Below are 112,322 nucleotides of genomic sequence, written 5' to 3'. Positions count from 1 at the left end.
CCGTCGCCTTCCAGGACGTCCGCCGCAACGAGGCGCTGCTGGACCTGGTGGAGCGGTACGGGGCGACCCTGCTGTACGGGCCGCCCGCCACCCTCGCCGACGTGGCCGCCTCCCAGCGGGCCGAGCGGCGGGACACCCGCACGCTGCGGCACGTGGTGATCGGCTCGGCGCCGGTCCTGCGGGAGCTGGCCGACGAGGTCCACGAGACGCTCGGCGCCCGCGCCCACTCGCTGTGGGGCATGTCGGAGAACGGCCCCGTGACCACCACCCGGCCCGAGGACCCCGAGGGCTGGGCGGCGCGGAGCAACGGCAGCCCGATCGACGCCATGGAGACCCGGATCGAGACGTCGGGGACGTACGGGACCACGGACACGGGCGCCGTGGGCCGGCTCAAGGTGCGCGGGGCGTCGCTGGCGCTCGGGTACCACCGGCGCCCCGAGGCGTTCGCGGCCGAGCTGGACGAGGACGGCTGGTTCGACACGGGCGACCTCGCCCGGGACGACGGCCGGGGCGGCATCCGCATCATCGGCCGGGCCCGTGACGCCGTCCTGCGGGACGGACAGGTGGCGCCGATGACGGAGCTGGAGGCGGTGATCGGCAGCCACCCGAAGGCGGCCGAGGCCGCGCTGGTGGGCCTGGAGCCCGCGAGCGGAAGCGGGGGCGGCAACGTGATCGTCGCCGTCGTGGTCCCCCGGGACGGCCGGGGCCCGACGCTCGACGAGGTCCGGGCCCGGGTCACGGAGGCGGGCCACGACGCCCGCTTCCTGCCGGACCGGGTGGAACTCGTCCCCGCCCTCCCCAAGACCCTGACGGGCAAGGTCCGCAAGGCGGAGCTCCGGGAGCGGTACGCCACGAGCACCCCCGCCTGACCCCTGCTCACCCCCCACACCCCACCCCCACCCCCGAGCGCTGGAGCTGCTGTCATGCCCGAACCCACACCGGTCACCATGTCGGCGACCCTCGCCGCCGACGAGGCCCTGGCCCGCCGGCGCCGGGCCGGGGAGCGGGTCCTGTCGATGGCCAGCGGGGAGATCGGCCTGCCCGTGCTCCCCGCGCTCAGGGACCGGCTCGCGGCGGCTGCCGACGAGAACCGCTACGGCTCCGTCGCCGGCAGCCCCGCCCTGCGGACCGCCGCCGCCGGGTACTGGGAGCGGCGCGGCCTCGGCGTCGATCCGGGGCTGGTCGTCGCGGGCCCGGGCAGCAAGTCGCTGCTGTTCGCCCTGCTCCTCGCCATCGGCGGGGACGTGATCGTGCCGGTGCCGAGCTGGGTGAGCTACGCGGCCCAGGCCCGGCTGGTCGGTGCACGACCCCTCCCCGTACCGATCCTGCCGGGGCAGGGCGGGGTGCCGGACCCGGACCGGCTGCGCGCGGCGGTCGCCGACGCGCGGGCCGCCGGGCAGAACCCCCGCGCCGTGGTCGTGACCGTGCCGGACAACCCGACCGGCACGGTCGCGTCGGCCGCCACCGTACGGCGGCTGGCCGAGGCGGCCCGCGAACTGGACCTGGTCATCGTCTCCGACGAGATCTACGGCGACCTGGTCTACGACGGCTCCGCACCGGCCGTCTCCCCGGCGCTGCACGCACCCGAGCGGACCGTCGTCACCACCGGGCTCACCAAGAACCTCGCGCTCGGCGGCTGGCGCACGGGAGTGGCCCGGCTGCCCGACGGCGAGCCGGGTCGCGCCCTGCACACCCGGCTCGTCGCGGTCGCCAGCCAGATCTGGTCCAGCCCGCCCGCGCCGGTGCAGTCGGCGGCGGCGTACGCGTTCGGGGAGCCGCCGGAGGTCACCGAGCGCGTCGCGGCGAGCCGGCGGCTGCACGAGACGGTGGTGCGCGCGGTCGCCGCCCGCTTCACCGCCGTGGGCGCGCAGCTGGCCCCCGTCGCCGCGACCTGCTACCTCTACCCGGACTTCGAGCCCCTGCGGGAGCAGCTGGCCGCCACGCACGGCGTCCACGACGGCGACGGGCTGGCAGGGCTGTTCTCCGAGCGGTACGGGGTCGGTGTCCTGCCCGCGAGCGCGTTCGGGGAGCCGGCGCGTCCCCTGCGGATCCGTGCGGCGACCAGTCACTTCTACGGCGACACCGACGAGCGGCGCACGGCGGCCCTGAGGGCGGCGGACCCGCTCGCCCTGCCGTGGATACGGGAGTCGGTCGACCGGGTCGGCGAGGTGCTGGCCGACCTCACGGGCGCTCGGGTGCCCGGCGCCCTCGTCCCGCACCCCTGATCCGCCGCACCACCCCCGCGCCGAACGAACCGAGAAGCACGCACATACACACACGCACGTACACACGCACGCATGTACGCATGTACGCATGTACGCATGTACGCATGTACGCATGTACGCATGTACGCATCAGAGGAGTCATCACCATGTCCCACCCGCACCTCCCCGTCCTCTTCGAGGCCGTCTACGACGGCGAACGCCACGTCGGATTCGGCCGCGCCGAGGACGGTGCCCAGCAGACCCTGTACCGGGTGGAGGACGGTCAGGTCGCCGCCGCCTTCGTCACCACCGACGGCTCGGAGGAGGCCCTGCGGGCCGCTCTCACCGAGGGTGCGGCGACCGTCGTCGTCACTGCGGGAGACCCGGGCCTGCGACTGCTGCCGCCGCTCCTTCCGCAGGCCACGGGCAACGCCCTGCTGAGCGGCTTCATGGGCACGCACAAGAAGAAGTGGGGCGGCGAAACCGCTCCGGAGGACGGCGAGTTCACCCCGCCCAAGTGGTTCTTCAAGGGGTTCGGCGACTGGGTGAGGCTTCCCGGTGAGGACCTGAACGTGCCCGCGCGGCCGGTCGCCCTCATCGAGGAGCCGGAGGTCGCCCTCGTCTACGTCAACGACGCCGAGGGCACCCCCCACTACGCCGGCTACACCTTCGGCAACGACCTGTGCGACATCGGCCTGCACCGCCAGGACCCGGGCTACAACCCGTACTGCAAGCTGTGCGACACCGCCCTCACCCCGTGGCTCTTCCTCGGCCCGCCGCCGCGCACGGTGACAGGCCGGGTCACCATCGTCCGGGACGGCGCGACCGCCTGGGAGGGTCCGTTCGACTGCGGCGACGACGCCCTCTACTACCGGGTGCAGGACATGGCGGACCACCTGTTCACGTTCCCGGCGGTACGGCGGCCCGGACTGGTCAACTACGTCCTGCTCGGCGCGGACGAGGCCAGCTTCCACGACGGGTTCCGGATCGCCGACGGCGACCGGATCGCCATCGACGTGAAGAGCCACGGGGTCGCCTTCGAGAACCGGGTGCGGTACGTCTCCCCCGCCCCGTTCACCACGCCGGCCGCCGCCCCGGCGCCCGGGACCACCGAAGCCCCGGCGCCTGTCGCCACGGCATGAACACCTCGTGAAGTAGACCCGGTCGGCCTGTGCAGGGGCCACCCCGCGCAGGCAGGCTCGGAGTTCCACACACCCCACTCCCCCACCCCCCCCACTCCCCCACGCCCGCCTCGCACCACGCACCCCCACTCCCGCCCCCAGGCCCACCCACCGTCCCGCCGCCGGACTTCGCAGGAGGAGACCGCACCGTGCCCGCCACCACCAAGAAACAGGTGCATCTCGCAGCGCAGCTGCCCGGCATCCACAACGTGACCGTCTGGTCGGACCCGCGCTCCGAGAGCCAGATATCCATCGACTCCTTCATCCGGCTCGCGCAGACCGTCGAACGCGGCAAGTTCGACTTCTTCTTCCTCGCCGAAGGGCTGCGGCTGCGCGAGCACAAGGGGCAGGTCTACGACCTGGACATCGCGGGACGCCCGGAGAACCTGACCGTCCTGAGCGCCCTGGCCGCCGTCACCACACACCTGGGCCTCGCCGCCACGGTCAACGCCACCTTCAACGAGCCGTACGAGGTGGCGCGCCGGTTCGCCACCCTGGACCGGCTCAGCGGCGGCCGGGCCGCCTGGAACGTGGTCACCAGCTACGACGCGTTCACCGGCGAGAACTTCCGCCGGGGCGGCTTCCTCCCCGAGGCCGACCGCTACACCCGGGCCGCCGAGTTCCTCACCGCGGCCCGGAAGTTGTGGGACAGCTGGTCGGGCGACGACCTCAAGGCCGACGCGGCCACGGGCGAGTTCATCGCCCCCGGTGCCGGCCGCTTCGCCCATCAGGGGCGGCACTTCGACATCTCCGGCCGCTTCACCACGCCGCCCGGCCCGCAGGGCCACCCCGTGATCATCCAGTCCGGCGAGTCCGACGCGGGCCGGGAGTTCGCCGCGTCCGACGCCGAGGTCATCTTCAGCAAGCACAACCGGATCGACGTGGCGCGGGAGTTCTACCGGGACGTGAAACGGCGCCTGGCCGCGTACGGCCGGAGCCCGGACGACCTGCTGATCCTCCCCACCGCCAACGCGGTCGTCGCGGACACCGACGAGGAGGCCGCCGCGTACGCGGAGGAGATCAGCCGTGAGCTGGTCAGCCCGCAGACCGCGATCGCCCACCTGGAGGCGGTCTGGGGCCGCGACCTGTCCGACTACGACCCGGACGGACCGCTGCCCGACATCGAGCCCGAGGACGAGGCCCACTTCCTGAAGGGGCACTCCGTCTTCCGCAAGGGCCGGGCGGAGACCGCCCGGCAGTGGCGCAAGCTCGCGGAGGAGCGGAACCTCTCCATCCGGGAGCTGGTCATCGAGGTCGGCGGACGGCAGACGTTCGTCGGCAGCCCGCAGACGGTCGCGGACGCGATCGACGACTACGTGCAGACCGAGGGTGCCGACGGCTTCGTCCTCGTCCCCCATCTCACCCCGGGCGGCCTGGACGACTTCGTGGACCGGGTCGTGCCGATCCTCCAGGAGAAGGGCGTCCACCGCGAGGACTACACCGGCACCACGCTCCGGGACCACCTGGGCCTGTCCGCCGCGCCCCGCCCGGCAGGATGGGGCGGCCCCGGACAGCGCCTGCGCGACGGGCACGACGGGCACGACGACAAGGAGACCTCCGCATGACCGGCACGACGGGCCCGACCGGCGCCACCGACCCGACGGGCTCCCTGTCCGCCCCCGGCGATCCGGGCGCTCCGCTGCACCTGGCCGTGGCGCTCGACGGTGCGGGCTGGCACCCCGCGGCCTGGCGCGAGGAGGGCGCCCGGCCCGGTGAGCTGCTCGACGCCGCCTACTGGGCCGACCTGGTCGCCGAGGCCGAACGCGGCCTGATCGACTTCGTCACCTTCGAGGACGCCCTCGGCCTCCAGTCCGCCGCCTTCCACCTCCCCGACAACCGCACCGACCAGGTCCGGGGCAGCATAGACGCGGTGCTGCTGGCCGCCCACCTCGCGCCGCTCACCACGCACATCGGCCTGGTCCCCACCACCAACGTCACCCACACCGAACCGTTCCACCTGGCCATCGGCATCGCGACCCTCGACCACGCGAGCCGGGGACGGGCCGGCTGGCGCCCGCAGATATCGTCCCGCGCGGCCGACGCCGCCCACTTCGGCCGCCGGCCCACGCCCCAGCTCACCGAGGACGACGTGACCGACTCGGAGTCGATCTCCCGGCCGCTGCGCGCCCTCTTCGCGGAAGGCGCCGAGGTGGTGGAGGCGGCACGGCAGCTCTGGGACAGCTGGGAGGACGACGCGGAGATACGGGACGCGGCGACGGGCCGCTTCCTCGACCGCGACAAGGTCCACCCCATCGACTTCAAGGGCAGCACCTTCACGGTCAAGGGCCCCTCGATCACCCCGCGCAGCCCCCAGGGCCAGCCACTGGTGGTGAGCCTCGCGCACGCCACCACGCCGTACGAGTTCGCGGCGCTCAGCTCGGACGTCGTCGCCGTCACTCCGCACGACCGGGCGGGCACGGCGGCGATCCTCACCCAGGTCGCCGAGGCCGTCGAGCGCACCGGCCGGGACGTGACGGAACGCCCGCTGCGGACCTTCGCGGACCTCGTCGTCCTCCTGGACGACGAACCGGGCGCGGCGGCTCGGCGCAAGGCGCGCCTGGACGAGGCTGCCGGAGCCGAACTCGCCTCCGACGCCGAGATCTTCGCCGGCACGCCCGCCGAACTGGCCGACCTGCTGCTCGACTGGCGCTCCACCGGCCTGGACGGCTTCCGCCTCCGCCCGGCGGCCCTCCCGCACGACCTCACGGCGATCACCCGGGGCCTGGTCCCGGAGCTGCAACGGCGCGGGGTGTTCCGTACGGAGTACACCTCCACCACGCTGCGCGGCCACCTGGGCCTGGACCGCCCCGCAAGCCGCTACGCGAAGACGGGCTGACGGGCTGACGGGCTGACGGGCCACGCGGGGCTGGAGGGGCGTTTGTCGGGTGGGCCGCAGGCACACTCCTCGCGCGGGCCGCAGGCGCGTGTTCCGGCGCGGCCGGCATCGCCGTATCGGCTGAAAGCACCGTGCCTACTCGGCGGTCGCCTGTGTGAGGATCGACCGCGACAGCCTCCGTCGAAGGGCGCGAGGCGATGCTGCCGTGCCGGACGCCCCTCGACGGGTTCGGCGCGCGGCCGGGCGAGGAGGGGAGGCCGGCGTGACGTCTGCTGCCGGGCGTGGAGTGAGCGACTGCGGCGACCGACTGGGGTTCACCCGCGGTCAGCTGGTTCTGGAGATCGGGGAGGACGACGACGTCGACGACGACGTGCGGAGTTCGATCGAGCAGGTCATCGGGCGGACCCTCCTCGACGAGGACCACGAGGGCGAGGTCGACGTCGTGCTCTTCTGGTTCCGGCTGGGAGACGGCGACCTCGCGGACCTTCTGATGGACGCGCTCGGTCGGCTCGCGGACGGCGGCCGTGTCCTTCTGCTGACCCCGAATCCGGGCAAGCCCGGCCATGTCGACACCGATGAGATCGTGGGCGCGGCACCGTCGGCGGGCGGGCTGGCGGCCGGAACGATCGCGGCGGGGGCCTGGACGGCGACGCGGCTGGTACGACCGACGGCCCCGGACGCCCGCGGGTAGCGGTGGGGGCGTGGACCGCGGAGGCCCGAGGGTGGCGGTGGGGCCGTCGAGTGCCGTGAGAGCGTCCGTCGGGTTGCTGTGCGGCTTGCGGCGTTCGCGGTCAGCCGTCCGTCGGGTTGCTGTGCGGCTTGCGGCGTTCGCGGTCAGCCGTCCGTCGGGTTGCTGTGCAGCTTGCGGCGTTCGCGGTCAGCCGCCCGTCGGGTTGCTGTGCAGCTTGCGGCGTTCGCGGCGGTTGGGGTGGCGGATGACCACTCCTCCCACGCCGCCGGACCCGGTGAGCCGGATCAGCGGAGTTCCCGGGAGACGGTCGGTCGTGGTCTCGTCCTTCAGGCCGCCGGTGCCGGGATCCATGCCGCTGGTGTCCGCGACCCAGGCGTCGGGGATGACGATCGTGACACCGGATGTCTCCCCGTACGCCTCCACCACGACCTCGGGGAGCCGGCACTCCACCCGGGTGAAGTCGACCCGCACACCCCCCACGCCCCCGTGAGCGACCACACGGCCGGGCACCTCCCAGCGCCCGGGGCCTCGAGACGCGCCGTACAGACCGCCCTTGAGCACCAGCGCCGGGCGGTCCTCCGCGGAAGGCGGCCTCGGCAGGTCGGCGGTCAGGACGGCCAACTCGGCGTGCGTTTTGGCCGTCAGCGCCTGCTCCAGGCGTGCATCCAGCTCGTCGAAGTCGATGCGTCCCTCGGCTGCCGCGTCGCGCAGCTGCTCGACCACTGCTTCCCGGTCGTCGTGAGAGGCGCGGAGCGCTCCTGAGGGAGCAGGACGCGGAGAGGGCTCCGGAGGCTGAACGGTCATGCCGCCAAGGATAAGCAGCCGGCGAAGTGACGGACGGGGGGACGGCCCATCTCCCACACCGGTCACACATCAACCAGGCCCCGCACCCCAACTCAGCACAGTGCGAGCCCACTTGGGCCCGCACGAGACGCGCGGCCCGGCGGATGGCGCGAAGCCGGTACCCCTCACCCCTTGTGCTTCTTCTTCGGCGGCTTGACCTTCATCGGCGGCGGGTCCGCCTGCCCGCGCTCCGGGCCTCGTACCGCATGGCCAGCCGGACTGCCGCTCTCGCCCCGGGACGCGGCTGGAGCCGTACGCTCGCCGGCCGCCGGGCCGGTCTTTTTTCCGCTGGTCTCCTCGGGGGCGCCGGTGGGGGGCGGCGGGTCCTGGCGGGAAGCCGGTGCCGCAGGGGAGGACGAGGGACCCGGCTGACCCGCCGTGGGCGACGGCGGTTCCGTCGCGGTCCGCTGCGGCGGCCGGGAGACGGCCCCCTCGGCCTCCGCGGGTCGGCCGTCGATGGAGCCGGTCAGCATGGTTCCGAACACGGCGAGGGCCGCCCCCGCCGTCAGCAGGGCACGGCCGGCGCGGGAGGCGGCGACCGCCGGGAGCGGCGCTTTCGCGGCCCGATGCCCCTCGCGCGGCGCCGCCGTCGCGACCGCCGCACCGGGGACGTCACCGGTGCGTGCCCGGGGAACTTCCGCCCGGAGTGTCTCGCCGGCCGGGTCCCGGTCGTCTCCCCCGTGGTCGGCCCGGAGGGCGGGCGGCGGCTCGTGGTGCCCGCCCGGCATGACGGAGAGTGCCCTCACGCAGGCGTCGGCGTCCGGCCGGCTGCGCTCGTCCGGATCCGTCATGGCCTGCAGCAGCTCGACGAGGTCGCCCGGAAGGCCCGGCGGGATGGCCGGGGGCCGGTGCAGTCGTGCGATGGCGGCCTCCAACGGCGCTCCCCCGTATTCCAGTTCGCCCTTCAGGGACTCGAGGAGTACCAGACCGAGGCTGTAGATGTCCGCAGCCGGCCCCGCCCCTCGGCCCCGTACCTGCTCCGGCGCCATGTACGCGGCCGTCCCCACCAGCACACCGGTGGCGGTCTGGGTGGTGGTGTCGAGCAGGCGGGAGATGCCGAAGTCGGTCAGGTGCGGGGCGCCCGTCTCGTCCAGGAGGATGTTCGACGGCTTGACGTCGCGGTGCACGACACCGGCTTCGTGCACGTGCGCCAGCGCCGACGCCAGCGCGGAGCCGATCAGGGAGACATCGGCAGGGCTCATCGGGGCCGCGGCGATGCGCCGGCTCAGTGTCGTTCCCTTGATGAGCTGCATCACCAGGTAGGGCCGCCCGTCCTCCTGGCCGGAGTCGTACAGGGTGACGAGCCGGGGGTGCTGCAACCGGGCCAGCAAGCGGCCCTCGTCGGTGAAACGCTGCTCCGTCTGCGCCTCACCCTCCGGGCGGAAGACCTTCACCGCCACCGGTCGCCGCAGACGCAGGTCGAGCGCCTCGTACACGTCAGCCGCGCCGCCGCGTCCGAGCAGGTCGTCGAGCCGGTAGCGGCCGGCGACCGCGTGGGCCGTGAGCCGCAGGTCCGGCCGGATGGGCCACGGGCGGACGTTCATCTGTGCTCCCTGCGCTCTGCCGTCACCTTCCGCTGTCCGCCCGCCCACGCGCTTCCGTGCCGGGCCGTCGCCTGCCGTACCGCCACCGGCCGTCGCCCGGCGGCGACACGGCAGGCCGCGGCCCACCCGTGTACGAGCACGGGGTACGCCTGCCCCGTCATCGCTCGGACATCCGTGGCAGTCGCGGGGAATCCGGATCGCCGGCGCTCGCCCGAGCGGGCGATGGGCGAGGTCGGCCATACTCGCACGCGATGTCTCGACAGGGGAGCGTGCCGCATATCGGGCTGGGCGCGGGGGGCGAGGGCCTGCCGGGACGCATCGGCGGGTACGCCCTGGAGCGGGAGCTGGGCGCGGGCGGCATGGGGACGGTGTACCTGGCGCGGTCCCGCGGCGGGCGCGCCGTGACCGTCAAGGTGGCCAGACCCGAGCTGGCCGCCGATCCGCACTTCCGCGCGCGCTTCCGGGCCGAGGTCGAGGCCGCACGCCGGGTCGGCGGCTTCCACACGACGCCGGTCGCCGACGCCGACCCGGACGCGGCGACCCCCTGGCTGGCCACCGCCTACATCCCCGGGCCGAGGCTGTCGCGGCTGCTCGGCAAACGGGGCCCGATGGACGAGCAGGAACTCACGCCCGCGTACGCCACGGGACGGCGCAGCCTGCACGCCCACGTACTCCCCGGGACAAGCACAGCCCGCACGCCCGCGTACGCCCCAGTTACCGCCCCGCCCGCTTCAGGCGCTCGACCTCGCGGCCCGCCCGTTCGGCTGCGCGCCGCGCCTGGCTGAGTGCACGGTCGGCCGACTTCACGGCCGCCTCGGCCTCCGCCGCGGCCGTCTTCGTCCCGCGTACGGTCGTGCGGGCCTCCGCCAACTCCTCCTCCAAGCGACGGACACGCTCGGCCGCCTCCTCCGAGTCCACCGCCGCGGCCCGCTCCATGTCCTGTGCTTCACCCAGTTCCCGCTCGCGCCGGGCGACGACGGCTTCGGCCTCCTTCGCCTCCGCCTGGGCCGATTCACGTTCCGCCTTCCGGCGCTCCTCTTCCCGGTCAGGCGACTTCTTCCGCGCGGACGCCTTCGCCGGCGCCGGCCGGGCGGGGACCGTCTCAGGTGCGATCTCCCCGAAGCCGACGGCGGCCTCAGGTACCTTCGCCAGCCGGCCCTTGGCCCACAGCTCGGCGACATCCGGGTGGGCGAGCGCGGCGTGGAGCGTCTGTTCGACCTCGTGGAGCACCGTGTCGCTCACCGGCTGCCCGGCCTCGCGGGCCAGGTCCGCGGCTGTCCGGGCGAGTGCGGTGACGAGCTGGTGCTGCTGACGGCTGGCTGCGCGGAGCTGCTGACCGTCCAGGTTCCGGTGCGCCTCCCGGAGCGTCTCCCCCAGCGCCAGAAACCGTGCGGCCTCGTCCGGCTGCTGCCGGGCCAGCAGGTTCGCAGCCCACGCCGCTGTCGCCGGCCGTCGCAGCGCCGCGAGCGCCTTCGCCGCCGCAGTGTCTTTCGCCCGACGCGCTGCGGCGACGTAGGCGTCCCTGGCCGCGGTGAACTCGTGCGGCTTCAGCCCGTACAACTCATCGGCAACCTGCTCCACATCCACACCCGTACTGTGCGCCGTCCTGCCCGAGCGACGGAGCTGCCCCTCCGCCAGGCCCGCGCCCCTCACCCACTCGACACGAGCACGTAGCTCCACCTGGGGCCGTCCGGCCTACGCCAGCGCGTGAGGCCCCCCGATGACCGAGCCAGGCCGCCGGACCGCACCGCACGGCAAGTGAGCCCGTACGCACACGATTCCCTGACGGAACACATGACCACGAGGGGCGCCGCCCGCGTGCCCGACGAACTGCTGGTGGGCCCCAGTCCGAGAAGGCATTCGACTCATCGATAGCCTTCGTCACCATGACGCGCGCCTGGAAGCTGCCCGGACTGCTCGTGCTCTGCGGCTCAGTCGCCGCGACGGGGCTGGCCGTCTCAGGGAGCCCCGCCACCGCCGTGGTGCTCCTGCTCGTGTTTCTGGCGATCGCGGGCGTGCACTCACCCCTGATCTTCCCGAGGCCGATCGGCGCGTTGGAGGCACATCGCCGCAGCGCGGCCGACGGCCGGCCCGTCGTCCTGTGGCGGCCGGGCTGCACGTACTGCATACGACTGCGCATCCGGCTGGGCCGCAGTGCCCGCCACCTGCACTGGGTCGACATCTGGCGGGACCCGGCGGGAGCCGCGGCGGCGAGGGCGGCCAACGACGGCAACGAGACCGTGCCCACGGTCATCGTGGCCGGCCGGCCCCACACCAATCCCGATCCTGCATGGGTGCGCGAACAGCTCTCGCCTCCCGCGTGATCAGAAGCCGTGCGGAGAAGCCGTAATCAGAAGCGGCCCACTGTCGGAGAAACGCTCCGCAGGCCTGCACTGACGAGATCCGAAGGTCGAGCGGAGTCAACAGCGCACCATCAGCAGCTCGTTGATGGCCTGGGCGGACGACCACAACCGCGAAACGCCGACGCCGCCCCCGGCCCATCCCCAACAAGGCGAGTGCCCCCGCCCATGCGCTGCCACGATGCTCCGCATGGACTTCGAGAACCTCACTGGACTCCGAGTGGACCGCGCCGACCTGTCGGACTGGGCGGCGCTGGCCGAGATCGATGCCGTCGCGGCAGCAGGCGACCTCGCCCGACGGGAAGCCATCCGGCGCTGGTGCGAGCATGGAGTGGTCCTCGTGGCCCGCGACGCGTCGGGACCCGTGGGGTACAGCGTGTTGGAGTACACCTTCTTCGAGCAGGGCTTCGTCACGATGCTGATGGTCGCCGCCCATGCCCGCCGACGCGGTGTCGGAGCACAACTCCTCACGGCGATCGAGGCCACATGCGCTACGGCGAAGCTCTTCACCTCGACCAACGTCTCCAACCACCCCATGCAGAATCTGCTACGCCGCGCCCACTGGCGCCCGGCCGGCCTGCTCCACGGCCTCGACGAAGGAGACCCCGAACTTTTCTTCCTCTGCCCGAGCGATCGACTGCGCACCGCGGCGGACGCCAGAGGTTGAACGCCCAGCTCGATCGGCCATCCACGAATTACGACACTCCTGGCCGGCCTGCGGGCGCGTAGACGCCGAGGGCCGAGGAGGCCGGCTGCCGGCAGGCCGTCGGCGTCCGGCCGGGACCTCGGCGTTACGCGGCGCCCGCCGCTGCCAGTACCGCGACCGGCAGCAGCAGAATCCACTGCGGGAGGCGCAGGAGCGGTCTGGGCCAGCCGACGGAGAGCGTGATGACCAAGAAGGCCGCCGCGTATGCGAGGAAGTGCGCGGCCACGAACCACGCCACCAGGCCGGCACCCGGCGTACCGTCCGCCAGGGAGACGTAGAGCAGCGCGAGTCCGGAGAGCACCAGGTCGCCGCTCACCATGTGCCACACGGCGTGCAGGACGCGCTTGGGTTCGTCCGCGAGCCCGCTGGAGAGCAGCGGGCGCACCACGTCGCGGTGGCCGCCGACGACATGCACCGCGGCCACGCCGAGTGTGGTGATCCCTGCTGCAAGTAGCCAGGCGTTCATCGGACCTCGATTCCCTTGGCCACGACCGCGGCCAACAGTTCGGCCAGCTGCGGGTCAGGGCGCTCCCCGACCAGTCCTACGTGGAAGAAGACGGCTCCTGCCAGTGTGTCCAGGACCAGGTCCACGGGTGTTTCCGCCGCGATCTCCCCACGCAGAACAGCGCGTTCGAAGACGCCCAGCAGCCGTTCCTTGGACGGGGCCAGGAAGTCGCCGCGGATGCGTGCCTTCAGTTCCGGATCGGCTGCGAAGTCGGCGAGCAGTCCCGGGAGAGCGGCCGCGGCGGCGGGCGCGCGGAACTCGTCGATCAGGCTCTGGAGCAGCACGGTCAGATCGCCGGCCAGTGTTCCGGTGTCCGGGGGCGGGGCATCATCGGTGGCCGTGAAGACGGCTTCGTAGACCAACTCCGGTTTGCCCGACCACCGTCGGTAGATCGTGTCCTTGCCGACACCGGCCCGCGTGGCCACCGCTCCTATCGACGTCGCCGCATAGCCGACCTCGGCCACCAGCTCTGCCGCCGCGCCGATGATCGCCTCGTGCGACCGGGGATCCCTGGGACGCCCCCTGGAGGGCTGAGTGGAGCTCATGACATTTACCCTACGGGTCGACCCGTAGGGTAATCAAGGGGCTCAATGAACATGGAGTCTCTCCTCAGCTATGCCGATCGGCTCAGTCGTCGGCCGCGACGAGGAGCGTTATCCGTCCAGCTGAGCGGTCGATGAGCACGAATTCGTGGAAGTCCTCGTGCACACGCCCCCAGTCATGAATGGCCTCATCCTCGAGCTCGTTCAGGTAGTAGATGTTGTCGGCCACGACCAGGCGGTCGAACACCTCTTGCCGCAGATCCGCCTCCAGCTCGGCGGGCACGTCCCCGAACTGGTCCGCCCACCCCCACAGGACGTGCGCACTCTTCTCCCGACTGACGGCTTCGTAGGCATCAGAGGTCACCGACGTCAGCCAATACGGGCCGTGCCTGGACCCCTCCGGCAGGACTCCACCGCCCGCGTAGTCGTCCCGGAACTGCTCATGCCCGATGAGTGCCGCAAGTAGTTCCCGAGCCTCGACGGACTCCCCGGGGAGCCGCAGATGCTTGATGTCGACCCACCTGTAGCCGTGCGACCCCGACTCCTGGAACTTGTAGTCCCGGAAATTGATGAAGGTACTGGCCTCATGGGTGAGCCGGCTCTTCATAGCGTCACAGCTTAGGAGCCGCACCCGAGCCCACCGTGCGGGCCCATCGGGCAGGCCCCGGTGCCCCGACCTGTCAGGCGTCCCGCGCGCAAGGACGGTTCAGCTCGTCCCACTCGGGGCGGAGAAGCGAGAACACAGCCAGGTCGTAGCGTCGGCCGCGGTGGAGGCAGGCGGGCTGATCCCTTCCTGGGTGACGCCTGACTCGGCGAGGATGGCCGGCGCGGGCCCGATGTCGGTGTGGGCTTCGGCCGTGAGGCGAGACATCGGGAGTTCACCGAAGACGAGATCCACCAGGGCGTCGAGTGCGTGAGTGAGCGTGGCAACAGGCCTACGCCCGAGCCTGCCCCCCGAATCGGGGCGCGAGGCGGCGGAGGCGAGCGGCACGACCGAATGCGCCGCCCCCGGCTCAAGACGCCCCCTAGTCGAAGAGAGACATCACGCCGAGTACCCAGAGCCACACGTGCCCGACGACCCCCACGAAAATGCCACCGCCCACGACGACACCGCCAAGGGACCACCCCTTGGTGTCCGGCTCGGTCCTCTCGGCCGCCTCGTAGGACGCCGGGGTGTCCCAGTCGACCGGGCGCCCGAGCAGTTCGGCGCAGGCGGTCCGCACGGTGACCAGTTGTTCCTCGGCGAAGGTGGTGCCGGCCAGCGTCTCGGGGCCGCGCCAGGCGAGGGCCTTCATCCGCCGTCCGGGGGACTTGTACCGCGCCTCGAAGGCGGCCGTCTCCTCGGCGGTCCGGTCCTCTTCGAGGTACATCCAGCGTCCCGCCTCCGCCGCGTCCCCGTACATCCGGTAGACCTCGGCGAGCCGGCGGCGCAGCGTCAGGTCGCGCGGGTACGACGAGACCAGTCCGCGCAACCGCTGCCGCGCCATCGGTATCCGCCCGGAGGCGAGATCGGCGTCCACTCGGGCAAGGGTGTTCAGCTGAGACATGAACACATGATCGAGTAGCAAGGTGTTGGGGCTCGACCCATTTTCGCCGCCCCTCAGCGAGCACAGACGCCGTGCCGGCGCGAGCGTGTCAGCTGCGCCGACCCCCCTGGGGCACTGCCCGGCTGCCGCCGCGCCTGCTGCGCGGCCGTTCCCGCAGACCGGTGTACGTCACCCACCGCCGCCCCGGCCCGGGGAGGTCGTCAGCCCGCGCGAGGTGTGCCCGGACACCGCCCCGGCCCGGCCCGCCCCTCCCCGGTCGAAGCGGCAGGGCCCCGCGCCCTACTAAACGAGCACACCGCCGTGCCCGGCCCGGACCGGCTGGGACCTGCATGAGTGCCGCCATTCCGCCCTCATCGCAGGAGATGCCCGCCGTCACTTCGCCTCCGGACCGAACCGGCGCTTGTAGGCCGACGGTGTGATGCCGGTCTCGCGGCGCATCAGCCTGCGCAGATTGGCAGCGGTGCCAAGCCCGCTGCGTCGCGCGACCACCTCGAACCGGGACTCGCCTCGCTCGATCAACCGGCATGCCAGAGCGAGCCGTTCCCCCGTCAGCCACGCGAGCGGCGTCGTGCCCAGCTGTGCCTGGAAGCGGCGATGCAGCGTCGCCGGACTGACCGCCGCACGCGCCGCGAGGCCGGACACGGTGAGCGGTGAGTCCAGCCGTTCCTGGGCCCAGGCCAGGACAGGTGTCAAGGACTCGTCCGGCAGGTCGGGCATGGGACGCTCCACGAACTGCCGCTGCCCACCGTCCCGGTGCGCCGCGAAGACCAGCCGTCGGCTCACGGAGTTGGCGACCTCCGCGCCGTGGTCGCGACGGACGATATGCAGCCCGAGATCCAGGGCGGCCGCACTGCCTGCCGCGGTGAGGATGTCACCGTCATCCACGAACAGCACGTCCGCTTCGAGCCGGACAGAGGGGAAACGGGCCCGGAAGGAATCCGCCCATTGCCAGTGCGCGGTGGCTCGGCGCCCGTCGAGGACTCCGGCCTCGGCCAGTGTGAAGGCGCCGCTGCAGAAGCCGACCAGGCGCGCACCTCGGGCGTGTGCCCGGCGGACGGCATCGAGCACGGCGGGACGGCGGGGCACTTCGATGTCCGGGCGGTTGGGGACGATCAAGGTGTCCGCCGCGTCGGCCGCTTCCAGGTCGGCGACTCCCGTGAGCGTGAAGAATCCGTCCCGCATCAGGGTGCTGGGATCGGGGGAACAGAGCTTGAAGTCGTAGAGATCACGGCCGATCTCCGGTCGGCGCAAACCGAAGACCTCGGTCGCGCAGCCGAGCTCGAAGGGGTTGGAGTTCGCGTCCACGATCACGACGACACGGTGCACCCCCGCCGCGTGAGCCACGTGAGCCACGTGAGCCGCGTCAGCCGCGTCAGCCGCGCGAGCCGCCTGCGAGGATTCTTTCGCCATGTGCGATTCCTAGCACTCGCGGCGATCGAGCGAAACGGCCCAGGATGAGCCCATGAGCAGCGAACCCATCTCCCTCAGCAAGGCTCTGGCCTCCTTCGATGCCTTGTGGAGCCCCCGCATCGTCACGCACGTCAACGACTACGACGTCCGCGTCGCCAAGGTCGAGGGCGAGCACATCTGGCACGTGCACGACGACACCGACGAGTTCTTCCTCGTACTCGACGGCGAGCTGCGCATCTCCCTGCGCGAGCCCGGCGGGGAGCGCACGGTCCTGCTGCCTCGGGGGTCGGCCTTCACCGTCCCCCGAGGCACAGAGCACAAGCCGTACGCTCCGTCCGGCGCCGCGATCCTCATGTTCGAGCCCACCGGGACACCTACCGTGGGCGATCGCCACGATGAGATCCCGGAACACGTCGACTCGACAACGGGACACGCACTCAGCATCTGACGCGACCGACTTCGGACACGCCACCGCCCGTGGCGTCATCCTGCCGCCGCGGTCGGTCGCCCCCGCGCTGTTCCGGGGGCCGCCGAGCCGCCGCCCGCGCGCCTTCTTCTACCGCTCCCACGGCCAACGGGCGTCGCGGCCCGCGTCCAGGAGGGGGATCATGCGGAACGCCGCGTCGGACAGGCCGCCGAGGGCGTGACGGTTGCTGCCGCCGGAGGGCATCGACCCCGGCTTGTAGCCCGCCATGTTCCACATGTAGACCGGCACGGTCTTCGGGATCAGGTCGTCGATCTGGGTCTCGCGCATGCCGCCGTAGCCGTGGCAGTTCGACGGCAGCCAGCCCGGGCGGGTCTGCTCGTCGGTGACGATGACGACCCGGTCGTGCCGACCGAAGTGCTTCTTCACAGCCGACGGGATGTCCGTGCCGCCGATCTGCCCGAACTGCTCGACCAGGCGCAGGATGCTGCCCCCCTTCGGCACGGCCATCTCCCGCGAGGTCTGCCCGAACTCGACCAGTGTCGGGTTCTCGGCACGGGCCGCCAGCGCCGAGCCGAAGACAGCGGCCTGCTCGGCGAGCGTGATGTCGGACCGGTTCGGCGTCGAGTAGCCGTACCCGGGGAACATGGACGGCGACCGGTCCACCAGGATCAGCGTCCGCCCCTTCAGCGCGGGCACGTGGGCGAGCGAGTGGCCGATGGCCTGCTCGAGGGCGTGGGCCCACCGCAGCGACGGCGCCGCCTTGTACGCGGCCCACCAGCGGAACGGGAACATGCGCGAGGCGCGGACCTGCTCCGGGTCGGCGAACCGTGCCGCGACCGCCGCGGCGACCTCGTCCGAGACGCCGGCCTCGTCGAAGTTCCGCAGGTTCCTGGCCAGTGCCATGAGCCCCATCGACGGGATGACGGCCTCCCAGGCCGCCTTGTCCATCGGGCCCTGGAGCCAGCCGGCCAGCGACTCCCACGTCGTCCCGGCGCGCGCCAGGGTGTCCGCGGCGTCCGGGCGAACGAGGAGACGGCGTCGCTCCTCCAGCGGCCACTCGGCCAGCGCGGCCCGCGTCCGGAGCAGGGGCAGGGACAGCGGGGGCTCCTCGCCGCGGTTGTGGCGCCGGTCGATCGCGTGCTTGAACAGATCGCCCTGCCACGGGGCGCGCGGTGCCGGGTGGACCAGCTCGATGACGTCGCCGAAGCGGAAGCCCTTGGAGGCGGTGTCGTACTTCAGGAGGGCCTTCTCGGTGTACAGGCGGCCGATGGCGTCCTCGATGCCGCGCTTGACCGGCTTCGGGATGCGGCGCCCGTACTGGGTGGTCCAGTACCCCAGGAGCTCACCGGGCTCGTCCGCGCGCTGGAGCGCGGCGGCGACGACGGCCCGGTTGGAGTGCGGCACGGCGCCGTCCACGGCCACCGGCTGCGGGGTGGCGGCCGTCTTCTCGGCCTGGAGGCGGGCGTGGACGAACTCGGCGGCCCCGACGATGGCGGCGGTCCGCATGTTGCCCTCGCCACGAAGCCAGGCCAGCAGTCCGGCGGTCCAGGTCGGGTCCTCGACGGCGAGCCGGCGGACCAGTGTGGTGAAGCGGTTGTCACGGTCGTCGGCCTTCTCGTAGAAGGTGTCGGTGCCGACGGTGTTGGTGACGGCGAGGAGGAACAGCTCGCTCTTCGCGTCGCGGAGGTGTCCGGTCGCGCCCTCGAAGGTGCGGGTCCGCTCGCCGGTCGTGGCCACGGGAGAGGTGGCTGCCGGGCGGGCGCCGCGGATGTTGAAGCGGGTCATGGGAAAGAGCCCCTCACTGTGGAGGGGAAGCAAAGCAGAGGGCGCCCGAGATCAAGGTCGGCTGAGGAGACAAGGTGCTCTGGCCACTGAGCTACGAGGACCTGAGTCCTCGACGGGATTCGAACCCGTGACCGCCCCATTGACAGTGGAAGTATCCCCGGCCTGCGCACCGGGCGCCCCGATGCTGTGCCTCCCGAGATCAATGTCGGCCTGCGGCGGGTTTCGTTGGAAGAAGTAGCCGCGGGCCTTCGCACCGGGAGGTGCATGTCGTTGTGGCCCGAACTCTAGTGCAGGGCCCGGGAGGTGCGCTCAGAATTTTCTTCCGGGTGGGCGAGGGCGACGGGCGACGCCCCGCCTCCGGAAGGCAGAGGAAGTTCCGGAGGCGGGGCAGATCGCGCCGAGTGCCCTCTACACCTGGAGCGCCGGCGTCGGCGACAGGCAGGACGCCCGTACCGCCGGGTACAGACCGGCCACCGTGCCGATCGCCGGCGTCGCGGCCGTGCCGCGATGTACGCGCCGCCGTACGCCTTGCGCAGGATCAGCTGGATCCGCGGCACGGTGGCGTTGCAGTACGTGTAGAGCAGCTTGGCGCCGTGCCGGATACCCGTCGTGCTCCTGGTCGACGCCCGGCAGGAAGCGGCCGGGGACGCCAGCGGACACGCGGTAGTCACACGATCGACCGGACAGGTCCCCGGCATGGACTTGGACCCCGACGGCGGGGCCCTCAGGGGGCCCCGCCGTCGACGACCCACCGCTCACGCCGATGCGGTCGTCGGTCCCGTCGAGGGGGTGAGGGTGGGGCGGGGCTGGTAGAGGAGGACCGGGGCCGGGTCGGGTGGTTCGTCGGCCGGGAAGAAGCGGTCGAGTTCGTGCCGTCCGCTGATGCGTAACTTCCGGTACGAATGGGTGAGATGGGATTCGACGTTCCGCAGGCTCACCTGGAGCAGGCGGGCGATGTCGCGGTTGCTCAGTCCGCGCGCGGCCAGTTCGGAGACCTGCCGCTCCGTGGGGGTGAGCAGCGATTCCGTCGAGTCCTTGCGCGGGTCGGGGCGGCCGCCCGCGTCCCGCAGCTCCCGCTGCACCGCCTCCACCAGACCGTCGGCACCCAGGGAGATGCCGACCTCGTTGGCGCGGTGGAGCAGTTCGCGGGACCTGCGGGGTGTGCCGCCCTGCCGGTGGGCGCGGCCCGAGGCGTACAGGGCGTGGGCGAAGAGCAGGGGGGCCGAGGTGGGTTCGAGCAGTTCGACGGCCCGGTCGGCGAGCCGCAGCGCCTCCCTGCCCGTGCTCGCCGCCGCCTCGGCGACCAGGGCCCGGCCCAGCGCGAAGGGGGCGCCCCAGCGGTGGGCGAGCGCGGTCTCCTCCTGGGCGGCGCGGCGGGCCGCGGGCACGTTGCGCCGGGCCAGCTGGAGCGCGGAGCGGGTGGAGCGCCAGGGCAGGATCGCCGGGTTGACGATGCCGCGCCGGGTCAGTTCCTCCTCGCAGCGGGCCAGCAGGACGAGGCCGCGCCGCGCCTCCCCGAGCCGGCCGAGGGCCCGTCCGGCACTGTGCAGGAGGTGCAGCCGCCACCAGGTGAGGGGGCGGTCGCCGGGGAGCGGCGGGGCGTCGTCGAGGAGGGCCCCGGCCGCGGCGACGTCGTCCCGCTCCATGGCCACGTCGATGAGGACGCTGCGGGCGAGCGGCCCGACGTGGAACCGGTCGGCGCGGATCCGGGTGAGCAGGGCGAGGGCCTCATGGGCGTCGTCCTCGGCGCGGGCCAGCTGGCCCCGGTGCAGCTGTACCAGGCCGCGTACGGCGAGCGCCTCGGCGATCCGGGTCGTGCTGCCGTCGGACCGGGCGAGACCGACCTCGGTGTCGATGTGCCGCCGGGCCTCCTCCATGTCGCCCGCCCACAGCTGGGCGAGGAGCGCCTGGTACCAGCGGGCGGAGCCGTAGGGGGCGCGCGGGACGGACAGCAGACGGTCGGCGATCCGCCGCGCCGCGGACGCCGAGTTCCCGGCGGCCGTACGCAGCAGCAGCACCCGCAGCAGCCGGTCCTCCTCGCCGGGGTGGTGACCGCCGCCGTCCTGACCGCCCTGGTCCCGCCCGCCGTCGTGGAGTCGTACGTGGGCCACCGCCTCGCGCAGCCGGCCCGCGGCGACGGGGTCCAGGGCGCCCGCCGTCTCCCGCCGCGTCTGCTCCAGGACGTCCAGTGCGCCCGCCGTGTCGTCCAGGCGCAGGCGGAGCTCGGAGAGCCACAGCGCGTGCCGGATCCTTTCGGCGGGCTCGGTACAGCGGGGGGTGTGGGCGGTCAGGGCGCGCGCCGCGGCGGGCAGGTCCAGGCCGGTGAGGGCCTGGATCCGGAGGGCCTCCGCCCGGTCCTCGTAGCCCTTCGGCACGCCGTGCAGGACGGCCTTCTCGATCAGCCGGCGGGCTCCGGCCGGGTCGTGCTCGACCACTCCCTGGGCCACGTCCATGAGGAGTTGCGCCATCCAGGGCTCGTCCAGGCGGTGGGAGCGCAGCAGATGGGCGGCGACGTCCTCGGGCGGGGCGCCGCGGTGGCGCATCCTGCGGGCGGCGAGGCGGTGCAGTTCGGCGCGCTCGGCGCACGGGATGTCCTGGTAGAGCAGTCCGGCGAGCAGGGGGTGACGGAACTTCATGTCGTGGGGACAGAGCAGTCCTGACTCGGTCAGGCGGCTGATACATCGACACGCGTCCTCGGTGCGGACGCCGCAGAGGTCGGCGAGGAGGGCGGCGTCCACGGGGCCGCGCAGGATGCTGGCGGCCCGGGCGATCTCCAGTCCGTGCGGGTCGATCCGCCGGAGCAGGCACAGGATGCGTTCCTTGACCGCCTGGAGTCCGAGCTGCTCGTCCGGCGGCGCGGGCCGCGGGTCGCCCGGCGCCCGGACGGCGCCCGGCTCGGCGGGGTACGCGGAGGTCCCCGGGCCCACGGGGTGGGTGGCGTACGGGGAAGACGCCGCGTGGGCGGAGTGTCCGGGCCGCCTGGGGTGGTCCGTTCCGGGGAGGGCGAAGGGCGTGCCGTGCGGGCCCGCCGGGGCGAGGGGGCCGGAGCGCCCGGTCGGCCCCGTCCGTATCTGTTCGGTCAGCAGGTACGGGTTCCCGCCGGTCCCGGCGACGAGTGCGTCCACGGCCTCGTGGGCGTGACCGTGCCCGCACAGCGAGGTGGCCAGATCGAGCGCGGCGCTCGGGCTGAGGTCGCTGAGGTGGATGTGGCGGTCGGGGCGGAGCCCTTCCATGAACTCGACCAGCAGGTGCTGGTCGCTGGCCGGTTCGCCACAGCGCTTGGTGGCCAGCAGGACGACGGGGAGGTTCTCCAGACGGCGGCTCAGGAAGCCGAGCCACAGCAGCGAGGGACAGTCGACGTGCTGGACGCCGTCGACCGTGAGGAGGATCGGGGTGCGGCGTGCGGCCCGGCCCACGCTCGCGCAGAGCTCCGCGAGGAGTGGGTAGTCGGGCTCGGCCGGCGGGCCGTCGTGGGGCGCGCCGTAGGCGGCGAAGGTGCGGTCCCAGTCGTGCGCGGTCTCGGGCAGCGTCCCCAGCAACTGGTGCACCACCCCCAGGGGGAACCGCTGTTCGGCCGGGGAGGCGGTGGCGGAGAGCACGACCATGCCCTGGTCCCTCGCGGTCTCCTCGGCCCACCGCAGCAGCGAGGTCTTGCCGGTGCCGATGATGCCCTCGACCAGAGCGACGGCGCCCGCGCCCGCTCTCGCGGCGTCCAACATCTCGGTGATGGTCTTCGATTCCTCGCTCCTGCCGAACAGCTCCTTGGGCACCGCCCCACACCTCCCTGCCGAACAGTGGAATGACTCGGACGAGGTCGCCACTTCGGCGGGGGAAGGCCATGCTGAAAGGGCTGCGGAATCAGCTCCGTCAAGACCACTTTCCGGTCATGGCCGAGCCGTCGCGTCATGCTGCTGGAAATGCCTTCTTCAGACGGCGTGGAGGCCGGTCGAATCCTCCACTGCGCTCCCCCGGACACCGGCGAACGGCCTACACCTCCGATGTTCCCGACGCTAACACGGAGGCCGCGATATTTGTACAGCGGATCCCGCCGCACGGATTCCGGACGTATTCCTTCGGCCATTGCTTCGGTGCGACCGTATTGAGGTGAATGGGGACCGCACGGGTACGGTCGGCACCGATGTGCGGCGGTGACCAGTGAACGTCCGGAAAACCGTTCCCGAGCGGACACGTTCACCACCGGCCAATTGGCCAGATCTGATGGAGGGAGCGGTACCCGCGTGTCCGCGATCAGCGAGGAGCTCCGCACCGAACAGTTCGTCATGTCCCTGCGCGGAGTCGTGCCGTACGTGTACGAGCAGGCCTGGCAGTCCGTCCTGGACGGCACCCCCCTGTCCCGCACCGCGCTCCACCGCGGGCCGGACGGCCTGCTGCGCCGCACCCTGCGGCCCGAAGCCCGCTTCCGGCTGCAGATCGTGGACTGGCGGGCCACCCGTGCCGAGGTGCAGGACGCCCGGCTCGCGGAACGCCTGGCCGGCGAGTCCAGCACCGGACTCCCCCTCGACCGAGCCCCGTTGATGTGCGCCACCCTCATCCGGCGCTCCGACCGCGACTGGACCTTCGCCTGGCGGTACGCCCGGGAGCTGATGGACCGGCGCGCGGGGCTCCGGATTCTGGAGGAGGTGACGGACGCGTACGCGGTGCTCCTGCGCGGCGGAAACCCAGCACGCCACGCGACCGCGGCGCCGACGGCCGCCGCACCGGCCCGCACCTGGACCCCGGGGCCGGTGGCCCGATGAGCGGCGACACCTCGGTGCGGCTGTTCTGCCTCCCCTTCGAGGGAGCGTCGGCGGGCATCTACCTGCCGTGGGCCGAGGCCCTCGGGACTTCAGTGGTCGTCACCCCCGTCGAACTGCCGGGGCGCGGCCGTCATCCGCGCACCCGGCCCTGCGGCCGGCTCGAACCGCTGCTCGCCGAGATCATCCCGTACGTGGCCCGGATGCGGGACCGCCCGTTCGCGCTCTACGGGCACGGCTTCGGCGCCCTCCTCGCGTACGAGATCGCCGCGCGTCTCGAATGGGAGTACGACGCGGTGGCCGAGCGGCTGTACGTCTCCGGGGCCGGCGTCCCGTACCGGCCGGCCCCGGAGCGATCGGTCGCCCAACTGCCGGACACCGAACTCCTGCGCCGGCTCGGCGAGCGGGGCCGGATCCCCCCGGGCGCCCTCGACCCGCTGCGGGCGCCCCGGGTGCTGCCCGCGCTCCGCGCCGACCTCGCCGTCCGGGAGGCGTACCGGCGCGACCCGCGCCATGTGGTGCACTGCCCGGTCACGGCCATGGGCGGCAGCGACGACCCGAGCGTCACCGGGGCCGATCTGGCCGGGTGGCGCCGGTGCACCCGGCGCTCCCTGCGGGTGGACACGGTCCCCGGCGACCACTACTTCCCGCTCACCGCCCGGTGGGAGCTGCTCGACACCTTCAGCCAGGACCTGATGCGCCCCGCTTCCCGGGGCGGGACCCGGGCGCCGCGCCAGCTCGGCGGCGGCCGCGCCCGCGCACTGACCGGTTCCGGACCGTGGGCCCCGGCGGGCGGTCCCGGAACCGGCAACAAGAGTTGTCCGGCGTCCCCGGCATCCCCATCCTGGCCGGCGGAGGTGACCGTATGACACCCACACAAGGCACCGGGGGCCTCGCCGGTGACGCCCTCGGCGCCGGGCCGGGGCCCGAGCCCGAGCGGGGACGAGGTCCGGCTCGGGAAGCCGGACCCGACACCGGACGCGACCCCGGACCCGACGCCGGGACCCACGGCGGACCCGAAGCCGAGCACCCGGCCGAGCAGGAGGCCGAGCACGCGGCTGAGCAGGAGGCCGAACTGCACGCCGGCTTCCTGGCGGAGGCGGCCCACTGGTTGCACGGACTCTTCGGTCCCGCGGACCGGGCCACAGCGGCGGTCCGCCGGATCCTGGACGTCGGCAGCGGCCCGGGCGTGGCGTCCCACGCCCTCGCCGACGCCTTCCCGGAGGCCCACGTCGTCGCCGTGGACCGGTCGGCCGCCCTGCTCGCAAGGGCCGAGGCCCGGGCCGCCGAGCACGGGCTCGCCGGACGGATCAGCACGCGGCGCGCCGACCGGCCCGAGGAGTTCGCCCGGTCGGGGCCCGTCGACCTGATCTGGACCGGAAACGTCTGCCGCCATCTCGGCGACCAGCAGGCTGCCCTGCGGAGCCTGGCCTCCGCGCTGCGGCCCGGCGGCCTGCTCGCCGTCGCCGAACGGGGCCTGCCCCCGCGCTTCCTGCCCCGGGACATCGGCATCGGCCGGCCAGGACTCCAGGCGCGCCTGGACGCGGCCGTCGAGGAACAGGTCACCGCCCGCCGGTCCCGGCTTCCCGGCGCCACCTCCGTCATCGAGGACTGGCCGTGTCTGCTGGCCTCGGCCGGTCTCGTGCCGGCGGGCACCCGTACCTTCCTCATCGAGTTCCCGGCCCCGCTCGACCTGCCCGTACGCCGACATCTGCACACCCGGCTGCACCGGCTGCTCGCCGACCTCGGTGACCGCCTCGACCTCGTCGACCGGCTCACCGTGGAGCAACTCCTCGACGGGGACGCGTGCACCGGTGTCCTCTGGCGCCCCGACGCCTTCTATCTGACCGCCGTCACCGTGCATACGGCCCGGCTGTGCCGGCCCCGAGCGGCCGACTGAAACACGCCGCGTGGAATCAGCCGTGTGAAATCACCGGAGACAGAGGTACGGAACAAACGAATTAACTAAGGAGATTAGCAGTACGCGGTTTCCGTCACGCCCCCGAAGTTTGTCACCTCGGGGGCCTTCGGCATGCCCGGAAACGGTTATCCGGCCATTCCCGCAGCCGCAGCCGTAGGAGGCCCGCATCGCAGATTCTTCGGTCAGCCCTACGGTCCCACCGTATTGAGGCCCTCACCCCCCGGCTCCTACGTTCCTCCCCAGGACAGCCGGTTCGGGAATGCACCGATCCGGTCGACTCCCGGCCGATGGAAGGAGGACGCGTGAAGATACGGATTCTGGGCCCGCTGCACGCCGAGGCGGACGGCGCTCCGGTCGTCCCGAGCGCGGCGAAGACGCGCCAGATCCTGGCGCTCCTCGCGCTCCACCCCGGCCGGCCCGTCCCGGTGGCGGCCCTCAAGGAGGAGCTGTGGGGACCGCTGCCGCCGTACAGCGCGCACAGCACCCTCCAGACCTACATCCTGCGGCTGCGCCGGGCGCTGGCCGGCGCACTCGGTGGACCGTACGGGACGGGCGACGCCGCCGGCCCGGCCCGCGCCCGGGAACTGCTCGCCACCGGACACGACGGCTATCTGCTGCGGATCGCCGAGGAGGACGTCGACGCCTTCGCCTTCCGGCGTGCCGCGCAGGCCGGGCACACCGCCTTCACCGAGGGCGACAGCGCCCGGGCGGCCCGGCTCCTCAGCGAGGCGCTCGCGCTGTGGCGGGGACCCGCCCTGGTGGACGTACGGGCCGGGGCGGCGCTGCGGATCCACGCGGCGCGGCTGGAGGAGAGCCGTCTGCTCGCCACCGAGCGCCGTGTCGACGCCGAACTGCGGCTCGGCCTGCACGGCGAACTCCTCGCCGAACTCGTCGAGCTGACCCGGCTCCATCCCACCGACGAGCGGTTCCACGCCCAGGCGATGGTGGCGTTCTACCGTGCGGGCCGGCAGTCCGAGGCGCTGGGGCTCTACCGCGGCCTGCGGCACCGGCTCGTCGCGGAACTGGGCCTTGAGCCCGCACCGCAGCTCCAGCGGCTGCACCAGGCGGTGCTCTCGGTCGATCCCCGCCTGGACGCCCCCGCCCACGGCGGCCGGCCCACACCGACCTTCGACCTCTACGCGGCCTGACGACCGCCCCCCCGCCTCGCTCCCTCTCCCCCGCAAAGCCCGAGCAGCACCAGCCCGACCACCAACACCAGAAGCCCGAGCAGCACGAGAAAGGCGACACAGTGACGGATCAGGTCCCCACCCTCTACGAGTGGGCCGGCGGCGCCGAGGCGCTGGAGCGGCTCACCGAGGCCTTCTACGCCCGCGTCCGCAAGGACGAACTCCTCGCCCCGCTCTTCGCGCACATGGACGACGACCACCCCCAGCACGTCGCGACCTTCATCGGCGAGGTGCTCGGCGGGCCGACGCGGTACACCGAGGAGCACGGCGGCTACCCCCACATGGTCTCCCGCCACCGCAACCGGGCCATCAAGCCCGAGCAGCGGGCCCGTTGGGTGGAGCTGATGCTGGCGGCGATGGACGAGGTCGGGCTGCCCGAGGACGCCGAGTTCCGCTCGGCCTTCGTCGGCTATATCGAGTTCGGCTCGCGTCGCGCCATGGCCAACTCCCAGCCGGACGTCGGCCCCACCCGTCGCACCACCATCAAGAAGTGGGGCTGGGGCGAGGGCGTACCCGGTGAGGAGTGATCCACCGGCCGGCCCGCGGAACCGGCCCGACTCGCGGAACCGGCGCGCCGGCGAGGCCGCGCCCGCCCCGCCGCGTCCCGGTATCGGCAACAAATGTTGTCCGTCCGCGACGCCCGGTTCCAGCATGGGGGTCACTGGTGATCACCACGATCCGGCGGACCGCCGAGGCCGGCGCACCGGCGCGCACCCGCCCTGATCCGTATGCCCGAACCGTCAGAAACGAGGAGCCCGCTCATGCGTTTGAGCACCCCCGGGGCAGTGCGACGCGTCCCCCCGCACCCCGTCACGCAGGCCGTCATCCAGCAGGCCGTCACCCGTTCCGCACCCGCGCACCCCGTCACCGGGCGTTCCGCACGGCAGGCGGGAGGCGGCCACCGATGAGCGTGCAGACCGAACCCCAGGAAGCCACCGCCCCCAAGGCCAACGGCAGGCTGCCGCTCGCCGTCTACCTGCTCGCGTTCAGCCTGTTCGCCATGGGAAGCGCCGAGTTCCTGCTCGCCGGTGTCCTCCCGGACATCGCCGACGACCTCGACATCTCGCTGTCCTCCGCGGGCGCCCTCATCTCGGCCTTCGCCATCGGCGTGGTGATCGGCGGGCCGCCGCTCGCGGTGATGACCCTGCGCTGGCCGCGCCGTACGACCCTGGTGATCTCGCAGGCCGTGTTCGCCGCCGGGGTGGCCGTCGGTCTGATCACCGACGACTTCACGGTGCTGCTCGTCACCCGCTTCCTGATCGGCCTCGCGTACGCCGGTTTCTGGGCCGTCGCCGCGGTCACCGCGATCTCCCTCGTCACCCCCGACCGCACCGCCCGGGCCTCCGGCGTGGTGGTCAGCGGCCTCAGCATCGCGATGGTCGCCGGCGGTCCGGCGGGCGCCTTCCTCAGCCACTTCACCGGCTGGCGGGGCGGGTTCTGGGCGGTGGTCGCGCTCACCGTGCTCAGCGCGATCGCCACCATCGTCGCCGTGCCCGCCACCAAGGCGGCCCAGGAGCCGAGCGTGCGGCGGGAGTTGCAGACCATGCGGCAGCCGCAGCTGTGGGTGGTGTACGCCGCGACGCTGCTCAGCACCGCCGCGTACATGATCTCGTACAACTACCTCGCGGCCTTCCTCACGGACATCACCGGGGTCGACTCCGTGTGGGTGCCCGCCATCCTCGTCCTCTTCGGCATCGGGGCCTTCATCGGCCTCTCCATCGGCGGCCGGATCGCCGACGGGCGACCCCACCACGCCCTGCTCATCGGGGCCGGCGGCATCCTCGTCTGCTCCGTGCTGATGGCGCTCCTGGCCGACCACGCCGTGGCCGTCGTGCCCCTGGTGCTGCTCCTGGGTGTCGCCGGCTTCGTCCTCAACCCGGCCATCTACGGGCGGGTGTTCACCGTGGCGGCCGGCGCGCCCACGCTCGCCGGTGCCACCGCCGTCTCCATGTTCCAGCTCGGCATCAGCGTGGTCCCGGTCCTCGCGGGCGTGGCGCTCGGCGCCGGTGCCGGTCTCACGTCGATCCCGTGGCTGGGAGCGGGCCTGGCCGTCATCACCATCCCGGTCGTCCTGGTCGAGCGCGCGATGGCCCGCAACCGGGCCCGGACGGACCCCGAGGCGGCACCGGGGGCGGCGCCCGAGCCCGCGGGCAGCTGACCCCGCACCGCACCGATTCCACCTGCTCCCCCGGCTCAACCCCGCCCTACCGCTCCATCGCCCCACTCTCCCCACCCGCTCCACCCGCTCCACCCGCTCCACCCGCTCCACCGTCATGGAACACCGCCGGGAGCCGCGGAGGGCTCCGTCCCCGGAACCCTCCGCCGGCTCCCCCCACAGGGAGGACCGCATGGACAACGAGCTGGGTTACGAACTCGGCACCTGGGTCGTGTCGCAGATCCAGAGCCCCGACCGCCCCACCCAGTCGACCTTCTCGCTGCTCGGCAGGGAGTGGGACCTGCTGCCCGAGGTGTTCCCGCCGTACACGGACCCCGGCCCCGGCCTGTTCGCCTCCTGGGTGCCGTACGAGCGGGGCGACCGCTTCCTGGAGCTCGGCTGCGGCGCCGGCATCGCCGCCGTGCTCGCCGCGCAGCACGGCGCCGCGCGGGTGCTCGCCACCGACATCAACCCGGCCGCCGTGCGGAACGCCCGGCAGAACGCCGAGCGACACGGGGTCGCGGACCGGTTCACCGCGCTGACCAGCGACCTCTTCGATGCCCTCGACCCCGCCGAGCAGCTCGACACCGTGTTCTGGAACACCCCCTTCATCGAGGCGCCCGCCGACCGCCCCTACGCCGGGCACATCGAGCGCGCCGTCTTCGACCCCGGCTACGGCCTGGTGAACCGATTCTTCCGGGACGTGGTGCGGCACCTGGCCGCCGACGGACGCGTCTACCTGGGCACCAGCGAGGCCATGGGCAACCCGTTCAAGATGCTGCGCGCCGCCGACGAGGCCGGGTTCGAGGGCAAGCGGATCCGCTCCGAGTCCGTCGAGCTGCCCGCCGCTGACTTCGGCGACTCCCCCGTCGTCAAGGCCCACACCGACGAACGCGGCATCGTCCACATGGACTTCACGCTCTACGAGTTCCGGCGCCGCTGACCACTCGCGCGCCCGCCCCTGCCCGGCGCCTCGCGCGCCCGACCCTGCCCGGCGCCTCGCGCGCCCGACCCTGCCCGGCGCCTCGTGCGCCGGGCCGGTCGCGAGCCGGCGGCCGCGCCCCGCCCGTGCCCCACTGACCAGCTCACCCCCGCACCAGCAGTTCCGACGCCATCGAGACACCCACACCCGTCGGAGCGGCCCGAAGCCGCCCCTGGAGATTGGACATTGATGAACGCCAACGGGAACGCAGACGCGCACGGTACCGGCTACGACACCGTCATCGCCGGCAACGGAGTCCTTGGACTGTCGCTCGCCTGGGTCCTGGCGCGACGCGGACAGCGCGTCGCCGTGCTCGGCCAGCCGCACCGGCCCTGGGCGGGATCGGCCGCGGCCGGGGCCATGCTCGGCTGTTTCGGGGAGGTCACCACCTCCCTGCTGGCCACCGAGCACGGCCGCCACAAGCTCGAACTCGGCATCAAGGCGACCGAGTTGTGGTCGCCGTGGCTGGCCGAGCTGGAGGAGCAGACCGAGGGCGCGCCGATCAGGACCGCGCAGGGCACCACGGTCGTCCTCAACACCATCGGCACCGCCGAGATCGACGACACCAACTACAACGCCATCCGCGCCGAGCTGACCCGCTACGAGGAACCGTTCGAGGACGTCGAGCCGGCCGACCTCGACTGGGTGGACGCCGAGCCCATCTCTCGCCCGCTGAAGGCCTTCCACATACCCGGCGAGCACGCGGTCAACGCCGCCGCGCTCCTGGAGCGGCTCGAAGCGGCCGCCGTGCGGGCCGGTGTCACCCTCGTGCCCGAGTTCGCGAGCCGGGTCGAGTACCGGGGCGAGCGGGTCACCGGAGTCGTGCTGGCCTCCGGTCGCACGATCTCCGCCGACCACGTGACGCTGGCCGCCGGCGCCCGCACCCAGGAACTCCTGGACAGCCTGCCCATCGGTCCCCGCGTCCCCCGGCTGGTCAGCGGCTACGGCGTCTCCTCGCTGATCAAGACGCAGGACGGCACCAGCCCCGACAGCGTCATCCGCACCCCGAACCGCTCCTTCGCGTGCGGCCTGCACGTCGTGCCCCGCGGCGACGGCCACGTCTACGTGGGCGCCACCAACGTCATCGCCGTCGAGCCGCGCGACACCGCCGAGATGCGCGACCTCGTCTTCCTGCTCCAGTGCGCCCACCGCCAGGTCCGCCGCAACCTGTGGAACAGCGAGGTCTCCAAGGTCCAGGTCGGCAACCGCCCGGTGTCCATGGACGGCTTCCCGCTGCTCGGCGACGGCGGCATGCGGGGCCTGACCATCATGACCGGCACCTACCGCGACGGTCTGCACCTGTCGCCGCTGCTCGCCCAGGACTTCGCCGCCCGCATCCTCGGCGAGGAGCCGGTGGCGGACCTGGACCGGTTCGCGCCACTGCGGCAGCCGATCCGGACCGGGACCCGTCAGGAGATCGTCGACCTGCTCATCGACCACCAGATGGGCATCGGCTACGAGCAGGACTGGACGATCCCCGTCGAGTGGCACCAGTGGATCGAGATGGATCTGCGGCCGGCCACCCTCGCCTGGGCCGACGAGCTCGACCCCGAGTTCACCCCGCCGGCCGAGCTGCTCTTCGCCTCGCGCTTCGACCCCGAGCTGGTCAGCCTGCTGCGCAAGTACTACGCGACCTGCCGCGAGCTCGCCTGACCGTCGCCGCCCCCGGAGAACAGACCTCCTCCCGAGACACCAGCTCCCACCCGAAAGGACGCACCATGCCCGTCGAGAACATCGACCCGCCCGGACTCACCAAGCCCTACGGCTGGCGGCAGCTGGCGGTCGGCACCGGAAGCCGCGTCATCTTCCTGAGCGGCCAGACCCCGCGCACCGCCGACGGCGAGCCCGTGGGCATGGGCGACCTCGCGGCCCAGACCGAGCAGGTCTACCTCAACATCGCCACCGGTCTGGAGGCGGCCGGCGCCACCTTCGACGACGTGCTGCGGCTCACCATCTACGCGGTGGACTGGTCGCTCGACAAGTGGGAGGCGATCACGGCGGGCGCCGAGCGCGCGGCCGCCAAGCTCGGTGCCGACGTCATCCGGCCGACCACCCTGGTCGGGGTCGCCACCCTCGCCGAGCCCGACTTCCTGATCGAGATCGAGGCCACGGCCATCGCCGCGTAACCGCTCGCACGGCAGGTCCCGCGCGGCCACACCACCCGCGCGGGCCCGTCCCGCACCGAGCGCACCCTGCGCCTCGAACGACACACAGACGAGGGCCCCGCCGCTTCCGGCGGGGCCCTCGTGCGTGCGGGGGGGGTCAGGACGAAGGACGGTGCTTGGCCAGGAGGTCCTCGATGACCGTCGCCACGGTCTCCGGCGCGGGCAGCGCCGGGTGGTGGCTGACCGTCCCCGTGGTCGGGTCGAAACCGTCGTGCCACTCCGGCTCGTTGACCAGGCCGCCGTCCTCTCGGATCCGGGCGATGTTCCGCTGCACGGCCGGCTTGTGCCACATCTTGGCGCCCATCACCGGGAAGTGGACCACCGGGTAGTCCACGGACAGCGCGACCGTGAGCAGCCGGTTCGGCGCGGCACCCGCGGCGGCCGAGGCGAGCGTGTGGGCGGTGGCCGGCAGCACGGCGAGGATGTCGTGGTCGGCGGCGAGCCGGGAGGGTTTGTCGGTCGGCCAGTCCGCCGGGGACTCCCCGCTCACCACCCTTTCGGCGAAGAGCGCGAGACTCTCCGGGGAAATGAACGAGGCCGCCGTGTGGGTCAGCAGAACGGTGAACGTACTGCCCTCGATCTGCCGGCGCATCGCCTCGATGTACGCCGGAAGCCTGGTCACCGCGATGGATCCGGTGGCACCGATGAGTATGCGTTTCCCGGTCGTCTCCGGGGCGTTTCGAATTCCCATGTCCTGATGATGTCGCCGCGGTCCCGCCGCAGGTCAATGGCGCCTGGCGGGCATCCCAGGGTGGGTCCAGGGGCGGTCCAGCGGGAGTCCAGCGGCACCGAAATCCTTCGGTCGTCCCTACGGTCCCACCGTATTGAGACCCTTTGCCCCCGCTGCCTAACGTCGCTTCTCGCAAGGGAATTCGAAAGATCAGCTCGGCATCCGAACACTCACGACGACCACCGAGGAAAAGGGACGGACGACGATGGAGGATCTTTTCGCAAGGCTGCGCGGCGGTGCCGGCCACCCCCGCCTGGACGAGGACGGACTCCTCGAACCCAAGCCGCGCCCGGAGCACCGGCACGAGCCCTTCCCGCTGACCGACATCCAGCAGGCCTATCTGATCGGCCGGCACAAGGGACTCGAACTGGGCGGCGTCTCCAGCCAGTACTACCTGGAGTTCGACTGCCCCGCCCTCGACCCGGACCGGCTGACCGAAGCCCTGCGCGCCGTGATCGCCCGCCACGAGGCCCTGCGCACGGTGACCGGGACCGACCAGACCCAGCGCGTCCTCCCCGTGGCCGACATCGCCCCGTACACCATCCGCGTCACGGACCTGCGCGGCCGCCCCGAGTCGGAGCGGGCGGCGGAGCTGGAGCGCGTGCGCGCCGAACTCACCGACCAGGTGATGCCGTTGGACCGGTCGACGCTGCTCGACGTCCGGGCCACCCGGCTCGAAGAGGACCGGCTGCGCCTCCATGTCGCCGTGGACCTGCTGTTCCTCGACATGCGCGGCCTCTACCGGCTCATGGACGAGTGGCACCGATGTTACGACGACCCGGCGTGGCGGCCCGAGCCGCCGGAGCTGTCGTTCCGCGACTACGTCCTCGCGCGGGAGGAGCTGCGCGGGGACGCCCTGGGACGGGAGGCCGCCGTCTACTGGGAGGACCGCCTGGACACCCTGCCCGGCGCGCCCGAACTGCCCCTGGCCGCGGCGCCGGAGCAGCTCGGCACGCCCCGCTTCGTACGGCACAGGGCGCTGCTCGCCCCGGCACGCTGGTCGGCGCTGCGGGCGGCGGGCGAGCGGCACGGGCTGACCGCTTCCGGCGTGCTCCTCGCCGCGTACGCGGAGGTCCTGCGCACCTGGTCGCGGCGGCAGGAGTTCACCCTCACCGTCACCCAGTTCCACCGGCTCGGTCTGCACCCGCGGGTCGAGGAGGTCATCGGGAACTTCCTCGACCCGAGTCTGCTCGCCGTCGGCGGCCGCCCCGAGGAAAGCTTCCGCCAGCGGGCCCTGAACCTGCAGCAGCGCCTTCTGGAGGACTTGGCGCACCCGCACGGCGGCATCCGGGTGCTGCGCGACCTGGCGCGCCGCCGGGACGACGGCCGGGCGTCGATGCCCGTGGTCTTCTCCAGCACGCTCGGCGCCGAGGGGGACGGGGACGCGCCCGGCGCCGGACGCCTGGAGTCCTTCGGGACGCTGGTGCACGACCACAGCCGTACGCCGCAGGTGTGGCTGGAGAACCAGATCCTGGAGCTGGACGGCCGGCTCTCGGTCAACTGGAACGCCGTCGAGGGCCTGTTCCCCGAGGGCACCCTCGAAGCGATGTTCGCGGCGTACACGACGCTGCTCGACCGCCTCGTCGACGAGCCGGAGCTCTGGGACGCCACCCGGGGCGTCGTACCGCTGCCGGCCGCGCAGGCCGAGGAACGCGACCGGGCCAACGCGACCGCGCAGGACATCCCGGCCGCGCTCCTGCACGAACTGGTCGCCGAGGCGGCCCGGCGCAGCCCCGACGCGCCCGCGGTGATCACGCCCGGCACGGAGACCACGTACCGGCAGCTGACCGACAGCGCGCACCGGATCGCCCACCGGATCCTCCGCGGCCCCGGCGCTGCCCCGAACGAGATCGTCGCCGTGTCGATGCGGCCCGGCGCCGCGCAGTACGCGGCGCTGCTCGGCGTCCTGCACAGCGGCGCCGCGTACGTCGCCATCGACCCCGAACTGCCGGAGGAGCGGCGCCTGAAGCTGCTCGCCCGGTGCTCCGTGCGGGCCGTGGTGACCGACCCGGAGCTGCGGGACGCGCTGCCCTGGCCCGACGGCGTCACCGTACTGACCCCCGAGGACGCGGAGACCCTGGCGTGCCCGGCCGAGGCGCCCGGGCGCCGCCAGGGGACCGACGACCTCGCGTACGTCATCTTCACCTCGGGCTCCACCGGCGAGCCCAAGGGCGTGATGATCACCCACCGCAGCGCCGCCAACACCGTCCAGGACATCAACCGGCGCTTCGGCGTCGGCCCGGAGGACCGGACGATGGCGCTCGCCCCCGCGGGCTTCGACCTGTCCGTGTACGACCTGTTCGGCGTTCTCGGCGCCGGCGGCACCGTCGTCGTCCCCGACCCGGCGCGCGGCAACGACCTGGACCACTGGTCCCAGCTCGTCGGCCGTTACGGGGTGACCATCTGGAACAGCGTGCCCGCGCCCATGCGGATGTGGATCGACGCGCTGGGCGACGGAGGCGTGCCGCGGGGCTGCCGGCTCCGGCTCGCCCTGCTCAGCGGCGACTGGATCCCCGTCGACCTGCCGAGCCGCATCCGCGAGAAGCTGCCCGCGATGCGGGTGATCAGCCTCGGCGGCGCCACCGAGGGCTCCATCTGGTCGATCCACCACCCCGTCGAGACCGTGCGCCCGGAGTGGTCGAGCATCCCGTACGGCAAGCCGCTCGCCAACCAGACCATGCACGTCCTCAACCAGTGGCAGGAGCCGTCGCCCGTCGGCGTCACCGGCGAGATCCACATCGGCGGCACCGGCGTGGCCCTGGGCTACCTGGGCGACCCCGGACGGACCGCCGAGCGCTTCCCCGTCCACCCGGTCACCGGGGAGCGGATCTACCGGACCGGCGACCTCGGCCGCTACCTGCCCGGCGGCGACATCGAGATCCTCGGCCGCGAGGACTTCCAGGTGAAGATCAACGGCTATCGCGTCGAACTCGGCGAGATCGAGGCGGCGCTGCTGCGCAGGCCCGACGTCCGCACCGCGCTCGTCACCGCGCCCGCCCACGCCCGTACCGGACAGCGGCAGATCGTCGCGTACGTCGTACCCGAGGCGGGGGCCGCACCGGACCCGGCCGAGCTGCGCGAGGCGCTCGCCGCCGTACTGCCCGGCTACATGGTGCCCAGCCGCTTCCTCACCCTGGAGACCCTTCCGCTGACGACCAACGGGAAGATCGACCACAAGGCGCTGCCCACGCCGTGGAACGACGACACCGAGACCGCCGGCGCCCGGGTCGCGCCGCGCAGCCGGATCGAGGAGCGGCTCTACGCCCTCTGGTCCCAGCAGCTCGGCCACGGCGACTTCGGCGTCGAGGAGGGCTTCTTCGACATCGGCGGCGACTCGCTGCACGCGGTCGGCCTGCTCACGGTGCTGCGCGCGGAGTTCGGCATCGAGGCGGACATGGAGCAGGAGTTGGTCGAAGGCCTCTTCATGAACGCCTCGATCTCCACCTTCGCGGAACTGATCGTCCCCGCCGAGGAGCCCGCGGCATGACGACGACACCTTCCGGGGCTCCGGGCCCCGCCGCCCAGCGGTCGCCCGCCGTCGAGCCGTCGCCCGTCGCTGAACGATCGCCCGCCGTCGACCGGTCACCCTCCGACGAACGGTCGCCCTCCGCCGACAGCTCGCCCTCCGACGTGGCCGAGTGGGATCACGTGATCGTCGGCGGGGGCTCCGCCGGCGCCCTCGTCGCCGCCCGGCTCGCCGCCCACGGCTCCGGCACCGTACTGCTCCTGGAGGCCGGTCCCGACCAGCCGAGCCCCCGCGACCGCGCCCACCCGCTGGCCGACGCCGGCCGGCTCGTCCTGGCCGGCTTCAACTGGGACTACCGGGCCAACCTGCGCACCAGCGGCCGCTTGGAGGACCTGGTCAAGGGCGGTGACGGGGCCGGGGCCCCGGCCCGCGCGCTGTGGGAACGCTTCCCGTACCAGCTCGGCAAGGTCATCGGCGGCGGCTCCGCCGTCAACGGGGCCATCGCCCTGCGGGGGCTCCCCCGTGACTTCGCCGCCTGGGCGGCGCGGGGCAACCCCGACTGGTCCTGGGAGCGGGTCCTGCCCTTCTACCGGGCCATCGAGAACGACGTCGACTTCCCCGGCGGGCCTCCGCACGGCGACAGCGGCCCGCTCCCGATCCGGCGGACGCCGCGCGAGCGGGTCCATCCCCTGGACGCCGCCTTCTGGGAGGAGTGCAACCGGCAGGGCGTCACCGATCTCCTCGACCTCAACTCCGGTCAGGAGGCCGGTGTCGGCCCCATCCCCGGCAACACGGTGGACGGCGAACGGATCGACGCCGCCACCGCCTTCCTCTCCGAGGCCCGCGGCCTGCCCCACCTCCACGTACGCCCCGGCGTACGGGCCACCCGGGTGCTGTTCGACCCGAAGGACCGGAACCGGGCCGTCGGCGTGGAGACCGAACGGGACGGACGTCTCGGCACCGTCCGCGCCCGCAACGTCGTCCTCGCCGCGGGGGCCGTCGGCACCCCCGTCGTCCTCCAGCGCTCCGGCGTCGGCGACGCCGCCCTCCTCGGCGCGCTCGGCATCACCCCGGTCGCCGACCTGCCCGGGGTGGGCCGCGACCTGGTCGACCACCCGTCCGTCGTCATCTGGTCCCGGCCGGCCGACGGCGTGTGTACGCCCGGCCTGCCCTGGCGTCAGGTCGCCGCCCGCATGAGCAGCGGGTACGACGACGAGGTCGACGTCCAGCTGGGGCTCCTCAACAACGTGGAGAGCCACACCATCCCCGGCTTCGTCGACCGGCTCGGCTGGCCGCTGGTCGTCGGCATGTCCGTGATGCTGATGCGCCCCCGCTCCCGCGGCCGGGTCTTCCTCGACAGCGCCGACCCGCTGGCCGCGCCCGTCATCGAGCTCGGTCTCGGCACGGACTCCGAGGACGTCGAGCGGCTCTGCCACGGCGTCCGCAGGGCCTGGGGCTTCCTGCGCTCCCCCGGGCTGTCCGGCCGGCTGACGCGCACCCAGTTCTGGAGCGACCGGATGATCGCCAACGACGGCGTCCTGCGCAGCGGGGTCCGGCACATCATGAACCCCGGCTGGCACGCGGCCGGTTCGTGCCGGATGGGCCCGGACACCGACCCGTACGCCGTCGCCGACCAGGAGGGCCGGGTGCACGGCACCGAGAACCTGCGGATCGCCGACGCCTCGCTCTTCCCCGTCATCCCCAGCGCCCCGACCAATCTGACCACCCTGATGCTGGCCGAGAAGCTGGCCCGGAGCATGAAGGAATGACCGTGCACCCTGTCACGAGCACTCCGTTGCGGCTCTACTGTTTCCCGCACGCCGGGGCGACCTCGCAGGTCTACCGCGGCTGGCAGACCCTCGGCGAGCCGCACGTGCGCGTCCGGGGCGTGGACGCGCCCGGCCGCGGCACGCGCCGCCAGGAGCGCAAGGCCGTCAACTACCACGGTCTGGTGCGGGCCATGGCCGAGCAGGTGGTGGCCGATCTGCTCGCCGAGCGCGAGCGGTCGCCCGGGCTGCGCTGGGCGACGTTCGGGCACAGCTTCGGCGCCACGATGAGCCTCGCCGTGGCCGACCACGTCACCCGGCAGACCGGTGTCGCTCCCGTGCGGGCCGTGCTGTCCGGGGCGGTGCCGCCGGCGCTCCAGCGGCCGGGAGCGCTTCTCGCCGCGGTCCCCGACGAGGAGCTCCTCGCCCGGACCGCGGCCGACGGCGGGACCCCGCCCGCGGTGATCGCCGAGCCGACGATGAGCCGGATCCTGCTGCGCATGCTCCGCGAGGACGACTGCGTACGGGCCGAGTTCGCCCGGGAGGCGGCGGGGCTGCGGGTGGACTTCCCCCTCACCCTGATCGCCGCCCGCGAGGACGTCCACGCCCCGCCGGAGAAGGTGTGGCCGTGGTCCGCGCACAGCTCGGCCCCGGTCCACCGGGTGGAGATCGAGGGCGGCCACTTCGCCGCCGTACAGCACCCCAAGGACACGCTCACGATCATCTGCGACGACACCGACCCGGGGAGGGGATGAGCCCGTGGCCCAGAGCAACAGCGGCCCGACGCCAGGCACGGACAGCGGCCCTTCGGAGCGGGACGCGCAGACCTCTCGTACCTCGCGTACTCCCCGCGCCTCTCGAACCTCTCCGGCCTCGCGGTACGAGGCGGAGCACGAGCAGTTCCGGGAGACCTGCCGGGAGTTCCTCGACCGGGAGGTCGTCCCGCATCACGCCCGCTGGGAACGGGACGGCATCGTCGACCGCTCGGTGTGGCAGGCGGCGGGCCGGGCCGGGCTCCTCGGCATCGGCGTCGACGCCGCGTACGGCGGGGGCGGCGAACCGGACTACCGCTACCCGGCGGTGTTCGCGCGGGAGATCATGTGGGCCCGGGCCACCGCGCCCGGTTTCGTGGCGCACAACGACGTCATCGCCACCTACCTCGCCGAGCGGACCACGGACGAGCAGCGCAAGCGCTGGCTGCCCGGACTGTGCGCGGGCGAGCTGATCGCGGCCATCGCGATGAGCGAGCCCGACGCGGGCTCCAACGTCGCCGACATCCGTACCACCGCCGTCCGCGACGGGGACACGTACGTCCTCAACGGGCAGAAGACGTTCATCACCAACGGTGAGAACGCCGACGTGATCGTCGTCGCCGCCAAGACGGCGCCCGAGCGCGGCGCGCAGGGCATCAGCCTCCTCGTGGTGGAGCGCGGCGCGCCCGGCCTCACCCGCGGTCGGCGCATGGAGAAGCTGGGCTGGCACGCCAGCGACACCTGCGAGCTGTTCTTCGACGGCTGCCGGGTGCCTGCCGAGAACCTCATCGGCAAGGAGAACGCCGGGCTCGCCTACATGATGGCCGGGCTGCCCCGGGAGCGGCTCAGCATCGCGACGGTGGCGGTCGGCGCGGCCGAGCGGATGCTCGCCGACACCCTGGAGTACGCCCGGACCCGCGAGGCCTTCGGGCAGCCCATCGGCACCTTCCAGCACAACCGTTTCCAACTGGCGACGATGGACACGGAGCTGACGATCGCCCAGGTCTTTCTCGACCACTGTGTCACCGAGCTCAACGCGGGCCGCCTGTCGGTGACCGACGCCGCCAAGGTGAAGTGGTGGACGACGGAGCTGCAGGTGGACATCGCCAACCGCTGTCTCCAGATCCACGGCGGCTACGGCTATCTCAAGGAGAGCGCGATCTCGCGCGAGTGGGCCAACAGCCGGGTGCAGACCATCTACGGGGGGACGACCGAGGTGATGAAGGAGCTGATCGGCCGCTCGCTGGGCCTCTGACACTCCCCGGGAACCCCACGGCGGCCCGGACGCCGCCGTGACCGAAGCTGCCCCGCCCCTGCGCGCGACCCACCCCCGACGCGCGCAGGGGCGGGGCGCACGCGTGTGGGCGGGCGCAGCGGAGAGCGTCCGAAAACAGCACCTCTCTTTGCGGATTCCGGAACGGATGGATGTAATGACGGCGTGGAGCAGCCCTCGTCCATCGCCCAGGCCCTGTCCGCCGTCGGTCCCCGGCTCAAGCGGCTACGTACGGCCCGCGGAGTCACCCTCGCCGCGTTGTCGGAGGTCACCGGCATCTCGAAGAGCACCCTGTCGCGGCTGGAGGCCGGTCAGCGGCGGCCCAGCCTGGAGCTGCTGCTGCCCATCGCCCAGGCCCACCAGGTGCCGATCGACGAACTGGTCGGCGCGCCGGACGTGGGCGACCCGAGGGTCCGGCTCAAGCCGCACGCGGTGAACGGCAACACCGTCCTGCCGCTGACCCGGCAGCCGGGCCCGCTGCAGAGCTACAAGATGGTGCTGCCGGCGAGCCGCGACACCCCGGAGCTGTGCACCCACGAGGGATACGAGTGGCTGTACGTGCTGTCGGGGCGGCTCCGACTCGTCCTCGCCGACCACGACATCGTCCTCGACCCGGGCGAGGTGGCCGAGTTCGACACCCGGCTGCCGCACTGGTTCGGCAGCACCGGGCAGGGCTCGGTGGAGGTGCTCAGCCTCTTCGGCCGCCAGGGCGAACGGATGCACGTCCGAGCCCGGCCGACAGGCCGAACGCCCGCCTCCGGCGACTGAGCCGGGGACGGGCGTGACGGAGGAGGCGGCGCGGGACGGACGCCGGGATGGGGGATGCGGACCGCGGAGGCCGACGCTGCGGCATCGGCTCCGGAGTCGGCCCGCGGAGACCGAGGCTTCGGCTCCGACCCGGGGTTCAGGCAGCGGACACAGGCGCTACGACTCCGGACCCGGTTTCCGCATCGGCGTCGGTTTCGGCGTCGGTCTCGACTTCGGTTTCTGCATCGGCTTTTGAGGTGCGACCGGCGGCGGCCCGGTGGGCGGCGAGGTCGCGCTCCATCTCCTCGTCCACCAGGTCGTGGTTGAGCGCGAACGCGGCCGCGGCTCCCATCCCGGCGGCGGTGACGGCCTGGGCGCGCGGGTCGACCACGTTGCCGACGGCCCAGAGGCCGGGGCGGCTGGTACGCCCGGCGCGGTCGGTGACCAGCCAGCCCTGCTCGTCGCGTGCGCAGCCGAGGCCGTCGAAGGCGGAGTCGTTCGGGCTCATCTTCGGGAAGAGGAAGACGCCTGCGCACTCCACCGTGCGGCCGTCGGCGACCTCCACGGCGTGCAGCCGCCCGTCCTTGCTGAGCAGGGTGGTCACCGGCCCCTCGACCACCTGGACGCCACGCGCGTCCATGCGCTCGCGCTCCTCGTCGGCGAGAGGCCGGTCGTGGGGCACGTACACGACGTCGTGCGACCACTGCCGCAGCAGCAGCGCCTGCCCGGCGGACGCCGGGTGCACCCCGAGGACGACGATCTTCCGGTCGCGCACCTCGTAGCCGTGGCAGTACGGGCAGAAGTGCACGTCACCACCCCACAGCGGCCGTACGCCGGGGATCTCGGGCAGCTGGTCGCGCAGGCCGGTGGCGAGGACGACGTGCCGGGCGTCGAGCGACGCGCCACCGTCGAGCCGCACCACGAAGCCGCCTTCGTCACGGGCCTCCACCTGGTCGACCCGCCCCTCGATGCGGACGGCTCCGTACCGGGCGATCTCCGCGCGTCCGGTCTCGAGCACGGTCAGCGGTGGCACTCCGTCACGGGAGAGGAAGCTGTGCATATGGGCCGAGGGAGCGTTTCGGGGCTCCCCTGAGTCGACGACGGCGACACTGCGCCGCGCCCGCGCGAGCACGAGCGCGGCGTTCAGCCCACCCGCCCCGCCGCCTATGACGATCACGTCGTACGAGGTTCGGACACTGGTTTCCTTGTGGGCGCCGGTCATGGCGATCACCTCCGCCGCCAGGGTGCGGCCCGCCCGCATCCAGGACAATCTTTGTTGCCGTTTCCGGGACGCCGGAAGCCGCGGTGACCGGGGCGGCCCCGGAGGCGCAGGGACCCGAGGGCGCCCGACGGCCGGGGCTCTGAGTCTGCCGATCCCGGGCCCCGGCGTCGGGCCGCCTCACGGGCGGGGCTTGAGCACCTCCACGGCACCGGTCTCGGTGTCGTAGCTGCGCAGGGTGACGAGCCGGGCCGACAGCGGCGGCGTTGGCAGCAGTTCGGGTACGCGCCTGCCGGCGAAGGCACCGGCCCGCCGGGTACGCCCCAGGGTGACGTGCGGAACCCAGCGCCCGGGTTCGTGAAAGGGGTTGAGGGTGTCGAGCGGGCTGTCCGACACGACCGCCTCCCACACCCGGCGGTGCACGTCGGCCAACGCGGAGTCGAGATCCAACGCCCAGGCCAGCACCGACGTGGGACGCTCGAAACGGACCACGCCGGTGAACCTGACGGGCAGCGGCAGCAGGGCGGCCACCTCGGCGAGCTCCCAGCGGATCGGGGCAGTCAGCTCCGGGCAGGCCCCCAGGGTGAGATGCGGGCTGTTGGTCGGCGAGCGGTGGCGCGCCTGACTGGGCAGCCCCGCGTCCGCGAGCCGCCGCCAGGCCTCCCGAACCCCCAGCTCTGCCGCCTCGTCCAACAGAAGCTCGACCGTACGCACCGCCGCAGCCTACCGGCGAGCCGCGGCGAACAGGAGCTCCGGGCGGCCGGAGGGCGGCTCCCGCCGGCCATTCGATCCGCGGTGGGCATGACCGGTTGACGCCACCGACAGAATGTCCGGCATGGGTACGGACATGAGCGGCTCTCTCGAGTATCGAGCGTCGCGGGACGGTCGGGAGGCGGCCTGGTACACCGCGCACGACCTCGACAGCCTGAATGACGTCCGGAACTACGACGCGTTCGGCTGCCTCTTCGGGGTACGCAACTACGCCAACTTCCGTCCCCTGGCCGCACGCCGAGGTCTGCCCGCCGACGCCTCGGCCGCCCTGAGCGCGCGATTCGCGCAGCTGACCGAGCGGTACGGCGAGGACGGCTTTCACAGCACCACGTGGATCACGTGGGCCGAGGTGAAGGCGGTGGACTGGGACGAGCCTGCGGAGAGGCCCGACAGCCGACTCCACCAGTACCGCCAGACCCCGAACGGGCTCAGGATGACAGGCAAATCCTCCTGGAGTCCTGCGTTCGCCGAGGCTGTCGGTCTCGAACGAGGCGAGGACCGTGAGTGGCCAGAGGGAAGCGAATGGCTCGTCGGGGACACGCTCTACAGATCGGCCACCATCCGCCGCAGGGACGCCGTCACCGGAACCGGCGAGTGGCAACCCGTCTGGAGAGCCATGGAGACACTCGCCACACAGCACGGTGACGACAACGTGCGCCTCGTCGTGTGGTTCGACGACTGAGCCGCCACGACCTCGCGTCGCTGGGCGAGGCCGTCGCCGGCGGCCGACTCGTTCGTCTACCAGTGGAAGGCCAACGGCGTCTCCATCCCCGGCGCCACCGCCTCCTCGTACGTCGTGCCCTCCACGCTCCTCGGCAAGCAGCTGACCGTGGCCGTCGGCGCCCGCAAGGCCGGACACCCGGCCGTGCTCGCCACCAGCGCCGGCGTGACCGTCAAGGCCCTCGCACCGAAGCCGACACGGAACCCGTACATCACCGGCTCCGCGCGCGTGGGCGGGAAGGTCACAGCCGTGGTCGGCGCCTGGTCGCCCGCGCCGACCTCCTCGCGACCCGGGCCACGCACACCCTGATCGCGGCACAGCGCGGGACCCGGATCACCGTCAAGGTGACGGCCCACCGGACCGGCCACACCGCCGACACCGCCTGGACCCGATCGACGGTGGCGGTCACCGGCTGACCCGCCCATCCGCTCCACGGATCTCATCGCCGAGCTGACTGCCCTCCGATCGGCCGTCCCTGCACCGTCAGGGTGCACACTCACGCGACGCCTGGCCACCAGGTCCGCAGCCGTGCTCTCCAGGCCGGGTCACTGTCCGTCGGTGATGTAGAAGTCGTTCTTGATGTACTCCAGGGTGTAGCTGCCGAGGTCGCTCTCGGTGAAGGTGGCGGAGGACCTGACCGCTTCGAGCGGCATCTCGATCCTGTCGGGGCTGCGCACGACGACGCGCCCGGGATCGACCGTCGCGGTGCGCAGGGCCTTCTTCTGCTCGGGCGAGATCATCTGGAACACGATGACGTACGTCGACGTGCACGGACCGAACCCCTGCTCCTCGGCCTTCTTCGCGCCCGGCCCTGCCACCTCGCAGACCGTCGCGATGTCCTCTCGGCCAAGGCCGTGGAGGTACTGCTCGTACCGTTGAATCGCCCGCTCCTTCGTCTTGGGAGCGGGCTGGTTGCCCGTCGGGGCGGCCGAAGGCTTCTCGGTGCCGGCGGACGCGGACGGGAAGGCCGACGGCTCCTTCGACGTCGTGGACGCGGGCGGCTGCGAAGGCTTCGCGGCCGCGTCCTCCGTCGCCTTCTCCGGACCGCACGCGCACGCCGCCACCACCACGCAGGCCGATACCGCCGCGCTCACCATCGTCCGCGTGTTCATCAGGTCCTCTCCGCCGGCCGACTCACCATCAGGACTCCACGCAGGATCCGGGGGAACGGTTCCCGGGCTTGTGACCGGTGCCGCGCTCGCTTTCGTACCGGGAGGGGGAGCAAGGGCCTCTGCCGCGCCCACGTAGTCCCGGGCGCCGCGTGCTCAGCGGCCCGGCGGCGTCCGGTCGGGCATCGGCGCGGGCGTGCGGGGTTCCTTACGGCGCGGGGGGGGCGTCGAGGGTGGGGAGACGGAGCCGCCCCGGTACGCCGAAACGTACCGGGGCGGCGACGTTCCGCGCGCTCCGAGGCGTACGGTCTCCCGTCTGCCCCTTCACGCGCGATGAGGGCCGTCAGCCCCGGGGCACCGCGACGAACGACTCCTGGGGCCTGGTGGTCGGCGTGTACCGGGACGCGGCGGACGCGCTCGGGAGCAGATCCCGGTGGATCACCCTGGACACGGCCTGGATCGTGTTCACGCCGTAGTTCATCGAGCTGTTGCCGTCGGTGAGCACGGTGATGGTGTAGTCACGCCCGGCCCCCTTGAACGTGCCGACGCTGTGCACGCGCCAGCCGCGCGTGGCGCGCTGCAACCAGCCGTTCTTGACGTGCAGGGACACGAAGGAGGGCGCGCCGGCCGTTGTCCCCCACCGCTGCGAGGTGACGACGTTCCCCATGAGCTTGAGGATGTACGCGCGGGCGTTGTCCGTCAGGACGGAGTTCTTGGTCGAGATCAGCGACAGCAGCCGCTGCTGGTCGGTGACGTTGATCCGGGTGAGCCCCCAGTAGCCGCCGGACCCCGGCACCGTCCGCGTCATGCCCGCGGCCGACAGGAAGCCCTTCACCTTGGTGACACCGAGCTGCCTCCACAGGGAGCTGGTGGCCGTGTTGTCGGACTTGGTGATCATGGCAGTCGCGAGGTTGGACTCGCGTGCGGTCAGTTGCCGGTTCGTCTTCTTGGCGTCCCAGAGGAGCGTGGCGAGGACGGTCACCTTCACGACGCTGGCCGAGTCGTACGAGTCGGTGGCGCGCAGGGTGCAGGTGGTGTTCGTGACGCGGTCGCGCAGGCCGACGGCGACGGTACCGGTGCGCCCCGCGAGGGCGTTGGTGATGTCCTTCTGCAGCTTGGCGGCGAGCTCGGTCTGGCCCGACGTGCAGCTGACCCGCGGCGCGGTGGCGGCGGACGCGGGCGCCGCGCCCGCGACGACGGACACGAGCACGCCGGCCGCAGCCACGACCGGGAGCACCCGGGCACGCAGGAATATGTGGTGAGTCATGTGGGTCCCCCATGGAAACGAAGCGAACGCGCTTACGGCGCAGTCGCACTACATGACTCCTGAGCGTGCGGATGGTTGTACGACTCCAGCGAAACGTGGTCGTGCGGTCCCGCGTGTCCGCCTTGTCTGGTCCTGGAAACCACGTCACCGTTCGGAATGGCGCATGGCCTGGGTAGGGCATGTGAGGCGGACGGGGGAGCGGCGACCGGTGGGGCTGCGGATCCATTTCACGTACGAGGACGTGGCGCGGGTGGTTCTGGCGGAAGAGCCCGATCCTCTGTGGGAGGGACTGCTCAGCCTGCATCTGCTGCAGACCCGGGACGCACCCCTGGTGTACGGCCGTTGGCGGAGGGCGGCGGGCGGCTTCGTCGCCCCCGAGTTGCTCCGTCTGCGGCGGCTGGCCCCGCCACACGGCTACTCGGCGGACTTCCTGACCCCGGCGGCGACGTCGGCCGGGTTCGAGGCCGGTGTGGAGGCGCTCCTGGCGACGCCCCGTGGACGGATCCGGGCCGATCTGGCGGAGCTCGCCCGGGCCCGGCCGCTGCCTGGCTGGGCCCGACCCCTCGCCGACGGCGACGCACGGGCGATGGGCGGGCTTGCCGGTCTGGTGCGCAGGCACCACGAGCGGTTCGTGGCCCCGTACTGGCCCCATATCCGTTCCCGTTTCGACGAGGCGCGGTCGGTGGCGGCCAGGGCGATGACGGGATCCGGGTTCGCGGGGCTGGCCGAGGGACTGCATCCCAGCGTGCGCTGGACGGCGCCGGTACTGCACATCGCGGGGCGGCACCTGGAGGGCGACCTGTACCTGCGCGGGAGGGGGCCGCGAATCATCCCGTCGTTCTTCTGCCGGCCAGGGCCGATCGTACTGAAGGACGGGTCCCTGCCGCCGGCGCTCGTCCACCCGATCGCGCACGACCCACGCTGGCTGTCACCCCCGCCGCCCTCCACGCCGCCACGCACCATGCGCTCGCGGCGCTGCTCGGGAAGGCGCGGGCGGCGGTGCTCGAGGAGATGGACGGGGGCCGGACCACCAGCGAGCTGGCGGGCAGGGTGGGCCTCAGCCCGGCGACCGTCAGCCACCATGTGACCGTCCTGCGGGAGGCCGGGCTCCTCACCAGCCGGCGGATCGGCGGAGTCGTCCTGCACACCGTGACCCGCCTCGGCACGGACCTACTGGAACCCGCAATGACCAGCGGTATTCGACCATGCTCGAAACCCGTGGTGCGGGGCGGGATCTGACCGCGACCATGGGCGGGTAGGAGCAGCGGAGCCGCTGCCTCGACCGCCCGTTCCCGGAGCATCCACAGGGAGAACACGAACCATGCCCACCAAGCGCTCTCTGGCCGGGGTGCTCGGCGCCATGACCCTGGCGCTGGCCTCCGTCCTCGCCGCCGGCCCTGCCCACGCGGCCCCCTCCGCCGTCCCGCCGGCACCCTCCGCCGTCCCCCCGACGTCCTCTCCGGCCCCCGCGCGCACGGAGCTGCTGCCGCCCGGCGCCGGTGTCAGCTGCAGCCCCGGAAACTTCTGCGCCTCCGTCTGGGACCCGACGGCGAACCGGTTCCGCGTCTTCTACTTCTACAACTGCACCCGGTACTACCTGTCGAACTGGAACGACTGGGGCGAGGCCAAGAACAGTCAGACCGGTGGCGCCGTCGCGACCATCTACGGCTCGGGCGGCACCGTGATCAGGACCATCCCCGCCGACAACAGCGTCTACGCCGTCAACTGGACGCCCGTCTACTCCATCCGTAACTGCTGATCGAAGCGGACGGGCGGCGCCGCGCCACGTCGACGGGGCGGCCCCGAGGGCCGGGGACGGCCTCCCTGGCACGTTCCCGGCGCGCGGTCCCGCATGATGGAGACATGCGCTCTCGGCCTGTGCTCGTCTATGACGGAGACTGCGGGTTCTGCACGACGTCGGCGAACTTCGTCGAACGACATGTGCGGCCCCGCTGCGACATCGTTCCGTGGCAGTTCACGGACCTCGACGCTCTCGGCGTCACGCGGGAGCGAGCCGCGTACGAGGTGGTGTGGGTGGCTCCCGCCGGAGCGGTGGACGGAGGGGCCCGGGCCGTGGCGAAGACCCTCCTGAGCGGGGGCGGGGTGTGGGCGCCGCTGGGCGCGGTGCTCCTGCTGCCCGGCGTGCGGGTGGTCGCCCGGGGCGTCTACCGGCTCGTCGCGACCCACCGCCACCGGCTGCCGGGAGGAACTCCTGCCTGCGCCGTGTCCCGCCGCCCCGGGTGACGTGAGCCGCCTCCCCGCACAGCTTTCGCGCCGCCGGCGCTGTCCGTACGCGTACCGCACGCCCGGCCAGGGCACATGGCACGACCTGGCCGGGCGATCCGCTGCGACTAGCCTTGCTCTCCGGCGAGCCGGCGTGTGTCGAACCGGCCGCTCTGTCCCTGTTCGATGTCCAGGAGGGTGCGCATGTTCACGGTCAACGAGTACTTCGACGGTACGGTCAAGTCGATCGCGTTCAAGGGGAATGAGGGCCCGGCAACGGTCGGTGTCATGGCCCCCGGCGCGTACGAGTTCGGCACTGCCAAGAGGGAGATCATGCACGTCGTCTCCGGTGCGCTGACCGTGAAGCTCCCCGGCTCCGACGACTGGGACGAGTTCCCGGCCGGGAGCCGGTTCGACGTTCCCGCCGACAGCAAGTTCCAGCTGAGGGTCGACGTGGACACCGCGTACCTCTGCGAGTACCGCGACTGACCTGGGCGCTCGTCGGTCGAACCGGCGGAGACCGCCTGACCCAGAGCTGCGGGTTGCGGCCTCCCTGCTGCGCTGCGCGACGACAGCCGGGCCTTGACGTGATCTGAGCCGAAGGGCGTGGCGAGCGTCAAGGCTCACGCGCTGGAGGCGTCAGGTCCATGGTCCGCCTGATCTCCTCGACCAACTGATGGGGGTGGACGACGGCCCCTCTCACGTCCAGGTGGTGGGTTCCCGTCCATGCCATGGTGCCCTGCGCATCGGTCACGGCAGCGCTGTGGCGGATCAGGGACCATGCGCAGTCCGAGTAGTAGGTCCTTCGGCTGGGTGCGCGACTCTTCCCGGCGGGATCGGGCCGATATCGCGTGGCGGCGGCGCCCGGCCGGAAGCGGGCCGCTGGACCTCGATCCCGAAACGGGTCCACGGCTCGATGAACCACGGCGGCTCCGGCTCCCCGTCGATCCGGGCCCTCGCGACCTCGCCCAGGTCCTCCCACCACTCCAGAGGCCAGAGCTCGGTCACCGACTCCAGTACGTGGACCCAGTGCACGCCCTCCCGGACGTGAGAGCGGAGCGCCTCGCGGGCCTCGTCGCCATCGTCGAGAGCGAGCAGGCGCAGCACGCCGACAGCCCGCCGGCACTGGTCCTCGTCCCCGGCCAGCAGTTCCACGACTGGCGCCGACGACAGTCCCAGGTCCCGGATCAGCCCAGCGAGGTAACGGGCGCGGTCGTCACAGCTGTCCCACCGCCAGTCCCGCCGGATCCCGTCGTACACGAGGGGCGCCGCCTCCCGAGGGCCCTGCAGCGCGCGCACTGCACCCAGGCCGCGCCCTCGTTGCAACAGGCCCTCGACCGAGTCGGAGCGGGCATAGGTCATCACATCGTCATTGCTCATCAGCGGGCACCCTGCCTGAGCTACCCCTCACGACCTGACCGGCCTTGCGGACGCCGAGCTGCTCGACCTGCTGACCGGGACCCGGCCCGGGGCCGGCAGCAGAGTCGAAGCTCTCCGTGAGCTGTCCCGCCGGGATCCGGTGGAAGGCCTGATCCCGCTCGTGCCGTCGCTTGTCACCCCGGACGGCCACCGTCCTCTCCCCCTGCTCAGACAGGCCGTCGCCCACCTCGGCGCTCTGGCCGTACCGGCCGCACGCCGCTGGGTGGGCGTCGAGCAGGGATGGCTGGCCCGGCTCGGTTCGGACGTCCTCGCCGATCACCTCGGCCCCGAGGTGATACCGGTCCTCGTGGCCGAACTCGCCGAGCAGTGGCGGACCCGGGCGTGGTGCGGCCCCGACGCCACAGCCAAGCGGCTGGCCCGCTTCGGACCGGCAGCGGCCGGGGCGGTGGCGGACCTGCGCCGGTTCTGGCTGCACACGCCGCACTCCTACGAACGGGCTGCGTACCTGGAGGCGCTGGCCGTCATCGACCCGGGCGGACTGGACTACACCCACACCGAGTCCCTCTGGGACTGCGAGGAACGCGCCCGACTGCTGGGCGTCGCCCACGCTCCGGCCCACCCCGAAGCCCTGGAGCGGATCGCGGCACTGCGCGACGACCCCATGGAAACCCCTGACGTACGGGCAGGTGCCGAAGCACGGCTGGAGCGTGGCGCAGCGCATCGGGCCGACCGGGCTACCCCCGGGGTTTCCGCCTAGCCGGGCATCGTCGGCACCCCGGTCGAGGTAATCGGTGGTGTTTGTAAGGCGCGATGAACCGACCTCCGTCGGAGAAGCAGTACTCCTGGAGGATCCTGACGCCGCTCGATAGCCAGGCACGGCTTGGCTCGGTCAGGAAGGCCGCTGCTTGCTCCTCGGCCTGCTTCTGCTCAAGCGTCTCAGTTCGTCCTCATGAGGTAGTAGTCCCTGTATCTGGGAGCTGCGGGATCGGCCTCTTCGCTCTGGAAGTCGATCTTCACGAACGAACGTCACCAAACCAGCACGGGAGTCAGCACCGCACCCCCAGAACGTGCCCGATCAGTGCAACCCGGACCGCCCCCTTTCCCGGCCCCTCTCGGGCCTTCGGCAGGGTCGCACCCTCAGGCCATGGAGGCCGGGCGCACACGGCACACCCGAACTATGGTGTCCCACCACATACGCCCCTGACCTGCCCCTTCCTACGGTATGGCGACACCGAAACGTCCCCGCACATGCCTGGAAGTGGTGCACATGGCCGCCGCAACACCCTCCCCGACGCCACCGAACTCCCTCAAGCGGATCGTCGCCGCCAGTCTCATCGGCACCACCATCGAGTGGTACGACTTCTTCCTGTACGGGTCCGCCGCCGCGCTCGTGTTCAACAAGCTGTTCTTTCCCGAGTCCGATCCGCTGGTCGGGACCCTGCTGTCGTTCCTGACGTACGCGGTCGGGTTCGCCGCTCGGCCCCTCGGGGCGCTGGTGTTCGGGCACTACGGGGACCGGCTCGGGCGGAAGAAGCTGCTGGTGCTGAGCCTGCTGCTGATGGGTGGGGCGACGTTCGCCATCGGGCTGCTGCCGACGCACGCGACCATCGGCTCCGCCGCTCCGGTGCTGCTGACCGTGCTGCGGCTCGTGCAGGGTTTCGCGCTCGGGGGCGAGTGGGGCGGGGCCGTGCTGCTCGTGTCCGAGCACGGGGACGCCAAGCGGCGCGGGTTCTGGGCCTCGTGGCCGCAGACCGGCGCGCCGGCGGGGCAGCTGCTCGCGACCGGTGTGCTCTCCGCGCTGACCGCGCTGCTCTCGGACGCCGCCTTCACCTCCTGGGGCTGGCGCGTGCCGTTCCTGCTCTCCGGTGTCCTGGTGATCGTCGGCCTCTGGATCCGGCTCTCGGTCGACGAGTCGCCCGTCTTCAAGGCGGCCCTCGCCGCCGCCGAGGAGCGCAAGGCCGTCGCCGGGCAGGTCGAGAAGATGCCGCTGGTCGCCGTGCTGCGGCACCACTGGCGGGACGTGCTGATCGCGATGGGCGCCCGCATGGCGGAGAACATCTCGTACTACGTGATCACCGCGTTCATCCTCGTGTACGCCACCACCGAGGTCGACCTCTCCAAGCAGACCGCCCTGAACGCCGTCCTCATCGGCTCCGCCGTCCACTTCGCCGTCATCCCCGCCTGGGGCGCGCTCTCCGACCGGATCGGCCGTCGGCCGGTCTATCTGATCGGCGCGATCGGTGTCGGGGCGTGGATGTTCCCGTTCTTCGCCCTCATCGACCGGGGCTCCTTCGGCAGCCTGCTGCTCGCGGTGACCGTCGGTCTGATCCTGCACGGGGCGATGTACGCGCCGCAGGCGGCCTTCTTCTCGGAGATGTTCGCGACGCGGGTGCGATACTCCGGTGCCTCCATCGGCGCCCAGTTCTCCTCCGTGGCCGCCGGCGCGCCCGCTCCGCTCATCGCGACCGCGCTCCTCGCCGACCACGGCACCTCGACCCCGATCGCCCTGTACGTGATCGCCGCCGCGCTGCTCACCGTCGTCGCCATCGCCTGTGCGCGGGAGACCCGTGACCGCGACCTCGGGGACGTCGAGGAGCGGACGCCCGCGGACTCCCGGGTCCGCGCCGACGTCTGATCCACGGCCCCGCGGACGACACCGCACCGCCCTGTGCCCCGCTCGTGACGAGAGCGGGGCACAGGGCTTTCCGCGTGGCGCTAGCTCCCGGCGACCGCGTCCGAGAGCGCGTGCAGGCGCAGCGCCAGCTGGATCTCCAGGGCGCGGGACGGGGACTGCCAGTCGGGGCCGAGGAGCCGGCCGACCCGTTCCAGGCGCTGGGCCACCGTGTTGACGTGGACGTGGAGTTCGTCCTTGGTACGGGCCGGGCTCATGCCGCTGGCGAAGTAGGCGTCCAGGGTGCGGACCAGGTCGGTGCCGCGGCGCCGGTCGTACGCGACGACCTGGCCGATCGTCCGGTCGACGAAGCCGTCGACGTTCCGGCCGTCGGCGAGCAGGAGGCCCAGGAAGCCGAGGTCCTCGGCTGCGGCGCCCTGGCCCGAGCGGTGCAGCAGGACGAGCGCGTCGAGGCAGCGGCGGGCCTCCTCGTACGCGACGGCGACCTGGTCCGGCCGGTCGAGGGGTGCCCGTACGGGGGCGGAGGCGCCGACGGTGACCGGTTCGCGCAGGGTGCCGCCGAGGCTCCGCGCGGTCTGCCGGGCGAGGTCGGCGGCGCTCTCGCCGGGGCCGAGCGGCAGCAGGAGGACCGTACCGCCGTCGCGCGCCGAGGCGAGTCCGTGGCGGGTGGCGGCCAGGTGGGTGGCGGCCGACCACAGGCGCTGGCGGTCGGCGCCCTCGCGGCCGCCGGCGTCGGGGTCGGGCGCGGCGCCGGCCCGGTCGATGCGGGCGGCGAGGACGACGTGCGGGGCCTCGCTGTCGGTACGGAGCCGGGCCGCGCGCTCCCTGAGCAGGCGGCGGTCGCGGTCGGGGGCGTCGAGGAGGTCGTCGAGGAGTTCGCCCCGCACCCGCTGTTCGGCCTCGCCCGCGGAACGGCGGGCGAGCAGCAGCAGGGAGGTGACGAGGGCGGCGCGCTCCAGGGTGCGCTGGTCGACGGGGTCGAGGTCGGGCTGCCCGTGGAGGACGAGGGCGCCCAGGGTCTCGCCGCCGGCGGAGACCGCGGCGACCCAGTCGTCGCCCTCGCGGACGGCGTGGCCCCCGGCGCGGCGGGCGGCTCCCGCGCCCTCCTCGCTGAACTCGACCGTGCCGCCGAGGACTTCGGAGACGGCTTCGGCCACGTCGTGGACGCCGCCGCCGTGCAGGACGAGTTCGGAGAGCCGGTCGTGGACCTCCGAGGCCCGTTCGATGACAGCGCTGTGTTCGCGGATGATGTCGTTGGCCCGTTCCAGCTCGGCGAGGGCGGAGCGGGTCTCGGCGAGGAGGTTGGCGGTGTCGATGGCGACGGCGGCGTGCGCGGCGAAGGAGCCGAGCAGGGCGACTTGTTCGCGCTCGAAGACCCTGGCCCTGCGGTCGGCGGCGAAGAGGACGCCGATGACCTGGCTGCCGAGGCTGAGCGGGACGCCGAGGATGGCGACCAGGCCCTCGTCCCGTACGGCCGCGTCGATGGTCCGGGTGTGCTGGAAGCGCGGGTCCTCGAAGTAGTCGTCGGTGACGTACGGGCGGGCGGTCTGGGCGACGAGTCCGCCGAGGCCCTCCCCCATGCCCAGCCGCACCTGCTGGAAGCGCGCGGAGACCGAGCCCTCGGTGACCCGCATGTACGTGTCCCCGGCGGCCGGGTCGTTGAGGCTCAGGTAGGCGACCTCGGTGCCGAGGAGGGAGCGGGCGCGCTGGACGATGGCGCGCAGTACCGCGTCGAGGTCGCGGAGTCCCGCGAGGTCGTGGGCGGTGGCGAAGAGCGCGGACAGTTCCGCCTCGCGCCGGCGTCGTCCCTCCAGCTCGGCCCGGACCCGCAGGGCGAGCTGCTTGGCCTCTTCGAGGTCGGCCAGCGCCTCGGGGCCCGCGCCGCTGGCGCGGGCGAGGAGCACGGGCCGGTCGTAGGCCTCCGTGGCTGCTCCCCGGGCGAGGAGTTCCAGGTAGGAGACGTGTTCGTGGGACATGGACACAGGGATACCTGCCGTACGTGTGGTCGCACCACCCCTGTGGACGACCTTCCCGCCGGCTCGGGGTACGGGGCGCGGGGGTGGCCCTCAGTGGGCGGTCCAGCCGCCGTCGAGGGTGAGGGAGGTGCCGGTGATGAACGAGGCCTGGGGGGTGCAGAGATAGAGGACGGCCTCGGCGACCTCGTCCGGTTCGATGAGCCGCTTGAGGGCCGAGTCCTTCAGCAGGACCTCGGAGAGGACGCGCTCCGGGGGGATGCCGTGGGCCGCGGCCTGGTCCGCGATCTGCCGCTCGACGAGCGGGGTGCGTACGTAGCCGGGGTTGACGCAGTTGGAGGTGACCCCGTGCGGGGCGCCTTCGAGGGCGGCGGTCTTGGAGAGGCCCTCCAGGCCGTGCTTGGCGGCCACGTACGCGGACTTGAAGGCGGAGGCGCGCAGCCCGTGGACGGAGGAGAGGTTGACGATCCGGCCCCAGCCCTGGGCGTACATGTGGGGCAGGGCACCCCGGATGAGCCGGAAGGGCGCCTCCAGCATCACGGTGAGGACGGTGTGGAAGACGTCCGGCGGGAACTCCTCGATGGGGCGGACGAGCTGGAGTCCGGCGTTGTTCACGAGGATGTCCGCGTCGGCGGCGGCGGCCTCGGCGGCGTCCAGGTCGGTGAGGTCGAGGAGCCGGGGTTCGAGGCTTCCGGGGAGCGCGGCGGCCTCCTCCACCAGGGTCTCCAGGCCCTCGGACGCCCGGTCGACGGCTCTGACCCTGGCCCCTGAGGCGGCGAGCCGCAGCGCGCAGGCGCGCCCGATGCCGCCGGCCGCGCCGGTGACGAGCGCGGTGCGGCCGGTGAGGTCGAGGACGACGGCACGGGGCTGGGCTGCGGGTGCGGGGGCGGGCGCGGGTGCGGGGCTCATGCTCCGCACCCTATGAAGGGCCCTCGCCCTCACCGATGTGCGCCGAGCCCATAGTTCAGCTGGTTGCTGTGGTGCGGAACCATGTGGGTTCGTCCGCCAGCGCCTTCTCGATGCGCAGTCGGGAGAAACGCTTCATCTCGGGCAGGGCGTCCAGGGGAAACCAGCCGACCTCGGTGGACTCGTCGTCGTTGACCCGCGCCTCGCCGCCCACCGCGCGGCAGCGGAAGGACACGTCCAGGAACTGGCACTCGTCGCCGTTGGGGTAGACGACGGGCTTGCGGAGGGTCTCGACGAGCACGATCCGCTCGACCTCGCAGCGCACGGCGGTCTCCTCGTACACCTCGCGCAGCACGCAGTCGGCGGGCTGCTCGCCGGGTTCGACGATGCCGCCGATGATCGCCCACCGGCCGTTGTCGGAGCGGCGGCCGAGCAGCACCCGGCCCTGGTCGTCGAAGACGACGGCGCTCACTCCGGGGAGGAAGAGGAGCTGGTGTCCGGCCTTCTCGCGCAGGGACCGGATGAAGTCAGGGGTAGCCATGGACCCGACCCTAGATCATGTACGGACGGGGGCCGGGGGGTGCCCGGAGCAGGGAAAAGATCCTGCCGATTCCGGCCGGATCCGGCTGACTCCGCCCGGGCCGGTCGGCCGGTCGGCCCTGGCACCGGCTCGCTCCGGCCCGGCCCGGGCCGGTCCGGGGCCGGTCCAGGCCGGTCCGGCTCGGGCCGGTCCGGACCCGCCTCACTCCGCCCGGGTGCGGCGGGCTCGTACGGCGCGGAACGCCGACCAGCCGAGGCCGGCGGCCCCGAGCGCCACGAGCAGGGCCTCGGGCAGGGTGCCCATCCGGGTCGCCGGAGTGAGCGAGGAGCGCAGCGGCACCTTCTCGACCAGGACGTCCGGGGTGAACATCTTCGTCTGCGCGACGATCTCGCCGTCGGGGCGGATGATCGCGCTGACCCCGCTGGTGACGGGCACGACCACCGACCGGCTGTGCTCGACGGCCCGCACGCGGGACATCGCCAACTGCTGGTAGGTCATCTCGGTGCGGCCGAAGGTGGCGTTGTTGCTGGGGACGGTGATGAGCTGCGCGCCGTGGGTGACGGTGTCCCGCACGGCCCAGTCGAAGGCCGCCTCGTAGCAGGTGGCGAGGCCCACCCGGGTCCCCGCCAGGTCGAAGACGCCCACCTTCGTGCCGGCGCCGAAGTCGCGGCTCACCCGGTCGACGTTGCTGTTGAAGAGACGGACGACGGGACGCAGCGGGATGTACTCGCCGAACGGCTGGACGTGCCGCTTGTCGTAGGTGGCGACCGGGCCCCGCTCCGGGTCCCATTCGATGAGGGTGTTGCGGAGCTTGCCGGTCTCGGGGGCGACGACCGCGCCGATCACGGTCGGTACGCCGATCGCCCGGACCGCGCCGTCGATGACGTCGGCGGCGTCGGCGTTGGCGTAGGGGTCGATGTCCGAGGAGTTCTCGGGCCACAGGACGAAGTCGGGCTGCGGGGCCCGGCCGGCCTTGACGTCCTCGGCGAGTTCGCGGGTGCGGGCGGCGTGGTTGTCGAGCACGGCCCGGCGCTGGGCGTTGAAGTCGAGGCCGAGGCGGGGCACGTTGCCCTGGACGGCGGCGACGGTGGCGGTGCCGTCCTCGGCCGAGTCGTCGACCAGGGGCAGGGCCGCGAGGGCGCCGCCGACCGGGACGAGCACGGAGAGCACGGCGACGGCGAGCGGGCCTCGGGGGACGGCGCCGGTGGCGTGGTGGACCCGGAGCTGCCGGTACGTCTCGTACAGGCCGAATCCGCAGAGGGCGACGGCGAAGCCGAGCACCGGCGTACCGCCGACGGCGGCGAGCGGCAGGAAGACACCGTCCGCCTGTCCGAAGGCGATCTTGCCCCAGGGGAAGCCGCCGAACGGCACGCGCGCGCGTGCCCCTTCTCCGATGATCCACACCCCGGCGGCGAGGACCGGCCACCACGGGAGCCGGGAGACGGCCGCGATGCCGAGTCCGGCGGCGGCCACGAAGAGCGCCTCGACGGCGGCGAGGGCGAGCCAGGGGCCGGCGCCGACCTCCTCGCCGGTCCAGACGAGGAGGGGCAGCAGGAAGCCGAGCCCGGCGAGGTATCCGAGGCCGAAGCCGGCCCGGAGGCGGCGGCCCCGCAGGGCCCAGCCGAGCAGGGCGAAGGCCGGCAGCGCGAGCCACCACAGGGGCCGGGGCGGGAAGCTCAGGTAGAGCAGGAACCCGGACAGCAGGGCCGCCCCGGGCCGCACGAACCGCCGCAGCCGGGAGCCCGGCGTGGGCGCGGTGTCGGTTCCGGACGGGTCGACGGGGGTGATGGTGGTGCTCACCTTGCGGAGTCTACGGGTCGTTCCTGTCCGGGAGGAGGCCGGTGGGGACCGCGGCCGGCCCCGGTGACCTGCTCGGACGCACCGCCGGTAGGGGGAGCGGGCGGGTGCCTCCCGGCCCGGTCGTCGGCGGCCTGACCGCCACGGGCGCGGGCGCCTGCCTCCCGCACCGGCATCCGTGGGTCGGTCCGCCTCGCGCGCCACCGGTGGACCGGCTCGGCCTCCGACGCCCGACGGTATCGACCTGCTCGGTCCCAGAACGCCCGCCGGTGTCAACCGGCTCGGCCCGGCTCGGCCTTCGATGCCCGTCGGTGTCGACCGGCTCGGCCTCAGACGCCCGTCGGTGTGGGCGGTTTCGGCGGGGTCGGCGGGCGGAGGTGGTCGCGGATGACGCGTACCGCGGACTCGGCGTCGTCGACGGTCACCGTGAACGTACGCCCGTCGCCGAGGCGCAGGACCAGGCCCTCACCGCGCCTGACGACGACGGCCGTGCCCATCTCGGGGCGCCAGCGGTAGCCCCAGCCGCCCCAGTGGCGCGGGGTGACGCTCGGGGCGAATTCCGCGCCGACGATGTGGGAGAGGAGGATGCGGCGGCGCGGCACGCCGATGTGGCCGCAGCGGACCTCCATGGCGAGGTCGTCGACCTTCACGGCCACATGGACGAAGGCGAGGGTGCCGAAGAGGATGAGGAGTCCGCCGACGACGCAGCCGATCACGGCCATCAGGAGGGCCGCGATGCCGGAGGTCCAGGGCGATTCCACGGCGATGGTGATGCCGAGGGCCATGAAGGCCGCGCCGGCGACCGCCGCCAGCCATTGGAAGCGGTTGGTCGCGCGGCCGGTCCAGACGGCGGGTTTCCGCGCGTCGGCGTGCTGGTCCCGGGCGTGCTCCCTCATAGGGGAAGCGTACCTAGGATCGGCCGCGACAGCGCGCCGGAGCGAGACCGTCCGCTCACGCTCAGTGAGCGGGTGCCGTCGCCCCGAGGAGGCGGGCTTCGGCGTAGCCGAAGGCGGCGGCGGGGAGCGGCCCTGGGCGGCCGCTGAGCAGGACGGAGAGGCCGCCGGTGGGGTCGGCGTCGGGGGCGGGTTCGGCGCCGACGCGGCGCAGCGCCTGGGCGGCGACGGCGTCGGCGGAGCCGTGGAAGACCAGCGGGGGCAGCCCGGGCGCCCGGCGGGCTTCGAGGGCGGCGAGGATGCGCGCCTCGACGAGTTCGTAGTGGGTGCAGCCGAGGACGACGGCGCGGACGTCCCGGGGGGTGAGCGCGGCGGCCGCGGCGACGGCCCGGTCGACGGCCTCCGGGTCGGCGTGCTCCACGGCGTCCGCGAGCCCCGGGCAGGGCACCTCGGTGACCTCGGCGCCGTCGGCGAAGTCGCGGATGAGCCCGCGCTGGTAGGCGCTGCCCGTGGTGGCGGGGGTGGCCCAGATGGCGACCTTGCCGCCGCCCGCGGCGGCGGGCTTGATCGCGGGGACGGTGCCGATGACGGCGATGTCCGGTTCGAGGGCGGCGCGGAGCGCGGGCAGGGCGTGCACGCTGGCGGTGTTGCACGCGACGATGAGGGCCTGCGGGCGGTGCTCGGCCGCGGCGAGGGCGACGGCCAGGGCGCGCTGCGTGAGGTCCTCCGGCGTGCGCGGCCCCCACGGCATGCCGTCGGGGTCGTTGGAGAGGAGCAGATCGGCGTCCGGCCGGAGCCGCCGCACCGCGGCCGCCGCCGGGAGGAGGCCGATTCCGGAGTCCATGAGCGCGATCTTCACCCGGTCACCCTAGCCGATGAGCCTTACATCCCCCGCGATCTGGGGCAGACTGCCGCGAATGAGCACCCTCGCCTGGTTCGCGCTCGGTTCGTCTGTCGTGTGGGGCTGGCTGCTGTTGGGCCAGGGGTTCTTCTGGCGTACGGACCAGCGGCTGCCGCCGGCCGTCCGAAGTCCCGCGCGCGGGCAGGCCGCGGACGGCGAGGGCGGTTGGCCGCGGGTGGTCGTCGTGGTGCCGGCCCGGGACGAGGCCGGGGTGCTGCCGCTGAGTCTGCCGTCGCTGCTCACGCAGGACTATCCGGGGGTCGCGGAGGTGATCCTCGTGGACGACGGGAGTACGGACGGCACGGGGAGGCTCGCCGTCGAGCTGGCCGCCCGGTGCGGCGGGCTGCCGCTGACGGTCGCGTCGCCGGGTGAGCCGGAGCGGGGCTGGACGGGGAAGCTGTGGGCGCTGCGGCACGGCATGGCGCTGGCACGGGCGCGTGGACCCGAGTTCCTGCTGCTGACGGACGCGGACATCGCCCATGAGCCGGACAGTCTGCGGCTGCTCGTGTCGGCGGCGGTGGGGAACGAGCTGGATCTGGTGTCGCAGATGGCCCGGCTCCGGGTCGTGACCCTGTGGGAGCGTCTGGTCGTGCCGGCGTTCGTCTACTTCTTCGCTCAGCTCTACCCCTTCCGCTGGATCAACCGGGAGCGGCCTCTGGCGACGGCGGCCGCGGGCGGCTGTGTGCTGCTGCGGACGAAGACGGCGGAGGCGGCGGACGTACCGGAGGCGATCCGGCAGGCGGTGATCGACGACGTGTCGCTGGCGCGGGCGGTACGGCGGGCCGGCGGGCGGATCTGGCTGGGTCTCGCGGAGCGGGTCGACAGCGTCCGCCCGTACCCGGGGCTCGGTGAGTTGTGGCGGATGGTCGCGCGGAGCGCGTACGCGCAGTTGCGGCACAACCCGTTGCTGCTCGCGGGGACGGTGGCGGGTCTCGTCCTCGTCTACCTGGTGCCGCCGGTGGCCCTGGTGGCGGGGGTGCTGGGCGGGGACCCGGTGGCGGCCTGGGCGGGCGGTGCGGCCTGGGCGGTGATGGCGGGGACGTACGTGCCGATGCTCCGCTACTACCGGCAGCCGCTGTGGCTCGCGCCGCTGCTGCCGTTCACCGCGTTCCTCTATCTCCTGATGACGGTGGACTCGGCGGTGCGGCACCACCGGGGGGTCGGCGCGGCCTGGAAGGGCCGGACGTACGCGCGCCCGGAGGCGGCGCCGGACCGGTGAGGGCCGTTCGCGGGTCGTGGCCGGTCCGGAGGCGGCGCCGGACCGCCGAGGGCCGTTCGCGGGGTCGTGGCCGGGGGGCTTCCTCGCGGTAAATGGTTTTTCCGACACGGGGAGTAGCGCCGTCAATTCGGCGCGTACACATGACCCCCGGATGTGGCGGATTGACGCGCAATCATGCCCATGATCAAGTTCCCGCCCCCCTTCTCGGCACCATTTCTTTATGCGTTCTTCATGCCTGGGGCACCGCACCGGACCGGACGGGTCCGACCCGCCGGTAACCCCCTCCGAACTCGGCTTTTACACGATCTTGGCGTGCGCCGCCGCCCGTTTTTGACACGTTCGCTCTGATTGGGGATCCACTTCTCCCCCAAGCCCGTCAAACAACCCTCTAATCAGGCTCCCCAACCAGCACATCGTGGGCTTAACTTATGTGCCATGACCTCCCCCCGCTCCACCTATGGAGGCGGTTACCACACCGCGCCGTCCTTCCCGGACACCCCGATCTACGACTCCCTGGTCGCGGAGCGGGGCACGCCTCAGATCGCCCCGATCCGAGTGCCCGCCGCCTACGACACCGGCAGCAGTTTTCCCACGAGCGGCTCCTACCTGCCGGCGCTCCCCGCGGCCCTGCCCGCCCTTCCGGCGGCGCCCTCCCCGCAGCCCTCCTACGGCAACGGCTACGGCTACCCGCAGCCCGCGCAGCAGATGGCCCCCGTGCCCCTGCAGCACGCCCCCGCCCCGTACATCCCGCAGCAGCAGACGGCCCCCCGCGGCTACCAGGGCGGGCAGTACCCGCAGCAGCCCCGGCCGGCGGCCGCGGGGTACGAGGCGATGCGTCCCGCGGCGCCCCGGCCCGTGCCCGCGGCGTTCCCCGCCCCCTCGCCGTACGACGACCCGTACAACCGTCCCTACCAGGGCGGGGGTTACTGACCGGCGCCCCGCACCGGACGACGGGGAGCCCGGGGCGGCTGGCAGGATGACGGTATGCCGACTCCTGTGCTCCGCTCCGTCCACGTCCACCCGGTGAAGGCCATGCGCGCGCTGGCTCCCACGGAGGCCGAGGTCCAGCCCTGGGGGCTGGCCGGGGACCGCCGCTGGGCCGTCGTCGACGCCGCGGGCAAGGTCGTGACCCAACGCCGTCACCCCCGGATGGCGTTGGCCACGGCGGAGCCGCTGCCGGGCGGCGGGGTCACCCTCTCCGCGCCCGGCCACCCGCCCCTGACGGTCGATGTTCCGCACCCCTCGTCGACCGTCACCGTGGAGATCTTCGACAAGCACGTCGAGGCCGTCCCGGCGGACGGGGCGGCGGGAGGCTGGCTCTCGGCGTACCTGGAGGACGAGTTCCGGCTCGTCCACATGGACGCCCCGGAACACCGGCGCCCCGTCGACCCGGCGTACGCCCTGCCCGGCGAGACGGTGAGCTTCGCGGACGGCTATCCGCTGCTCGTCGCCACCACGTCCTCGCTCGACGCCCTCAACTCCCTCATCGCGCAGGGGGAGCACGCCCACGAGGGCCCCCTCCCCATGAACCGGTTCCGGCCGAACCTGGTGATCGGAGGGACCTCCCCCTGGGAGGAGGACGGCTGGACGCGGCTCGCCGTCGGAGAGATCACCTTCCGGGTCGCGCGGCCGTGCGGGCGCTGTGTCGTCACCACGACGAACCAGTCGACCGCCGAGCGCGGCAAGGAGCCGCTGCGGACCCTCGCCCAGCACCGCAAGAACGACGGCCGGGTCATCTTCGGCCAGAACCTCGTCCCCGAGAACACGGGCACGGTCCGGGTCGGCGACGAGGTGAAGATCCTGGACTGAGCGGGCCGTACGCCGCGCGTTCCTCCGGGGGCCGAGATGCGGACCGGGGGCCAAGAGGCGGGACACCCGTCACACTTCACGGGCCCGACGGGCGGCGGGCCGTCCCCCGAGGCACACTCGTCGAAGGAGCGGTGAACGACGAGGGGGTGCCGACGTGCGCGCAGCCATCGGACTCTGGCGCTGGCGGCACAATCCCCTGCGCCGGACCACGGACCTCGTCGAAGCCTGGGTCGCCTTCGTGGCGGCCGTCCTGCTCTGCGTCCTGGTGCCCCTCACCGGCTGGGCGGCCGGATCGTCGGCCGACGACTCGCTCCAGCGCGCGGTCCGCGTCCAGCAGGAACAGCGCGTGCCGACGACGGCCCGGGTCGTACGGCCCGCCGACCCGCCCGCGAGCCGGTCCGGTACCGCCGAGGACGCCGGCGACGAGCGGCTGCGCCGCCAGGTCGTGGCCCGGTGGACCGCGCCGGACGGCTCGCCCCGTACGGGAACGGTGACGACGGCCCGGCGCACGTCCGCCCCCGGCACCGTCTTCGCGCTGTGGACGGACCGGGACGGACGCCCGGCGCCGGCACCGATGCAGGCCGGCACCGCCCGCGCCCACGCGGCCGTCGCCGGGCTGACCGCCGCACTGCTCACGGGCGTCCTGGTGGAGATCGTCCGCCGTCTCGCCGTACGCCGACTGGTGCTGCTGCGGTACGCGCGTCTCGACCGGGCGTGGGCGGCGACCGGCCCGGACTGGGGCCGCACCGGAACGGGCAGCTGAGCACGCGAGGGTGCTCGTCGGCGACCCGTCAACCCCGCCGCCCCGCGCGCGCTACGGTGGGGCATCGGATCAGCGGCGAGGCATGAGGCGGGGGCAGGACACACCCATGGCACAGGGCACGGTCCAGGTGACGCACACCGGCACATCGCGGTGGCGGCGCCGCACGGGTGAGTACCCCTCGCTGGCCGCCGCGCTCGAGGCGGCCGGTGACGGGGACGTGCTCACCGTCGCCCCGGGCACCTACCGGGAGAACCTCGTGGTGCGCCGGGCCGTCACCCTGCGCGGCCCGGAGGGCGGAGTCGGCTCGGTGCGGATCGCGCCGCCCGACGGGGTGCCGCTGACGCTGCGCGCCTCCGTCACCGTGCAGGACCTCCACATCGAGGGGCAGGACGTGGCCGCGCCCGCGCTGCTCGTCGAGGACGGCACGCCCGAGCTGCTCGACCTGCGCATCATGACCCGCTCGGCGGCCGGGATCGAGGTGCGGGGAGCGGCCCGGCCGACGGTCCGCCGCTGCACGGTCGACAACCCGGCCGGGGTCGGCATCGCCGTACTCGACGGGGCCGGCGGGGTGTTCGAGGAGTGCGAGGTGGTCTCCGCGGGGCAGGCGGGCGTCTCGGTGCGCGGCGGGGCGCATCCGCGTCTCGAGCGCTGCCGGGTGCACCACGCCTCCGGCGCCGGGATCGCCGTCACCGGCGAGGGCAGCGCCCTGGAGGGCATCGGCTGCGAGGTGTACGAGATCAAGGGCGCCGGGCTCCAGATCGCGGCCCGCGCCACCGCGCACCTCACGGACTCCTCCGTGCACCGCACGTCGGCGGACGGCATCACCCTCGACACCGACGCGGTGCTCACGCTCTCGGACTGCGACATCCACGACATCCCCGAGAACGCCGTCGACCTGCGCTCGCGCTCGGTCCTCACCCTGACCCGGTCGACGGTCCGCCGCTTCGGCCGCAACGGCCTGTCGGTGTGGGACCCGGGGACCCGGGTGGACGCCAACCAGTGCGAGATCCACGACAGTACGGGCGACTACCCGGCGGTGTGGGTGAGCGACGGGGCGACGGCCGTCCTCGACGCCTGCCGGGTGCACGACGTGCCGGACGCCCTGTTCGTCCTCGACCGGGGCTCGCGGGTCGACGTCGTCGACAGCGATCTGTCGCAGGTGCGGAACACGGCGGTGTCGGTGAGCGACGGGGCGACGGCGCAGCTCGACGACTGCCGGATCCGGGAGGCCTCGACGGGCGCCTGGTTCCGGGACCACGGCAGCGGCGGCACCCTCGGCGGGTGCACCTTCGACTCCGTGCAGACGGGGGTCATCGTCACCAAGGGCGCCGACCCCACGATCGACCGGTGCACGGTCACCTCGCCCGCCGAGGCCGGGTTCTACGTGTCGGCCGAGGGGCGCGGCTCCTTCCACGGGTGCCGGGTCACCGGGAGCGGCGGTTACGGGTTCCACGTCACGGACGGCTGCCGGACCACGCTGCGCAAGTGCCGTACGGAGCGGTGCGCGCGCGGCGGGTACGAGTTCCCCGAGGAGGGGACGAGCGCGGAGGACTGCACCAGCGACGAGAGCGCGGTCCGGTCCTCCGTACCCGACGGGGGGACGGTCCTGACGGCCACCCAGTCGGCGGGGCTGCTCGGGACGGTGCCCGCGCCGCGGCCCACGGCGCCGCCGCCGGCCGCTCCGGTCCCCGTGCCGGCGTCCCGCTCGTCGCAGGACGTGCTCGGGGAGCTGGACGCCCTGGTGGGTCTGGAGAGCGTCAAGCTGGAGGTGCGCACCCTCACCAACATGATCGAGGTGGGGCGCAGACGTCAGGAGGCCGGTTTCAAGGCGGCCTCGGTCCGCCGCCATCTGGTCTTCACGGGCAACCCGGGTACGGGCAAGACGACGGTGGCCCGGCTCTACGGCGAGATCCTGGCCTCGCTCGGCGTCCTGGAGCGGGGGCACCTGGTGGAGGTGTCCCGGGTGGACCTGGTCGGTGAGCACATCGGCTCGACGGCGATCCGCACCCAGGAGGCCTTCGACCGGGCGCGGGGCGGGGTGCTGTTCGTGGACGAGGCGTACGCCCTGTCGCCCGAGGACTCGGGGCGGGACTTCGGCCGGGAGGCGATCGACACGCTGGTGAAGCTGATGGAGGACCACCGGGACGCGGTGGTCGTGATCGTCGCGGGCTACACGGCGGAGATGGAGCGCTTCCTCACCGTCAACCCCGGTGTGGCGTCCCGTTTCTCACGGACCATCAGCTTCGGTGACTACGCTCCGGAGGAGCTGCTGCGGATCGTGGGGCAGCAGGCGGACGAGCACGAGTACCGGCTCGCGCCGGGCACGGACGAGGCGTTGCTCGTGTACTTCACGAAGCTGCCCAAGGGTCCGGCCTTCGGCAACGGCCGCACCGCGCGGCAGACCTTCGAGTCGATGGTGGAGCGGCACGCGGGGCGGGTCGCCGCGCTCGCCGAGGCGAGCACGGACGACCTGACGCTGCTCTATCCGGAGGATCTGCCCGAACTGCCCTGATCCGCGGTCTCGTGGGGGTCGCGCTGCCGGGGCATGGCGGGGAGCAGCTGGTCGAGGAGGGCGGTGCGGCGGAGGGCGAACGCCGGGTCTGCCTGGTAGTCGGAGTGGCCCAGGATCGGTTCGGGCAGGGGGTGCCGGCGGGTGCGGCCGTAGGCGACCGGATCGAGCAGGACGGCCGCGTCCACGGCCGGCCGGCCGTCCTCCGCCGGGACCCGGACGGGGCCGCCGATGGGGTCGGTGGCACGGTACAGGTTGTTCCAGCAGTGGATCGTCCGGTGCAGGGCGCGCAGCGCGTCGGGGCCGAAGTAGGCGGGGAACCAGCGTCCGTAGAGCCGCTCCAGGGGTGAGCCGTACGTGAGGAGGGCGACCCGGCCCCGGGTGGCGGGCGACAGCTGCCAGACGGCGGCCGCGGCGAGGACGCTGCCCTGGGAGTGCCCGGAGATGACGAGCCGGCCGCCGGTGCTCCGGGTCCAGGAGCTCATCCGCCAGGTCAGGTCGGGGACCGCGCGTTCGGCGTAGCAGGGCGGGGCGAAGGGATGGGCGGCACGGGGCCAGAAGGTGCCGACGTCCCAGAGGATGCCGATGGTGCGGCGGGCGGAGGCGTCCCGGTAGGCGCGACGGCCCCAGGTGACGAAGAGCAGGAAGCCGAAGCCGATCATCCAGGAGCCGAGGGCCTGGGTGGCGGAGGCCACGGCCGCGACGGCGGGGTGGGCTCCGTCGAAGGCCCGCCCGGGGACGTTTCCGCTGGCCCAGGCCCCGGCGACGGAGACGGCCCCGAGGAGCAGGGTGGCGCCGGACACGACGCCGACGAGGACGGGCGCGGAGTCGGTGAGCCCGGCACGGGCCCGGCCGGACGCGATCTGTCCCGTGCGGACCGGGTCGCGTTCGTCGGCGGTGTCGTAGTCGGCCTCGACGGTGGCGCGCAGCCGCCGGGCGGCGAGCACGGTGCGTACGGCGAGGAGGGCGGCAGGTACGAGCAGCAGCAGGAGCAGGACGGGGATGGTGGACGCCTGCCAGCTGAGCAGCACGGGCGGGCCGATCCGGTGGCCGCCGTCGCCCGCGCCGGGGCCGTCGAGCCAGTCGGCGACGCGTTGGGCCACTCCCCCGGACATGACTCCGCCGAGGGCGCAGGCGAGCATGGCGACGGCGGGGCCGCCGAGTCCGCGCAGCGCGGTGCGCGGGTTCCGGCCGGGACGCTGGAGCAGCAGGGCGACCACGCCGAGGGCGACGACAAGGCCGCCCTGGACGAGGGTGAGGGCGCCGAAGAAGGCGTCGCCGGGGAGGGTGCCGGTGGACGTCCAGCCGGGGCGTGACCAGCCGGCGTACAGGGCGGTGAGCGCCAGGAGGGCGAGCGAGGCGCCGGGCAGCCAGGAGACGAGGGCGCGTTCGACGCGCAGGTCGAGGCGGCGCTCGCTGCGGCCGCGGCGGCAGACGACCCACACGACGAGGACGGACAGGGCGACGACGGCGGCCTGGAGGGCCGGGCCGATGACGGCGCCGGCACCGCCGGGGGTCGTGGCGTCGTGGCGTGCGGTCGCCGTGACGAGGGCGGCGGAGACGGTGAGGAGGCCGGCGGCGGTGTGCGCGGCTCTGAGGCGGGCGACGAGCCGGCGCCCGTACCAGAAACCGGGGCGGCCGAGGGCGGGGCGCTGCTCGACGGGGTCCGAGCCGAGCTCTTCGGTTACCGCGGTCGCCGGGCCGGTCGGTTCGGCGGCGGGCGGCGCCGTGCCCGCCGGCCGCGTCCCGACCGGCGGCTGCGGTCCGGTCCACGGTGTCTCCACGGGGGCGTCGTGGCCGGTGGGCGGGCGCTGGGCCTCGTACGCGCTCCAGGTGCGGTTCGACAGGTACCAGAGGAGGCCGACGAGGGCGGTCGGGACGAGGGCGGCGAGGGCGAGGCGGCGGCCGGGGAGGGACCACCAGCCGCCCCGGTCCGCCGAGAGGAAGCCGAGCCAGGAGTAGGCGTCGGCGCAGGTTGCGGTGCCGGCGCACTGCCAGGCCGTCAGGTCGAGCGCGACCTCGCAGGCGGCGGCGGTGAGGAGCACGGTGAGGGTGAGGGCGACGAGCCGGACGACGACCCCGTACAGGCGGACGAGCCCCCGGCCTCCCCGGGAGGGCGGGCGCATCCAGTGCGCCAGGTTGACGACCATGAACGGCAGGAGCAGCAGCCATAAGGCCCGGGCGCCGTCGCCCGAGGTCAGATTGGACCAGCAGTACGCCTCCGGGACCGGGCGCGACGCGTACCGCTCGGGGTGGGCCTCCGCGTCGACGTCCTCGGCGCGGCGGTACATGGCGGCGGTCCGGTCGCCGGTGATCCGTACGGTCCTGGGGTCGTCGAGCATGTCCTGGGGGGTCGCTCCGCCGACTCCGTGGACGAGGAGTTCGAGCGCCGCGCCCCCGCTCTCCGGGGCGGGTGTGGCAGGGGACACTGAGGGGACTTCCTCTCAGGGTGGGAAGATGCGACGTCGGCTACAGGATCGCGGACGGACGTGCATCTGCGCACCGTTCCTCACCGAAATCCGACAGCCATCCCCTTGTCTCCTGCGGAAGGACCGGCCCCGGCGGTGACTGACAACCAGAACCTCCTGGCGGAACAGCGGCGCGCCCTGATCCTCGACGAGGTCCGGCGGCGTGGCGGTGTCCGGGTCAACGAGCTGACCCGGCGTCTCAGCGTCTCGGACATGACGATCCGTCGGGACCTCGACGCGCTGGCCCGGCAGGGCATGCTGGAGAAGGTGCACGGCGGAGCCGTTCCGGTGGTCGAGGCGAGCACCCACGAGCCGGGCTTCGAGGCCAAGTCGGTGCTCGAACTCAGTGCCAAGGACGAGATCGCCCGGACGGCGGCGGCCCTGGTCGCGCCGGGCACGGCGATCGCCCTGTCCGGCGGGACGACGACCTACGCCCTGGCCCGGCATCTGCTGGACGTCCCGGACCTCACGGTGGTGACGAACTCGGTCCGGGTCGCGGACGTCTTCCACGAGGCGCAGCTGGCGGGCAACGGGGCCGAGTCGCGGCGCGGGGCGGCGACGGTCGTCCTGACGGGCGGGGTGCGCACGCCGTCCGACGCGCTGGTGGGGCCGGTGGCGGACCGGGCGGTCCGCTCGCTCCACTTCGACCTGCTGTTCCTCGGGGTGCACGGCATCTCGGTGGAGGCCGGACTGTCGACGCCGAACCTGGCGGAGGCGGAGACCGACCGGTGTCTGATGCAGTCGGCGCGCCGGGTGGTGGTGGTCGCCGACCACACCAAGTGGGGGACGGTGGGCCTGAGCTCCTTCGCCTCGCTCGACGAGGTGGACACCTGGGTGACGGACCGCGGCCTGCCCGAGGGTGCCCGGGGCGAGATCGCGGAACAGCTGCCGGGTCTCGTGGTGGCGGGCGAGGAGCAGGCGTGAGCCGGTTCCGGGTCGAGCGGACGGTGCCGCTGGCCCCCGGAGAGGTGTGGCGCCGGCTGACGGACTGGCCGGCGCACGGCCGGATGGTGCCGCTGACCCGGACGAGGGTGCTGACGCCGGGGCCGAACCGGGTCGGTACCCGGTTCACCGCCCGGACCGGCATCGGCCGGCTGGCCTTCGACGACCCGATGGAGGTCGTGCGCTGGGAACCGCCGGCGGGCGGACGCACCGGCGCGTGCCGGCTGGAGAAGTCCGGCCGGGTGGTGCGGGGTTGGGCTCTGGTCGAGGTGACGGAGACGCCGGGCGGCAGCCGGGTGGTGTGGACGGAGGAGCTGTCCGTACGGGGCGTCCCGCGCGCCTTCGATCCGGTGCTCGCCCTGGCGGGACGGGTCCTGTTCGGCAGGGCGGTGGACGGGCTGCTGCGGAGGAGCTGAGCGCGTCTGTCCGGGGGGCGCCTCTTGCCGGGCGCGTGTGCCGGGGGCGCCCGTCGTCGGGCGGCGTGTGGTCCGGGGGCACCGCTCGTCGGGCGTCCTGCGGGAGGCCCGCCCGGCGGGAGGCGCCCCTCGCCGGGCGTCTGTTGGCCGGCCCGCCATCGGGAGACGCCCCTCGCCCTCTGTGCTGTTGACATCTCGTCAGCTAGGGTGCTCTTTCGCTTCCGTCCTGGGGAGGTACGGTCCATGGCACGCCGACTGAGGCCGGTGGAGCTCGACTTCACCGCATCCGCGCCCGTCCGCCTGGTCTTCACCGCGACGCTGGCCGCACCGCCCCCGGCCGTCTACCGGTCGCTCGCCGTCGAGGTGGGGAGCATGCCCGCCTGGTTCACGGCGGTCGTCTCCGCCGTGCCCACCGCCGACGGGGCCGGCAGGACGGTCCGGCTGCGGGGCGGGATCGCCTTCGAAGAAACGGTCCTCGCCGCCGAACCCGACGTCCGCTACGCCTACCGGGTGGACGCCACCAACGCCCCGGGCGTCACGGCGCTCGCGGAGGAGTGGGCCCTCTCCCCCGCCGGCAAGGGCACCCGGCTGCGGTGGACCATGGCGGCCGACGGCGCGACCCCGTTCCGGCTGGGGCTGCGACTGGCGGGGCCCGGCGTGGGGCTGTCGTTCCGGGACGCGGCGCGCCGGCTCGACCGGCGGCTCACTCCGGCCAGGCCCCGGTCGCCAGGAACCGTTCGATGACGGCGCTGTACGGGGCGATGTCCAGGCCCTGGCCGACCAGCCAGGCGTCGGAGTAGTACTTGTCGAGGTAGCGCTCGCCGGGGTCGCAGATCAGGGTGACGACGCTGCCGGTCCGCTCCTGGGCGACCATCTCGGCGATGATCTTGAAGGCGCTCCACAGGCCGGTGCCGGTGGAGCCGCCCGCCTTGCGGCCGATGGCGGCCTCCAGGGCGCGGACGGCGGCGACGCTCGCCGCGTCGGGGACCTTCATCATGCGGTCGACGGCCCCGGGCACGAAGCTGGGCTCCATCCGGGGGCGGCCGATGCCCTCGATGCGGGAGCCGCAGTCGGCGGTGGCGTCCGGGTCGTGGTGCGTCCAGCCGTCGAAGAAGCAGGAGTTCTCCGGGTCGGCGACACAGATCCGGGTGTCGTGCTGCATGTAGTGGACGTAGCGGGCGATGGTCGCCGAGGTGCCGCCGGTGCCCGCGGTCGCCACGATCCAGGCGGGCTCCGGGAACCGCTCCAGCCTCAGCTGCTGGAACATGGACTCGGCGATGTTGTTGTTGCCGCGCCAGTCGGTGGCCCGCTCCGCGTAGGTGAACTGGTCCATGTAGTGGCCGCCGGTGCGCTCGGCGAGGGCGGCGGCCTCCTCGTACATCGTGCGCGAGTCGTCGACGAAGTGGCACTGCCCGCCGTGGAACTCGATGAGCCGACACTTCTCGGGGCTGGTGGTGCGGGGCATGACGGCGATGAAGGGCACGCCGATGAGCTTCGCGAAGTACGCCTCGGAGACCGCGGTCGAGCCGCTGGAGGCCTCTATGACGGGCTTTCCGGGCCGGATCCAGCCGTTGCAGAGGCCGTACAGGAAGAGGGAGCGGGCGAGGCGGTGCTTGAGGCTGCCGGTGGGGTGGGTGGACTCGTCCTTGAGGTAGAGGTCGATGCCCCACTTCTCCGGGAGCGGGAAGCGCAGGAGATGGGTGTCGGCGGAGCGGTTGGCGTCGGCCTGGACCTTGCGGACGGCCTCCTTGAGCCACGACCGGTACGCCGGGTCGCTGCGGTCGACGTCGACGGTCACCGCCGCGGCGGCCGCCCGGTTCCCCACGCTGTTCTCCGTGGTGCTCATCCGTGCCTCTCCTCGGTCTCTTCCACTCGGTGCCCACTGCCGACGATACCCCTCTCACCTGGGCAAACGATTCCTTTGACTGTCCATAGGGATGACTTGCGGGGAGGCCTTCTGGTGCGGGCGGGGGCGGCCCGGCACACTGGGAACGACAACCGGGTGAAAGGGGCGGATCGGCATGTCGGAACCCGAGTTCAGCGCGAGGGGCGTACGGATCGACCGGTGGCCGCGTTCACTGACGCGCGCCGGGGAGGTGCGGATCGAGGACGGCCGGCTCGCCCTCCTCACGAGTTACGGCAGCGAGATCGACAGCGCGCCGGTCAGCAAGGTCCGGGCGGGACGCCCGTGGTTCGCGCGGTCCGACGAGGCGGTGGCGACGGTGAACGGCACCCGCTACCGGCTGACGCTGCACGGCGACGACCACGGCGCGAGCGAGGACGAGACCGAGGAGACGGGCCGTTTCCTCGCGGCACTGAAGAGGGCTGCCGGGCGGCGCTGACGGGCCGGGGCGACCACGGGCGCGGACGGGGGCCGGCCGCCCTCCGACCTGGCTCCGGCCCGCTGTGAGTTGCGCGACAGTCACCACTGGTTCACGCTGGTATCACCTCACAGAGGGTTCATCGACGGTGACCGTACGTCGAGGTCGCTACCCCGTCCGAGCCCCTGTGTCGCATGGAGAGATCCGAATCTTCGTCTTCTTCCGGACTACTTCGGGGAGTCGCAGCCGTGATCAGCGAGCCGAGCAGGTATTACGCGGTGGAGCTTCAGGCCCTGCCGTCGCGGATCGGACAGGTCCGCAGGATTGTGTCCGCGCATCTGCGTCATTGGCATCTCGACGCGCTGGTCGATCAGGCCGTGCTCGGAGTCACCGAACTTCTGACGAACGTCCACCGGCACGCCCGGCCGGACAAGCGGTGCACCGTCGAGATCGAGCTGTTGCTCGACCGGCTGACGGTCTCCGTCCGGGACCATGACCCGCGGATACCGCAGGCCTGTCGCCCGGAGCCCCTCGATGCCTTCGACGAACTGGCCACCTCCGGCCGCGGCCTCGCCATCGTCGGCGCGGTCAGCGAGAGCTGGGGTGTCCGCCCCTGCGGCGCGGACGGGAAGGTGGTGTGGTTCACCCTCTCTGCACCGCCGCGCGCCGTCCCGGTCATGGCCCGTCCGCACGCCGTGTACGGCTCCGCGACCGAGGGTCCCTTCGTGGGGTACGGGCGGTTCTCCGGCGTTCCGCTCAGCGCCCCGGCCGACCCGTCCCCGGCCCTCGAACCGGCCCTCGCGCCCGAACCGGTGCTGACACCCCAACCGGTCCTCACGCCCGAGCCGGTCCTGACGCCCGCCCCCGCCGTGGTCTCGACCCGCCGGGTCCCGGCGGGCCGGGCGGGCTGAAACCGTCCACGGAGCGCGCGCCGGTGTCCCTCGCCGCGTGAGCCCGTATCAGGCGACGGCGACGAGTGTCAGATAGGCGATGCCGAGGACGCGCCGGTAGCCGTTCAGCCAGCTCGAACGCTGCCGGTCGACGCGCTCGCGGGTCTCGGCGGCGAGCGGGTGGCCGGGGTGGGCGGCGAGCCAGACCTCGGTGTCGTACCGGTAGCCCGACTCGAACTCCTCCCACTCCTCCGCGCTCGCCGTCTCGATCCACGCGGGCCGGAAGCCCGCCTCGACGGCGAGGTCGACGAGTGCGCCCAGGGAGAGGTGGTCGCCGGTGTTCGCGCCCGGCCACATGCCGGCCAGCTCCACCTCGGTGGGGGTGCGCTCCCAGAAGCCCTCCCCGAGCACCACCCGTCCCCCCGGCCGGACCAGCCGGCGCAGCTCACGCAGAGCGGCGGCGGGGTCGTGCGGCTGCTCGGGGTCGCAGAGCGCCTGGCTCGACCCGAGACAGAGGATCGCGTCGACGGGACCGCGGTCGGTGCCGAGGGCCGACTCCTCGACGAACTCGACGCGGTCGGCGAGGCCGCGGGCCCCGGCGAGGGCGCGGCCGCGGGCCAGATCCTCCGCGTTGATGTCGATGCCGGCGCCCTTGGCCATCGGGGCGGCCTCCAGGACGCGGAGGAGCAACTCGCCCCAGCCGCAGCCGATGTCGAGCACGTCGGCGGGCTCGGTGGCGGCGAGCCGGGCGATCATGCGGTCGGCACGGGCCGCGGAGAGCGGGCCGTGGAAGGTGAGGCTGCCGAGGCGCGGAGGAAGATCGGACGCAGAAGAGATCATGAGGCGGAACAGTACGTCGTCCGGCCTGAGCCGCCCACCGGTTTCCCCGCTGACGGGGCGGGTCGCTGGGCGTAGCCTTGCAGTCGTGTACACGACGCGTGTGTCCCGCCATGTCGACGCCCCGCCCTCGGCCGTCTACCGGGCCCTGCTCGACCCGGGAGCCGTCGGCCGCTGGCGCGTCCCGTACGGGATGACCTGCGAGGTGCACGACTTCGACGCGCGGGAGGGCGGAGCCTTCCGGGTGTCGCTGCACTACGAGACCGCGGACGGCACCGGTAAGTCCGGGGAGCGCACGGACACGTACCACGGGCGCTTCGTGGAGCTGCTGGCGGGCGAACGCGTGGTCGAGGTCCTGGAGTTCGAGTCCCCGGACCCCCGTCTGCACGGCGCGATGACCCTGACGACGACCCTGATCGCGATCGACGGCGGCACGGACGTGCTCGTCGTCCACGAGGGGGTACCGGACGCGGTGCCCGCCGCCGACAACGAGACGGGGACGCGCATGGCCCTGGACCGGCTCGCCGCCCTGGTGGAGGGCCGCGCCGAGGCGTGAGGGACGGGCCCCGGGTGTCCGCCGGGCCGCGATCCGGTACGGAGAGGCTCGGCGCTCAGGCCGGTTCGCGATCCGGTATGGAAGGGCTCGGCGCTCAGACCGGGCCGCGATCCGGTACGGAGAGGCTCGGCGCTCAGACCGGGCCGCGATCCGGTACGGAGAGGCTCGGCGCTCAGACCGGGCCGCGATCCGGTACGGAGAGGCTCGGCGCTCAGGCCGGCCCGCGGCCCAGGGCGGCCAGCGGGTCGTCGAGTACGGGCTGCCAGGCCAGTTCCGCGGCGCCGACGAGGCTGTTGTGGTCCAGGGTGCAGGGGAGGATCGGCACTCCACCGCTGCGACCCCACAGGCTGCGGTCGGCGACGACCGCGCGGAGGCGCTCGGGGTCGGCGTCGAGCAGCTCGCGGTGCAGACCGCCGAGGATGATCCGGTCGGGGTTGAGGATGTTCACCAGACCCGCGAGGCCGAGCCCCAGACGGTCGATCAGCTCCCCGACGGCGACGCGGACACCCGGGTCGTCGGGGCTGGTCCGCAGCAGGTCGCGGGACTGCTGGAGCAGGGACACCTCGGGGCCGGGGGCGCGGCCCGCGACCGTGAGGAAGGCGAGCGGGTCGGTCTCGACGTCCAGGCAGCCCCGGCTGCCGCAGTGGCACGGGCGGCCCTCGGGGTTCACGGTGAGGTGGCCGACCTCCAGGGCGAGCCCCGCGCTCCCGGTGTGGAGACGTCCGTCGAGGACGAGCGCGCCGCCGACGCCCCGGTGGCCGGTGGCCACGCAGAGCAGGTCCCGCGCACCGCGCCCCGCGCCGTGGCGGTGCTCGGCCAGGGCGGCGAGGTTCACGTCGTTGCCGGTGAAGGCGGGGCCCTCGATGCCGGCGGCCCGTACCCGTTCGGCGAAGATCTCCCGGACCGGCGCCCCGGCGGGCCAGGCGAGGTGGAGCGGGTTGAGGGCGGTGCCCTCCGGCTCGGCCACGGCGGAGGGGGCGGCGAGCCCGGCGCCCACGCAGCGGCGGCCGCTCTCCCGGAGCAGGGCGGCCCCCGCGTCGACGACGGCACCGAGGACCTGGGCGGGGTCGGCGGAGACGGTGACGCAGCCGGGGGCGGTGGCGACGATGGTGCCGCCGAGACCGACGAGGGCGGCGCGGAAGCCGTCGGCGTGGACCTGGGCCGCGAGGGCCACGGGGCCCTTCTCGTCGACGGCGAGGCGGTGCGAGGGCCGTCCCTGGGAGCCGGCGGCGGCACCGGGGTTGGAGTCGACCCGGATGAGACCGAGGGCCTCCAGTTCGGCGGCTACCGCGCCGGCGGTGGCACGGGTGACGCCGAGCTCGGCGGTGAGGACGGCACGCGTCGGAGCCCTGCCGGTGTGCACCAGCTCCAGTGCGGGGCCGAGCGCGTTGCGCCCCCTGTCCAGCCGTGTCCGGGTCGTCGTCGCCTTGCCGTTCATGGGTGGGAGTCTCCCATGATCGGACGGCGGGGCCGCGCCGTACCCCTGCCGGGCGGGAAGCGGGGGACGACCGCCCGCTTGTCGACCGGCGGGGTCTCCCCCTATCCTGAGTTTGTGCCGCTACTAAACAAAGTACGGACGGCCGCCTCGGGGGGCTCCGGCGGAGACACCGCCACCCGCTCCCTGTCCCGCCTCCGCGTCGCCCTGACCCTCTTCTTCGCCCTCGACGGCTTCCTGTTCGCCGGCTGGGTCGTCCGCATCCCCGCCGTCAAGCAGCAGACCGGCGCCTCGGCCGGTGACCTCGGCCTCGCCCTCCTCGGCGTGTCCGCGGGCGCCGTGATCACCATGACGCTGACCGGCCGGCTCTGCCGCCGCTACGGCTCGCACGCGGTCACCGTCGCCACCGCCGTCCTCCTCTCCCTGTCGGTCGCGCTGCCGGCCCTCACTCGTTCCCCGCTCGCGCTCGGTCTCGTCCTGCTCGTCTTCGGGGCCGCGTACGGCGGGATCAACGTCGCCATGAACAGCGCCGCCGTCGATCTCGTGACCGCGCTCCGGCGCCCCGTGATGCCGAGCTTCCACGCCGCCTTCAGCCTCGGCGGCATGATCGGCGCGGGCCTCGGCGGTCTGCTCGCCGGGGGCCTCTCCCCGACCGCCCACCTCCTCGGCCTCACCGGCGTCGGCCTGGTCCTGACGGCCGTCGCCGGTCCCGCACTCCTGCGCCACCCCTCCCCCACGCCGCCCAAGTCCCTCGCACCCGCCGCCCGGACCCCCGGCAGCCCGTCACGGGCCGGGACACGCCGTGTCGTGCTCGTCTTCGGGGTGATCGCGCTCTGCACGGCGTACGGCGAGGGGGCACTCGCCGACTGGGGCGCCCTCCACCTGGAGCAGGACCTGGGAGCGCACCCCGGCGTCGCCGCCGCCGGGTACTCCGTCTTCGCGCTGACCATGACCGTGGGGCGCCTGACCGGCACCGCCCTGCTCGAACGCCTCGGCCAGACCCGCACCCTCGTCGCGGGCGGCGCGACGGCCGCCGCCGGAATGCTGCTCGGCGCACTCGCGCCGACCGTCTGGGCCACGCTCCTCGGCTTCGCCGTCACCGGCCTCGGGCTCGCCAACATCTTCCCCGTCGCCGTGGCCCGCGCGGGGGCCGTGGCCGGCCCCGGCGGCGTGGCGACCGCGTCGACGCTCGGCTACGGCGGCATGCTGCTCGGCCCGCCGTCCATCGGCTTCCTCGCCGACTGGTTCTCCCTGCCGCTGGCGCTCACGACGGTCGCCGCACTCGCCGCCGGTGCGGCCGCGATGGGCTACTGGGCGCGGAACGCGGGGTCCGAACCAGCGAGTTGAGTCCGGTGCCGCCCCCTCGCCCGCAGGTCCGGAGCTGCGAGAATCCGGCCCATGGACACGACCGCCGGGGGAACCATGAAGATCACGGAGCACATCGACGCGCTGGAGGCGGCCGGCCGGGGCCTCGCGGAGGCGGCTGAGGCCGCGGGGCCGGACGCCGAGGTGCCGACCTGCCCGGGGTGGCGCGTCCGGGACCTCCTCCGGCACACGACGATGGTGCACCGCTGGGCGACGACCCACGTGGCCGAGGGGCACACCACGTACCAGCCGGGCGACGGCGAGCCCGCGCTCGACGGCGACGAACTGCTCGCCCACTACCGCGAGGGGCACGCGGGCCTCGTCGCCGCCCTGCGCGCGGCGCCGGAGACGCTGGAGTGCTGGACGTTCCTCCCCGCGCCCTCCCCGCTCGCCTTCTGGGCACGCCGGCAGACGCACGAGACGACCGTCCACCGCGCGGACGCCGAGTCCGCGCTCACGACCGGCCCCGGGCCGGTGGACCCGAGGGTCGCCGCCGACGGGATCGACGAGTTGCTGCGGGGCTTCCACGGCCGGGACCGCAGCAGGGTGCGAACGCCGGAGCCCCGGACGCTGAGGGTACGCGCGACGGACACGGGCGACGTCTGGACGGTGCGCCTGTCGGCGACGGAGCCACCGCGGACGGAACGGGAGGCTCGACCGGCCGGGGGCGTGGCCGGGGCTGGGGGTGTGGCTCGTGGTGCCGGGGCGGGCTCGGAGTCGGCTGGAGCCTCCGCTTCGGTGGGGGCCGCGGCCGTGGCTCCGGCCGCGGCTTCGGCGGTCACCGAGCTGAGCGGCCCCGCCGACCGCCTGTACCTGACCCTGTGGAACCGGCTGCCGACCGATGCCGTGACGCTCACCGGGGACGAGGAGCTCGCCCGGCTGTGGCGGGAGACCTCGGGGATCACCTGGTCCTGAGCGGAGGACCGCAAAGGGCGCTCGGGGGCGGGGGCGACGCGTCGGCCCGGCGGGGTGCTCGCCCGTACTCCCGTAGGTGGGGACGTGCCCCGCCTCTCGGTGGGGACGTGCCCCGCCGCGGCTCAGCCGCGCGGCAGCAGGCCCACGTCCTGGCCCAGTCGGCGGGCGGCCGTCGCGAAGAACGTGTCGCGGTCCTCGACGACGCGGTTGAACTGACCGAACACCTCGAAGGAGACCAGGCCGAAGAGCTGCGACCAGGCGGCGACGAGCGCGACGGCGAGGGCCGGCGGGAGGTCCGGGGCGACGTCGGCGGCGATGCGGGCGCCCTCGGGGCGCAGGGCCTCGGGCAGCGGGGGGAGGGCGACGCCCTCGCCGGCGTGGGCGTCGCGGGCGATCTCGATGAGGACGAGGCCGACGCGGGCGGCGGGGGCGACGGTGTCCTGCGGCGCGGAGTAGCCGGGTACCGGGGACCCGTAGATCAGGGCGTACTCGTGGGGGTGGGCGACGGCCCAGACGCGGACCGCCCGGCAGACGGCGGTCCAGCGGTCCAGGGGGCGCAGCGCCGACGTCCGGGCGGCGGCCTCCTCCGCCGCCGCGCCGACGGCGTCGTAGGCGTCGACGATGAGGGCGGTGAGCAGGTCGTCGCGGCTCGGGAAGTAGCGGTAGAGCGCGGAGGACACCATGCCGAGCTCACGGGCGACGGCCCGCAGGGACAACTTCGCGGCGCCTTCGGCGGCGAGCTGGGCTCGGGCCTCGTGCTTGATGGCGGCGGTGATCTCGATACGGGCGCGGGCGCGGGCTCCTCGAACGGTCGTCATGGAGAGCAGTGTGCCACTTCCAGAGCGCCGCTTCGAAATGAGAGCAGTGCTCTTGCTCGGGAGCACCGCTTCGTGCACACTGATCTCAAGCGAGAGCAGTGCTCACACTTTGCTTCGCGGATGGCCACCGACTCCCCAGGAGGAACCATGTCCGCTCAGCCCAGCACCCCGCACGTCATGAAGCCCGGCTGGTTCACCGTGAACGTCCTCAACCGCGCCGTCGCCTGGATGACCCGGCGCGGCATCAGCGTCTGGGGCTCCCGGGTGCTCGCCGTCCGCGGCCGCAAGAGCGGCGAGTGGCGCCGTACGCCCGTCAACCTCATGACGATCGACGGCGCCCGATACCTCGTGGCGCCCCGTGGCCACGTCCAGTGGACCCACAACATGAGGGCCGCCGGCGGCGGGCAGCTGATCCTCGGCAAGCACGTACAGGAGTTCACCGCCGTCGAGGTCGCGGACGACGACAAGCCGGCGCTGCTGCGCGCCTACCTCAAGCGCTGGAAGGCCGAGGTCGGTGTCTTCTTCGGCGGCGTCGGCCCCGACTCCTCCGACGCCGAGCTGCGCGCCGTCGCTCCGAAGCACCCCGTCTTCCTCCTCACGACGACGGGCCCCACCACCCCGGCCGCGTGAACCGGCCGGAGCGGCGGAGCCCGTCCGCTGCCTCACCCACCCCCGCGACGCCGCGGCGTCAGGGCGCTTCCGGAGCGTCGGTCGCCGCGGCGCCCTCGGAAGCCTCGGCACCCTTCGGGGTCTCCGGTACGTTCGCTCCGTCACCCTCCGGCGACGCCGACCGTTCCTTCTGTCCGACGCCGCGCCCGGCCGGGCCGACGCCGGACGTGGTGTCCATCCGCCGGTCCAGGACCTCCAGCGCCCGCCGGGCCATGCCGTTGGAGCGGACCATGCCGCCGAGCGTCGCCGAACCCCGGGTGATGTCCGCGAACGCGTTCCACGCCGGGCGGAACCCCGTGATCGTCGCGTGCAGCAGCCCCGGTCGCCGCTCGAACAGCGCCAGCATCCGCCGCCCGACCGCCATCTCGACACCCAGCCCCGCCTTGATGGCGAAGGCGTAGTTGAGGGCCTGGCGCCGGGCGTCGACCGCGTCGCCGGCCTCCGCGACCCGCACCGCCCACTCCCCCGCGAGACGGCCCGAGCGGAGCGCGTACGAGATTCCCTCACGCGTCCACGGCTCCAGGAGCCCGGCGGCGTCACCGCAGACCAGGACCCGGCCACGGGAGAGCGGCGAGTCGTCCGTGCGGCAGCGCGTCAGGTGACCGGAGGAGATCGAGGGCTCGAAGCCGGCCAGGCCGAGCCGGGCGACGAAGTCCTCCATGTACCGCTTGGTGGCGGCACCCTCGCCGCGCGCCGAGATGACACCGACGGTCAGCGTGTCGCCCTTCGGGAAGACCCACCCGTAACTGCCGGGCATCGGGCCCCAGTCGATGAGGACACGGCCCTTCCAGTCCTCGGCCACGGACGGCGGCACGGGGATCTCCGCCTCAAGGCCCAGGTCGACCTGACCGAGCTTCACCCCGACATGGGCCCCTATGCGGCTCGCACTGCCGTCGGCACCGACGACCGCGCGCGCGAGCACCGTCTCACCGTCGGCGAGGACGACGGCGACGGTCCGCCGGTCCGGGACGGACGGGCCGTGCTGCTCCACCCGGGTCACCGTGGCACCGGTCCGCAGCTCGGCACCGGCCTTCTGCGCGTGCTCGACGAGCTGGGCGTCGAACTCCGGCCGGTTGATGAGCCCGAAGAGCATGCGGCGCGAGCGCCGGGTGCGGGCGAACCGTCCCTGGAGGGAGAAGGTGACCGCGTGCACCCGGTCCTGGAGGGGGAGTTCGAAGCCGGGCGGCAGGGAGTCACGGGACGGGCCGATGATGCCGCCGCCGCAGGTCTTGTAACGGGGCAGCTCGGACTTCTCCAGGAGCAGCACCCGGCGCCCGGCCACGGCGGCGGCGTAGGCCGCCGTCGCGCCGGCCGGTCCCGCGCCGACGACCACGACGTCCCAGACGTCCGCCTCCACGCCGTCCGGCGCGTGCGCCTCCACGTCCGCCGCCGAGGCCTCGTCCGCGTCAGCCGCCGGATCCGCACCGGCCGTCGGATCCGCGTCCGCCCCCGGGTCCGCGGCCGCCGTCGGATCCGCCTCCGCCGCCTCGTCCACGTCCGCCGCCCCGTCCACACCGATGCCCTCAGGAGCCGCGCCTTCGGGCGCGGTGTTCTCCGGACCGGCGTTCTCTGCGTGCTCGCTGCTCACGATGTGCTTCTGCTCCTGATCCGACCGGTGGTCTGCTCCTGACGCATCCTACGGCGCGGTCACCGAGGCCTCGCGCCGTAGGATCGACGGTGCGTTCGTCGTACCACGACATACGCCGATCGCCGTCCCCACGTCGTAACGTCGCACCCACCAGGAGCGTGCCCATGACCTCGAATCCGATCGCCGAGACCGTACGGTCCCTGATGCCCCGGGCCAAGGCGGAGCTCACGGAGCTGGTGGCCTTCGAGTCGGTGGCGGACGAGGCCGTGGCGCCGCGCAGCGAGTGCGAGGCGGCGGCGAACTGGGTTGCGGACGCCCTGCGCGCCGAGGACTTCCAGGACGTGGCGCTGCTCGACACCCCGGACGGCTCGCAGTCGGTGTACGGCATCCTGCCCGGCCCGGCCGGGGCGCCGACCGTCCTCCTCTACGCGCACTACGACGTGCAGCCGAAGCTGGACGAGTCCGCCTGGCTCTCCCCGCCGTTCGAGCTGACCGAGCGCGACGGACGGTGGTACGGGCGCGGTACGGCCGACTGCAAGGGCGGCTTCGTGATGCACCTGCTCGCGCTGCGCGCCCTGAAGGCGAACGGCGGCGTCCCCGTGACGGTCAAGGTGATCGTCGAGGGCTCGGAGGAGCAGGGCACCGGCGGGCTGGAGCGGTACGCCGAGCAGCACCCCGAGCTCCTCGTCTCCGACGCGATCGTCATCGGCGACGCGGGCAACTTCCGGGTGGGTCTGCCGACGGTGACGGCGACCCTGCGCGGGATGACGATGATCCGGGTGCGGATCGACACCCTGGAGGGCAACCTGCACTCCGGTCAGTTCGGCGGCGCCGCGCCGGACGCGCTGGCCGCGCTGATCCGCGTACTGGACTCGCTGCGCGGCCCGGACGGTTCGACCGTCATCGACGGCCTGCCGTGCGAGAAGGACTGGGAAGGTCTGCAGTACCCGGAGGACGCCTTCCGTCAGGACGCCAAGGTCCTCTCGGGCGTGGACCTGCCGGGCGCCGGTACGGTCGCCGACCGGATCTGGGCGCGGCCCGCCGTCACCGTCGTCGGAATGGACTGCCACCCGGTGGCCGGGGCGACCCCCTCGATCCCCGCGTCGGCCCGCGCGCAGATCAGCCTTCGGGTGCCGCCGGGTCAGGACGCTGCCGAGGCGACGAAGCTGCTGTTCGCCCACATCGAGAAGCACACGCCGTGGAACGCCCGGGTCTCGCTGGAGCAGGTGGGCCAGGGCCAGCCCTTCCAGGCGGACACGTCGAGCCCGGCGTACGCCTCGATGGCCGAGGCCATGCGGATCGCGTACCCCGGTCAGGAGATGCAGACGGCGGGCATGGGCGGCTCGATCCCGCTGTGCAACACGCTGGCCGAGCTGTACCCGGAGTCGGAGATCCTGCTGATCGGGCTGAGCGAGCCCGAGGCGCAGATCCACGCGCCCAACGAGTCCGTCTCGCCCGAGGAGCTGGAGCGGCTCTCGGTGGCGGAGGCGCACTTCCTGCTCTACTACGCCCGTTCGAAGCAGGCCTGACCGGGAGCCGGTTCAGCGTTCGGCGAAGCTCGCCGAGAGCGTAGAGACGTACGGCGGACCTGCGCGGATGCGTAGGTTCGCCGTATGGAACCCACCCGGATCACCTCGCGCCTGCACCTTCTCGACTTCTCCATCGGACAGGCCTACCTGTGGCAGGACGAGGAGGAGCTGACTCTGATCGACGCCGGCTGGGCCGGCACGGCGGCCGGGACGGCGACGGCGATACGCGCGGCCGGCCTGGACCCGGACCGGCTGCGCCGCATCGTGCTGACCCACTGCCACCGGGACCACGTGGGCTCGGCGCAGGAGCTCGCCGACCGCCACGGCGCCGAGGTCCTCGCGCACCGGCTCGACGCGCCGGTGGTCCGGGGCGAGGCACCGGTGCCGGAACCGGACCTCCTGGACTGGGAGATCCCTCTGTTCGCGCACGGGATGACGGTGCCGGAGGCGCCGCCGACGCGGGTGGACCGGGAGGTCGAGGACGGCGAGGAACTCGGCTTCGGCGACGGCGCGGTGGTCGTCCACACGCCGGGACACACGCCCGGCTCGATGGCCGTGCATCTCCCGCGTCACGGCGTGCTGTTCACCGGGGACACGGTGGCGTCCGTCCAGGGCGTGACCTTCGGTGTGTTCCACGTCGACCGGGCGCTCGCCCTCGACTCGATGCGGCGCCTCGCGAAGCTCGCCCCCTCGGTGCTGTGCTGCGGCCACGGCGCCCCGGTGACCGAGGACGCGGCGGCCCGGCTCGCCGCGGCCGCCGGATAGGGCGGGCGCCGGACAGGGCGGACGGCGGACAGGGCGGGCGGCGGTCAGCCCACCGGGGCTCCCGCCTCCAGGTTGAGCACCGTGCCGCGTTCGCGTGCGCGCAGGGCCCAGCGCAGGCGGCGGTAGCGGACGGGCGGCAGGAGTTCGGCGGCCTCCTCCTCGGTGACGAAGCGCCAGCCGCGCAGCTCGGCGCCGGGGAGGCGGACGCGCGCGGTCTCCTCCGGGCCGAGTCTGCCGCCGTCGAAGAGGAGGCGCAGACCTCCGTAACCGGGCGGCTGGGGGCGTTCCCAGTCGACGAGCAGGAGGCGGGGCACGGCGTCGAGTTCGAGGCCTATCTCCTCGGCCACCTCGCGCATCCCGGCGCGGGCCGGGGGTTCACCGGGCTCGACGACGCCGCCGGGGAACTCCCAGCCGGGCTTGTAGGTGGGGTCGACCAGGAGGAATCGGTCCTGGTCGTCGAAGAGAAGGACGCCGGCGGCGAGGGTCTCCCCGGTCGGTTCGGGGGTCTGGACGATGCCGCACGAGGTGACGCGACCGGTCCGGACGGCGTCGGCGACGGACCGGGCGGCCTCGGCCACGGTGAGCGCCGAGGTGTCGACGGTGTACGCGTCCGCGGCGAGCCAGTCGCGGGCGGCGCGGTAGGGCGTGAGGTGCGTGTGACACCACTCGCGTACGCGTGCGTCGACCTCGGGGTCGCCGTACTCCGACCGGCCGTCGATCCGCTCCCGCAGGATCGTTTCCTCCGGGTCGAGCAGGACGTGGCGCACCTCGATCCGGCGGGCGGCGAGTCCTCCGAAGATCTCGTCCCGGTACTCCTGCCGGAGCAGGGTCATGGGGACCACGAGGACGCCTCCCAGCTCGGCGAGGAGGGCGGCGGCGGTGTCGACGACGAGCCGGCGCCAGATCGGCAGGTCCTGGTAGTCCTCGACCTCGGCGAGCCGCTTGGCCGGGAGGAGCCGGCGCAGTCCCCCGCCGGTGAGCTCGGGGTCGTACAGCGTGCTGTTCGGGATCAGCTCGACCAGCTCGCGCGCGGTGCTGGACTTTCCCGCGCCGAACGCACCGTTGATCCAGACGATCACGATTCCCCCTCTTCGGTAGCCCCCAGTGGCTTGCCCGCAACACCCTGCCACGGAAACCCGCGATCGCGGGTCTCGGCATGTGCGTGACACTTCCGCGCGGCCGTCGTTGAGAACGGCAAGCACGAGGGGGTGCGCAGATGAGTCGTATGGTTCTCGAACGGTTTCCGGCCGGCGGCCCGCGGGGCAGCCTGCCGGCGGAGGAGTTCGCCGGCGCGCGGCGCGACGAAGGGGTGCCGGCCCGGGTCGTGATGGACCTGGAGTCCGACACGTTCCTGGTGATCGTGGAGCAGCGGGCTGCGGCGGAGCGCGTACGGAGGGAGTGACGGCGCCTCAGCAGGTGCCGGGCCGCTCGGCGCCGTCGCTTCCTCGATGACCTCGGCCCCTCGGGTTCCCCAGGGCCCCGGCCTGTTCAGCTCCCCGTCCCGACCCCCGCCCCTCCCCCGGCGCTCGCTGCCGCCGCCGCGCCCAGCAGGCCCGCGTCGGTGCCCGTGAGCGCGGGGACGACGCGCAGGTTCCGGACGAAGGAGAGCGTGGCGTACGAGGCGAGGCTGCGGCGGAGCGGGGCGAAGAGGACCTCGCCTGCGCCCGCGACCCCGCCGCCGACCACGGCGATGTCGATCTCGACGAGGGTCGCCGTCGCCGCGATGCCCGCCGCGAGCGCCTGGGCCGCCCGCTCGTACGAAGCGACGGCCACCGGGTCCCCCTCCCGCGCGGCGGCGGCCACGGCGGCGGCGGAGACGTCTCCGTCGGGCCCTGGCCGCCAGCCGTTCTCCAGGGCGCGGCGGGCCAGGTGCGGGCCGCTGGCGATCCGCTCGACGCAGCCGCGCCCGCCGCAGGCGCACGGCTCGCCGTCCATGTCCACCACCATGTGGCCGATGTGACCGGCGTTGCCGGTGGGGCCGGGGTGAACCCGGCCGCCCAGGATCAGACCGCCGCCGACGCCCGTGGAGACCACGAGGCACAGGGCGTTGTCGTGGCCCCGGGCGGCGCCGAGCCAGTGCTCGGCCGCCGTCATGGCGACGCCGTCGCCGACCAGGGTGACCGGCCGACGTCCGCCCGCCGCCCGGTGGACCCGCTCGACGAGCGGGAAGTCTCGCCAGCCGGGCACGTTGACCGGGCTCACGGTGCCCCGGTACGCGTCGACGGGGCCGGCGCTGCCGATGCCGACGGACCCGGCGGCCTCCCACAGCGGCGAGGCCGCCAGGTCGGCGAGCACGTCCTCGACCGCGCCCATCACCGTCTCGCCGTCCTCACGCGCGGGCGTCGGCCGCTGGGAGCGGACGCGGATGCCGCCCTCACCGTCGACCAGGGCCCCGGCGATCTTGGTTCCGCCGATGTCGAGGGCGGCGACGAGACCGTCTGCGGGGCCGGTGGCGGGATCGGTCAGCATGGTGCGGGGTCTCCAGTCGGCGGCGCGGGCGGAACGGTGGTCCATACAGTCTCCCGCGCCATGACAACGTTGTCCAGGGCCTATGCTTCCCCCAGAGGGACACCGCACCGATCTTCGACGGAGGAACCGCACACCGTGGCCGACATCGCCCGCCGCCCCGAGCACCGCTACGGCAACCGGCCCACGATGAAGGACGTCGCCGCACGCGCGGGCGTCGGCCTGAAGACGGTGTCCCGGGTGGTGAACGGCGAGCCGGGCGTCACCCCGGACACCGAGCGCCGGGTCCAGGAGGCGATCGAGGTCCTCGGCTTCCGGCGCAACGACAGCGCGCGCGTGCTGCGCAAGGGCAGGACCGCGACCGTCGGCCTCGTCCTCGAGGATCTCGCCGACCCGTTCTACGGGCCGCTCAGCCGGGCCGTCGAGGAGGTCGCGCGGGCGCACGGCGCCCTGCTCATCAACGGTTCCAGTGCCGAGGACCCGGGCCGGGAACAGGAGTTGGCGCTCGCCCTGTGCGCACGCCGGGTCGACGGTCTGATCGTCGTCCCCGCGGGTGACGACCACCGGTACCTGGAGCCGGAGATGAGGGCGGGTGTCGCCACGGTCTTCGTGGACCGCCCGGCGGGGCTGATCGAGGCCGACGCCGTCCTCTCGGACAGCTACGGCGGGGCCCGGGACGGGGTGGCCCATCTGATCGCCCACGGGCACCGCCGCATCGGCTTCATCGGCGACCGGCCGCGCATCCACACGTCGTCCGAGCGGCTGCGCGGCTACCGCGCGGCCATGGAGGACGCGGGTCTGCCGGTCCGGGACGCCTGGGTCGCGCCCGGCTCCACGGACCCCGAGCGGGTGAGCGCCGCCGTACGGGAGCTCCTCTCGGGGCCGGAGCCGGTGACGGCGCTGTTCGCGGGGAACAACCGGGTCACGGTCACCGTGGTCCGGGCCCTGGCGGGGCACCCGCGGCCGGTCGCCCTGGTCGGCTTCGACGACATCGAGCTGGCCGATCTCCTGGGTGTCACGGTCGTCGCGCAGGACCCGGCCGCGCTCGGCCGGACGGCGGCGGAGCGCCTGTTCCGGCGCCTCGACGGGGCCGACGAGGCGCCGCAGCGGGTGGTGCTCGGCACGACGCTCCTCGCCCGTGGGTCGGGCGAGATCGCGCCACCGCCGACCGACTGAGATCCCCGGGGCGGTCGACCGGTCCGTGACCCCCGTCCGTCCCGGCTCCTGCTCGCCCCGGCCGTCCGGACCCCGGCCTTCCTCCTCCCGGCCGTCCGGACCCCGGCCTTCCGGTTACTCCGCGGAGGCGGTGAGGTCGCCTCGGCGCGGGGCGGCGAAGCGGTCGAGCGCGGCGCGGTCCATGCCGGTGAGGGCGTCGACCTCGGCGGTGTCGAGGGCGCCGCAGTCGATGCCGCGCAGCAGGTAGGAGCTGAGGGCCTTGGCGGTGGCGGGCTCGTCCATGACGTCGCCGCCGGCGTGGTTGGCGTAGGCGGAGAGGCGCTTGGCGGCGGCCTCGAAGCCCTCGCGGTAGAAGGCGAAGACGGCGGCGTACCGGGTGGGGATGTGGCCCGGGTGCATGTCCCAGCCCTGGTAGTAGGCGCGGGCGAGGGCCCGGCGGGTGAGGCCGTAGTGGAGGCGCCAGGCCTCGTGGACGTGTTCCTTCGAGCCGACCGGGAGGACGTTGGTGGAGCCGTCGGAGACGCGTACGCCGGTGCCCGCGGCGGCGACCTGCATGATCGCCTTGGCGTGGTCGGCGGCCGGGTGGTCGCTCGCCTGGTAGGCGGCGGAGACGCCGAGGCAGGCGCTGTAGTCGAAGGTGCCGTAGTGGAGGCCGGTGGCGCGGCCCTCGGCGGCGCCGATCATCCGGGCGACGGCGGCGGTGCCGTCGGTGGCGAGGATGGACTGGCTGGTCTCGATCTGGATCTCGAAGCCGAGGCGGCCGGCGTCGAGGCCGTGGGCCTTCTCGAAGGCCTCCAGGAGCCGGACGAAGGCGGTGACCTGCTCGGGGTAGGTGACCTTGGGGAGGGTGAGGACGAGGCCGTCGGGGAGGCCGCCGTTCTCCAGGAGGCCGGTGAGGAAGACGTCGGTGGTGCGGATGCCCCGGTCGCGTACGGCGGCCTCCATGCACTTCATCCGGATGCCCATGTACGGGGCGGCGGTGCCGTTCCGGTACGCCTCCGAGATGAGCCGGGCGGCGCGGGCGGCGTCGGCGTCCTCGTCCTTTCCGGCGTATCCGTCCTCGAAGTCGACCCGGAGGTCCTCGATCGGCTCGCGCTCCAGCTTGGCGCGGACGCGGCCGTAGACGTCCTCGGCGAGATCCTCGGACAGGCCCAGGACGGCGGCGAACGAGGCGGCGTCGGGCGCGTGCTCGTCGAGGGCGGCGAGGGCCCGGTCGCCCCAGGAGCGGATGGTGCCGGCGTCGAAGACGTTCCCGGGGACGTAGACGGTGTGGACGGGCTGGCGGGTGCCGGGGTCCCCCGGGTAGCGGCGGTCCAGCTCGGCGTCCACCGCGGCGAGGGAGGCGCTGATGCCCTCGCTGACCGCGCCCGCGAGGCTCGTCGACACCTTCTCCTGCTGACCCATCCCACATCCTCCTGTTTTCCGCTGCACGGAATCAACAATCCGTATGGCGAAGTTAGTAGCCTGTCGGGACCTGAGTCAATGGTTGTCCGAAACGACCCGGGGCCGCACGGTGAGAGATCACCGTGCGGCCCCGGCCGCGAGAGAACCGCAGGTCAGCCCTTGCGGGTCTTGACCTCTTCGGTCAGCTGCGGGACGACGTCGAAGAGGTCGCCGACCACGCCGTAGTCGACGAGGTCGAAGATCGGCGCCTCGGCGTCCTTGTTGATCGCGACGATCGTCTTCGAGGTCTGCATGCCCGCGCGGTGCTGAATCGCGCCGGAGATGCCGGAGGCGATGTACAGCTGCGGCGAGACCGACTTGCCGGTCTGGCCGACCTGGTTGGAGTGCGGGTACCAGCCGGCGTCGACGGCGGCGCGGGAGGCGCCGACGGCCGCGCCGAGGGAGTCGGCGAGCGCCTCGATGATCGCGAAGTTCTCGGCGCCGTTGACACCGCGGCCACCGGAGACCACGATCGCGGCCTCGGTCAGCTCGGGGCGGCCGGTCGACTCGCGCGGGGTACGGCCGGTCACCTTGGTGCCGGTGGCCAGCGCGCCGAAGGAGACCGTGAGGGCCTCGACGGTGCCGGCGGCCGGGGCGGCCTCCACAGGGGCCGAGTTCGGCTTGACCGTGATGACCGGGGTGCCCTTGGAGACACGGGACTTGGTGGTGAAGGAGGCGGCGAACGCGGACTGCGTCGCGACCGGGCCCTCGTCACCGGCCTCCAGGTCCACGGCGTCGGTGATGATGCCGGAGCCGATGCGGACCGCGAGGCGGGCCGCGATCTCCTTGCCCTCGGCGGAGGACGGGACGAGCACGGCGGCCGGGGAGACAGCTTCGTACGCGGCCTGGAGGGCGTCGACCTTCGGGACGACCAGGTAGTCGGCGAACTCGGGGGCGTCGGCGGTGAGGACCTTCACGGCGCCGTGCTCGGCGAGCGCGGCGGCGGTGTCGGCGGCGCCGTTGCCCAGGGCGACGGCGACGGGCTCACCGATGCGGCGGGCGAGGGTCAGCAGCTCCAGGGTGGGCTTGCGGACGGCTCCGTCGACGTGGTCGACGTAGACGAGAATCTCAGCCATGGGACTTCAATCTCCTGCGAGGGGAAAGGGGCGGGTCTGAGGGGCTCGCGCGAGCCGGACGGGCGTCCGGATCGCGAGGCTGAGTCTTAGATGAACTTCTGCTCCGCAAGGAAGCCGGCCAGCTGCTTGCCGCCCTCGCCCTCGTCCTTGACGATCGTGCCCGCGGTGCGCGCGGGGCGCTCGGCGGCCGAGTCGACCGCGGTCCAGGCGCCGGCGAGGCCGACCTCGTCCGCGTCGATGTCCAGGTCGTCCAGCTCCAGGGACTCCACCGGCTTCTTCTTGGCGGCCATGATGCCCTTGAAGGAGGGGTAGCGCGCCTCGCCCGACTGGTCCGTCACGGAGACGACGGCCGGGAGGGAGGCCTCCAGCTGCTCGGAGGCGGTGTCGCCGTCACGGCGGCCCTTCACGACGCCGTCCTCGATGGAGACCTCGGAGAGCAGCGTGACCTGCGGGACGCCCAGGCGCTCGGCGAGGATCGCCGGCAGGACACCCATGGTGCCGTCGGTGGAGGCCATGCCGGCGATGACGACGTCGTAGCCGGTCTTCTCGATCGCCTTGGCGAGCACCAGCGAGGTGCCCATGACGTCGGTGCCGTGCAGGTCGTCGTCCTCGACGTGGACGGCCTTGTCGGCGCCCATCGAGAGCGCCTTGCGCAGCGCGTCCTTGGCGTCCTCGGGGCCGACCGTGAGCACGGTGACCTCGGCGTCGTCCGCCTCTTCGGCGATCTGCAGGGCCTGCTCGACCGCGTACTCGTCGAGCTCCGACAGCAGGCCGTCGACGTCGTCGCGGTCGACCGTCAGGTCGTCCGCGAACTTGCGGTCTCCGGTCGCGTCGGGCACGTACTTCACACAGACAACGATCCTCAAGCTCACGCCGGCTCTCCTACTGCATCGTCATAACTGGGCTGCCTTGTTGCTCGCAGCATAGGCGCCTGAAGGGCGGGTTTCCGGTCGGGGCGCCGGACGCCCCGACCGAAATATTACTCGCCAGTACACCCAGTTCGTTACCAGTAAGCAAGCGCTCAGACGTGTGATCTGGCCAACGCTCGCGGAGCCGGCCGCACGGGAACCTCAGTCGCGCAGGGCGTTGAAACGTCCGTGGTGATAGAGGAGCGGCCGGCCGGCCCCGTCCGGGTCCCCCGCGACCGCCTGCGCGATCACGATCCGGTGGTCACCGGCGGGCACACGGGTCACCACGCGGCAGACCATCCAGGCAAGGACGCCGTCGAGCACGGGGACGCCCTCGGGTCCGATGCTCCAGCGCGTCCCCTCGCCGAAGCGGTCGGCTCCGCTGCGCGCGAACGTGGCGGCGAGGTCCTGCTGGTGCTCGCCGAGTATGTGCACCCCGATGTGCTCGGCGTCGGCGAGCACGGGCCAGCTGGAGGAGGAGGTGCCCACCCCGAAGGAGATCAGCGGGGGGTCCGCGGCGACGGAGTTGAGCGAGGTCGCGGTGAAACCGACCGGGTGCTCGCCGTGCGCGGTGACGACCGCGACACCGGCGGCGTGCCTGCGGAAGACGGAACGGAGCAGATCGGGAGAGGCCTGCCGGGGGGCGCCGATGAGGGGGACGGCGCGGAGCTCGGGCGAAACCGTCATGGAGTTGTCCTTCTGCGAGGGCGGCATGGATGAGGTCCTGGGGTCGTCAGAGACCCGGACAGCGCGCGCTCGCGTTGCGGGCCAGGTCCACGTGGGTCCGGCCGTAGAGAAGGAGTTCTGGGGGCACTCCGTCAGGGTGACGATCGTTGCCGCGTGCAGTCAAGTGGGTACCGGCATGTGGGAGAAGTGTCACCGCGTCAGACCGCGCGCCCCAGGGCGGCGATGACATCGGCCCTGCGGGGCTGCCCGGCGGCCCGGCGGACGACCCGGCCCGTCCGGTCGAGGACGAGGACGGTGGGGGTCCGCGCGATGCCGAGCTCGCGTACGAGATCGAGCCGCTCCTCGGCGTCGATCTCCACGTGACCCACGCCCGGCACCATCGCGGCGACCTCGGCGAGGGTGCGGCGGGTGGCCCGGCAGGGCTGACAGAAGGCCGTGGAGAACTGGACGAGGGTGGCCCGCTCCCCCAGTTCGGCGCCGAGCACGTCGGATCCGAGCACCTCGGTCACTCCTCTTCCCCTTACGTCGGCGTGTCCCAGGTGCAGCGTCGCACGGGGCCGTTCGATTCCCGCCACGGCCACCGCGAGTGACGAGAATCTCCCTGTGCGAAGCCGCCTGGACTGGTCACGGCGCCCCACATGGGGCACGATCTGCCCCAAAGCCGAAAACCTACGGCTGCGTAACTTCGCGGGGAGACCATCCCCAGGCACACGAAGAAGAGGTTCCTCTCCGATGGCAGAACTCGTCTATCGACCGGTCGTCGGTGCCGCGCTCACCCTGTTCAAGGCACTCGACCTGAAGATCGACACGCAGGGTTCCGAGCACATCCCGCGGACCGGCGGGGCGGTGCTGGTCAGCAACCACATCAGCTACCTCGACTTCATCTTCACGGGTCTCGCGGCGCTGCCGCAGAAGCGCCTGGTGCGCTTCATGGCGAAGGACTCGGTCTTCCGGCACAAGATCGGGGGGCCGCTCATGCGCGGCATGAAGCACATCCCGGTGGACCGCGCGCAGGGCGAGCACGCCTACAAGCACGCGCTCGAGTCGCTGCGGTCCGGGGAGATCATCGGTGTCTTCCCCGAGGCGACCATCTCGCAGTCCTTCACGCTGAAGGGCTTCAAGACGGGTGCTGCGCGCCTGGCGCAGGAGGCGGGCGTCCCGCTGATCCCGATGGCGCTCTGGGGCACCCAGCGGCTGTGGACGAAGGGCCGCCCCCGGAACTTCAAGCGGAGCCACATCCCGGTGACGATCCGCGTCGGCGAGCCCCTCGAGGCCCCCGCCGACCAGTACGCGGGCGCCATCACACGACGGCTGCGCGAGCGCGTCCAGGAGCTCCTGGAGGCCGCGCAGCGGTCCTACCCGGTGCGCCCCAAGGACGCGAGCGACACCTGGTGGGTGCCCGCGCACCTCGGGGGTACGGCTCCGACGCCGGCCCAGGTCAAGGAAGCGGGCTGACGGTCGTCCACGCGCGGGCCCGCCCCCGCACCTTCCCCGGGGGACGCCGGACCGTCACTCCGGGTCCCTGACGGTGATCCGGGCTCCGGGGCTGAGCTTCTCCAGCGACTCGGCGAGCTCGGCGCCCGCCGCGAGGAGCTCGTCCCGGGTCATGGGGGCGAGCGACTCCAGCAGGAAGACGGCGTCGACCGTGTCGTCGTCGATCCGGGTGCGGGGCCCCTGGCGCCAGTTCCAGCGCCGACAGGTGACCCCCTCCTCGTCGCACCAGACGATCTCCCCGGGCTCCGGGTGCTCCACCGTCTCCTCGCCGCCCGCCACGGTGACGAAGGGCTCGTCGCCGGCGGCCCGGACGAGGCGCATGGCGCCCCGGATCCTGCCCAGGTCCTCGCCGCCGACCGGGATGAGATGGGCGACACTGATCGCGTTGTAGGCGTCGACGAGCCGGTTGATCCGGGGCAGTCCGCCGTCCGCGAGCGCCCGGCGGGCGAGCGCCTCTGCGGAGTTGCGGGTGCGGGAGGGCTTGGCGCCGAACGCGCTGTACGCGGCGCGCCAGGCGGCGATGTGCGGGTCCTGGTCCGGGGTCCGGCCTCCGAGGCGCTCGGCGAGGCGTCGCGCGGCCTCGTCGAGGAGGGCCGCGCTGGTGTCGTCACTGGGCCCGTTGACCAGACCGCGGGCCTCGATCACGAGCGCGGTGAAGCCGGGTACGAGGGTGCGCACCTCGTCGGAGACGGTGAGCGTGAGGGTCATGGTCCGCCGTTCGCTGGAGTACGGGGTCAGAGCTCCGTGGGGAGCGTCCGCCAGAGGGCCGGCCGGTCGGGCGCGGCGCGCAGCGCGTCCAGAACGGCCGGGTGTGGTTCAGTGTAGAGCACCGGATAATCCACTTCATTGAACTCCGGGCGTACGGTCCAGGCCAGTCGCTCCTCCTCCAGGGAGAACCGGGCGTCGACGCCGGGCTTGTTGCCCCGTACGTCCTGCCGGGCCCAGCCGCGCTCGCCGGGGAGCAGGAGCGCGACGAGGCCGTGGATCACGGGGTTCGCGCCGTCGTCGTCGGCGAGCCGCTGGTAGCAGAGGGCCGCCGGGATGCCGCGGGCCCGCAGGAGCGCGGCGTACGCGATGGACTTGGCGTAGCAGATGCCGGTGCGGTGTTCCAGGACGTCGGAGGCGCGCCAGGTGACGCGGAGGTCGCCCGCGTCGATGGAGTGGGGCACGGTGTCGCGTACGTAGGTGTAGGCCGCGGCGGCGTATGCGTATGCGTCGGGGTGCCGACCGGAGAGGTCGCGCACGACGGCCCGGACCACCGGGTGCTCATGGTCGACGGCCTCGCCGGCGGCGAGATAGGCGTCGATTTCGGGGTTCTGCTGGACGAGTTCCATGCGGGGCGAGCGTACGGAAACGGCCGGACGCAAGTCAATGACTTTCCGTCCGGCCGCATACTCATGCAGAACAACTCAGCGGGCGAGTTCTTCCTTCAGGGCCTGGAGGAAGGAGTCCACGTCGTCCTCCGTGGTGTCGAAGGCACACATCCAGCGGACGTCGCCGGCGGCCTCGTCCCAGAAGTAGAAGCGGAAGCGCTCCTGGAGCCGCCTGCTCACCTCGTGCGGCAGCCGGGCGAAGACCGCGTTGGCCTGGACCGGGTAGAGGATCTCCACCCCGTCCACCTCGCGCACGCCCGCCGCGAGGCGCTGGGCCATCGCGTTGGAGTGCCGGGCGTTGCGCAGCCACAGGTCCTTCGAGAGGAGGGCCTCCAGCTGCACCGACACGAAGCGCATCTTCGACGCGAGCTGCATGGACAGCTTGCGCAGGTGCTTCATGTGGCTGACCGCGTCGGGGTTGAGGACGACCACGGCCTCGCCGAAGAGCATGCCGTTCTTCGTGCCGCCGTACGAGAGGACGTCGACGCCCACCGCGTTGGTGAACGCGCGCATCGGCACGTCGAGGGAGGCGGCGGCGTTGGCTATCCGGGCCCCGTCGAGGTGGACCTTCATGCCCTTGGAGTGGGCGTGCTCGACGATCGCGCGGATCTCGTCGACGGTGTAGACGGTGCCCAGCTCGGTGTTCTGGGTGATGGAGACGACCTGGGGCATCGCCCGGTGCTCGTCCTCCCAGCCCCAGGCCTGCCGGTCGATCAGCTCGGGGGTGAGCTTGCCGTCCGGGGTCGGCACGGTGAGCAGCTTGAGGCCGCCCATCCGCTCCGGCGCCCCGCCCTCGTCGACGTTGATGTGCGCGGACTCGGCGCAGATGACGGCGCCCCAGCGGTCGGTGAGCGCCTGGAGCGCGGTCACGTTCGCCCCGGTCCCGTTGAAGACGGGGAAGGCCTCGGCGCTGGGGCCGAAGTGGCTGTGCATGATGCGCTGGAGGTGCTCGGTGTACTGGTCCTCGCCGTAGGCGACCTGGTGGCCGTCGTTGGCGAGGGCGAGGGCCGCGAGCACCTCGGGGTGGGCGCCGGCGTAGTTGTCGCTGGCGAAGCCCCGGACCGACGGGTCGTGGTGCCGACGCGCGTCGGTCCTGGGGCCGAGGGCCGCGGTCACGGCTTGGGGGTCAGCCACAGACGCTGTCCATTCACTTCCTGGGCGGGCCTGTCCCACAGACCGGCGATCTCGTCGGCGAGATCGCCGACGTCGGTGAAGCCCGCGAACTTCGCGTTGGGGCGTTCGGCGCGCATGGCGTCGTGCACCAATGCCTTGATCACCAGGATGGCAGCCGCCGCCTGCGGGCCGTCGTCGCCCCCCAGCTTGCGGAACGAGTCCGCCATGGCCAGGGTCCAGGCCTCCGCGGCGGCCTTGCCGGCGTTGTAGGCGGCGTTGTTGGCCAGCGGCTTGTGCGCGCCGACCTGGCTGATCAGGGCGTACCGGCCGCGTCCGCCCGCGCGGAGCAGGCCGTCGTGGAAGGCGAGCGAGGTGTGCTGGACCGTACGGATCAGGAGCTTCTCCAGGAAGTCCCAGTCCTTGAGGTCGGTCTCCGTGAAGGAGGCGCTGCCGCGCCAGCCGCCGACCAGGTGGACCAGGCCGTCGATGCGGCCGAACTCCTTCTCGGTCTTCTCGGCCCAGTCGCGCGTGGCGTCCAGGTCGAGCAGATCGACCGTGTCACCGATGACGGTGGCCCCGCCGTGCGCGTAGCGGGCGGCGTCGACGGCCTCGGCGAGCCGGGTCGGGTCGGCGTCGGAGCCGACGACGGTCGCGCCCGCCTCGGCGAGGCGCAGCAGGGCGGCGCGGCCCGCGGGGCCGGCCGCGCCGGCGACCGCGATGACGGCACCTTCGAGCGACCCGCTGTTTCCGTTGGCGTTCATGGGCGACGCCTCCTCCGTGTCCTCGGTACGAGCGCTCACGCGGCGGCCCGCTCGGTCCGCGAAACGTCGGCGGCGGTGATGCCCTTGGTGTCGGCGATCACGCCCTTCAGCTTCTTGGCGAGGGCCTCAAAGAACATGCTGAGCGGAAACTCGTCCGGAAGCACGTCGTCGACGAGCTTGCGGGGCGGGAGCGACAGGTCGAGGGCGTCGGGGCCCTTGGCCCACTTCGATCCCGGGTGCGGGGCGAGGTAGGTGGAGACGAGCTCGTACGCCTTGAACCAGTGGACGAGCTTGGGGCGGTCGATGCCGTCGCGGTAGAGGGTCTCGATCTCGGCGCAGAGCTGGTTGGTGACCTCGGGGGCCCGCTGCCAGTCGATCTTCAGGGTGTTGTCCGTCCAGCGCACCACGTCGTGCTTGTGGAGGTACGCGAAGAGGAGCTGGCCGCCGAGACCGTCGTAGTTGCGGGTGCGGTCGCCGGAGAGCGGGAAGCGGAACATCCGGTCGAAGAGGACCGCGTACTGCACGTCACGGCCGTGCGTGTTGCCCTCGGCCTCCAGCTTCACGGCCTCCTTGAAGGCGGTGAGGTCGCAGCGGAGCTCCTCCAGGCCGTACATCCAGAAGGGCTGGCGCTGCTTGATCATGAAGGGGTCGAAGGGCAGGTCCCCGTGGCTGTGGGTGCGGTCGTGGACCATGTCCCAGAGCACGAAGGCCTTCTCGCAGCGCTCCTGGTCGTCGATCATCGCGGCGATGTCGGCGGGCAGCTGGAGGCCCAGCGTGTCGACGGCGGCCGCGGTGACCTTGCGGAAGCGCGCGGCCTCGCGGTCGCAGAAGATGCCGCCCCAGGTGAAGCGCTCCGGAGCCTCGCGGACGGCGATGGTCTCCGGGAAGAGGACGGCCGAGTGGGTGTCGTACCCGGCGGTGAAGTCCTCGAAGGTGATGCCGCAGAAGAGCGGGTTGTCGTAGCGGGTCGCCTCGAGCTCGGCGAGCCACTCCGGCCACACCATGCGGAGCACGACGGCTTCGAGGTTGCGGTCCGGGTTGCCGTTCTGCGTGTACATCGGGAAGAGCACGAGGTGCTGGAGCCCGTCCACGCGGTCGGCCGCGGGCTGGAACGCGAGCAGCGAGTCCAGGAAGTCCGGGACGGTGAAGCCGCTCTCGGCCCACTTGCGCAGGTCGTCGACGAGGGCGCGGTGGTAGGCGCCGTCGTGCGGGACGAGCGGGGAGAGCTGCTCGACCGCGGCGGTGACGCGGTCGATGGTCAGCTCGACGAGGGAGCGGGCGGGTGCGCCCTCGGCCTCGAAGTCGATGGAGCCGTCCGTGCTCTGCCAGGCGCGGATCTCCTCCACGGCATCCTTGAGCTCGGGCCAGGCGGGGTGGTCGATCACCCGGGCGGCATCGAGGGATATCCCCCCACCGGTCACGTCCTGCACAAGAATTTCCGTCATTCCTCTTCCTCCACAGGAGAACCTCGCGTCAAGACACCGTAACCATCGACGGATCTCCATGACAAGGGGAGCAAGAGAAATTATCCTGCGCGACCCCCCTGTCGACGGAAGTTTTTCCTGTGCGACAGGGTTGAGGCCACCCTTCCGCCGTCCGGTCAGCTCAGCGGCTTCACGAGCAGCTCGAACTCCAGGTCGTCGCGCTGCGGCACGCCGAAGCGCTCGTCGCCGTACGGGAACGGCGACATCCGGCCGGTGCGCCGGTAGCCGCGCCGCTCGTACCAGGCGATGAGCTCCTCCCGTACGGAGATCACCGTCATGTGCATCTCCCCCGCGCCCCAGAGTTCACGCACCCGGCGCTCGGCCTCCGCGATGATCTGCTTGCCCAGGCCCGCGCCCTGCAGCTCGGGGCGGACCGCGAACATCCCGAAGTAGGCCGCCTTCCCCCGGTGCTCCAGCTGACAGCAGGCGACGATCTCGCCCCCGCGCTCGACGACCAGGAGCCGGCTGTCCTCAGCGGTGATCACGGCCGCCACGCCGTCGGGGTCGGTCCGCTGCCCCTGGAGGATGTCCGCCTCGGTGGTCCAGCCGCCCCGGCTGGCGTCGCCCCGGTAGGCCGACTCGACGAGCGGCACGAGGGCCGGGACATCGGCGAGGACCGCCTCGCGGTAGCTGATCCGGCCGGTCTCGTGCGACGTGGCGGTGTCCATGCGGGACGTGGCGGTGTCCATGTGAACGGGGCTCCCCTCGGGCGCTGACGATCGTCGTGCGCGATCGTCCCGAGCCTAACGCGCGTGCCCTTCACTCCCCTTCGTACGCCTGTGTGCGCCCGTGCGCCCGCGTGGGTGCCGCCGGCGACGGGCAGTCCTCCGGGGAACGGACGGCGTCGAGGGGGAGGTGTGCCGTGCACGGACCGGCTCTGTCCGGGTGGCTCATGGTCGCGCTGTGCGCGGCCGCGGGCGCGTACTGCCTGTTGCGGATGCGCGTGTGCGCCGGGGAGGAGCGACGGACGGCGGGCGGCGAGGCGGTGATGGGGTTCGGGATGGCGTCCATGGCGCTGCCCGCCGCGGTGCTCACGCCGCCGGGGTGGAGCTGGGCGGTGTACGCCGCGGTGTTCGGCTGCGCGGCCCTGCGCGGCCTGCTCGCGCTCCGGCACGGCGGTCGCCATCTGCACCATCTGGTCGGCTCGCTCGCCATGGTCTACATGGCGGTGGCGATGGCCTCCCCCGGCGCGGGGGCGCACGCGGGGCACACGGCCGGCGCGGCGGGCGGCATACCCGTCCTCACGGGCGGACTGCTCCTCTACTACATGGTGTACGTGCTGCACGCGGGCGCGAGACTCGTGCCGGTGGCGGCGGCCGCCGCGGGCGGCGGCCCGGGGCAGGCCTGGACGGCCCGGCCGGAGCTGGCGCTCGTCTGCCGGCTGTCGATGGCGCTCGCCACGCTGGCGATGCTCGTGACCTTGTAGGCGGGCGCCCAACAAAACCGTGGCGTACGTCACTTGCCGTCCGAGGCCGTACCCCCGACCGGTACCGCACTCATAGGGTGACGCCCATGTGGGTCTCCCTCGCGCTGTTCCTGCTCGGCGTCCTGACCGCCCTCGCGGCCCCCCGGCTGCTCTCGCGGGCGGACTGGGTGGAGCGAGAACCCGTGGTGGCCCTCTGGGTGTGGCAGTGCGCGGTCGCCGCCGTGCTGCTGAGCTTCGCACTCTCCATGACCTTCAGCGCGTCGACCGCCTGGCAGGCCGTACGGGGGCAGGTCTTCGCCCCCGCGCCACGCGCGGTGGTCGACGCGTACGAGCTCGGCACGACCGGGCCCTGGTCCGCGGTCCTCGCGGTGATCCTCGCGGCCGGCGGGGTCTGGTCCGGGGCGATGCTGGGCCGGGAGATCGGCCGGGCCCGCGCCCGGCGCCGCCGGCGCCGCTGCGACCTGCTCGTCCGCTCCCCCCTGCTGCCCGGGGAGGCGCCCGGCAGCGAACGTCTCGTGGTCCTCGAGGGCGAGCGGGCGGACGCCTGGTGGCTCACGGGACCCACGCCCCAGCTGGTCATCACGACGGCGGCGCTGCGGAGGCTGAAGGGGCGTCAGCTGGACGCGGTCCTGGCGCACGAGCAGGGCCATGCGCGCGCCCGGCACGACTGGCTGCTGCACTGCTCGGCGGCGCTGGCCGCCGGGTTCCCCGGCATCCCGGTCTTCGCGGCCTTCCGGGGAGAGATGCACCGGCTGGTGGAGCTGGCCGCCGACGACGTGGCCTCGCGCCGGTTCGGGCGCCTGACGATCGCGCTCGCGCTGGTCGAACTGAACGAGGACCGGGGCGTGTTCGGCCCCGGTCCCGCCCCGTACGCCGACCTGCCCCGGCGGGTGAACCGTCTGCTGACCGCCGCGCCCCGGCTGACGGCGGGGCGCCGCCTCCGGCTCACCGCCGCCGCGGCCCTGGTGCCGGCGGTCCCGGTCCTGGTCGCCTTCGTCCCCGCCTTCAGCGCGCTGGGCTAGGGGTGTCCTGTCGATCGGGCCGGATCAGGGAGCGGCGTGAGGCGCGGTGCCCGGCGTCGCGAGCCCGGCCTGATCACCGTGACACCTTTCAGGAGCTCCTTGCCGAGCAGTCGCGGACGCGTGGCGCGCGGAGGATCATGCATCGCCGTTCGTCGGGCAGGATCGCCTCATGCGCTCCTCCGCCGTGATCTCCGGTGCCCTGGCCGTTCTCCTGCTCGTCCTCGTCGCCGCGGGGTGGACGCCACTGCTCTCCTTCGACCGGTCCGTGGCCGAGACGCTCCACCGCGAGGCCCTCGCCCATCCCGGGCTCACCCGGGCCCACCGGGTCCTCAGCGACTGGGTCTGGGACCCGGTGACGATGCGCGCCCTGGCCGCCGCGACCGTCGTCCTGCTGTGGTGGTGGGGCGAGCGGCGTACGGCCCTGTGGGTGGCCGTGACCACCCTGCTGGCACTGGCGATCCAGCAGGGAGTGAAGGCGCTGGTGGGGCGGGAGCGGCCGCAGTGGGCGGACCCGGTCGACTCGGCCCGGTTCGCCGCCTTCCCGTCCGGGCACGCGATGGCCGCCACGGTCACCTGCGGGCTGCTGCTCTGGGTGCTCGCGCTGCGCTGGAGGCCCGAGTGGCGCGGCTGGGGCACGCTCGCGACCGCCGCGCTCGTGTCCGTGATCGGTGTCGGCTGGACACGCGTCTACCTGGGCGTGCACTGGTTCTCGGACGTTCTCGCGGGCTGGCTCCTGGGCTGGTGCTGCGTGGCCGTCGCGGTCCTCACGTACCGCAGGAGCGAGCGGCTCGGCGCCCCGGCCGACCCCCGCGCCGGGGAGGACGGCGGGAGCAGAATGGGAGACACACGATGAAGCCGCCTGTTCTGGACGATCCCCCGTGTCGCCCAGAACAGACGGCATCCCCGGCGGTCTGCCACACGGGCATGCCGACGGGATGCGCCGAGTATATTGGCCGGCAGCCAGTCAACGCAGGAGTCCAGCATGTCCCCGCGTAGCCCATCGGTCAATGAAGAGCTTCGACGCAGATCCCGGGAGCGCATTCTGCAGGCGACGGTGGAGCTCGTCGACACCCATGGCTACGAATCGACCACCCTGGGCGACATCGCGGAGCGTGCCGGTACGGCGCGCGGGCTGATCTCCTACTACTTCCCGGGCAAGCGGCAGCTCCTGCAGGCGGCGGTGCACCGTCTGATGCACCTCACCCTGGAGGAGGCGCTGGAGCGCGAGCCGCGCACGGAGGACGGCCGCGAGCGGCTGGCCCGCGCGATCGACGCGATCCTGGGGCTCGCGGCGGAGCGGCCCACCCTGATGCGGACCCATATGGCGGGCATCCTGCAGGCCGAGGGGTTCGTGCAGTGCGAGGAGCAGCAGCGGCTCGCGTTCCTGCTGCGGGACACGGTCACCCGGTACGGCTCCGAGGACGTGGACACGGACTATCCGCTGCTGCGCGCCCTGCTGATGGGCGCGGTGGTGGCGGTGCTGCTGCCGGGCGCCAGGATGCCGCTGGCGCGGCTGCGGGCGGAGCTGTTCCACCGGTACGGCCTCGACTGGGAGGCGGGCGTGCCGCCGGACGGGGGTCCGCCCGACGGCACGCCGACGATCAGGCCGTCAGCCGGCCCTGTCCGTCCCGGTCAGTCGTCGAAGTCGAAGTAGTCCGGCTGGGTCTGGACGTTGAGCTCGTCCATCCGGATCCGCTTCGCGGGGTCGGTACGACGGTCCGAGAGCTTCAGGACGTCGAAGCCCTTGGCGATGTCGTTCGAGTAGATGTAGCCGTTGTAGTAGTACGCGGACCACGAGCCACCGGTGGAGATGGTGGTGGCGGACACGGGGCCGCGCTCGAAGTAGGCGATCTCCTTGGGCTTGGCCGAGTCGGTGAAGTCCCAGACGGAGACACCGCCCTGGTACCAGGCCTGGACCATGAGGTCCTTGCCCTTGACCGGGATCAGCGAGCCGTTGTGGGCGACACAGTTCTCGGTGTCGGCCTGGTGGCGGGGGATCTTGAAGTAGCTGCGGAAGACGAGGTCGCGGTGCTTGCCCTTGCCGACGATGTCGTAGATGCCGTTGGCGCCGCGGTTCGGACCGACCTGGGCGTTGCAGGTGGCCGCGCCGCCGCCGCCGAGCTCGTCGGTGAAGACGACCTTGTCGGTCTTCTGGTTGAAGGTCGCGGAGTGCCAGAACGCGAAGTTGACGTTGTCCTGGACCTGGTCGATCACCCGGGGGCGCTCGGGGTCCTCGATGTCGAAGAGGATGCCGTCACCCATGCAGGCACCGGCCGCGAGGTTCTTCTCCGGCAGCACGGTGATGTCGTGGCAGCCGGTGGTCTTGGAGACGCCCGGGTTGGTGGGACCGCCCGGGTTGCCGCCGCCGTCCGGGCCCTCGCCCGGGAAGAGGACGGGGAAGCTGACGATCGCGGCCTTCTCCGGCGACTTGCGGGGGACCTTGATCACCGAGATGCCGTCGTGCGGCGGCTGGCAGTCCGGGAACGCGGCGTTGGGCGAGTACGAGGAGACGTAGACGTACACGTCCTTGCGCTTCGGCACCAGCGTGTGGGTGTGTGAGCCGCAGGCGGTCTCGACGGCGGCGACGTACTTCGGGTTGGCGACGTCGCTGATGTCGAAGATCTTCATGCCCTCCCAGGATTCCTTGACCGAGGCGGGCTGCGAGGTGCTGGCGCAGCTGTTGTCGCTCCGGGAGGAGTCCGTCGACAGGAACAGGAGATCCCCGGAGACGGAGATGTCGTTCTGGGAGCCCGGGCAGAGGACCTGGGCGACGGTCTTCGGGGCCTTCGGGTTGCTGATGTCGAAGATCCGGAAGCCGTCGTAGTTGCCTGCGAAGGCGTACTTGCCCTGGAAGGCCAGGTCCGAGTTGGTGCCCTTGAGGGCGTCCTTGGGGATGTTCGCGAGGTGCTCGATGTTCGAGCTGTGGACGATCTCGTCCACGCCGGGTATCTCACCGCTCTGGATGGCGGAGCGCGCGTCCGCGGCCTGCTCCGCGGAGACCTTGCCCTGTACGGGCGCGTCTCCGGGGTCGGGTGTGGCGGCCGCGGGGCCGGCCACGAGCATGGTGGCGAGCAGTCCGGCGGCGGCGGACGCCACGCCGAGGCGTCTGAGCCGTGCACGCGGGTCGCGCGTGATGGACGTGGTACGCGGGGTACGCAACGAAGTCACTCCGTCCTCCCTGGTATCCGTTCAGCGTTGAACGGGTGTTGGACCCCGGCAGTATCTTCCTTGCCGTGCACATCTCAACAGATGGCAACGCAGATGTAATGAAGGTTTTTGCTTGAAGGCCCGGAGAAAAGTGCTAGGAACGGTCCTTGTCCCCGCACGAACATCTGGAGGTCGCGTTGTTGATCCGCCGTCAGCGAGCCGTCCTGGCCGCGGCCCTGTCCGCCGTCGCCGTACTCGCCCTCACCGCCTGCGAGTCGGGGCCGGACGAGGGCGCGCCCGAGGCGAAGGCCTCGGCGGGGAACTCGGTGGTCGCACCGGGCAAGCCCGGTGAGCAGGCCCGGCGGATATCCCCGGAGGAGGCCGCCCGGCTGCTGCCGGACGAGAGCCCCAACAGCGCGGACTTCCGCTACGCGCAGATGATGATCGTGCATCACCGGCAGGCCCTGACGATGACGTCGCTGGCCCCGCAGCGGGCGGGGTCGACCGGGGTGAGGAAGGTGGCCGAGCGGATCGCCGCGGCGCAGCAGCCGGAGATCGGGGCGATGGAAGGCTGGCTGAAGAACAACGGTGGACCGCGCGAACAGCCGGGCCACGACCATCACTCGATGCCGGGCATGGCGACCGAGGAGCAGCTGAAGGAGCTGAGGAACGCCAGGGGCGCGGCCTTCGACACGCTGTTCCTGAAGCTGATGATCACGCATCACGAGGGGGCGGTGACGATGGCCGCCGAGGTGCTGAGCGAGGGCAACAACGTTCTCGTGGAGGAGATGGCGAACGACGTGATCGCCCAGCAGACCTCGGAGATCAACAGGATGCGGTCGCTGTAGGGCTCAGCCCCCAGGCTCCCCCTAGGCCCCCTGAGCCTCCCCCTGGGCCTCCTGGGGGAGCGCCCCGTCCTCGCGGTCGGCCTGGGCCCCGGCGGCGGCGAGGACGGCGTCCAGGAGGCCGGGGAAGAGCGCGTCGAGGTCGTCGCCGCGCAGGGCGTTGAGCTTCGCCGTACCGCGGTACACCTGCTGGATGACGCCGCTCTCGCGCAGCACCCGGAAGTGGTGCGTCGACGTGGACTTGGTCACCGGGAGGTCGAAGTACGAGCAGCTCAGCTCGACGCCCTCGCGCGCCATGTCCCGCACGATGCTCAGGCGCACCGGGTCCGAGAGCGCGTGCAGCACCGCCTCCAGACGGATCCGGTCGCGCGCGGGATGGTCGAGGGCGCGAGGGCTGGTGGCGGTCGTCATGGCGGCGGCTCCACTTCATCCGGGATACCGCTCATTGTACGAGAACTCTCGTAGTTTGACAGGCGCCGTACTACGATGGGTACCGTACTAGCGTCCTTCGAGGCATCCCGAAACGGAGTCCGTCATGAGCGTCGCCCTGTTCCAGCCCTACACCCTGCGGTCCCTCACCGTGCCCAACCGGGTCTGGATGGCGCCCATGTGCCAGTACTCGGCGGAGATGACCGGCCCGAACGCGGGTGTCGCCACCGACTGGCACTTCGCCCACTACGCCGCCCGCGCCACCGGCGGCGCCGGACTCATCCTCGTCGAGGCGACCGCGGTCGCCCCCGAGGGCCGGATCAGCCCCGCGGACCTCGGCCTCTGGAACGACACCCAGACCGAGGGCCTGCGCCGGATCGCCTCCTTCCTCAAGGACCACGGCACCGTGCCCGGCATCCAGATCGGCCACGCCGGCCGCAAGGCCTCGACCAGGCGCCCGTGGGAGGGCCGGGGACCCGTCCCCGAGGGCGGACCCGGCTGGCAGCCCGTCGGGCCCAGCCCCGTCGAGTTCGCCGAGGGCTACCCGGTGCCGACCGAGCTGACCGTGGAGCGGATCCGGGAGATCACCGGGCAGTTCGCCGACGCGGCCCGGCGCGCGCTCGACGCGGGTTTCCAGGTCGTCGAGGTGCACGGCGCCCACGGCTACCTCATCGGCGAGTTCCTCTCCCCGCACAGCAACCACCGCACGGACGCGTACGGCGGCTCCTTCGAGAACCGGACCCGCCTCGCCCTCGAGGTCGTCGACGCCGTCCGGTCCGTGTGGCCCGAGGAACTCCCCGTCTTCTTCCGCGTCTCGGCCACCGACTGGCTGGCGGAGCAGGGCTGGACGGTCGACGAGACCGTACGGTTCGCCGCTCTCCTCCGCGAGCACGGCGTCGACCTGCTCGACGTCTCCAGCGGCGGCAACGGCGGTCCCGCCGAGATCCCGCTGGGCCCCGGGTACCAGGTGCCGTTCGCGGCCCGGGTCAGGGCGGAGACCGGGCTGCCGGTGGCCGCCGTCGGTCTGATCACCGAGAGCGGGCAGGCCGAGAAGATCGTCGCCAACGGCGAGGCCGACGCGGTCCTCCTCGGCCGCGAGCTGCTGCGCGACGCCTCCTGGGCCCGCCGCGCCGCCCGTGAACTGGGCGCTTCGACACACGCGGCCCCGGCGCCGTACGCCTGGGCGATCTGACCGCCCGCTTCGGGACCCGGGGCGCGGGAGTGTCCGGGGGCCGTTGTCAGTGGCCGGGTGCAGACTGGCCCGTATCCGCGACAACGGCGTCCTGGAGGCAGCCATGCCCGACGTACTCCTGACCGTAGGCACCCGCAAGGGGCTCTTCATCGGCCGCAGGCACGACGGCCGATGGGAGTTCGACGATCCGGCCTTCCCCGCGCAGGCCGTCTACTCGGTCGCCATCGACAAGCGGGGAGCGGGCCCACGGCTGCTCGTGGGCGGGGACAGCGCCCACTGGGGGCCGTCCGTCTTCCACTCCGACGACCTCGGCAGGAACTGGACCGAACCGGCGCGGCCCGCCGTCAAGTTCCCCGAGGACACCGGTGCCTCCCTGGAGCGCGTCTGGCAGCTGCACCCGGCGCCGGAGCACTCCCCCGGCGTCGTGTACGCCGGGACGGAGCCGGCGGCGCTCTTCAGATCGGCGGACGGCGGGGAGTCGTTCGAGCTCGTCCGCCCGCTCTGGGAGCACCCGACCCGCTCCGCGTGGGTGCCCGGCGGGGGCGGCGAGGCCGTGCACACCGTGGTGACCGACCGGCGCGACCCGGAGGCGCTCACGGTCGCGGTGTCCACCGCCGGCGTGTTCCGCTCACGGGACGGCGGAGCCGCCTGGGAGCCCTCCAACCAGGGGGTGTCGGCGGTGTTCCTGCCGGACCCGAACCCCGAGTTCGGGCAGTGCGTCCACAAGATCGCCCAGGACGCGGGCAACCTGGACCGGCTCTACCTCCAGAACCACTGGGGCGTGTTCCGCAGCGACGACGCGGGCGCCAGCTGGTCCGACATCGGGGCCGGTCTGCCCTCCGACTTCGGCTTCGCGGTCGCCGCGCACCCGCACCGCTCGGACACCGCCTATGTCTTCCCCATCACCGCGGACTCCGACCGCGTCCCGGCCGGCCGCCGGTGCCGGGTCTACCGCACGACCGACGCGGGGGCCACCTGGGAGCCGCTGACGAAGGGGCTGCCGGAGGCCGACCACTACGGGACGGTGCTCCGGGACGCGCTGTGCACGGACGACGCGGACCCGGCGGGCGTGTACTTCGGCAACCGCAACGGCGAGGTGTACGCGAGCGCGGACGACGGGGACAGCTGGCAGCTCCTCGCCCGGCACCTGCCGGACGTGCTGTGCGTCCGGGCGGCGGTGATCTGAACCCGTGGGGACGGAGCCCCTGGCGGGCGGGGGCTCCACCCGCCCGCCCGCCGCGCCGGTGGGCACCGTCAGGGCAGGCGCCAGTCCACGGGCTGGGCGCCCTGCTCCAGGAGCAGTTCGTTGGCGCGGCTGAAGGGCCGCGAGCCGAAGAAGCCGCGGTCCGCCGACATCGGGGACGGGTGCGCGGACTCGATCGCCGGCAGGTTGCCGAGGAGCGGGCGGGCGTTCCGGGCGTCGCGGCCCCACAGGATCGACACGAGCGGCTTGCCACGGGCGGCCAGCGCGCGGATGGCCTGCTCGGTCACCTCTTCCCAGCCCTTGCCGCGATGGGCGGCCGGCTTGCGCGGGGCGGTGGTCAGCGCCCTGTTGAGCAGCAGCACGCCCTGGCGGGTCCACGGGGTCAGGTCGCCGTTGGAGGGCCTCGGCATCCCGAGGTCCGTGTGCAGCTCCCGGAAGATGTTCTCCAGGCTCCCCGGCAGCGAGCGGACCTCCGGGGCCACCGCGAAGCTCAGGCCGATCGCCATCCCCGGTGTGGGGTAGGGGTCCTGACCCACGATCAGGACCCGGACCTCGTCGAAGGGTTGCTGGAAGGCCCGCAGCACGTGCTGTCCGGCCGGCAGGTACGTCCTGCCGGCGGCGATCTCCGCACGGAGGAAGTCACCCATCTCCGCCACCCGTCCCGCGACGGGGCTCAGGGCCTCCGCCCAGCCGGGCTCCACCAGTTCCTTCAACGGTCGCGCTGTCACGGTCCGTCACTCTACCGGCCTACGGTGACACCCACCCCGGTCCTCTCCCCGGCCCCAAGGCCGTGTCCGGAAAGTCCCGCCTGGCTCGCGACGCCTGGCACGCGCGCTCGCCGCGTTGTCGGGATCTCCCGAGTACGCCCAGCACGAGGGCGACCCTCCGCCTTGCGATCGCACGCACCAGACGCCGCGTGCCCCGCCCCGCGGGCGGACGGCGCTGCTTCCCGGACACGGCCTAGACTCCGCCCCCTGTCCACCCACCGACGCGAGGACGGTCCACCGTGGTTTCCGTGCACGAGTCCCCTGGCCCCGCCGCCCCGACCGGCGGCCTCGTCGTCGGCGTCGACTCCGGCGGCTCGGGGCTCCGGATCTCCCTGGCCGAGGCCGAGACCGGGGTCGTCCTCGGCACGCACGTCTCCCGTGAACCGGTGCGCACCGGTCCCGGCGGCATCTCCGCCCGGCACTTCCTCGACCAGGTGCTGCCCGCCGTCCACGCCCTGACGGCGCCCCACGGTGCCCGGCCGGTCGTCGCCGCGGCCGTCGGCGCCGCGGGGATGGCGACCCTCGGGGACGAGCTGCGGGCCGAGCTGCCCCGCGCCTTCGCCGCGGCGTGGGGGGCGGGGCGGCTCGCGCTCGCGGCCGACGCGGTCACGGCGTACGCCGGGGCCCTCGGACAGCGGCCGGGCGCCGTCGTCGCGGGCGGGACCGGCATGATCGCGCTCGGCACGGACCTCACGGCCTGGCGGCGGGCCGACGGCTGGGGCCACCTCCTCGGCGACTGCGGCAGCGGTGCCTGGATCGGCCGGGCGGGCCTGGAGGCGGCGATGCGCGCGTACGACGGGCGGCGCGGCGGCTCCACGGCCCTCCTGGCCCGTGCCGAGAAGCTGTTCGGGCCGGCGGCCGGGCTGCCGGGCGCGCTCTACCCGCGCACGGACCGGCCCGCGGTGCTGGCCTCGTTCGCGCCCGAGGTCGGGCGGTGTGCCGCGGAGGACCCGGTGGCGGCGGACATCCTGACGCGGGCGGCCGGTCACATCGCCGAAGCCGCCGAGGCGGCGTGCCCCGCGGGCCCCGGGGCGCTGGTGGCCCTGACCGGAGGCCTGTTCAAGATGGGCGACGCCCTCCTCGTACCGCTGCGCGCCGCGCTCGGGGAGCGGATCCCGCACGCCAGGGCCGTGGACCCGGCGGGGGATCCGGCGGCCGGTGCGGTCGCGCTCGCGGCTGCGCTCGCCACCGGCACGCTGCGGCTGCCGGAGGACCCCTCGCTGCTGCGTCTCTTCGACGGCGTGGCGCTCTCGGCGCCGGAGGCATCCGCCCAGGTGGGAGGCGGTGTCCGGGCGCCCGATGGCGGCCGGGGCCACAACCAGGGGGGACATACGGGGACAGAAGGCGCGTGACCGCACCTCAGCCGACGGCGCTCCGGGCGAAACCAGTAGCATGCGGCGCCATGAGCTCCCCCACTGGGCCTGCTTCCGGCCTGCCTGTACGAATGCCTCGACCCCGTCAGTCCGGGCGGCACCGTCGCCCCGAACCCGCGGCGGCGCCCGAGGGCGCTCCCGCACTGGTTCTCGCTGTGCCCGGCGTGCCGTCCGCCGCCATACGCTCGCTGGCCGAAGAGGTCGTGAGCATCGCCCGCTCCGAGCTGCCGGGCCTGGAGGCCCTGATCGGCTTCCTGGAGGGCGACGACACCGAGTACCCCTCGCTGGCGACCGTGCTCACGTCCGCCTCCGCGATGCGCACCCAGCGGTACGAGCTGGCCCTGGCCGCCGGCCGCGAGGTCAGCGCCCCGACGGGCCCCGCCGCGGTCCTCGTGCCGCTGCTCGCGGGCCCCGACAGCGCCCAGACGCGCCAGGTGCGCCAGGCCGTGATGGACGCCGGCAACACCGCCGAGCTGACCGATGTCCTCGGCCCGCACCCGCTGCTCGCCGAGGCGCTGCACGTGCGTCTCTCGGAGGCGGGCCTGGCCCGCGCCGACCGCGCCCGGCTCTTCACGGTCGCCACGGCCGCCGACGGCATCATCCTGGCCACGGTCGGCGGCGAGGAGGCCGTGCAGGCCGCGGGGATCACCGGCATGCTGCTCGCCGCGCGCCTCGCCGTCCCGGTGATGGCCGCCGCGCTCGACCAGGAGGGTTCGATCGCCTCGATCGCCGAGCAGCTGCGCGCCGCCGGCTCGGAGCAGCTGGCCCTCGCGCCGTACCTGATCGGCCCGGAGCTGGCCGAGGGTCTGCTCGACGTGGCCTCGAAGGAGGCCGGGTGCGCCGCGGCCGAGCCCCTGGGCGCCTACCCGGCGATCGGCAAGCTGGTGCTCTCGCAGTACACGTCCGCGCTGGGCATCCCGCCGCAGCAGCCGCAGGGCACCCCGGCGCTCTGAGGCCCCCGAGGCCGCGTCACCCCGCCCGTACGCCGAAGGGCCCGCACCGGATGTCCGGTGCGGGCCCTTCGGCGTACGGGTGCGTGCCGGCCCGCTGGGTGCGCCTGGTCAGCCGAAGACCACGCACGAGGCCGCGGGGGCCTCGATCGCGCCCGCCCGTACGGGGATTCCGGTCTCCGGGTCGAGGGTGAACCAGGTGACGTCGCCGGAGCGCTCGTTGGCCGCGTACAGATGCCGTCCTGACGGGGCGAGCGTCAGGTCGCGCGGCCAGGTGCCGGCGCAGGGCACGGTGGCGACGAGGGAGGCCTCGGCGCCGTCGGGGGCGAGGGCGAGCACGGCGAGGGTGTCGTCGCCGCGGACGGCGACCCACAGGAAGCGCCCGTCGGGTGCGACGACGATCGCGGAGGGGTGGCTGGGGCCGGTGGCGTCCTCGGGGACGACGGGGGTCTCGCCGAGCGGTTCGAGCACGCCCGCCGCCGCGTCCCAGCGGCAGACGGTGAGGGTGGGTTCCAGCTCGTTCAGGACGTACGCGTGGGTGCCCGCCGGGTGGAAGGCGAGGTGGCGCGGGCCGGTGCCGGGGCGGAGCGCGGTCTCGCCGTGGAGGCGGAGCGCCCCGGTGTCGGCGTCGAGGGCGCAGATCCGTACGGAGTCGGTGCCGAGGTCCACGCTGACGACCCAGCGTCCGCCGGGGGCGGGGAGGACCTGGTGGGCGTGCGGGCCCGCCTGGCGGGCGGCGACGGGTCCGCTGCCGGCGTGGCGCAGGACCGACGTGGCGGGCCGGGGGGTGCCGTCCTCGGCGAGGGGCAGGGCGGTGACGCTGCCGCCGGTGTAGTTGGCGGTGAGGAGGTGGCCGGCGGTGACGGCGAGGTGGGTGGGGGCCGCGCCGTCGACGGGGACGGGCGCGCCCAGCGGCCGCGGCGCGGGGCCGGTGACGTCGAAGGAGGCAACGGCCCCCGCCTCGGTCTCGGAGACGGCGTGGAGGACCGGGCCCGCGAGGGCGAGGTAGGAGGGGTCGGCGACCGCGTCACTGCCGCCGGTGACGGTCAGGGCGCCGGTCTCCTCGTCCACGTCCGCGGCCAGGACGCCCCGCCCGCCGGCCGACGTGAACGAGCCGATGTACGCCCGCACCGCGCTCCGCCCCTGAACCGTCCCTGTGCCGCCCATGGCGCCTCCCCTCTCCCCGGGCCGGTCGTGGTCGACCGGCCTGCGTCCGGCCGACGGTAGCAGGCGGTCTAGACCAGAGCGGTGGAGGCGGGGCGGCGGCGCGTCAGGCCGCCGGGACCAGCGGGGCCCGGTGCGAGGTCCGGAGAGGTGCCGCGAGGCCGACGAGGGCCTGCTCCAGACCGTGCAGATGCCCGAGGGCCGCCTCCGCGCCGGGGTGGTGGTGCGGCACGCCGGGGGCCTCGGCCGCCGGCGTCCGGACCGGCTCCGCCGGGGGTACGAGGGCGTGGACCGCGGCCTCGACGCGCCAGGCGGCGGCCACGAGCCGGGCGTCGTGCGAGGCGTCCGGGTCGGCCGCGACGGCGGCGAGGCCCCGGATCTCGCGGGCGCAGTCGTCCAGGAGCGCGAGCACCCGGCGCGCCCGGGCCTTGCGGGCCCGCAGCGGGCTCAGCGGATGCACGAGCGGGGCGACGGAGAGCCGGACCCGGCCGAGCAGGACCTCCAGCTCGGCGGCGTGCGGCGCCGGGTCGACGCCCGGGTCGCCGGCGAGGCGCCGGGCGGCGGCGGTGGTGCAGGTGTGCACACAGGTCACGGCCCGCTCGATCCAGGCGTTGGTGGCGGCGTGCGTGGTCACCGGCAGCAGGGCCACGCCGATCACCGCGCCGATCGCCCCGACGGCGGTCTCCTGGAAGCGGAGGAGCAGCAGCCCGGGGTGCAGGACGCCGAGCAGTCCGTAGAGGAGTCCCGCCATGACGGTCACGAAGAACATCATCCAGCTGTACGAGAGCGGGGCGGTGTAGAAGATCCCGAAGACGCAGACGGCGACGAGCAGGGCGGTGGGGGCGGTCGCCCCGCCCAGCGGGACGGCGATGAGGAGGCCGGCCGCGATGCCGGCGACGGTGCCGAGGACGCGGCGGAAGCCGCGGACGAGCGTCTCGCCGCGCGAGGCGGTGTTGACGAAGATCCACCAGGCGGTGCCGACGGCCCAGTACCAGCGCTCGTGCGAGATCAGCTGGCCGGCGGCGAGCGCGACGGCGCAGGCGGCCGTGGCCTGGAAGGCCTGGCGGGTCGTGGGGCGGGCCAGGCCGGTGCCGGGCAGCGGGGCGGGCGCGGCGGGCGGCGGGACGCGCCGCTCGATGCACCAGGCGAGGAAGCGGACGGCCCCGACGGCGAGCAGGGCGAGGCCGACGGCCGCGTACAGCTCGGGGAGCTGCGCGGGGAGCGCGTGCAGGAACTGCGTGACGAAGAACTGCATGAACGCGAAGATCCCGAGGGCGTGCCCGCGCGGCCCCCAGCGGCGGGCGTACACCCCGGCGAAGACCACGAGCAGCCAGGCCGTGTCGCGGAGCAGGGGCGCGTCGTGCAGGACGGTCGCCAGCGCGAGGACGGGGAAGCCGACCGCGGGCAGCAGGGCGGTGGTGACGGCCTGGCGGCGGACGGTGGGGTCGGCCACGGTGAAGAGGGCGAGGAGGGCCGCGAGACCGGCGGTGATGGAGGCGGTCAGGGAGAGGCCGAGCAGTTCGGCCAGGGCGACCGCGAGCGTGATGCCGAGGACGGCGCGGAGCGAGACCCTGAGCCGGACGCGTCCCGGGTCAGGGGCCATGAAGTACTTCTGCACGGCGGCCAAATCCCGCCCCCCTTGTTCTGTCTCCTCGCCCCGCACGAGGCTCCCCGGGGGTGGTGGGGGCTCGGGCACGACGAAGGCACCGCGGGCCGGTCCGGCCTCGTCGCCGGACGGCGCTGCGCGGCGCCGAAGGTGTGTGATGGCTACAAGGATAGACCGAAGGGGGTGTGGCGGCTCAACCGACGGACGGGGCGCTGAGCCATTGGCCCACCGCCACGGCGGTCCACGTGACCGGACGGAGCCATTGGTCCACCTCGCCGGACCCGGGCGGGGAGCCGCCCTGAGCGCGCCCGCACGGGAAGGGACCCCGGCACGCGGGGTGCGTGCCGGGGTCGTGGGGGCGGCGCCGCGGAGGGGCCGCCCGGCATCAGAGCCTGAGGGTCCAGGTGTCGATGGTGCCGGTGTCCTGGGTGGCGGTGTCCTGGACGCTGAGCCGCCAGGTGCCGTTCCGGGTCTCCGAGGAGAGGTCGACGGTGTACGTCCTGTCGATGTCGTCGGTGCCGCTGCCGGTGTTCGCGTGCAGCGGGTACGCGGTGCCGTCGGGCGCGATCAGCTTCACCACCAGGTCACCG

106 protein-coding genes and 4 pseudogenes (2 of these 110 running past the window's edge) are annotated in these 112,322 nt (G+C 73.2%); 62 read left to right on the top strand and 48 right to left on the bottom strand.

The annotated features are described in order from the left end of the window. The 6 genes from AMK29_RS24180 to AMK29_RS24155 form a co-directional block, all read left to right on the top strand. A protein-coding gene (locus AMK29_RS24180) for an AMP-binding protein (RefSeq protein WP_079197098.1) crosses the window boundary here: on the top strand, positions 1-869 show its 3' portion. Its footprint begins 832 nt before the window's first position; only the last 869 of its 1,701 coding nucleotides appear in the window; its start codon lies beyond the left edge, outside the window; the stop codon is at positions 867-869. Positions 870-923: 54 nt separating this feature from the next. Then, positions 924-2,225 carry a pyridoxal phosphate-dependent aminotransferase gene (locus tag AMK29_RS24175; protein ID WP_073816512.1) on the top strand — a complete coding sequence of 434 codons (1,302 nt, stop codon included), beginning with the start codon at positions 924-926 and terminating at the stop codon, positions 2,223-2,225. Between the two features lie 146 nt (positions 2,226-2,371). After that, entirely contained in the window at positions 2,372-3,346 is a 975-nt protein-coding gene (locus tag AMK29_RS24170) for a fumarylacetoacetate (FAA) hydrolase (RefSeq protein WP_073816509.1), read from the top strand. Positions 3,347-3,534: 188 nt separating this feature from the next. Further along, a complete protein-coding gene (locus AMK29_RS24165) occupies positions 3,535-4,950 on the top strand; it encodes an NtaA/DmoA family FMN-dependent monooxygenase (RefSeq protein ID WP_073816507.1) in 1,416 nt (471 codons plus the stop codon). Next, positions 4,947-6,221, top strand: a complete 1,275-nt coding sequence (locus AMK29_RS24160) for an LLM class flavin-dependent oxidoreductase (protein WP_079197097.1) — start codon at positions 4,947-4,949, stop codon at positions 6,219-6,221. The genes AMK29_RS24165 and AMK29_RS24160 overlap by 4 nt, the downstream gene beginning before the upstream one ends. Before the next feature lie 262 nt (positions 6,222-6,483). Continuing rightward, on the top strand, positions 6,484-6,912 hold the full coding sequence (locus AMK29_RS24155; protein WP_198942326.1) for a DUF3052 family protein: 429 nt from the start codon (positions 6,484-6,486) through the stop codon (positions 6,910-6,912). A 186-nt stretch (positions 6,913-7,098) separates the two neighbouring features. On the opposite strand, the gene AMK29_RS24150 is transcribed toward AMK29_RS24155, so the two are convergent. Continuing rightward, positions 7,099-7,716: a DUF1707 SHOCT-like domain-containing protein gene (locus AMK29_RS24150; protein WP_073816501.1), complete on the bottom strand. Its 618-nt coding sequence runs from the start codon at positions 7,714-7,716 to the stop codon at positions 7,099-7,101. A gap of 164 nt (positions 7,717-7,880) precedes the next feature. Then, positions 7,881-9,299 (bottom strand): serine/threonine-protein kinase, encoded by a 1,419-nt coding sequence (locus AMK29_RS36805; RefSeq protein ID WP_079197096.1) that lies wholly within the window; start codon positions 9,297-9,299, stop codon positions 7,881-7,883. A 251-nt stretch (positions 9,300-9,550) separates the two neighbouring features. Between AMK29_RS36805 and AMK29_RS38005 the strand changes: the two are divergent. Then, a pseudogene (locus AMK29_RS38005) lies at positions 9,551-9,961 on the top strand (serine/threonine-protein kinase); the annotation flags it as partial. Positions 9,962-10,013: 52 nt separating this feature from the next. Here the strand turns inward: AMK29_RS38005 and AMK29_RS24135 are convergent. Continuing rightward, positions 10,014-10,886 (bottom strand): hypothetical protein, encoded by an 873-nt coding sequence (locus tag AMK29_RS24135; RefSeq protein ID WP_073817199.1) that lies wholly within the window; start codon positions 10,884-10,886, stop codon positions 10,014-10,016. Positions 10,887-11,185: 299 nt separating this feature from the next. On the opposite strand from AMK29_RS24135, the gene AMK29_RS24130 reads away from it, so the two are divergent. Together AMK29_RS24130 and AMK29_RS24125 are read left to right on the top strand one after the other, a co-directional pair. Next, positions 11,186-11,623 carry a glutaredoxin domain-containing protein gene (locus tag AMK29_RS24130; RefSeq protein ID WP_073816497.1) on the top strand — a complete coding sequence of 146 codons (438 nt, stop codon included), beginning with the start codon at positions 11,186-11,188 and terminating at the stop codon, positions 11,621-11,623. A gap of 226 nt (positions 11,624-11,849) precedes the next feature. After that, complete coding sequence (locus AMK29_RS24125) at positions 11,850-12,326, top strand: GNAT family N-acetyltransferase (protein WP_079197094.1); 477 nt, start codon at positions 11,850-11,852, stop codon at positions 12,324-12,326. Positions 12,327-12,450: 124 nt separating this feature from the next. On the opposite strand, the gene AMK29_RS24120 is transcribed toward AMK29_RS24125, so the two are convergent. The 4 genes from AMK29_RS24120 to AMK29_RS24100 all read right to left on the bottom strand — a co-directional run bounded on the left by AMK29_RS24120 (position 12,451) and on the right by AMK29_RS24100 (position 14,959). Continuing rightward, positions 12,451-12,831 (bottom strand): hypothetical protein, encoded by a 381-nt coding sequence (locus tag AMK29_RS24120; RefSeq protein WP_073816494.1) that lies wholly within the window; start codon positions 12,829-12,831, stop codon positions 12,451-12,453. Further along, entirely contained in the window at positions 12,828-13,415 is a 588-nt protein-coding gene (locus AMK29_RS24115) for a TetR/AcrR family transcriptional regulator (protein ID WP_073816491.1), read from the bottom strand. Before AMK29_RS24115 ends, AMK29_RS24120 begins: the two co-directional genes overlap by 4 nt. An 82-nt stretch (positions 13,416-13,497) precedes the next feature. Further along, entirely contained in the window at positions 13,498-14,019 is a 522-nt protein-coding gene (locus AMK29_RS24110; protein WP_073816488.1) for a hypothetical protein, read from the bottom strand. A 418-nt stretch (positions 14,020-14,437) separates the two neighbouring features. Continuing rightward, the gene (locus AMK29_RS24100; protein WP_073817193.1) at positions 14,438-14,959 is read right to left on the bottom strand and encodes a DUF6584 family protein; all 522 of its coding nucleotides are present in this window, start codon (positions 14,957-14,959) and stop codon (positions 14,438-14,440) included. Positions 14,960-15,069: 110 nt separating this feature from the next. On the opposite strand from AMK29_RS24100, the pseudogene AMK29_RS37825 reads away from it, so the two are divergent. Next, positions 15,070-15,311, top strand: a pseudogene (locus AMK29_RS37825) (site-specific integrase); the annotation flags it as partial. 20 nt (positions 15,312-15,331) lie between these two features. On the opposite strand, the gene AMK29_RS24090 reads toward AMK29_RS37825, so the two are convergent. Further along, on the bottom strand, positions 15,332-16,270 hold the full coding sequence (locus AMK29_RS24090; RefSeq protein ID WP_107422689.1) for a GlxA family transcriptional regulator: 939 nt from the start codon (positions 16,268-16,270) through the stop codon (positions 15,332-15,334). A 151-nt stretch (positions 16,271-16,421) separates the two neighbouring features. Here AMK29_RS24090 and AMK29_RS24085 point away from each other — a divergent pair, with 151 nt between their 5' ends. Next, positions 16,422-16,817 carry a cupin domain-containing protein gene (locus tag AMK29_RS24085; RefSeq protein WP_073816480.1) on the top strand — a complete coding sequence of 132 codons (396 nt, stop codon included), beginning with the start codon at positions 16,422-16,424 and terminating at the stop codon, positions 16,815-16,817. Between the two features lie 108 nt (positions 16,818-16,925). On the opposite strand, the gene AMK29_RS24080 is transcribed toward AMK29_RS24085, so the two are convergent. From AMK29_RS24080 to AMK29_RS24070, 3 genes and pseudogenes are all read right to left on the bottom strand, one after another. Next, positions 16,926-18,581, bottom strand: a complete 1,656-nt coding sequence (locus AMK29_RS24080; RefSeq protein ID WP_073816477.1) for a TROVE domain-containing protein — start codon at positions 18,579-18,581, stop codon at positions 16,926-16,928. 491 nt (positions 18,582-19,072) lie between these two features. Continuing rightward, positions 19,073-19,232: pseudogene (locus tag AMK29_RS35940) on the bottom strand (carboxyl transferase domain-containing protein); the annotation flags it as partial. Between the two features lie 104 nt (positions 19,233-19,336). After that, complete coding sequence (locus AMK29_RS24070) at positions 19,337-22,351, bottom strand: BREX system ATP-binding domain-containing protein (protein WP_073816475.1); 3,015 nt, start codon at positions 22,349-22,351, stop codon at positions 19,337-19,339. A 468-nt stretch (positions 22,352-22,819) separates the two neighbouring features. On the opposite strand from AMK29_RS24070, the gene AMK29_RS24065 reads away from it, so the two are divergent. The 9 genes from AMK29_RS24065 to AMK29_RS24025 all read left to right on the top strand — a co-directional run bounded on the left by AMK29_RS24065 (position 22,820) and on the right by AMK29_RS24025 (position 31,706). Next, positions 22,820-23,338, top strand: a complete 519-nt coding sequence (locus tag AMK29_RS24065; protein ID WP_073816472.1) for a hypothetical protein — start codon at positions 22,820-22,822, stop codon at positions 23,336-23,338. Continuing rightward, positions 23,335-24,204, top strand: a complete 870-nt coding sequence (locus tag AMK29_RS24060) for a thioesterase II family protein (RefSeq protein ID WP_073816470.1) — start codon at positions 23,335-23,337, stop codon at positions 24,202-24,204. Before AMK29_RS24065 ends, AMK29_RS24060 begins: the two co-directional genes overlap by 4 nt. Then, positions 24,201-25,235 carry a class I SAM-dependent methyltransferase gene (locus AMK29_RS24055; RefSeq protein WP_079197093.1) on the top strand — a complete coding sequence of 345 codons (1,035 nt, stop codon included), beginning with the start codon at positions 24,201-24,203 and terminating at the stop codon, positions 25,233-25,235. The genes AMK29_RS24060 and AMK29_RS24055 overlap by 4 nt, the downstream gene beginning before the upstream one ends. Positions 25,236-25,558: 323 nt before the next feature. Beyond that, positions 25,559-26,404, top strand: a complete 846-nt coding sequence (locus AMK29_RS24050; protein WP_073816468.1) for an AfsR/SARP family transcriptional regulator — start codon at positions 25,559-25,561, stop codon at positions 26,402-26,404. A gap of 101 nt (positions 26,405-26,505) precedes the next feature. Continuing rightward, the gene (locus AMK29_RS24045; RefSeq protein WP_073816464.1) at positions 26,506-26,970 is read left to right on the top strand and encodes a group II truncated hemoglobin; all 465 of its coding nucleotides are present in this window, start codon (positions 26,506-26,508) and stop codon (positions 26,968-26,970) included. Positions 26,971-27,347: 377 nt separating this feature from the next. Next, complete coding sequence (locus AMK29_RS24040) at positions 27,348-28,601, top strand: Cmx/CmrA family chloramphenicol efflux MFS transporter (RefSeq protein ID WP_073816461.1); 1,254 nt, start codon at positions 27,348-27,350, stop codon at positions 28,599-28,601. Between the two features lie 190 nt (positions 28,602-28,791). Then, the gene (locus AMK29_RS24035; RefSeq protein WP_073816458.1) at positions 28,792-29,541 is read left to right on the top strand and encodes a methyltransferase; all 750 of its coding nucleotides are present in this window, start codon (positions 28,792-28,794) and stop codon (positions 29,539-29,541) included. Positions 29,542-29,769: 228 nt separating this feature from the next. Next, positions 29,770-31,233 (top strand): NAD(P)/FAD-dependent oxidoreductase, encoded by a 1,464-nt coding sequence (locus tag AMK29_RS24030; RefSeq protein WP_073816456.1) that lies wholly within the window; start codon positions 29,770-29,772, stop codon positions 31,231-31,233. 65 nt (positions 31,234-31,298) lie between these two features. Continuing rightward, complete coding sequence (locus tag AMK29_RS24025) at positions 31,299-31,706, top strand: RidA family protein (RefSeq protein ID WP_073816454.1); 408 nt, start codon at positions 31,299-31,301, stop codon at positions 31,704-31,706. A gap of 136 nt (positions 31,707-31,842) precedes the next feature. Here AMK29_RS24025 and AMK29_RS24020 read toward each other — a convergent pair whose 3' ends face one another. Continuing rightward, entirely contained in the window at positions 31,843-32,436 is a 594-nt protein-coding gene (locus AMK29_RS24020; RefSeq protein WP_073816452.1) for a flavoprotein, read from the bottom strand. A 244-nt stretch (positions 32,437-32,680) separates the two neighbouring features. Between AMK29_RS24020 and AMK29_RS24015 the strand changes: the two genes are divergently transcribed. From AMK29_RS24015 to AMK29_RS23995, 5 genes are all read left to right on the top strand, one after another. After that, the gene (locus tag AMK29_RS24015) at positions 32,681-35,962 is read left to right on the top strand and encodes a non-ribosomal peptide synthetase (protein ID WP_073816449.1); all 3,282 of its coding nucleotides are present in this window, start codon (positions 32,681-32,683) and stop codon (positions 35,960-35,962) included. Further along, positions 35,959-37,710 (top strand): GMC family oxidoreductase, encoded by a 1,752-nt coding sequence (locus tag AMK29_RS24010; RefSeq protein ID WP_079197092.1) that lies wholly within the window; start codon positions 35,959-35,961, stop codon positions 37,708-37,710. The genes AMK29_RS24015 and AMK29_RS24010 overlap by 4 nt, the downstream gene beginning before the upstream one ends. Next, the gene (locus AMK29_RS24005; protein ID WP_073816447.1) at positions 37,707-38,462 is read left to right on the top strand and encodes a thioesterase II family protein; all 756 of its coding nucleotides are present in this window, start codon (positions 37,707-37,709) and stop codon (positions 38,460-38,462) included. The genes AMK29_RS24010 and AMK29_RS24005 overlap by 4 nt, the downstream gene beginning before the upstream one ends. A 4-nt stretch (positions 38,463-38,466) precedes the next feature. Continuing rightward, complete coding sequence (locus AMK29_RS24000) at positions 38,467-39,714, top strand: acyl-CoA dehydrogenase family protein (RefSeq protein WP_241845669.1); 1,248 nt, start codon at positions 38,467-38,469, stop codon at positions 39,712-39,714. 183 nt (positions 39,715-39,897) lie between these two features. Next, complete coding sequence (locus tag AMK29_RS23995) at positions 39,898-40,500, top strand: helix-turn-helix domain-containing protein (RefSeq protein ID WP_073816444.1); 603 nt, start codon at positions 39,898-39,900, stop codon at positions 40,498-40,500. A 136-nt stretch (positions 40,501-40,636) separates the two neighbouring features. Here the strand turns inward: AMK29_RS23995 and AMK29_RS23990 are convergent, their stop codons facing one another. Then, positions 40,637-41,740, bottom strand: coding sequence for an NAD(P)/FAD-dependent oxidoreductase (locus tag AMK29_RS23990; RefSeq protein ID WP_107422678.1), 1,104 nt, complete (start codon positions 41,738-41,740; stop codon positions 40,637-40,639). Positions 41,741-41,878: 138 nt separating this feature from the next. Continuing rightward, on the bottom strand, positions 41,879-42,412 hold the full coding sequence (locus AMK29_RS23985; RefSeq protein WP_073816442.1) for a 2'-5' RNA ligase family protein: 534 nt from the start codon (positions 42,410-42,412) through the stop codon (positions 41,879-41,881). 121 nt (positions 42,413-42,533) lie between these two features. On the opposite strand from AMK29_RS23985, the gene AMK29_RS23980 reads away from it, so the two are divergent. Then, positions 42,534-43,151: a hypothetical protein gene (locus AMK29_RS23980; protein WP_073817189.1), complete on the top strand. Its 618-nt coding sequence runs from the start codon at positions 42,534-42,536 to the stop codon at positions 43,149-43,151. 114 nt (positions 43,152-43,265) lie between these two features. Further along, positions 43,266-43,499, top strand: coding sequence for a hypothetical protein (locus tag AMK29_RS36235; RefSeq protein WP_143202946.1), 234 nt, complete (start codon positions 43,266-43,268; stop codon positions 43,497-43,499). 236 nt (positions 43,500-43,735) lie between these two features. Here AMK29_RS36235 and AMK29_RS23970 read toward each other — a convergent pair whose 3' ends face one another. Both AMK29_RS23970 and AMK29_RS23965 read right to left on the bottom strand, forming a co-directional pair. After that, positions 43,736-44,302: a hypothetical protein gene (locus tag AMK29_RS23970; RefSeq protein WP_073816436.1), complete on the bottom strand. Its 567-nt coding sequence runs from the start codon at positions 44,300-44,302 to the stop codon at positions 43,736-43,738. Between the two features lie 340 nt (positions 44,303-44,642). Next, a complete protein-coding gene (locus tag AMK29_RS23965) occupies positions 44,643-45,566 on the bottom strand; it encodes a serine hydrolase (RefSeq protein WP_073816434.1) in 924 nt (307 codons plus the stop codon). Positions 45,567-45,774: 208 nt separating this feature from the next. Between AMK29_RS23965 and AMK29_RS23960 the strand changes: the two genes are divergently transcribed. The 5 genes from AMK29_RS23960 (at position 45,775) to ppnP (ending at position 48,278) form a co-directional block, all read left to right on the top strand. Continuing rightward, on the top strand, positions 45,775-46,653 hold the full coding sequence (locus AMK29_RS23960; protein ID WP_241845705.1) for a transcriptional regulator: 879 nt from the start codon (positions 45,775-45,777) through the stop codon (positions 46,651-46,653). Continuing rightward, positions 46,578-46,805, top strand: a complete 228-nt coding sequence (locus AMK29_RS37390; RefSeq protein WP_241845701.1) for an ArsR/SmtB family transcription factor — start codon at positions 46,578-46,580, stop codon at positions 46,803-46,805. The genes AMK29_RS23960 and AMK29_RS37390 overlap by 76 nt, the downstream gene beginning before the upstream one ends. A gap of 82 nt (positions 46,806-46,887) precedes the next feature. After that, positions 46,888-47,325, top strand: coding sequence for a hypothetical protein (locus AMK29_RS23955; protein WP_073816432.1), 438 nt, complete (start codon positions 46,888-46,890; stop codon positions 47,323-47,325). A 104-nt stretch (positions 47,326-47,429) separates the two neighbouring features. Then, a complete protein-coding gene (locus tag AMK29_RS23950) occupies positions 47,430-47,810 on the top strand; it encodes a thiol-disulfide oxidoreductase DCC family protein (protein ID WP_073816429.1) in 381 nt (126 codons plus the stop codon). 183 nt (positions 47,811-47,993) lie between these two features. Next, entirely contained in the window at positions 47,994-48,278 is a 285-nt protein-coding gene (gene ppnP, locus AMK29_RS23945; RefSeq protein WP_073816427.1) for a pyrimidine/purine nucleoside phosphorylase, read from the top strand. Positions 48,279-48,560: 282 nt separating this feature from the next. On the opposite strand, the gene AMK29_RS23940 is transcribed toward ppnP, so the two are convergent. Next, a complete protein-coding gene (locus AMK29_RS23940; RefSeq protein ID WP_143202945.1) occupies positions 48,561-49,169 on the bottom strand; it encodes a hypothetical protein in 609 nt (202 codons plus the stop codon). Positions 49,170-49,329: 160 nt separating this feature from the next. On the opposite strand from AMK29_RS23940, the gene AMK29_RS23935 reads away from it, so the two are divergent. Beyond that, a complete protein-coding gene (locus AMK29_RS23935) occupies positions 49,330-49,926 on the top strand; it encodes a hypothetical protein (protein WP_143202944.1) in 597 nt (198 codons plus the stop codon). A 510-nt stretch (positions 49,927-50,436) separates the two neighbouring features. Further along, positions 50,437-51,804, top strand: coding sequence for an MFS transporter (locus AMK29_RS23930; protein WP_073816419.1), 1,368 nt, complete (start codon positions 50,437-50,439; stop codon positions 51,802-51,804). Positions 51,805-51,884: 80 nt separating this feature from the next. Here the strand turns inward: AMK29_RS23930 and AMK29_RS23925 are convergent, their stop codons facing one another. The 6 genes from AMK29_RS23925 to AMK29_RS23900 all read right to left on the bottom strand — a co-directional run bounded on the left by AMK29_RS23925 (position 51,885) and on the right by AMK29_RS23900 (position 58,770). Then, positions 51,885-53,777, bottom strand: a complete 1,893-nt coding sequence (locus AMK29_RS23925) for a helix-turn-helix domain-containing protein (RefSeq protein WP_073817187.1) — start codon at positions 53,775-53,777, stop codon at positions 51,885-51,887. Between the two features lie 90 nt (positions 53,778-53,867). Continuing rightward, entirely contained in the window at positions 53,868-54,683 is an 816-nt protein-coding gene (locus AMK29_RS23920; protein ID WP_073816416.1) for a 3-hydroxybutyrate dehydrogenase, read from the bottom strand. Positions 54,684-54,738: 55 nt separating this feature from the next. Beyond that, positions 54,739-55,221, bottom strand: coding sequence for an NUDIX hydrolase (locus tag AMK29_RS23915; RefSeq protein WP_073816414.1), 483 nt, complete (start codon positions 55,219-55,221; stop codon positions 54,739-54,741). 201 nt (positions 55,222-55,422) lie between these two features. After that, positions 55,423-57,021, bottom strand: coding sequence for an apolipoprotein N-acyltransferase (gene lnt, locus AMK29_RS23910; RefSeq protein ID WP_073816412.1), 1,599 nt, complete (start codon positions 57,019-57,021; stop codon positions 55,423-55,425). Positions 57,022-57,347: 326 nt separating this feature from the next. Beyond that, complete coding sequence (locus AMK29_RS23905) at positions 57,348-57,914, bottom strand: hypothetical protein (RefSeq protein WP_073816410.1); 567 nt, start codon at positions 57,912-57,914, stop codon at positions 57,348-57,350. A gap of 61 nt (positions 57,915-57,975) precedes the next feature. Beyond that, positions 57,976-58,770, bottom strand: a complete 795-nt coding sequence (locus tag AMK29_RS23900; protein ID WP_073816408.1) for a glutamate racemase — start codon at positions 58,768-58,770, stop codon at positions 57,976-57,978. 58 nt (positions 58,771-58,828) lie between these two features. Between AMK29_RS23900 and AMK29_RS23895 the strand changes: the two genes are divergently transcribed. From AMK29_RS23895 to AMK29_RS23875, 5 genes are all read left to right on the top strand, one after another. Further along, positions 58,829-60,031: a glycosyltransferase gene (locus AMK29_RS23895; RefSeq protein ID WP_073816406.1), complete on the top strand. Its 1,203-nt coding sequence runs from the start codon at positions 58,829-58,831 to the stop codon at positions 60,029-60,031. Between the two features lie 435 nt (positions 60,032-60,466). After that, complete coding sequence (locus AMK29_RS23890) at positions 60,467-60,961, top strand: DUF6643 family protein (protein ID WP_073816404.1); 495 nt, start codon at positions 60,467-60,469, stop codon at positions 60,959-60,961. 54 nt (positions 60,962-61,015) lie between these two features. Continuing rightward, the gene (locus AMK29_RS23885; protein WP_073816403.1) at positions 61,016-61,840 is read left to right on the top strand and encodes an MOSC domain-containing protein; all 825 of its coding nucleotides are present in this window, start codon (positions 61,016-61,018) and stop codon (positions 61,838-61,840) included. 154 nt (positions 61,841-61,994) lie between these two features. Beyond that, positions 61,995-62,603: an Rv1733c family protein gene (locus AMK29_RS23880; RefSeq protein WP_073816401.1), complete on the top strand. Its 609-nt coding sequence runs from the start codon at positions 61,995-61,997 to the stop codon at positions 62,601-62,603. Between the two features lie 106 nt (positions 62,604-62,709). Further along, complete coding sequence (locus tag AMK29_RS23875; RefSeq protein WP_073816399.1) at positions 62,710-65,115, top strand: right-handed parallel beta-helix repeat-containing protein; 2,406 nt, start codon at positions 62,710-62,712, stop codon at positions 65,113-65,115. Here the strand turns inward: AMK29_RS23875 and AMK29_RS23870 are convergent. Next, a complete protein-coding gene (locus tag AMK29_RS23870; RefSeq protein ID WP_073816397.1) occupies positions 65,085-67,541 on the bottom strand; it encodes a hypothetical protein in 2,457 nt (818 codons plus the stop codon). The genes AMK29_RS23875 and AMK29_RS23870 overlap by 31 nt on opposite strands. 135 nt (positions 67,542-67,676) lie before the next feature. On the opposite strand from AMK29_RS23870, the gene AMK29_RS23865 reads away from it, so the two are divergent. The 3 genes from AMK29_RS23865 to AMK29_RS23855 all read left to right on the top strand — a co-directional run bounded on the left by AMK29_RS23865 (position 67,677) and on the right by AMK29_RS23855 (position 69,682). Then, the gene (locus AMK29_RS23865) at positions 67,677-68,504 is read left to right on the top strand and encodes a DeoR/GlpR family DNA-binding transcription regulator (RefSeq protein WP_198942325.1); all 828 of its coding nucleotides are present in this window, start codon (positions 67,677-67,679) and stop codon (positions 68,502-68,504) included. Beyond that, positions 68,501-68,938 (top strand): SRPBCC family protein, encoded by a 438-nt coding sequence (locus tag AMK29_RS23860; protein ID WP_073816395.1) that lies wholly within the window; start codon positions 68,501-68,503, stop codon positions 68,936-68,938. The genes AMK29_RS23865 and AMK29_RS23860 overlap by 4 nt, the downstream gene beginning before the upstream one ends. A gap of 243 nt (positions 68,939-69,181) precedes the next feature. Further along, complete coding sequence (locus AMK29_RS23855) at positions 69,182-69,682, top strand: SRPBCC family protein (protein ID WP_073816393.1); 501 nt, start codon at positions 69,182-69,184, stop codon at positions 69,680-69,682. On the opposite strand, the gene AMK29_RS23850 is transcribed toward AMK29_RS23855, so the two are convergent. Next, positions 69,642-70,784, bottom strand: a complete 1,143-nt coding sequence (locus AMK29_RS23850; protein WP_073816391.1) for a PLP-dependent cysteine synthase family protein — start codon at positions 70,782-70,784, stop codon at positions 69,642-69,644. The two genes, AMK29_RS23855 and AMK29_RS23850, sit on opposite strands and share 41 nt — an antisense overlap. Positions 70,785-70,959: 175 nt before the next feature. Between AMK29_RS23850 and AMK29_RS23845 the strand changes: the two genes are divergently transcribed. Further along, positions 70,960-71,280 carry a hypothetical protein gene (locus AMK29_RS23845; RefSeq protein ID WP_073816388.1) on the top strand — a complete coding sequence of 107 codons (321 nt, stop codon included), beginning with the start codon at positions 70,960-70,962 and terminating at the stop codon, positions 71,278-71,280. Between the two features lie 227 nt (positions 71,281-71,507). Continuing rightward, positions 71,508-71,984 (top strand): annotated as a pseudogene (locus AMK29_RS23840) (ATP-binding protein); the annotation flags it as partial. A gap of 234 nt (positions 71,985-72,218) precedes the next feature. On the opposite strand, the gene AMK29_RS23835 reads toward AMK29_RS23840, so the two are convergent. Beyond that, complete coding sequence (locus AMK29_RS23835; protein ID WP_073816382.1) at positions 72,219-72,989, bottom strand: SAM-dependent methyltransferase; 771 nt, start codon at positions 72,987-72,989, stop codon at positions 72,219-72,221. 85 nt (positions 72,990-73,074) lie between these two features. Here AMK29_RS23835 and AMK29_RS23830 point away from each other — a divergent pair, with 85 nt between their 5' ends. Continuing rightward, positions 73,075-73,542, top strand: a complete 468-nt coding sequence (locus AMK29_RS23830) for an SRPBCC family protein (RefSeq protein WP_073816379.1) — start codon at positions 73,075-73,077, stop codon at positions 73,540-73,542. Positions 73,543-73,753: 211 nt separating this feature from the next. Here AMK29_RS23830 and AMK29_RS23825 read toward each other — a convergent pair whose 3' ends face one another. Further along, positions 73,754-74,980, bottom strand: a complete 1,227-nt coding sequence (locus AMK29_RS23825; protein WP_073816377.1) for an ROK family protein — start codon at positions 74,978-74,980, stop codon at positions 73,754-73,756. A gap of 114 nt (positions 74,981-75,094) precedes the next feature. On the opposite strand from AMK29_RS23825, the gene AMK29_RS23820 reads away from it, so the two are divergent. Continuing rightward, the gene (locus AMK29_RS23820; RefSeq protein WP_073816375.1) at positions 75,095-76,324 is read left to right on the top strand and encodes an MFS transporter; all 1,230 of its coding nucleotides are present in this window, start codon (positions 75,095-75,097) and stop codon (positions 76,322-76,324) included. A gap of 75 nt (positions 76,325-76,399) precedes the next feature. After that, positions 76,400-77,257, top strand: coding sequence for a maleylpyruvate isomerase family mycothiol-dependent enzyme (locus AMK29_RS23815; RefSeq protein WP_073817182.1), 858 nt, complete (start codon positions 76,400-76,402; stop codon positions 77,255-77,257). A 122-nt stretch (positions 77,258-77,379) separates the two neighbouring features. Here AMK29_RS23815 and AMK29_RS23810 read toward each other — a convergent pair whose 3' ends face one another. Further along, positions 77,380-78,075 (bottom strand): TetR/AcrR family transcriptional regulator, encoded by a 696-nt coding sequence (locus tag AMK29_RS23810; RefSeq protein WP_073816374.1) that lies wholly within the window; start codon positions 78,073-78,075, stop codon positions 77,380-77,382. Between the two features lie 147 nt (positions 78,076-78,222). On the opposite strand from AMK29_RS23810, the gene AMK29_RS23805 reads away from it, so the two are divergent. Beyond that, positions 78,223-78,705, top strand: coding sequence for a nitroreductase family deazaflavin-dependent oxidoreductase (locus AMK29_RS23805; protein WP_073816372.1), 483 nt, complete (start codon positions 78,223-78,225; stop codon positions 78,703-78,705). Positions 78,706-78,763: 58 nt separating this feature from the next. Here the strand turns inward: AMK29_RS23805 and AMK29_RS23800 are convergent, their stop codons facing one another. Beyond that, positions 78,764-80,125 (bottom strand): geranylgeranyl reductase family protein, encoded by a 1,362-nt coding sequence (locus AMK29_RS23800; RefSeq protein ID WP_079197125.1) that lies wholly within the window; start codon positions 80,123-80,125, stop codon positions 78,764-78,766. Between the two features lie 371 nt (positions 80,126-80,496). On the opposite strand from AMK29_RS23800, the gene AMK29_RS23795 reads away from it, so the two are divergent. Together AMK29_RS23795 and AMK29_RS23790 are read left to right on the top strand one after the other, a co-directional pair. Beyond that, positions 80,497-81,861 carry a dipeptidase gene (locus tag AMK29_RS23795; protein ID WP_073816370.1) on the top strand — a complete coding sequence of 455 codons (1,365 nt, stop codon included), beginning with the start codon at positions 80,497-80,499 and terminating at the stop codon, positions 81,859-81,861. Between the two features lie 84 nt (positions 81,862-81,945). After that, positions 81,946-82,626, top strand: a complete 681-nt coding sequence (locus tag AMK29_RS23790; RefSeq protein ID WP_073816368.1) for an MBL fold metallo-hydrolase — start codon at positions 81,946-81,948, stop codon at positions 82,624-82,626. A gap of 44 nt (positions 82,627-82,670) precedes the next feature. Here the strand turns inward: AMK29_RS23790 and AMK29_RS23785 are convergent, their stop codons facing one another. Continuing rightward, positions 82,671-83,705 (bottom strand): NUDIX hydrolase, encoded by a 1,035-nt coding sequence (locus AMK29_RS23785; RefSeq protein ID WP_073816366.1) that lies wholly within the window; start codon positions 83,703-83,705, stop codon positions 82,671-82,673. Positions 83,706-83,842: 137 nt separating this feature from the next. Here AMK29_RS23785 and AMK29_RS23780 point away from each other — a divergent pair, with 137 nt between their 5' ends. After that, entirely contained in the window at positions 83,843-84,028 is a 186-nt protein-coding gene (locus AMK29_RS23780) for a hypothetical protein (RefSeq protein ID WP_073816364.1), read from the top strand. Positions 84,029-84,114: 86 nt separating this feature from the next. On the opposite strand, the gene AMK29_RS23775 is transcribed toward AMK29_RS23780, so the two are convergent. Further along, positions 84,115-85,095, bottom strand: a complete 981-nt coding sequence (locus tag AMK29_RS23775) for an ROK family protein (RefSeq protein WP_073817179.1) — start codon at positions 85,093-85,095, stop codon at positions 84,115-84,117. 135 nt (positions 85,096-85,230) lie between these two features. On the opposite strand from AMK29_RS23775, the gene AMK29_RS23770 reads away from it, so the two are divergent. Continuing rightward, positions 85,231-86,268: a LacI family DNA-binding transcriptional regulator gene (locus AMK29_RS23770; RefSeq protein WP_073816362.1), complete on the top strand. Its 1,038-nt coding sequence runs from the start codon at positions 85,231-85,233 to the stop codon at positions 86,266-86,268. A 114-nt stretch (positions 86,269-86,382) separates the two neighbouring features. On the opposite strand, the gene AMK29_RS23765 is transcribed toward AMK29_RS23770, so the two are convergent. The 5 genes from AMK29_RS23765 to AMK29_RS23745 form a co-directional block, all read right to left on the bottom strand. Further along, a complete protein-coding gene (locus AMK29_RS23765; protein WP_073816360.1) occupies positions 86,383-87,672 on the bottom strand; it encodes a DUF6986 family protein in 1,290 nt (429 codons plus the stop codon). 152 nt (positions 87,673-87,824) lie between these two features. Continuing rightward, positions 87,825-88,787 (bottom strand): electron transfer flavoprotein subunit alpha/FixB family protein, encoded by a 963-nt coding sequence (locus tag AMK29_RS23760; protein ID WP_073816358.1) that lies wholly within the window; start codon positions 88,785-88,787, stop codon positions 87,825-87,827. 86 nt (positions 88,788-88,873) lie between these two features. Then, positions 88,874-89,659: an electron transfer flavoprotein subunit beta/FixA family protein gene (locus tag AMK29_RS23755; RefSeq protein WP_073816355.1), complete on the bottom strand. Its 786-nt coding sequence runs from the start codon at positions 89,657-89,659 to the stop codon at positions 88,874-88,876. A gap of 198 nt (positions 89,660-89,857) precedes the next feature. Next, positions 89,858-90,382 (bottom strand): flavin reductase family protein, encoded by a 525-nt coding sequence (locus AMK29_RS23750; RefSeq protein ID WP_073817176.1) that lies wholly within the window; start codon positions 90,380-90,382, stop codon positions 89,858-89,860. A gap of 197 nt (positions 90,383-90,579) precedes the next feature. Next, the gene (locus AMK29_RS23745) at positions 90,580-90,921 is read right to left on the bottom strand and encodes a TlpA family protein disulfide reductase (RefSeq protein WP_241845698.1); all 342 of its coding nucleotides are present in this window, start codon (positions 90,919-90,921) and stop codon (positions 90,580-90,582) included. Positions 90,922-91,114: 193 nt separating this feature from the next. Between AMK29_RS23745 and AMK29_RS23740 the strand changes: the two genes are divergently transcribed. Next, complete coding sequence (locus tag AMK29_RS23740; RefSeq protein ID WP_073816353.1) at positions 91,115-91,837, top strand: lysophospholipid acyltransferase family protein; 723 nt, start codon at positions 91,115-91,117, stop codon at positions 91,835-91,837. Between the two features lie 54 nt (positions 91,838-91,891). Here AMK29_RS23740 and AMK29_RS23735 read toward each other — a convergent pair whose 3' ends face one another. The 6 genes from AMK29_RS23735 to AMK29_RS23710 all read right to left on the bottom strand — a co-directional run bounded on the left by AMK29_RS23735 (position 91,892) and on the right by AMK29_RS23710 (position 97,275). Then, complete coding sequence (locus AMK29_RS23735; RefSeq protein ID WP_073816351.1) at positions 91,892-92,584, bottom strand: B3/B4 domain-containing protein; 693 nt, start codon at positions 92,582-92,584, stop codon at positions 91,892-91,894. A 26-nt stretch (positions 92,585-92,610) separates the two neighbouring features. Next, the gene (locus AMK29_RS23730; RefSeq protein ID WP_073816348.1) at positions 92,611-93,210 is read right to left on the bottom strand and encodes a transglutaminase-like domain-containing protein; all 600 of its coding nucleotides are present in this window, start codon (positions 93,208-93,210) and stop codon (positions 92,611-92,613) included. Positions 93,211-93,285: 75 nt separating this feature from the next. Next, positions 93,286-94,365, bottom strand: a complete 1,080-nt coding sequence (locus AMK29_RS23725; RefSeq protein WP_073816346.1) for a threonine aldolase family protein — start codon at positions 94,363-94,365, stop codon at positions 93,286-93,288. Then, positions 94,362-95,123 (bottom strand): SDR family oxidoreductase, encoded by a 762-nt coding sequence (locus tag AMK29_RS23720; RefSeq protein ID WP_073816343.1) that lies wholly within the window; start codon positions 95,121-95,123, stop codon positions 94,362-94,364. Before AMK29_RS23720 ends, AMK29_RS23725 begins: the two co-directional genes overlap by 4 nt. 35 nt (positions 95,124-95,158) lie before the next feature. Continuing rightward, positions 95,159-96,568, bottom strand: coding sequence for a DUF6421 family protein (locus tag AMK29_RS23715; RefSeq protein ID WP_073816341.1), 1,410 nt, complete (start codon positions 96,566-96,568; stop codon positions 95,159-95,161). A gap of 155 nt (positions 96,569-96,723) precedes the next feature. Beyond that, positions 96,724-97,275, bottom strand: a complete 552-nt coding sequence (locus tag AMK29_RS23710; RefSeq protein WP_073817171.1) for a GNAT family N-acetyltransferase — start codon at positions 97,273-97,275, stop codon at positions 96,724-96,726. A gap of 194 nt (positions 97,276-97,469) precedes the next feature. Here AMK29_RS23710 and AMK29_RS23705 point away from each other — a divergent pair, with 194 nt between their 5' ends. The 4 genes from AMK29_RS23705 (at position 97,470) to AMK29_RS23690 (ending at position 100,709) form a co-directional block, all read left to right on the top strand. Then, positions 97,470-98,033, top strand: coding sequence for a DUF5134 domain-containing protein (locus AMK29_RS23705; protein WP_073816339.1), 564 nt, complete (start codon positions 97,470-97,472; stop codon positions 98,031-98,033). A gap of 86 nt (positions 98,034-98,119) precedes the next feature. After that, entirely contained in the window at positions 98,120-99,055 is a 936-nt protein-coding gene (locus AMK29_RS23700) for a M56 family metallopeptidase (RefSeq protein WP_073816337.1), read from the top strand. Positions 99,056-99,224: 169 nt separating this feature from the next. Beyond that, entirely contained in the window at positions 99,225-99,908 is a 684-nt protein-coding gene (locus AMK29_RS23695) for a phosphatase PAP2 family protein (RefSeq protein ID WP_073816334.1), read from the top strand. Between the two features lie 129 nt (positions 99,909-100,037). Further along, positions 100,038-100,709: a TetR/AcrR family transcriptional regulator gene (locus AMK29_RS23690; protein ID WP_073816332.1), complete on the top strand. Its 672-nt coding sequence runs from the start codon at positions 100,038-100,040 to the stop codon at positions 100,707-100,709. Here the strand turns inward: AMK29_RS23690 and AMK29_RS23685 are convergent. Next, complete coding sequence (locus AMK29_RS23685) at positions 100,688-102,118, bottom strand: LVIVD repeat-containing protein (protein WP_241845696.1); 1,431 nt, start codon at positions 102,116-102,118, stop codon at positions 100,688-100,690. The genes AMK29_RS23690 and AMK29_RS23685 overlap by 22 nt on opposite strands. Positions 102,119-102,402: 284 nt before the next feature. Between AMK29_RS23685 and AMK29_RS23680 the strand changes: the two genes are divergently transcribed. Beyond that, entirely contained in the window at positions 102,403-103,050 is a 648-nt protein-coding gene (locus AMK29_RS23680; RefSeq protein ID WP_073816327.1) for a DUF305 domain-containing protein, read from the top strand. Positions 103,051-103,071: 21 nt separating this feature from the next. On the opposite strand, the gene AMK29_RS23675 is transcribed toward AMK29_RS23680, so the two are convergent. After that, positions 103,072-103,458, bottom strand: coding sequence for an ArsR/SmtB family transcription factor (locus AMK29_RS23675; protein WP_073816325.1), 387 nt, complete (start codon positions 103,456-103,458; stop codon positions 103,072-103,074). 124 nt (positions 103,459-103,582) lie between these two features. On the opposite strand from AMK29_RS23675, the gene AMK29_RS23670 reads away from it, so the two are divergent. Further along, positions 103,583-104,668 (top strand): NADH:flavin oxidoreductase/NADH oxidase, encoded by a 1,086-nt coding sequence (locus AMK29_RS23670; protein ID WP_073816323.1) that lies wholly within the window; start codon positions 103,583-103,585, stop codon positions 104,666-104,668. Between the two features lie 103 nt (positions 104,669-104,771). Further along, positions 104,772-105,854, top strand: coding sequence for a WD40/YVTN/BNR-like repeat-containing protein (locus AMK29_RS23665; RefSeq protein WP_073816321.1), 1,083 nt, complete (start codon positions 104,772-104,774; stop codon positions 105,852-105,854). Between the two features lie 68 nt (positions 105,855-105,922). Here the strand turns inward: AMK29_RS23665 and AMK29_RS23660 are convergent, their stop codons facing one another. Next, positions 105,923-106,600: a uracil-DNA glycosylase gene (locus AMK29_RS23660; RefSeq protein ID WP_073816319.1), complete on the bottom strand. Its 678-nt coding sequence runs from the start codon at positions 106,598-106,600 to the stop codon at positions 105,923-105,925. Positions 106,601-106,878: 278 nt separating this feature from the next. On the opposite strand from AMK29_RS23660, the gene AMK29_RS23655 reads away from it, so the two are divergent. Further along, complete coding sequence (locus AMK29_RS23655) at positions 106,879-107,991, top strand: N-acetylglucosamine kinase (RefSeq protein WP_079197090.1); 1,113 nt, start codon at positions 106,879-106,881, stop codon at positions 107,989-107,991. Between the two features lie 50 nt (positions 107,992-108,041). Further along, entirely contained in the window at positions 108,042-108,965 is a 924-nt protein-coding gene (locus AMK29_RS23650) for a sirohydrochlorin chelatase (protein ID WP_073816317.1), read from the top strand. A 108-nt stretch (positions 108,966-109,073) separates the two neighbouring features. Here the strand turns inward: AMK29_RS23650 and AMK29_RS23645 are convergent, their stop codons facing one another. From AMK29_RS23645 to AMK29_RS23635, 3 genes are all read right to left on the bottom strand, one after another. Continuing rightward, a complete protein-coding gene (locus AMK29_RS23645) occupies positions 109,074-110,129 on the bottom strand; it encodes a lactonase family protein (RefSeq protein ID WP_073816315.1) in 1,056 nt (351 codons plus the stop codon). A gap of 103 nt (positions 110,130-110,232) precedes the next feature. Then, entirely contained in the window at positions 110,233-111,729 is a 1,497-nt protein-coding gene (locus AMK29_RS23640; RefSeq protein ID WP_073817169.1) for an FUSC family protein, read from the bottom strand. Positions 111,730-112,117: 388 nt separating this feature from the next. Beyond that, on the bottom strand, positions 112,118-112,322 hold the end of the coding sequence (locus AMK29_RS23635; protein ID WP_073816313.1) for a M14 family zinc carboxypeptidase. 1,568 nt of this gene lie beyond the right edge of the window; 205 of the gene's 1,773 nt are visible here — the last part of the coding sequence; its start codon lies beyond the right edge, outside the window; its stop codon occupies positions 112,118-112,120.

Source organism: Streptomyces sp. CB02261 (assembly GCF_001905665.1).
Lineage (GTDB): Bacteria > Actinomycetota > Actinomycetes > Streptomycetales > Streptomycetaceae > Streptomyces.
This window is presented reverse-complemented; position numbering and strand designations above follow the sequence as displayed.

Excerpts from the sequence above, each read along its gene's own strand:
- AMK29_RS24060 (WP_073816470.1), top strand. The coding sequence starts at position 23,335 with ATGAGCGGCGACACCTCGGTGCGGCTGTTCTGCCTCCCCTTCGAGGGA.
- AMK29_RS24150 (WP_073816501.1), bottom strand. The coding sequence starts at position 7,716 with ATGACCGTTCAGCCTCCGGAGCCCTCTCCGCGTCCTGCTCCCTCAGGA.
- AMK29_RS23815 (WP_073817182.1), top strand. The coding sequence starts at position 76,400 with ATGAAGATCACGGAGCACATCGACGCGCTGGAGGCGGCCGGCCGGGGC.
- AMK29_RS24025 (WP_073816454.1), top strand. The coding sequence starts at position 31,299 with ATGCCCGTCGAGAACATCGACCCGCCCGGACTCACCAAGCCCTACGGC.
- AMK29_RS24010 (WP_079197092.1), top strand. The coding sequence starts at position 35,959 with ATGACGACGACACCTTCCGGGGCTCCGGGCCCCGCCGCCCAGCGGTCG.
- AMK29_RS24035 (WP_073816458.1), top strand. The coding sequence starts at position 28,792 with ATGGACAACGAGCTGGGTTACGAACTCGGCACCTGGGTCGTGTCGCAG.
- AMK29_RS24030 (WP_073816456.1), top strand. The coding sequence starts at position 29,770 with ATGAACGCCAACGGGAACGCAGACGCGCACGGTACCGGCTACGACACC.
- AMK29_RS23790 (WP_073816368.1), top strand. The coding sequence starts at position 81,946 with ATGGAACCCACCCGGATCACCTCGCGCCTGCACCTTCTCGACTTCTCC.
- AMK29_RS23885 (WP_073816403.1), top strand. The coding sequence starts at position 61,016 with ATGCCGACTCCTGTGCTCCGCTCCGTCCACGTCCACCCGGTGAAGGCC.
- AMK29_RS23765 (WP_073816360.1), bottom strand. The coding sequence starts at position 87,672 with ATGGGTCAGCAGGAGAAGGTGTCGACGAGCCTCGCGGGCGCGGTCAGC.
- AMK29_RS23825 (WP_073816377.1), bottom strand. The coding sequence starts at position 74,980 with ATGAACGGCAAGGCGACGACGACCCGGACACGGCTGGACAGGGGGCGC.
- AMK29_RS23855 (WP_073816393.1), top strand. The coding sequence starts at position 69,182 with ATGGCACGCCGACTGAGGCCGGTGGAGCTCGACTTCACCGCATCCGCG.
- AMK29_RS23965 (WP_073816434.1), bottom strand. The coding sequence starts at position 45,566 with ATGACTCACCACATATTCCTGCGTGCCCGGGTGCTCCCGGTCGTGGCT.
- AMK29_RS23695 (WP_073816334.1), top strand. The coding sequence starts at position 99,225 with ATGCGCTCCTCCGCCGTGATCTCCGGTGCCCTGGCCGTTCTCCTGCTC.
- ppnP (WP_073816427.1), top strand. The coding sequence starts at position 47,994 with ATGTTCACGGTCAACGAGTACTTCGACGGTACGGTCAAGTCGATCGCG.
- AMK29_RS23675 (WP_073816325.1), bottom strand. The coding sequence starts at position 103,458 with ATGACGACCGCCACCAGCCCTCGCGCCCTCGACCATCCCGCGCGCGAC.
- AMK29_RS24005 (WP_073816447.1), top strand. The coding sequence starts at position 37,707 with ATGACCGTGCACCCTGTCACGAGCACTCCGTTGCGGCTCTACTGTTTC.
- AMK29_RS23645 (WP_073816315.1), bottom strand. The coding sequence starts at position 110,129 with ATGGGCGGCACAGGGACGGTTCAGGGGCGGAGCGCGGTGCGGGCGTAC.
- AMK29_RS23715 (WP_073816341.1), bottom strand. The coding sequence starts at position 96,568 with ATGACGGAAATTCTTGTGCAGGACGTGACCGGTGGGGGGATATCCCTC.
- AMK29_RS24170 (WP_073816509.1), top strand. The coding sequence starts at position 2,372 with ATGTCCCACCCGCACCTCCCCGTCCTCTTCGAGGCCGTCTACGACGGC.
- AMK29_RS23895 (WP_073816406.1), top strand. The coding sequence starts at position 58,829 with ATGAGCACCCTCGCCTGGTTCGCGCTCGGTTCGTCTGTCGTGTGGGGC.
- AMK29_RS23730 (WP_073816348.1), bottom strand. The coding sequence starts at position 93,210 with ATGGAACTCGTCCAGCAGAACCCCGAAATCGACGCCTATCTCGCCGCC.
- AMK29_RS23640 (WP_073817169.1), bottom strand. The coding sequence starts at position 111,729 with ATGGCCCCTGACCCGGGACGCGTCCGGCTCAGGGTCTCGCTCCGCGCC.
- AMK29_RS23980 (WP_073817189.1), top strand. The coding sequence starts at position 42,534 with ATGGGTACGGACATGAGCGGCTCTCTCGAGTATCGAGCGTCGCGGGAC.
- AMK29_RS24100 (WP_073817193.1), bottom strand. The coding sequence starts at position 14,959 with ATGTCTCAGCTGAACACCCTTGCCCGAGTGGACGCCGATCTCGCCTCC.
- AMK29_RS23915 (WP_073816414.1), bottom strand. The coding sequence starts at position 55,221 with ATGGCTACCCCTGACTTCATCCGGTCCCTGCGCGAGAAGGCCGGACAC.
- AMK29_RS23950 (WP_073816429.1), top strand. The coding sequence starts at position 47,430 with ATGCGCTCTCGGCCTGTGCTCGTCTATGACGGAGACTGCGGGTTCTGC.
- AMK29_RS23720 (WP_073816343.1), bottom strand. The coding sequence starts at position 95,123 with ATGAACGCCAACGGAAACAGCGGGTCGCTCGAAGGTGCCGTCATCGCG.
- AMK29_RS23920 (WP_073816416.1), bottom strand. The coding sequence starts at position 54,683 with ATGAGCCCCGCACCCGCGCCCGCCCCCGCACCCGCAGCCCAGCCCCGT.
- AMK29_RS24175 (WP_073816512.1), top strand. The coding sequence starts at position 924 with ATGCCCGAACCCACACCGGTCACCATGTCGGCGACCCTCGCCGCCGAC.
- AMK29_RS23990 (WP_107422678.1), bottom strand. The coding sequence starts at position 41,740 with ATGCGGGCGGGCCGCACCCTGGCGGCGGAGGTGATCGCCATGACCGGC.
- AMK29_RS23670 (WP_073816323.1), top strand. The coding sequence starts at position 103,583 with ATGAGCGTCGCCCTGTTCCAGCCCTACACCCTGCGGTCCCTCACCGTG.
- AMK29_RS23775 (WP_073817179.1), bottom strand. The coding sequence starts at position 85,095 with ATGCTGACCGATCCCGCCACCGGCCCCGCAGACGGTCTCGTCGCCGCC.
- AMK29_RS23955 (WP_073816432.1), top strand. The coding sequence starts at position 46,888 with ATGCCCACCAAGCGCTCTCTGGCCGGGGTGCTCGGCGCCATGACCCTG.
- AMK29_RS23890 (WP_073816404.1), top strand. The coding sequence starts at position 60,467 with ATGACCTCCCCCCGCTCCACCTATGGAGGCGGTTACCACACCGCGCCG.
- AMK29_RS23925 (WP_073817187.1), bottom strand. The coding sequence starts at position 53,777 with ATGTCCCACGAACACGTCTCCTACCTGGAACTCCTCGCCCGGGGAGCA.
- AMK29_RS24120 (WP_073816494.1), bottom strand. The coding sequence starts at position 12,831 with ATGAACGCCTGGCTACTTGCAGCAGGGATCACCACACTCGGCGTGGCC.
- AMK29_RS23930 (WP_073816419.1), top strand. The coding sequence starts at position 50,437 with ATGGCCGCCGCAACACCCTCCCCGACGCCACCGAACTCCCTCAAGCGG.
- AMK29_RS24130 (WP_073816497.1), top strand. The coding sequence starts at position 11,186 with ATGACGCGCGCCTGGAAGCTGCCCGGACTGCTCGTGCTCTGCGGCTCA.
- AMK29_RS23805 (WP_073816372.1), top strand. The coding sequence starts at position 78,223 with ATGTCCGCTCAGCCCAGCACCCCGCACGTCATGAAGCCCGGCTGGTTC.
- AMK29_RS23665 (WP_073816321.1), top strand. The coding sequence starts at position 104,772 with ATGCCCGACGTACTCCTGACCGTAGGCACCCGCAAGGGGCTCTTCATC.
- AMK29_RS23740 (WP_073816353.1), top strand. The coding sequence starts at position 91,115 with ATGGCAGAACTCGTCTATCGACCGGTCGTCGGTGCCGCGCTCACCCTG.
- AMK29_RS23700 (WP_073816337.1), top strand. The coding sequence starts at position 98,120 with ATGTGGGTCTCCCTCGCGCTGTTCCTGCTCGGCGTCCTGACCGCCCTC.
- AMK29_RS23690 (WP_073816332.1), top strand. The coding sequence starts at position 100,038 with ATGTCCCCGCGTAGCCCATCGGTCAATGAAGAGCTTCGACGCAGATCC.
- AMK29_RS24110 (WP_073816488.1), bottom strand. The coding sequence starts at position 14,019 with ATGAAGAGCCGGCTCACCCATGAGGCCAGTACCTTCATCAATTTCCGG.
- AMK29_RS23650 (WP_073816317.1), top strand. The coding sequence starts at position 108,042 with ATGAGCTCCCCCACTGGGCCTGCTTCCGGCCTGCCTGTACGAATGCCT.
- AMK29_RS23810 (WP_073816374.1), bottom strand. The coding sequence starts at position 78,075 with ATGACGACCGTTCGAGGAGCCCGCGCCCGCGCCCGTATCGAGATCACC.
- AMK29_RS23780 (WP_073816364.1), top strand. The coding sequence starts at position 83,843 with ATGAGTCGTATGGTTCTCGAACGGTTTCCGGCCGGCGGCCCGCGGGGC.
- AMK29_RS23940 (WP_143202945.1), bottom strand. The coding sequence starts at position 49,169 with ATGAGCAATGACGATGTGATGACCTATGCCCGCTCCGACTCGGTCGAG.
- AMK29_RS23835 (WP_073816382.1), bottom strand. The coding sequence starts at position 72,989 with ATGATCTCTTCTGCGTCCGATCTTCCTCCGCGCCTCGGCAGCCTCACC.
- AMK29_RS23750 (WP_073817176.1), bottom strand. The coding sequence starts at position 90,382 with ATGACGGTTTCGCCCGAGCTCCGCGCCGTCCCCCTCATCGGCGCCCCC.
- AMK29_RS24020 (WP_073816452.1), bottom strand. The coding sequence starts at position 32,436 with ATGGGAATTCGAAACGCCCCGGAGACGACCGGGAAACGCATACTCATC.
- AMK29_RS23875 (WP_073816399.1), top strand. The coding sequence starts at position 62,710 with ATGGCACAGGGCACGGTCCAGGTGACGCACACCGGCACATCGCGGTGG.
- AMK29_RS24160 (WP_079197097.1), top strand. The coding sequence starts at position 4,947 with ATGACCGGCACGACGGGCCCGACCGGCGCCACCGACCCGACGGGCTCC.
- AMK29_RS23845 (WP_073816388.1), top strand. The coding sequence starts at position 70,960 with ATGTCGGAACCCGAGTTCAGCGCGAGGGGCGTACGGATCGACCGGTGG.
- AMK29_RS23970 (WP_073816436.1), bottom strand. The coding sequence starts at position 44,302 with ATGAACACGCGGACGATGGTGAGCGCGGCGGTATCGGCCTGCGTGGTG.
- AMK29_RS24115 (WP_073816491.1), bottom strand. The coding sequence starts at position 13,415 with ATGAGCTCCACTCAGCCCTCCAGGGGGCGTCCCAGGGATCCCCGGTCG.
- AMK29_RS23760 (WP_073816358.1), bottom strand. The coding sequence starts at position 88,787 with ATGGCTGAGATTCTCGTCTACGTCGACCACGTCGACGGAGCCGTCCGC.
- AMK29_RS24040 (WP_073816461.1), top strand. The coding sequence starts at position 27,348 with ATGAGCGTGCAGACCGAACCCCAGGAAGCCACCGCCCCCAAGGCCAAC.
- AMK29_RS23850 (WP_073816391.1), bottom strand. The coding sequence starts at position 70,784 with ATGAGCACCACGGAGAACAGCGTGGGGAACCGGGCGGCCGCCGCGGCG.
- AMK29_RS24080 (WP_073816477.1), bottom strand. The coding sequence starts at position 18,581 with ATGACCCGCTTCAACATCCGCGGCGCCCGCCCGGCAGCCACCTCTCCC.
- AMK29_RS23710 (WP_073817171.1), bottom strand. The coding sequence starts at position 97,275 with ATGGACACCGCCACGTCGCACGAGACCGGCCGGATCAGCTACCGCGAG.
- AMK29_RS37390 (WP_241845701.1), top strand. The coding sequence starts at position 46,578 with ATGGACGGGGGCCGGACCACCAGCGAGCTGGCGGGCAGGGTGGGCCTC.
- AMK29_RS23685 (WP_241845696.1), bottom strand. The coding sequence starts at position 102,118 with ATGCTCGTGGCCGGCCCCGCGGCCGCCACACCCGACCCCGGAGACGCG.
- AMK29_RS24085 (WP_073816480.1), top strand. The coding sequence starts at position 16,422 with ATGAGCAGCGAACCCATCTCCCTCAGCAAGGCTCTGGCCTCCTTCGAT.
- AMK29_RS23905 (WP_073816410.1), bottom strand. The coding sequence starts at position 57,914 with ATGAGGGAGCACGCCCGGGACCAGCACGCCGACGCGCGGAAACCCGCC.
- AMK29_RS36805 (WP_079197096.1), bottom strand. The coding sequence starts at position 9,299 with ATGAACGTCCGCCCGTGGCCCATCCGGCCGGACCTGCGGCTCACGGCC.
- AMK29_RS23735 (WP_073816351.1), bottom strand. The coding sequence starts at position 92,584 with ATGACCCTCACGCTCACCGTCTCCGACGAGGTGCGCACCCTCGTACCC.
- AMK29_RS24125 (WP_079197094.1), top strand. The coding sequence starts at position 11,850 with ATGGACTTCGAGAACCTCACTGGACTCCGAGTGGACCGCGCCGACCTG.
- AMK29_RS24055 (WP_079197093.1), top strand. The coding sequence starts at position 24,201 with ATGACACCCACACAAGGCACCGGGGGCCTCGCCGGTGACGCCCTCGGC.
- AMK29_RS23795 (WP_073816370.1), top strand. The coding sequence starts at position 80,497 with ATGACCTCGAATCCGATCGCCGAGACCGTACGGTCCCTGATGCCCCGG.
- AMK29_RS24015 (WP_073816449.1), top strand. The coding sequence starts at position 32,681 with ATGGAGGATCTTTTCGCAAGGCTGCGCGGCGGTGCCGGCCACCCCCGC.